Here is a 112,227-nt window from a genome sequence, read left to right on the forward strand (position 1 = left end):
GGTGTGTGCGGGGGGGGGGGGGCGGGGGGGGGGGGGCCCCCCCCCCCCCCCCCCCCCCGCGCCGGGCCCGGCCCCCCCCCCCCCCCCCCCCCCCCCCCCCCCCCCCCACCGCCGGGTCAGCTGTGCAGCAGCCCCGTGACCTGCCCCACCACGGGCAGGTCCTTCAGCGCGCCGCCGCTGGTCAGCGGGTCGGTGACCAGGGCCGTGGAGACCGGCTTGAAGTCGGCGATCTGCGTCCCCACCGCGTTGTCCAGCGGGTCCGTGCCGGTACCCGCCAGCGGGTCGAGCCGCAGGTGCGTCACCGGGGCGATGCTGTTGTCGAGCGACTGGCCGAGCGCCCCGGCCACCGCCCCGCCGGCGGCGTCCGTGGCCGCGCCGAGGCCGCTGCTGTCGCTGCCCGTGGCCGGCACGGCGGGCAGCGGCGCCGCCTGGGCCGCCGCACCCCCCGCGCCGAGGGCGGCTCCCACCGCGGTGACGGTCAGCCCCGCCCGCAGCAGAGCGCGGCGCCGGGACTTGGAAAGTGCGTGACGTGCCATGGATTTCCCACCTGATCGGGCCGATCGAACCATCAATCGAGTAATCGTCTGGGTGCACAGCGTAGTTGAGGTGTGATGCTCGATACCAACAAGACCTCCGGGGGGTCCCCTGTGCGGGTCAATGCCTCACACTCATGTCCTGTGAGTTCCCAAGCGCTTTCGACCCGCGTCGTCCTCCTGACGGGCCCGTCCGGCTCCGGCAAGTCCTCCCTCGCCGCTCTCACCGGTCTTCCGGTGCTGCGGCTGGACGACTTCTACAAGGAGGCCGACGACCCCACGCTGCCGCTCGTCCCCGACAGCGCGGACATCGACTGGGACTCCGCACGGTCCTGGGACGCCGACGCGGCGGTCGCCGCGATCACCGCGCTGTGCCGCACCGGCCGCACCGACGTGCCGCTGTACGACATCGCCACCAGCTCCCGGACCGGGCACGAGGTGCTCCACATCGAGCGCACCCCGCTCTTCGTGGCCGAGGGCATCTTCGCCGCCGACATCGTCGAGCGGTGCCGGTCGCTGGGGGTGCTCGCGGACGCCCTGTGCCTGCGCGGCCGCCCGACGACGACGTTCCGCCGCCGGCTGCTGCGGGATCTGCGCGAGGGCCGCAAGTCGGTGCCGTTCCTGCTCCGTCGGGGCTGGCGGCTGATGCGCTCCGAGCGGCGCATCGTGGCACGCCAGGCCGAACTGGGCGCGCACCCCTGCGGCAAGGAGGAGGCGCTGGGGCGGCTCGCCGCGGCCGCCGCGGGCCAGTGCCGGGCACGAGCGGTGCGCGGGGCGGTCCTGTAGGGCCCCTCGTACGGCCGTTCCGGTCCCGCGCGCCCCGGCGTCATGCCGACGTCCCGTCGCCGAGGGAGTCCAGGGCGGCGAGTTCCGCACCGGACAGACGCAGGGCGCCGGCGGCGACGTTCTCCGCGAGGTGGCCGGGACAGCCGGTGCCCGGGATAGCCAGGACGTGGGGGCCTTGGTGCAGGGTCCACGCCAGCCGGATCTGGGCCGGGCTCACCCCACGGGCACGGGCGATGGTGCGCACCTCGTCGCTGTCACCGGCGATCGCGCCTGCCGTGCGCCCGGTGCCGGCGATCGAGTAGAACGGCACGAAGGCGACGCCCTGTTCACCGCAGGTGCGCAAGAACTCCTCCTGCCCGGCTGACGCGCCGATGCCGTACATGTTCTGCACGCAGACCACAGGGGCGATGGCCCGCGCCTCGGCGAGGTGGTGCGGACGGACGTTGGACAGGCCCAGATGCCGGATCAGCCCCGCCTCGCGGAGCTCGGCCAGCGCACCGAAACGCTCGGCGATCGAATCGGCTCCCACGATGCGCAGGTTCACCACGTCCAGGTGGTCACGGCCGAGCTGGCGCAGGTTCTCCTCCACCTGGCCGCGCAGCTGCCGGGGGGTGGCGTGCGGCAGCCACTCGCCCGCGGGGTCCCGGCCCGGCCCGACCTTGGTCGCGATGACAAGGTCATCGGGGTACGGGGCCAGCGCCCGGTTGATCAGTTCGTTGGCCGACCGCAGCCGGGAGAAGTAGAACGCGGCGGTATCGATGTGGTTCACCCCGAGCTCGACCGCGCGCCGCAGCACCTCGACCGCCCGCCCGCGATCGCTGGGGGCCGCGTCGGCCGCGAGCGCCTCGCCGTTCTGCGCCAGGCGCATCGCACCGAACCCGAGCCGGTTGACCACCAGGTCGCCGAGCGTCCAGGTCCCCGCTGCCGCCGCGCCCGTCTCTGCCGCCGTGGCCGTCTCTGCTGTCATGGCCGTCTCTGCTGTCATGCCGGAATGATCCCGACGCCGTATGCTGCGGGCCATTGATTAAGGCATGTCTGAATCCTCGGGGTGATCGTCCTGGACGGGCTGGCGTTCTCGGTGGGGGACCTGGCGCAAATGCGGTTCGCCGTCTCGCCGTTGTGGGAGATCACGCCCAGCTTCCGGCTGCTGACCTCTGCCCCCGCACATGCTGTGCACCGGATCTGGGTCGACCAGGTGCGGCCGCGGATGGCGGCTGCCGGGCTGGACCGAGGACCGCTCTGCGACCTGATCCCGCCCTCGGGCTACGTCCCCGACTTCCTCAACCCCGCCCCCTCGGGGCCGGCTCCCGCCCTGGCCTCGGAACTGGCCGCGATCCGGGCCGCATCCCCCGACCGGGTCCGCCGCGACCTCGACCACCTGGCCCGTCACCAGGGCCGGCTCGGACCCGGGGCGCGGGCTCTGCACGCCGATCCGCACAACCACCTGCCCAGGGTCACAGAGGCGATCGAGGCGTACTGGGAACTGGCGATCGCCCCCTACTGGGCCCGGATCCGCACCCTGCTCGACGCCGACGTCCTCCACCGGGCCCGACAGGTCGCGGAACGGGGCGCGAACCACCTCTTCAGCGACCTGCACACCTCGATCAGCTGGGACGACAGCGTGCTGCGGCTGGCCCGCCGCAAGCATTCCCTGTCACGCTCCACCTCCGGCTCGGGGCTCGTGCTGATCCCCTCCGCGTTCGGCGGACCCGGCCTCCGCACCCGGACAGCACCGCCCGAACCACCGCAGCTCTCCTACCCGGCCCGGGGCACCGGCCTGCTCTGGGAATCCCGGCCCGCCACCAGGCCGGACGCACTGGCCTCCGTAGTCGGCCGCTCACGCGCCCTGCTGCTGAGCGAACTGGACACACCCGCCTCCACCACCGAACTCGCACACCGCACCGGGCTCTCCGCGGCCGGCGTCTCCCAATGCCTGACCGCGCTGCGTGACGCGGGGCTGGTCAGCGCCCACCGCGTCGGCCGCTCCGTCCTCTACGCCCGCACCGCCGCCGCCGAAACCCTCCTGGAAGCCGCGTCCGGCTGAGAGCCGCCAGCGCCGCGCGGAGCAGGCGGGCGCCGGGGCCCGTTCACCCACGTACCGCGCACGCACAAACGCTGACACGAGCGTGGGGCCCGCTCGTCCTGAGCGGCCCCCGCGCACGCACGCGCCGACGGGGCCGGACAGGACCCCCCGGCCCGTCCGACCCCGTCGGCGTTCTCCCCCGTGCGCCGCCGCCTCCCCCGAAGCGACGACCCCGTTCCCCGTATCCCCCGTGTCCCCCCGTTGCCTCAGGCCACCAGCTCGCCGAAGGACTCCTCCTCGTCACGGCCGAAGCTGAGGACCTCGTCCTCACGCAGCCGGCGGAGCGACCGCCAGATGCTGGACTTCACCGTGCCGACACTGATGTCGAGGATGGACGCGATCTCCGGGTCCGTACGGCCCTCGTAGTAGCGCAGGACCAGCATCGTGCGCTGGAGCTCCGGCAGCCGTGCCAGCGCCTGCCAGAGCACGGCACGCAGCTCGGTACCGCGCATCGCGTCCGTGTCGCCCGCCGTCTCCGGCAGCTCCTCGGTCGGGTATTCGTTCAGCTTGCGCCTGCGCCAGGCGCTGATGTGCAGATTGGTCATGGTGCGGCGCAGATAGCCGCCGACCGCCGCCTTGTCACTGATCCGGTCCCACGCCCGGTACGTCGAGAAGAGGGCGCTCTGCAGCAGGTCCTCGGCCTCGAACCGGTCACCGGTCAGGTGATAGGCGGTGGCGTACAGGGAGGCGCGGCGTTCCCTGACGTAGGCCGTGAACACCGCTTCGGCGTCCTCGTCCCGCGCCGGGGCCTGCCGCTCCCCCATGGCCTCCCCGTACGTGCTTCCCCCGTTGCTCCCGCCCGTTGGGGCGGGTGCGTCCACAACCGTCATGTACGACGGGTGCTGACGCCCAGCGCCGCGAACGCACCCCCGCCCGTTCAATGCGGCGCCGGACTTCTCTGCGGTCCGCCCGACGTCGTGGAGACGCGTGACAACTGCGCTTGCGGTGATGCTGTGAGTTGCGTTCATCTCGCGCCCCCCGTCGGTGGAGTCCGTCCGTTCCTTGTGACAACGAGCTTGCCGGGGCAGTTTCATGGCGCTGTCCCCCGACTGTCACAGGCCTGTCACAGGGCCCTGTGAGGACGCGATCAGAGGGTGCCCGACGCATAAGAGGGGACCAACTGTCGAACTAGGGCTCCCCCATGGGTCAGAATGACCAGCGTGCCTTTCCTGTTGCTGATCGAGGACGACGACGCCATCCGCACGGCCCTCGAACTCTCGCTGTCACGCCAGGGCCACCGTGTGGCCACCGCGGCGACGGGAGAGGACGGCCTCAACCTGCTGCGAGAACAGCGGCCCGACCTGGTCGTGCTGGATGTGATGCTGCCCGGAATCGATGGATTCGAGGTGTGCCGGCGCATCCGGCGCACCGACCAGTTGCCGATCATCCTGCTGACCGCGCGCAGCGACGACATCGACGTCGTGGTCGGGCTGGAGTCCGGTGCCGACGACTATGTGGTGAAACCCGTGCAGGGCCGGGTGCTCGACGCCCGGATCCGCGCGGTGCTGCGCCGGGGCGAGCGCGAGTCCACGGACTCCGCCACGTTCGGGAACGTGGTGATCGACCGGTCCGCCATGACCGTCACCAAGAACGGGGAGGATCTGCAGCTCACGCCGACCGAGCTGCGCCTCCTGCTCGAACTGAGCCGCCGCCCCGGCCAGGCCCTGTCCCGGCAGCAGCTGCTGCGCCTGGTCTGGGAGCACGACTACCTCGGTGACTCCCGGCTGGTGGACGCCTGCGTCCAGCGGCTGCGCGCGAAGGTGGAGGACGTGCCGTCCTCACCGACCCTGATCCGTACCGTGCGGGGCGTGGGATACCGGCTGGACTCTCCGCAGTGAGCCCGGCTGTGCGGCGGGGCCTGCGCGCCGGGCTCCGCTGGACCAGCCTGCGGTTGCGGCTCGTCGTCGTGTTCGCGCTGGTGGCGCTGACCGCCGCGGTGTCCGCCTCCGGGATCGCGTACTGGCTGAACCGCGAGGCGGTGCTGACCCGTACCCAGGACTCGGCGCTCGGGGACTTCCGCCAGGAGATGCAGAACCGGGCGGCCTCGCTGCCGCCCCGCCCCACCAAGGACGACCTGGAGCACGCCGCCGCGCAGATGGCGAGCAGCAGCCCCGGTTACAGCGTGCTGCTGATCGACGAGCGCGATCCCGGCAAGCCGATCGTCGGCAACTCCGACGTGGACACCTTCACCCGGGACAACGTGCCGGAGTCGCTGCAGAAGCAGGTCGCCAAGAAGCAGCCGGTGAAGGCGGGCAACAAGTACCAGTACCACGTGTTCTGGCAGCGGACCTCGATCCGCGGCACCCCGTACCTCGTCGGCGGTACGAAGATCATCGGCGGTGGCCCGACCGGGTACATGCTCAAGTCCCTCGACCAGGAACGGCAGGACCTGAACTCCCTCGCCTGGTCGTTGGGGATCGCCACCGCGCTCGCGCTCGTCGGCTCCGCGCTGCTCGCGCAAGCTGCGGCGACGACCGTGCTGCGTCCGGTCCAGCGGCTCGGTGACGCCGCCCGCAAGCTGGGCGAGGGCAAGCTGGACACCCGCCTGGTGGTGTCCGGGACCGATGAACTGGCCGACCTCTCAAGGACGTTCAACAGAACGGCGAGTTCGCTGGAGAAGAAGGTCGCGGACATGACCGCGCGGGAGGAGTCCAGCCGCCGCTTCGTCGCCGACATGTCGCACGAGCTGCGCACTCCGCTCACCGCGATCACCGCGGTCGCCGAGGTGCTGGAGGACGAGGCCGACAGCCTCGACCCGATGATCGCGCCGGCCGTGCACCTGGTGGTCAGCGAGACCCGGCGGCTCAACGACCTGGTGGAGAACCTGATGGAGGTCACCCGCTTCGACGCGGGCACCGCCCGCCTCGTCCTGGACACCGTGGACGTGGCAGACCAGGTGACGGCCTGCATAGACGTGCGGGCCTGGCTGGACGCGGTGGATCTGGACGCCGAGCGCGGCATGATGGTCCGCCTCGATCCGCGCCGGCTCGATGTGATCCTGGCGAACCTGATCGGCAACGCGCTGAAGCACGGCGGCTCCCCGGTCCGGGTCACGGTCCGCACGGAGGGCGACGAGCTGGTCATCGAGGTCCGCGACCACGGCCCCGGCATCCCCGAGGACGTACTGCCCCACGTCTTCGACCGCTTCTACAAGGCCAGCGCGTCCCGGCCGCGCTCCGAGGGCAGCGGACTCGGGCTGTCGATCGCCATGGAGAACGCGCACATCCACGGCGGTGACATCACCGCCGCGAACTCGCCGGACGGCGACGGCGCCGTGTTCGTACTGCGCCTGCCGCGCGACGCGGAGGCGCTGAGCCGTACCGCCGAGGGCCACGACGCGGAGATCCCGGACCAGGAGGACGACGCGACGTGATGCGCAGCGAAGGCCGGGGCCGACGCCTCGCCGCGGCGGTGGCCGGGGCCGTGCTGTGCGCGGCACTGGCCGCGGGCTGCGGGATCAGGACGACCTCGGTGCCGGTCGACGCCGGGCCCGCGCCGTCCCGGGTGCCGTGCGAGACGCCCTCGCCGGACAGCACCGCACAGCCGAGCCGGAGCATCGGGGCCGAGGTCTATCTCGTCTGCAACTCGCAGCTGGTCACGGTCGACCGCACGGTCGGGGTCCAGGAGGCGAAGGCGGGCCGGCTCACGCTGGCGGTCGCCCTCCTGAACGAGCTGCGCAAGGAGCCCCCGGACCCCGAGCGGCAGGCGGGCTTCACCACGGACGTCCCCGCCACGCTGCGGGTCAGCGGCCCCCGCGCCGGCGACCCGAAGGGCGCGCTGCGGCTCAGCGAGCAGCCGGAGGACCTGACGCCCGAGGCGCTGGCCCAGATCGTCTGCACGTACACGGAGAGCGATCCGCTCGCCCAGGACGGCACGGTGCTGCTCGGCGGGCCCGGGGCGTACGCGGCGCGCGGCTATCTGTGCACCGCCGAGACGAAGGCCAGCCCCAAGGCGGTCCCGACGCTGGGCGCGGTCCGGCTGTCGTGAACGTGATCCGCCTCTGTTCCGAGACCGGTCCGGCTGCCCCGGCCGGGCACCTGGCCGCCTCGTCACCGTGCTCCGGCGCGGGGTGAGGCAGGTCTCCCCCGGGGGAGCGGAACCGATCCTGCCGCTGCCCGCGTCTTGGGAATCGTGCGTCAAGGTTCGGGCGGCCAAGCCGTCATCCGCTTCCGCGCGGCCGGAGTGTCACTCCTCCTCGCGCATCTGCTGCTCGTCGGGTGGCTGACTCTTCGCCCACTGGACGTGCCGTGGATGACCGCCGCCAACTTCTCACCGTTCGCCGGCATCAGGGCCGATATGTCCCTGGGCCCGGCCGCCGCCGCCCACCGGATCGGCAAGGAGCTTCTGCTGCTCGCGCCGCTGGGCGTGCTGCTGCCGATGGCCGGCGGCCGGCTCTTCGTCTCGCCGTGGGCCTCGCTCGCCCGTACCGTCGCGGCCGGGGCGCTGATCTCGCTGGGCATCGAGCTGGGCCAGACCGGGGTGCCCGGTCAGGTCGTCGACGTCGACTCGCTGATCCTGAACACCATCGGTGTGGCGCTCGCCCACGCGCTGTTCGTCCCGGCGTGCCGGGCGCGGCTGCGCCGTCGCACCCAGGACGGCATCAGGGTGCTGCCCCGGGCCGGCCGCGAGGTCCCTCAGGGGTCGACCCCGACGATTTCCGGGGTCGGCATCGCCCCGTAGAGCGATGCCCCGCTCCTGCCGCCCGAGCCATCCTGGATACATCGGGAGCGCGATCCGCCGCTCCCCCGGGAACCGTTCGCGAAGGAGCTCACCATGGCCGCACTTGCCCGCCCCCGTGACGGACGCATGATCGGCGGAGTGTGCGCAGCGCTGGCCCGGCGCTTCGGCACCTCCGCGGGAACCATGCGCGTCATCTTCCTCGTCTCGTGCCTGCTGCCCGGCCCGCAGTTCCTGCTCTACCTGGCGCTGTGGGTGCTGCTCCCCGAGGAGCGGTCCTCGTCCGCCGCGGCCTGGTAGCCGGGCTGCGCCACCGTCCTTGCCGTACACATGCCTGTGGGCGGGCACCCCGGTCGGGGTGTCCGCCCACAGGCATGTGCCGTACGGGTGTCAGCGGCCGAGCGGCAGGCCGTTGGCGGTCAGGCCGCCGGTCTTGAGGCCACCGGTGGGGAGACCGCCGAGGAGGCCCTTGGCGGGGGTGGTGACGTCCTTGACGACCTTGGTCTGGCTGGTGCCGAGGAGGTCCGTCGCGGCGTCCTGGACCGGCAGGGTCGAGGTGGCGTTCGCCAGCGCGCCGGCGACGGGCAGGGCGCCCGTCGCGGAGTCGAGCGGCAGCGCGGAGGCCGACGCGGTACCGGCGGCGGCAGCGGCGAACGCGGCACCGACAGCGGCGACGCCGAGAGTCCTGACAGCAGACTGCTTCATGTGAATTTCATCCTTGGGGAAGGGGATGTGAGCGGCTCTGCAACGTAGCCAGCTCCGGGCCCCTCCCGCAAACATCGAGAACACGCTGAAACGGCCGGGAATTGCCTTCCCGGCCGTCTGTCGCGATGTGCCCGTTCAGCCTGCGACGGAGGTGGAAACGCTGGTCGCAGCGGTCTGCTCGAAGAGCCATTCGGACTTCAGCTCGGCGTATCCGGGCTTGATGACGTCATTGATCATCGCCAGACGTTCATCGAAAGGAATGAATGCTGATTTCATCGCATTGACTGTGAACCACTGCATATCGTCGAGCGCGTATCCGAATGTCTCGATCAGCTTCTCGAATTCCTGACTCATGCTCGTACCGCTCATAAGCCTGTTGTCCGTATTTACGGTGGCCCTGAAGTGCAGCTTGCGCAGCAGCCCGATCGGGTGCTCGGCGTACGAGGCGGCGGCACCGGTCTGCAGGTTGGAGGTCGGGCAGAGCTCCAGCGGAATGCGCTTGTCCCTTACGTAGGAGGCCAGGCGCCCCAGCTTCACACTGCCGTCCTCGGCGACCTCGATGTCGTCGATGATGCGGACGCCGTGGCCGAGCCGGTCGGCGCCGCACCACTGGATGGCCTGCCAGATCGACGGCAGCCCGAAGGCCTCGCCCGCGTGGATGGTGAAGTGGTTGTTCTCGCGCTTGAGGTACTCGAAGGCGTCGAGGTGCCGGGTGGGCGGGAAGCCGGCCTCGGCGCCCGCGATGTCGAAGCCGACGACGCCCTGTTCCCGGTAGCGGTTGGCGAGTTCGGCGATCTCCAGCGAACGGGCGGCGTGCCGCATCGCGGTGAGCAGGGCGCCCACCCGGATCCGGTTGCCGTCGCGGCGGGCCCGCGCCTCGCCCTCCCGGAAGCCGGCGTTGACCGCCTCGACGACCTCTTCGAGGCTCAGCCCCGCTTCGAGGTGCTGCTCGGGGGCGTAGCGGATCTCGGCGTACACGACCCCGTCGGCGGCCAGGTCCTCGGCGCACTCGGCGGCGACCCGGACGAGCGCGTCACGGGTCTGCATGACGGCGCAGGTGTGGGCGAACGTCTCCAGATACCGCTCCAGCGAACCGGAGTCGGCGGCCTCCCGGAACCAGATGCCGAGCTTGTCGGGCTCGCTCTCCGGGAGTCCTTCGTATCCGGTCGCCGCGGCGAGGTCGACGATCGTCCCGGGGCGCAGCCCGCCGTCGAGGTGGTCGTGGAGAAGGACCTTGGGCGCACGCCGGATCTGATCCTGGCCGGGCACATTGAGGGTCGGGCTCATCATCCACGCACTCTAGCGCCTACGCGCGTAGAGCGGGCTCGTCGATATGTAACGGTGACCGCGAATACGGGTGGTGTACACCTGTCCTTCTGAGACTGTTACGTCATGGCACAGCGCGCACTACCCCTGCCTGCTGCGAGGCTGGGACGGGCCGTCAGGACGGCCGGAGCATCGAGCGAGGTCAGCGGCGTGGTCCTGCTGCTCCCGGACGGCGAGCCGCATTCGTACCGCCGCCCCTCCCCCCTCTCGTACGCCCGCCAGCTCCCACTGGCCCGCGCCCTGGCCCGCGCGGCCCGCGACGACGGCCTCACGGCGCACGTCGTCCACTACCGCTGCCGAGGCTGGAACACGACGGACGCGCAGCTCGCGGCCGACGCCGAATGGGCGGTCGAGGAGGTGGTACGCCGCTACGGCGACGTCCCCGTCTGTCTGGCCGGCCACGGCATGGGCGGCCGGGCGGCCCTGCGCGCCGGCGGCCACCCGGCGGTCGGCGCGGTCCTCGCCCTGGCCCCCTGGCTGCCCGCCGACCCGGACGCCGAGCCGGAGCCGGTGAAACACCTGGTCGGGCGTCAGGTCCTGGTGGTGCACGGCACCACCGACGCGGGCGCCGACCCCGAGCTCTCCTTCCGCCTCGCGGAACGCGCCAAGAAGTCCAACCGCGACACCTGCCGCTTCGAGGTCCACTCGGACGGCCACGCGCTGCGCCAGCACCACAGCGAAGTGGCCGCCCTGGCAGCGGACTTCATCCGTGGCTCGCTCTTCGGTCACGCCTTTGCCCGCCCGGTGGCCGACGCCCTGGCGGCGCCTCCGCCACTGGGGCTGCGGATGCCGCTGGCGGCCGGGTTCGGGAAGTCGCTGAACCGTTGAGGAACCGAGGCGTTCGGGAGAGGTGGGCGGGATGAGCTTCCGGCTGGCGGCGTACGCCGTGTGCGTCGAGGACGGGCGGGTGCTGCTGGCCCGTCATGTGTCGGGGAACGGCGAGAGCAGCTGGACCCTTCCGGGCGGCGGGGTCGAGCACGGGGAGGATCCGTTCGACGCGGTGATCCGGGAGGTCGCGGAGGAGACCGGCTGCACGGCGGTGGTCGAGAGCCTGCTGGGCGTCGACTCACGGGTCATTCCCGCGGCCGAGGCACGCCACGGGGTCAGGCACCAGAACGTCGGCGTCTTCTACCGGGTCCGCATCACCGGCGGCCGGCTGCGGCCGGAGCCCGACGGCGAGATCGCCGAGTCCGTCTGGACGCCGTTCTCCGAGGTCGCCTCGCTGCTCCGGTCCTCGCTCGTCGACGTCGGCCTCACCCTCGCGCGGACCGCCCCGGCGACCGGCCACGTGGCTCCCGTCGCGGTCGGCGGCCTGGTGCGGAACTGAGCCAACCGCGTTCCCCGCGAAGGGATTCGGGCCCCGGGGCGGACCTGGGCCGACCTCGGCTACGAGGAGGCGGCGCGAGCGCAGCTCGGGCGACGGCGCGGACATGAAACGGTACGTCCAGCTCTCGTACCTGGACAGCTGGGCCGTCGTCGACAAGGCCAGGCAGCGGCCGTAGCCCGCAGGCGGAGTGCGGGGGCGCCGGTGGCGTCCTCGTCACTCCGGCAGCAGGTGCCCCCGCCTGGACAGCAGGAACTTCTTGAACGCCGCGACCGGCGGGGTGTCCGGGTGCCCGTCCAGCCAGGCGACGCCGATCTCGCGGGCGGCCCGGGGCGCGGTCACGGTCAGCTCCACCACGCCGGGGCGGGCGACCGCCGGAGGGGGCAGCAGGGCGACGCCGAGCCCGGCCGCGACCAGGCCGCGCAACGTCTCGGCCTCCTCGCCCTCGAACGCGACGCGGGGTACGAAGCCCGCCTCCGCGCAGAGGTCGTCGGTGATGCGGCGCAGCCCGTAGCCGGGCTCCAGGGTGACGAACGTCTCGTCGGCCGCCTCCGCCAGGCGGACCCGGCGGCGGCCGGCCAGCCGGTGGTCGTCGGGTACGACCAGGCGCAGCCGCTGCTCGTCCAGACGCCGGGCGACCAGGTCCGGGGCGTCCGGGACGGGTGAGGTGAGGCAGAGGTCGAGGCCGCCCGCGCGCAGGCGTTCGATCATGGCCTCGCCGTAGTTCTGGACGAGCTGGAAGCGCACCCGGGGATGGTCGGCGCGGAACGCGCGGATCAGGGCCGGGACGGTCTCCGAGCCCATGGTGTGGAGGAAGCCGAAGGCGACCTTGCCCGCGGTGGGGTCGGCGTCCGCCCGTACCGAGTCGGCGGCCTTCTCCACCTCCGCGAGGGCCCGCTCGGCCGAGCCGAGGAAGGTGCGGCCGGCGGGGGTGAGGGAGACGGTACGGCCCTTGCGGGCGAACAGGGCGACTCCCAGGTCCTGTTCGAGCCTGACCATGGCGCGCGAGAGCGTGGACTGCGGGACGCCCAGCTCGTGCGCGGCGCGGGTGACGTGTTCGTGGCGGGCGACCGCCTCGAAGTAGGCGAGGCGCGGCGCGAGGACCGCCCGGATGTCTTCTTCGTAACTGCTCGGTGACAGCCGCGGCTGTGAGCTGTGCTGATGCGCCATAGGATTGATTATCGCCTGTTTGTGCATTGGACGCATGAAACTCCGCAGCCTACGTTCATGGCATGCCTCCCGCCAGTACCGGGGCGTCCACCCTGACCGTGGCCGCCTCGACCCAGTCGTCCCCCGTCACCACCGCAACCGCCGCCGAGGCCGCCACCGCGGACCGGCTCGAACCCGGTGGGCCCGGCTACCGCCGGATGAGCTTCGCGCTCTTCGCCGCCGGTGTCGCGACCTTCGCCCTCCTCTACTCCACCCAGGCCCTGCTGCCCGCCGTCTCCGCGTCCTTCGGCGCCACGGCCGGGCAGGCGAGCTGGACGGTGTCCGCCGCGACGGGCGCGCTGGCGCTGTTCGTGCTCCCGCTCAGCGCACTGTCCGAGCGGTTCGGGCGTCGGCAGATGATGACCGCCTCGCTGACGGTCGCGGTCGTGGTCGGCCTCTTCGTGCCGTTCGCGCCGTCGCTCGGCTGGCTGATCGCGCTGCGTGCCGTACAGGGCGCCGCACTCGCCGGACTGCCCGCCTCCGCGATGGCGTACCTCGCGGAGGAGGTGCGGCCCAAGGCGCTGGTCGCGGCGATCGGGCTGTTCGTGGCCGGCAACAGCATCGGCGGGATGAGCGGGCGCATCCTCACCGGCTGGGTCGCCCAGCTGTGGGGCTGGCGGGCCGCGCTCGCCTCGGTCGGGCTGCTGGCGGTGGCCTGCGCCGTCGTCTTCCACTTCATGATCCCCAGGGCCCGGCACTTCACCCCGGGTTCGCTGAACCCGAAGGCACTCGCCCGGACCGTCGGCGGCCACCTCGCCGATCCGCTGCTGCGCCGGCTGTACGCGATCGGCGCGCTGTTCATGACGGTGTTCGGCGCGGTCTACACGGTGATCGGCTACCGGCTGGTGGAAGCCCCCTTCAGCCTTCCGCAGGGGATCGTCGGTTCGATCTTCCTCGTCTACCTCGTCGGCACGGTCTCCTCCGCCGCCGCGGGCAGGCTCGTCGCCCGGCTGGGCCGCCGGGGCGCGCTGTACCTGGCCGTCTCCACCACGGCGGCCGGTCTGCTGCTCTCGCTGGCCGACCAGCTGGTGGCGGTCCTGGCCGGTCTGGTCCTGATCACGGCGGGCTTCTTCGCCGGGCACGCGGTCGCCTCCTCGTCCGTGAGCCGTACGGCGACAAAGGGGCGGGCCCAGGCTTCGGCGCTCTACCAGTCGGCGTACTACCTCGGCTCCAGCGCGGGCGGCACGCTCGGCGCGGTCGCCTTCCACGCCGGCGGCTGGGCGGGCACGGTCACGCTGGGACTGCTCGCGGTCCTGGGCGTGGTCTCGATCACGCTGTACGGGTCGAGGGCGGCGCGCGTCGAGCGGCGCCGGTCGGCGGCAGTGCTGTCCGTCCGGAACTGAGACGTACAGAACCGAGACATTCGGCGCACAACCAACCACTCCCCGACGCGCGTCTAGCAGGCGGAATCACCGCACTGCGTGCGAAGGGGAGTTGGCGTACATGAGAATCACAGGGAACATGAAGAACATTCAAGGCATATCAGGCACGCGTCTGCGGCGTGGGCTGGTGCTGTCCGTCGCGGGCCTGACCGCGATACCGGCGTTCGTCCTCGGCACCGGCACGGCCGCGCAGGCGGCTTCCTGCACGGCGTCCAAGGGGCCGTACCAGAAGCAGGCGGAGAAGTACCTGCACCTGAAGATGGACGGCAAGCAGTCGGCCGCCGACTGCAAGGCGATCCGGTCGTTCCAGGGCACGTACGGGGTCACGCCCACCCTCGGCTACGCCGGGCCGGTCACCTGGCGCACCATGCAGACGCTGACCGCCCAGAAGGCTGCCGGGAAGAACCCGAACAAGGCCAAGAAGTGCCCCACGAACAAGGGGCGCATCGCGTGCGTCGACCTGACCCGGCAGATCAGCTGGATCCAGGACGGCAGCAAGCTGAAGTTCGGGCCGGTGCCGGTGCGGACCGGGCGGGACGGCTACGAGACCCGTACCGGGGCGAAGAAGATCTACTGGAAGCACAAGAACCACGTCTCGTCGATCTACCACGTCGCGATGCCGTACTCGCAGTTCTTCGACGGCGGCCAGGCCTTCCACGCGGTGGGCGTGAAGATGTGGAACCCGCCGGGCTCGCACGGTTGCGTCAACATGCGGACCGCCGACGCGAAGTCATACTGGAACCTGTTGAAGAACGGCGACGACGTGTACGTGTACGGGCGCAAGCTCGGAACGTGACGCTTTCGGCTCTTCCCGCCCCCGTTGTCAGTGCCGTGCGGTAGCTTCCGAAGTGCTGAGTGAGCGGTGTCACAGCGCAACAGGGGTGGAGCGATGAGTGATCTGACGGCGACGGCTGACGATATCGACAGCCGTCTGGAGGGACACCGGGTCGAGCTGACCGGCTACTGCTACCGGATGCTCGGCTCGGCCTTCGAGGCGGAGGACGCGGTCCAGGACACGCTGGTGCGCGCCTGGCGCAACTTCGACAAGTTCGAGGGCCGCTCCTCGCTGCGGTCCTGGCTGTACCGGATCGCGACGAACGTCTGCCTCGACATGCTGAACGCGGGCAACAAGCGCGCCAGGCCCGTGGATCTCTCCGGCCCGACGCCGCTCGCGCAGGCCGCGCTCAACCCGCTGCCGGAGAACACCTGGCTGGAGCCGATGCCGGACGGGCGGATCCTGCCGTCCGTCGCGGACCCGGCCGAGGCGGCGGTGGCGCGCGAGTCGGTGCGGCTCGCATTTGTCGCCGCGCTGCAGCATCTGCCGCCCAAGCAGCGGGCCGTGCTGATCCTGCGCGAGGTGCTCGCCTGGAAGGCGAGCGAGGTCGCCGAGCTGCTCGACACCTCGGTCGCCTCGGTCAACAGCGCCCTCCAGCGGGCGCGGGCGACGCTCAACGAACACCGGGACACGGCGGCCGACGCCGCCGATCCGCTGGACGAGGAGCAGAGCAAGCTCCTGAAGCGCTACGTGGCGGCGTTCGAGGGGTACGACATGAAGGCGCTGACGGCGCTGCTCCACGAGGACGCCATCATGACGATGCCGCCGTTCGACCTCTGGCTCCAGGGGCACGACGACATCGCGGGCTTCATGACCTCCATCGGGGCGTCGTGCGCGGGCTCCCGGCTGATCGCCACGTCGGCGAACGGCACCCCGGCGTTCGCGCACTACAAGCCCGATCCGGACGGGCCGGGGTTCGTGCCGTGGGCGGTGCAGGTCATCGACATCTCGGACGGTGCGATCACCGGGATGCACTGCTTCCTGGACACCCCGCGCTGGTTCCCGCTGTTCGGGCTCCCCGATCACCTGGAAGCGGATGCGGCGTGAGCCGACGTCCGGGCCGGGGTACGACGTACGGGCTGGTCGCGGCATGGGCCGTGGTCGCCGCCGGCGGCTGGGGAGTCACCCAGTGGCTCGGTGAACCGGCCGCCACCTCGGGCCCCGGCCGCGTCGCGCCACCGGCCTCGGACACGGAGCCGGGACCGCAGCCGGAGATCGGGAACGCCGGTTCATGCGGCGAGTTCCGGGCCCGGTCCGGTACCTCCGGCCCGTACGCGTCGCCGTCACCGTCACCGTTTCCGGGCGCCTCCGGGAAGGCGGGGAGCGACGAGGTCCACGCGTACACCGTCCAGTGCTCGACGGTGGTCGTCAGCGACGGCTGGCGCGAGGCGGACGAGTAGGCGCACGCGCGGCCGGACCGGCCGGGGGCACTCACTCCGGGGCGACCAGGGCGCGCTCCCAGTGCTGGGTGTCCGCGTACTCACGCATCGCGTGGATCCTGCCGTCACGGACGACGAAGACGCCGATGTTCTTCTCGAAGTAGGGGCGACCGGTCCTGCCCGTGGCCCACGAGTCCCACTCGACGAGTACCTGCTCACCCTCGCCGAACACGTTGGTCACCTTCAGGCCGATCTCCTTCTCGCCGTCCAGGTGGGCGAAGGCGGTGGCCAGGAATCCGTCGATCACCTGCTCACGGCCCTGCCAGGTGCCGGAGATCGGCAGGTCACCCCCGTACCAGCAGGTGCCGTCCGCGTCCCAACTGTCCCGGATCGCTTCCTGGTTACCTGCGGCGAGGGCGTCGAAGTAGCGGAGTACGACCTGTCGGGCATCGGTGGTGGTCATGGTGGTGTGCTCCTGTCGTGGGTGCGGCTCAGGCGAAAAGGGCGGTGTGGGCACGGAGGGTGTCGATGTGTTCCCGGACCTCGGCGATACGGCCGTCGCTGATGCGGAAGACGGCTAGGCAGTGCTGGTCGTAGGGGCGGCCGGTCCTGGACACCCCGCGGGTGTTCCATTCCGCCAGCACCCGCTCGCCCTCACCCAGCACGCCCTCGAACTCGAATTCCAGCGACTCCATCTCCAGCCGGTCGCGCATGGCGGGGACGAACTCGCCAAGGATGCGGTCGGGCCCGGTCCAGGTCCCCGACAGGGGAAGGTCGCCCGCGAGCGTCCAGGTCGCATCCGGTGCGTAGAGACTGCGGGCGGTCTCGAAATCACCCGCTATGAGAGCTTCCAAGTACGCTTCGACAACTGCCTTGCTCGCGGCGGTGACAGCTGCGGCGGTGACAGCCTCGGCGTTGGACTCCGTGTCGGTGAGGTCCTGTGTCGTCATGTTCCGAGCCCTTCTCGTGTGCGCTTCCGGTGACTTGAACACTAGGAAACGGGAGTACGGGAAGGGAAAGACCTGTTCCTGATCAGGCCAGAACAGTGCGGCATAGATGCAGGTCACCGCCCAGGTCTCGCCGCTCAGGGCAGTTCTTCCGCCAGCTCCAGCACGTCCGCCAGTCCCACCAGGTCGAGCAGCAACCGGAGTTCGGGAGGCGTCCCGCGCAGCCGCAGCCGCCTGCCGTTCGATCTGCGGGCGACCAGTGACAGCCGCGCGATCGCCTCCACGGCGGCGAGGTCGGGGTGGACGAGCCCGCCCACGTCGCAGTCCACGACGGCGGCGTCCGAGGCGGCCAGTAGCGCTTCGAGCTCGGTGCACAGGCGTGGCACACCGGCCCGCGTGACGCGTCCGGTGACGACCAGGGCGGCCGGCGACAGGGGATCCATACCAGGGAGACCGCCGCGACGGCGGAAACTCATCGCGGCCGCGCCGCACGTCTCAGCTGACGGGGAAGATCCCGGTGTCCAGCTCCAGGGCGAAGGGCTCGGGGAGCGTCAGCTTCTCGCCGTACTCGACGGTGTCCAGCACGCGGTAGGTGCCGCCCGCCGGATCGCCGTACAGCGTGGCGGTGGGGCGGCCGGAGTGCCAGGGGTCGAGGAGCAGGAAGAGTGCGACGCCGGCCTGCGCGTAGCCGTGGGTCTTGCCGATCCGGTCGTGGTTGGCGTTGGCCCGTGAGGTGATCTCGACGACGAGCCGCACCTCTTCAGCCGGGACCCGGTTGCCCGGCCCGGTGGCCACCGCACGCGGCAGCACGACGAGATCGGGGATGTAGAGCCCTGCCCGGCCGGGGACCGAGACGCCGAGGGTCTGGTAGATCTCCCAGTCCTCCGGGATGACGGTGTAGAGCCTGCGCTGCAGCAGAGCCGCGGTGGTGTTGTGGTCCTTGGACAGCGGTGGCGACACGGTGACGATCCCCTCGATGATCTCCACCTTGCAGCCCTCGGGCGCGTCCGTCTCCTCCCAGATCCGGACGAGGTCGTCCCAGTCCTGGCCGGAGCCCGGCGCGGGGTCGACAGTGAGTGCGCTCATGGCGGTCTCCTCTTGTCGGTGCGTCACCGAGTCCAGCATGCCGAACGGGACCGGTGGCAGTCCACCGGTCCCGTTCACCCGCACGAGGAAGCCGTACGGAAAGCCGCAGGTCAGGCGATACGTTCCCGCACCACCGGGGTGGCGGTGAACGGCGTGCCGGAGGGGGCGATGTCGTACGCGTCCGGCAGGGCCTTCAGCGCGTAGTCGAACTTCTCCGGGGTGTCCGTGTGCAGCGTCAGCAGCGGCTGGCCGGCCGTCACCGTCTCGCCCGGCTTGGCGTGCAGTTCGACGCCCGCGCCCGCCTGGACCGGGTCCTCCTTGCGGGCGCGGCCCGCGCCGAGGCGCCAGGCGGCGACGCCGATGTCGTAGGCGTCCAGGCGGGTCAGTACGCCGGAGGACGGGGCCGTCACGACGTGCTGTTCACGGGCGACCGGGAGGGTGGCGTCGGGGTCGCCGCCCTGGGCGGAGATCATCCGGCGCCAGACGTCCATCGCGGAGCCGTCCGCGAGGGCCTTCTCCGGGTCGGCGTCCTTGAGCCCGGCCGCGTCCAGCATCTCGCGGGCGAGGGCCAGGGTGAGGTCCACGACGTCCCTCGGGCCGCCGCCGGCCAGCACCTCGACAGACTCGCGGACCTCCAGGGCGTTGCCCGCGGTCAGGCCGAGCGGGGTGGACATGTCGGTGAGCAGCGCGACCGTGCGCACACCGCTGTCGGTGCCCAGGGCGACCATGGTGGAGGCCAGTTCGCGGGCGTCCTCGATGGTCTTCATGAAGGCGCCGGAGCCGACCTTGACGTCCAGGACGAGTGCGCCGGTGCCCTCGGCGATCTTCTTGGACATGATCGAGCTGGCGATCAGCGGGATCGCCTCGACGGTGCCGGTGACGTCGCGGAGCGCGTACAGCTTCTTGTCGGCGGGGGCGAGGCCGTCGCCCGCCGCGCAGATGACCGCGCCGGTGGTGTCCAGGACGTCGAGCATCTCGGCGTTGGTGAGGTGGGCGCGCCAGCCGGGGATGGACTCCAGCTTGTCGAGGGTGCCGCCGGTGTGGCCGAGGCCTCGGCCGCTGAGCTGCGGAACGGCCGCGCCGCAGGCGGCGACCAGCGGGGCGAGCGGCAGGGTGATCTTGTCGCCGACGCCGCCGGTGGAGTGCTTGTCGGTGGTGGGGCGGGAGAGCGCGGCGAAGTTCATCCGCTCGCCCGAGGCGATCATGGCGGCGGTCCAGCGGGCGATCTCCGTACGGTTCATGCCGTTCAGCAGGATCGCCATGGCCAGCGCGGACATCTGCTCGTCGGCCACTTCACCGCGGGTGTACGCGTCGATGACCCAGTCGATCTGCTCGGGGGTCAGCTCGCCTCGGTCCCGCTTGGTGCGGATGACGGAGATGGCGTCCATGGTCTGGAGTCCTTCCGGCCGGTACGTACGTGTGTGCGCGTGGGTCCGGTTGACTCTACGCGCATAGAGGAGGAGAGGGCCGCCGGACGGGTTCCCGGTGTCCCGGGCCCGTCCGGCGGGTTGCTACCCCAGGTGCGAGGGTCCGAACGCCTGCGGGAGCATCTCGTCGAGGGTGCGGAAGCCGTCCGGGGTCTCCAGGACGAGCTCCGGCCCGCCGAACTCGTACAGCAGCTGCCGGCACCTGCCGCACGGGACCAGGATCTCGCCCGACCCGTCCACGCAGGTGAAGTGGGTCAGCCGGCCGCCGCCGGTGGCGTGCAGCTGGGAGACCAGTCCGCACTCGGCGCACAGGCTGATGCCGTACGAGGCGTTCTCGACGTTGCAGCCGACGATCATGCGGCCGTCGTCCACCCGGGCGGCGACGCCGACCGGGTAGCCCGAGTAGGGCGCGTACGCCCGGGACATGGCCTCCCGGGCGGCACTCCGCAGGGCGTCCCAGTCGGCCCCGGCCACGGCGCCGGCGTCCGCTCCGGCGGTGGGTGTCACTTGCCCTGGCCCTTGCGGTAGCGCATGCCGTCCGCCTTCGGCATCCGCAGCCGCTGCGCGGAGAGCGAGAGGACGAGCAGCGTGACGACGTACGGGGTCGCGCTCACGAACTCGGTCGGCACGGTGTCCGTACCGAGGTACCAGACCAGGACTGCGGCGGCGATGACCGCGCTGACGACGCCCTGGAGGAAGCTCTTGCGGTAGAGCTTCCAGGCGGCGATGCCGGCCAGCACGACCACGAGCAGCAGGAGCAGCGCGTGGACGGACTCGCCGCCGTTGCGCAGCTGGAGCGCGTCGGCGAAGCCGAACAGGCCCGCGCCCATGGCGAGTCCGCCGGGCCGCCAGTTACCGAAGATCATCGCGGCGAGACCGATGTATCCCCGGCCGCCGGTCTGTCCCTCGTTGTAGATGTGCGAGGTGACCAGGGAGAGGAAGGCGCCGCCCAGTCCGGCCATGCCGCCGGAGATGATCACCGCGATGTACTTGTACGTGTAGACGTTGACGCCGAGCGACTCGGCGGCCACCGGGTTCTCGCCGCAGGAGCGCAGCCGCAGGCCGAAGGCGGTCTTCCACAGGACGAAGAACGTCACGACGAAGAGGACCACGGCGACGATGGTCAGCAGCGACACGTTGGTGACCAGTCCGCCGAGGACTCCGGCGAGGTCGGAGACGAAGAACCAGTGGTGTTTCTCGACGGTGTGCAGCCAGTCGGAGAGTCCCGGGACCGTCACCGAGGTGATGGCGTCGGCCGGTGGTGACTGCTTGGGCGAGCCGCCCTTGGCCGCCGCGTCGCCCGAGTTGAACCAGAGCTTGGCGAAGTAGGTGGTGAAGCCGAGCGCCAGGATGTTGATCGCGATGCCGGAGATGATGTGGTCGACGCCGAAGGTGACGGTCGCCACCGCGTGCAGCAGACCGCCGAGCATCCCGCCGACAACACCGGCGAGCACGCCGAGCCAGGGGTTGGTCTGCCAGCCGGCCCAGGCGCCGAAGAAGGTGCCCAGGATCATCATGCCTTCGAGGCCGATGTTGACCACGCCGGCCCGTTCGGACCAGAGGCCGCCGAGACCGGCGAGGCCGATCGGCACGGCCATCGCGAGGGCCGCGCTGATCTGTCCTGCCGAGGTGACGTCCTGCGCGCCGGTGATGGCGCGCACGGCCGACAGCGCGAGCAGCACGCCCGCGATGATCAGGAGGACGACGGGGAAGGAGAGGCGGGTGCGGCCGCCCTTGCCGCCGGAGACCTTGCGGGCCGCGGGGGGCGGAGTGGAAGTCGCCGTGACGGTCACGCCGACACCTCCTGCTGGTCGGAGTTACGGGCGGCCTGTGCGGCGAGTTCCGCGCCGACCTTGCTCTGCTGTCGCTTGAGTCCGTAGCGGCGGACGACTTCGTAGGCGATGACGACGCACAGGACGATGACGCCCTGGATCACGCCGACGATCTCCTTGTCGTACCCCTCGAACTCCAGCTTTCCGGTGCCGCGTTCCAGGAAGCCCCAGAGCAGCGCGCCGAGCGCGATGCCGACGGGGTGGTTGCGGCCGAGGAGGGCGATGGCGATACCGGTGAAGCCGATGCCGACGGGGAAGTCGCCGCTGTACTCGTAGCTGTCGTTGAGCAGCGTCGGCATGCCGATCAGGCCGGCCACGGCGCCCGAGATGAGCATCGAGGTGACGACCATCTTCTTGACGTTCACGCCGCTGGCCTCGGCGGCGGAGCCGGACTGGCCCACCGTGCGCAGGTCGAAGCCGAACCGGGTGCGCGAGAGCGTGAACCAGTAGGCGATGCCGGCGACGACCGCGACGACGATGAAGCCCCAGATGGGCGTCGGGGTGGTCGGGAACTCGAAGAAGTGCGAGGACTCCGGGATCGGCTTGGTGGAGATCTTGGTGCCGGCCTCGTCGAGGTGGCCGAGGCGGTTCTGCTGGAGCAGGTAGCCGATGATCGCGGTCGCGATGGAGTTCAGCATGATCGTCGAGACGACCTCGCTGACGCCCCGGGTGACCTTGAGGACACCCGCGATACCGGCCCACATCGCGCCGACGATCATCGCGGTGAGGATGATCAGCGGGATCTGGAGGGCGCCCGGCAGGGTCAGCGCGCCGCCGACCGCCGCGGCGAAGAAGGCGGCGAGGCGGTACTGGCCGTCGACGCCGATGTTGAAGAGGTTCATCCGGAAGCCGACGGCCACCGCGAGACCTGCGAGGTAGTACGTCGTCGCCTTGTTCAGGATGTAGACCTGGCTGTCCGACTTCACCCCGTAGTCGAACATGATGCCGAAGGCGCTGAACGGCTCCTTGCCGGTGGCGGCGAGCACGAGTGCCGTCACCAGGAAGGCGACCACGATCGCGAGTACGGGGGCCGCGATCCCCAGGAGCAGCCGCTCCTTGTCGATCTTCTTCATCGGTCCTCTCCCCCGTCCCGGGGGTCGGTGTCGTCCGTGGCGGGTGCGGCGGATTGGCCGTCGCTCCCGGGCTCGGCGGATGCGCCCGCACTGCCGGGCTCGGCTTCGGGGGGCGTTTCGAGGTGGCCGGCGGCCGCGCCCGTCATCGCGGAGCCGAGCTCCTCGGGGGTGACGGTCGCGGGGTCGGCGTCCGCGACGAGTCCGCCCCGGTACATGACGCGCAGGGTGTCGGAGAGCCCGATCAGCTCGTCCAGGTCGGCGGAGATCAGCAGCACCGCCAGTCCCTCGCGGCGCGCCTCGCGGATCTGGTCCCAGATCTGGGCCTGGGCGCCGACGTCCACGCCCCGGGTGGGGTGCGCGGCGATCAGGAGCTTGGGCGAGTGGCTCATCTCGCGGCCGACGATCAGCTTCTGCTGGTTGCCGCCGGAGAGCGAGGCCGCGGTGACCTCGATGCCGGGGGTGCGCACGTCGTACTCGCGCACGATCCGCTCGGTGTCGGCGCGGGCCGCCTTCAGGTCGAGGAAGGCGCCCTTGCTGTTGGGGCGCTCCGTGACGTGGCCGAGGATGCGGTTCTCCCAGAGCGGGGCCTCCAGCAGCAGTCCGTGCCGGTGGCGGTCCTCGGGGATGACGGCCATCCCGTCCTCGCGGCGCTTGCGGGTCGGCGTGCGGGAGATGTCCGCGCCGTCCAGCGAGAGGGAGCCCGCGTCGAGGGTGCGCATGCCCATGATGGCGTCGACCAGTTCGGACTGGCCGTTGCCCTCGACGCCGGCGATGCCGAGCACCTCGCCCTTGTGGATGGTGAAGGTGATGCCGTCGAGTACGGCACGCACCACCCCGTCCGGGTCGGTGGCGGTCAGCCGCAGCCCGTCGACGGCCAGCATCGGCGTCTCGGTGACGGTCGACTCGCGGGTCTCCGGCGACGGCAGCTCACTGCCGACCATCAGCTCGGCGAGCTGCTTGGTCGTGGTGTGCTCCGGGTCGGCGGTGCCCACGGTCGTCCCGCGCCGGATGACGGTGATCTCGTCGGCCACCGACAGCACCTCGCCCAGCTTGTGCGAGATGAAGATGACGGTCAGTCCCTCGGCCTTGAGCTCGCGCAGGTTGTCGAAGAGCGCCTCGACCTCCTGCGGTACGAGGACGGCGGTGGGCTCGTCGAGGATCAGGGTGCGGGCGCCGCGGTAGAGGACCTTGAGGATCTCCACGCGCTGGCGGTCGGCGACACCGAGGTCCTCGACCATGGCGTCCGGGCGGACACCGAGACCGTAGGAGTCGGAGATCTCCCTGATCTTGGCTCTGGCCCGGTCGCCGATGCCGTACAGCTTCTCGGAGCCGAGTACGACGTTCTCCAGGACGGTGAGGTAGTCGGCGAGCATGAAGTGCTGGTGCACCATGCCGATGCCTCGGTCGATGGCATCGCCCGGGTTGGAGAACATGGCCTGTTCGCCGTCCACCGCGATGGTGCCCTCGTCCGGCTTCTGCATGCCGTACAGGATCTTCATGAGCGTGGACTTGCCGGCGCCGTTCTCACCGACGAGGGCGTGGACGGTGCCGCGGCGCACGGTGATGTCGATGTCGTGGTTGGCCACGACCCCGGGAAACCGCTTGGTGATGCCGCGGAGCTCCACGGCATGAGGACTGCTGGACGCGTTGATGGCGCACTCTCCTTGACAGGAGCGGAGGGCGGAGGCGGTGGGTGCCGATTGCGGGGGCGGAAAAAGGTACCGCGCCCGAGCGGGCGCTACGCGCGTAGCGCTTCCGAATCGTTGGCCACCTGTTCACAGGTGGCGTGCCGGGGCCGGTGACCCCCGTCTCGGGGGTACGTGAATCGGGGCCCGGACGAGCAGCCGAAGCCGCTCGCCGGGCCCCGATCGACGGGCCGGATCAGGTCGTGGACTTGACCTTGATGGAGCCGTCGACGATCTTCTTCTTCGCGGCGTCCAGCTGGCTCTGGATGTCCTTGAGGTGGTCACCCGTGGTGGTCAGGCTGACGCCGCCCTTGGCCAGGGAGTACGTCTGCGTGCCGGTCAGCGGCTTGCCGTCCTTGACGGACTTGACCAGGTCGAAGACACCGGCGTCGACGTTCTTGACGACCGAGGTCAGGATCGTGTCCTTGTACTTCGCCAGCGCCGGGTCCAGGGCCTGGTCGGAGTCGACACCGATGGACCAGGCGCCCTTCTGGCCCGCGACGGCCTCGATCGAACCGGCACCCGAGCCGCCCGCGGCGGCGAAGATGACGTCGACGCCCTTGTCGAGCATGCCCTTGGCGGCGGCCTTGCCCTTGTCGGGGCTGCCGAAGCCGGACAGGTCCGAACCGGTGGACAGGTACTGGATCTGCACCTTGGCCTTGGGATTCGTGTCGATGACGCCCTGCTGGAAACCGGCGGCGAACTTCTTGATCAGCGGGAGGTCCACACCACCGATGAAGCCGACCTGGCCGTCCTTGGACTTCAGCGCCGCCGCGACACCCGCGAGGTAGGAGCCCTGCTCCTCGGTGAAGACGATCGAGGCGACGTTCTTCGCGTCGGAGACCGAGTCGACCAGGCCGAAGTTGACCTTCGGGTACTCGGCGGCGATCTTGTCGACCGCGTCCTTGTACGCGAAGCCGATCGCGATGACCGGGTCGTAGCCGCCCTCGGCGAGCGACTGCAGGCGCTGCTCGCGGTCGGCCGGGGTCTCACCGGTCTTGGCGGTGAGCTCCTTCGTGTCGGCGTCGAACTCCTTCTTGGCCTTGTCCAGGCCGCGGGCCGCGGAGTCGTTGAACGAGTTGTCGCCCCGGCCGCCCACGTCGTAGGCCATGCCGATCTTCATCTTGCCGTCGGAGCTGCTGCTCTCGTCGGACGAGCTGCCGCACGCGGTGGCAGTGAGGGCGAGCGCCGCGGCAATGGCACACGCGGCGGTGATCTTGGATACCGGGCGCAAGGGAAGGCTCCTTCAAACCTGACCGAAGCGCCTCTTCCGGCGCTGGTTTCGCGGCGATCGTAACGCGCGTAGATGTCAGATAAAGCCCTGTACGGAAGCCGTTATCGGATCGTCGCGAACCGGGGGTGACCTGTCCGGTTACAGATGATTACCGTCGAGCAACGCAGCGGCGGTGAAGAGCTCCACGCCAACGGTGATCGCCTCCTCGTCCACGTCGAAATTGCCCCGGTGCAGGTCCAGACCTCGGGTGTCGCCGGGGACACGGACGCCGAGCCGCGCCATCGCGCCCGGGACGTGCTCCAGGTACCAGGAGAAGTCCTCCCCGCCCAGGCTCTGTTCGGTGTCCTCGATCGCATACGATCCGCGGCGGGCGGTCATGGCCTCGGTGAGCAGAACGGTCGCCGCGGCGTCGTTGACCACGGGCGGCACGCCCCGGATGTAGTTGATCACCGTCTTGGCCCGGTGCAGTCCGGCCACCTCGTCGATCGCGGCGTGCACCAGGTCCGGGGCATCGCGCCAGGCCCCCAGGTCCAGGCAGCGAACCGTGCCGGACAGCTCGGCGTGTTGCGGGATCACGTTGCAGACGTGCCCGGTCTGCAGGCGCCCCCAGGTCACCGCGAGCCCGGCGCGCGCGTCGACCCGGCGGGCCAGCAGCGCGGGGACCTCGGTGACCACCTTGGCGGCGGCGGTGACCAGGTCGGTGGTCAGGTGCGGGCGGGCGGTGTGGCCGCCCGGCCCGTCCAGCGACAGCTCCAGCCGGTCGCAGGCGGAGGTGATCGCCCCGACCCGCAGCCCGATCCGCCCCGCGTCGACCTTCGGGTCGCAGTGCACCGCGATGATCCGCCCGACGCCCTCCAGCACCCCGCAGTCGATCGTGTCGGTCGCCCCGCCGGGCAGGACCTCCTCGGCCGGCTGGAAGATCAGCCGCACCGGGTTGGGCAGCAGCCCCTCCCGGGCGAGGCCGGCGAGCACGAGGCCGGCACCGAGCACGGCGGTGGTGTGGACGTCGTGCCCGCAGGCGTGCGCCCGGTCGGGCACGGTGGAGCGGTACGGGACGCCCGTCTTGGTGTCCGGGATCGGCAGCGCGTCGATGTCCGCCCGCAGCGCCAGCATCGGCCGCGTGTCCCCGCTCCGGATTCCCACGTCGCAGATGAGCCCGGTGCCGGAGGAGAGCACCTGCGGCTCGAGGCCCGCCAGCTCCAGCCGGGCCTTGATGGCCGCGGTGGTGCGGAACTCCTGGTTGCCGAGCTCGGGGTGCATGTGCAGATCACGCCGGAAGGCGATCAGTTCGGCGCGCAGCGCTTCGGGCAGCGTGCCGGGCAGGACCTCTCCTGCGGGCGGCCGGGCTTCACGGAGGCGGGACGTCGAGTGATTCACCCGGAAAGGGTAAAGCTCTTCCCTCTCCAACTGACCATGAAACAAGAAAAGTTCAGCCACATAGGCGAATAATTGACTGAGTCACGGCGTGTGAGTCGACAATGAGGTGGGTAGAATCGCGCGCTTCGGCGCACCCCGCCCCGCTGTCGGGGATGCCCCCGGCCACCCCCGACACCGCCCCCCGGCACCGCTCCTGCCGCGGCCCCCGAGGGCTCGCGGCAGTGGTTAGTCCACCTACCGATCCGCCCTTGCGAGGCAGCCGTGGAAGCAGCGCGCCAGTACAACGTCCATGAGGCCAAGACGCACCTCTCCCGCGTCCTGGAACAGGTGGCCACCGGGGAGGAAGTGGTGATTTCCAAAGCCGGGGTACCGGTGGCCAAGGCTGTGCCGCTCCGGGCCCGGGTGAACCGGACCGGGCGCGGGTCACTGCGGGGACAGATCCGCATCGGGGACGACTTCGACGAGCTGCCGGACGATATCGCCGGCGCCTTCGGGATGCACGGATGAAGATGCTGCTCGACACCCACGTCGTCCTGTGGTGGCTCGACGACTCCGCCGAGCTGTCGGACGAGGTCAAACGCCTGCTGGACGCGGAGCCCTCGGTCTTCGTCAGCGCGGTCAGCCCGTGGGAAATCGCGATCAAGCAGTCATTCGGGAAACTCGAAGGGCCGCAGGACCTCGCGGAACGGGTGCGGGACAGCCAGTTCCTCTCGCTTCCGATCACCGCGGGCCATGGCGGACGGGCGGGCAGGCTGCCGGAACACCACCGCGATCCCTTCGACCGGACACTGATCGCGCAGGCTCAGACCGAGGGGATGACCATCCTGACCCGGGACAAGTGGATCCCCTCCTACGACGTACAGGTCATGCCCGTCCGACCCTGCCCGGGCGGCCGGGCAGGGCCCGCCCGCCTCACGCCTCCCTGGCCACCGCCGTCGCCCGCCAGGGCGCCAGCCGCTGGACGTCGCGGGCCGTCTCGGTGACGCCCGAGAGGAAGCCCTGGGCCCTCGGGGACGCCGTCTCGTGGAGCCATTCGGGGGCGATGTCGCAGACCGCGACCTTCACCTCGGTGCCGACCAGGGCCAGCGGCAGGGTGTGGACCACCGTGGAGGGGAAGCTCAGGACCGTGCGGCCGATCGGGCCGCGCCGGGCGATGAGTTCCAGCGGGAGGTCGGGGCGGACGATCTCCAGGCCGGTGGCGGCTTCCAGGGCGTGGAGCTTCTCGGTGGACTCGCGGCGGTGGGCGAAGTAGCGGGTGGCGCCGTGGGTGCGCGCCAGTTCCGCGACCGCCTCCAGGTACGGGGCGCGGTCGACCACGCCGGTCTCCACCAGGGAGGTGCCGACCAGGTCCGCGCCCTTGGTGAGCAGCGGCGGGCCGAAGCGGGAGCGGGTCCAGGAGAAGGTGTTGGGGATGAGGGAGATGCCGGGCGGCGGGATCACCGGCATCGCGGTGAAGAGTTCGACCTCGCGGGCCGCCGAGGGGGTGAAGCGGCGCCGCGCGGTGGCGGTGACCGGGGCCAGGGCCAGGTCGCGCGGGCTCGAACCGCCGCGCCGGTGCCAGCGGGTGAGGCGTTCGCCGCGGGTGAGCTGGGTGACGAACTCCATGGTCGCGGTGCCGTCGTCGACCACGGTGAGGCGGCGGGGCCTGACCAGGGTGAGCAGCAGCTGTACGTAGCGGGAGAACGGGTCCCCGATGACGATGTGGTCGGCGTTGCGGACGAGCCGGGTCAGGGCGCGCAGCGACTTCAGGGGGGTGCCCGAGTCGCCGCGCGCCTCCTGCCAGCGCACGGTGACGCCCTCGTCGCGGGCCAGCTCCGCCATCCGGCGCAGCTGACCGCGCGACATCGGGTCGACCGGAGGGAGGACGACGACGGTGACGTCCGCGAGGACGCGGCCGCCGCCTCCCTCTGTGTAGGCCCACTCCAGGACGTTCAGGAGCTGGACCGGGCTCTCGACGAAGGCGAGGTTCACCGGTCTGCCCGTCAGACCGCGAGCGGCTCGGCGGCCTGGGCCGTCTCACCGCTCTCCGCGACGACGCCCGGGACCCGGCGGAGCTTCTTCATCGGGCCGAGCTCGGACTCGTAGACCTTCTTGACGCCGTCGCCGAGGGAGGCCTCGATGGTGCGGATGTCGCGGACCAGGCGGGTGAGTCCCTGCGGCTCGACGGAGGCGGCCTGGTCGGAGCCCCACATCGCGCGGTCGAGGGTGATGTGGCGCTCGACGAAGGCCGCGCCGAGGGCGACGGCGGCGAGGGTGGTCTGGAGGCCCGTCTCGTGGCCGCTGTAGCCGATCGGGACGTTGGGGTACTCCTGCTGGAGGGTGTTGATGACCCGGAGGTTGAGCTCCTCGGCCTTCGCCGGGTACGTCGAAGTGGCGTGGCAGAGCAGGATGTTGTCCGAGCCGAGCACCTCGACCGCGTGGCGGATCTGGCGCGGGGTCGACATGCCGGTGGAGAGGATCACCGTGCGGCCGGTGGCGCGCAGCGAGCGCAGCAGCTCGTCGTCGGTGAGGGAGGCGGAGGCCACCTTGTGGGCGGGGACGTCGAACTTCTCCAGGAACGCGACGGCCTCGGTGTCCCACGGGGAGGCGAACCAGTCGATGCCGCGCTCGGCGCAGTGCTCGGAGATGGCCCGGTACTCGGTCTCGCCGAACTCGACGCGGTGGCGGTAGTCGATGTACGTCATCCGGCCCCAGGGGGTGTCGCGCTCGATGTCCCACTGGTCGCGCGGGGTGCAGATCTCCGGGGTGCGCTTCTGGAACTTGACGGCGTCGCAGCCGGCCTCGGCGGCCGCGTCGATCAGCGCGATGGCGTTGTCGAGGTCGCCGTTGTGGTTGATGCCGATCTCGCCCGTGACGTAGACCGGGTGGCCGGGGCCCGCGGTGCGGGAGCCGAGGGTGCGCAGTCGGGAGGCGTTCATGGTGCGTTCCTTACTTGGGGAGGGGGGTGTTGGTGGTGAGGGTGGGGCCGAGCAGCCAGGCCGCGATCTCGCGGATGGCGCCGGAGCCGCCGGGGGTGGTCGTCACGGCGCGCGCCGCGGCGCGTACCGAGTCGTGCGCGCTCGCGACGGCGACGGGCCAGCCGGCGAGTGCGAAGCAGGGGAGGTCGTTGACGTCGTTGCCGACGTACATGACGCGTTCGGGGGCGATGGACTGCTCGTCGCACCACTGCTTGAGCGCGAGGTCCTTGCGGTCGATGCCGTGCAGGACGGGGACGCGGAGCTTGTGGGCGCGGGCGGCGACGACCGGGTTCTGTTCCGTGGAGAGGATCAGGAGGGGGACGCCCGCCTTGCGCAGGGCCGCGATGCCGAGTCCGTCGCCCCGGTGGACGGCGACGGTCTCGCGGCCGTCGGCGTCGATGAGGACCCGGTCGTCGGTCTGGGTGCCGTCGAAGTCCAGGACGACCGCGTCGATGTCCTCGCGGGTGGGCAGCGGCGCCGGGTCCAGGAGCGGGGCCAGGGCGCGGGCGCGGGCCAGGTCGTGCGGGTCGTCGATCTCCAGGACGCGGGCCGGGTCGGTGCGCACCAGCGCGGTGTGGCCGAAGAAGCGGTGGCGGTGGGTACGGAAGCCGACGGCGTCCATCGCGTAGGCGGCGCCGGTCTCCAGGAGGTCCTCGGGGCGGTCCTGGCGGCGGGGGCGGACCGACTTGTCGTGGTTGACGCCGTAGTTGTGGTCCTCGACCGCGCTGCCGTCGCGCCACAGGAAGCCGTGGAAGGGGGCGACGGTGACGGCCGTGTCGGCGTCCTCGCGGGCGACCGCGGCGGCGACGCCGTCGATGTCCTCGCGGGCGACGAAGGGGCTGGTGCACTGGACGAGGAGGACGACGTCGACGCTGCGGTCGTGCTCGGCCTCGTAGTCGTCCATGGCGTGCAGTACGGCGGCCTCGCTGGTCGCGGTGTCCCCCGCGATGGCCTCGGGGCGCTGGACGCAGTGCAGCCGGTCCGCCTGGCCGAGCGTCTCGGCCGCGGTGCGGGCGGCCTCGGCGACGGCCGGGGCGTCGGTCGTCACGACGACGGCCGTCACCTCGGCGGAGGCCAGGCAGGCGCGGACCGCGCGGACGACCAGGGGTACGCCGCCGACCTGGGCGAGGTTCTTGGCCGGTACGCCCTTGGATCCGCCTCGGGCGGGGATCACGGCGAGCACGGTGGGCGGTGTGGCGGGCTGCGTCATCGCTGCTCCCAGGGGTGTCTTGGTGGTGGTGTTCACAGCTCGCCCATCCGCCGGATGACCGGGGCGACCCGCTGGACGCCGTGGCGGTAGGCGCCGCGGGCCGCGTCCCGGACCGCCTCGCGCACCGCTCCCCTGAACCGGCCGGGCTCCCCGGTCGCGGTGGCGCCCGGCAGCGGGTGGCCGTCGGGGGCCAGGTGGTGGCGGGCGAGGATGCCGGGGAGGTAGCCGGGGGCGGTGGCGGGCGTGTAGTAGGGCGTGAGGCCGGGCAGCCGGTCCCGGGCGAGCAGGGCGGTGACCCGGGCCCGTGCGGTGTCGTAGGCCCGCTCGTAGCCGCCGTCGGCCGCGATGCCCTGGCCGGCCAGCCATTCGGCGTCGGGCTCGGGGTGGGCGCCGCCGTCCAGGTGGTCCCAGGAGGTGAGCAGACCGGAGCCGATGAAGTGGTGGTTGCCGAGCGTCTCGCGCACCCCGAGGTCGGTGAGGACGGCGGTGGGGATGCGGCGGTGCAGGGATTCCAGGGCGGCGGTCGAGGAGACGGTGACCAGCAGGTCGGTGCGGTCCAGGACCTCGCCCATGTGGCCGTAGACCAGGCGGAAGTTGGGCGGGAGTCCGCCGGGCAGCTTCTCGGCGAGGCGCTGGTAGGGGAGTTCCTCGATGTGCGTGGTGTGCTCGCCGGGCCTGGAGCGCAGCTTGAGGAGCACCTCGCGCTTCGGGTGCAGCCTGGCGTGCTCGACGAGCCTGCGCAGCAGGTACGTACGGTCGGTGCGGGAGGCCGGTACGGAGGGCTGGGCGGCGAACACGACGGTGTCGCGGCCCGGTTCGGGGCGGTGCGGCTCGCCGCCGAGGAAGGGCAGGGCGGCCTCGGTCACGGCGGAGGCGTCGGCGCCCACTCCCTCGTACACCGCGCGGAAACGCTCCGCGTCGTCGCGGGAGTTGGCGAGGACGACGTCGGCGCCGTGCCGCAGCAGCAGCCCGTCCGCGAGCTTCTCGTAGACGACGCCGACGTAGCCGGTGACGACGACGGGCCGGGCGGGCGACCGGAGTGCGGCCAGGCCGTGCAGCATCGCCTGGACGGCGCCGCCGACCAGCGCGAGGACCACCAGGTCGTAGCCCTCGTCCCGCACCGTGTGCAGGAACTCGGCGGCCGTCACCTCGCGGACCCGGCCGGGGTCGATGCCCACGTCGCCGACCTCGGCCAGCTGGCGCGGGGTCGGGGTCGCCCGGCCGCGCAGCAGCAGCCCGCTGATCCGCGCCGGGGGCGCGTCCGCACGGGTACCGCCCGAGGTCAGCCGGCGCGCGGTGAGCGCGCCCCACTTCCATCGGGTGTCGGAGTCGGCGAGCACGGCCACCCGGAGGACCGGGGGCGGCGTGTCCGCGGACTCCGGTGCTGCCGGCGAAACCGAATTGCTTTTACGAGGGGGCACGTCCAAGAAGGTAGGAAGGCCCGGGGGTGAGCAGCCCAACGTGACAGCAACAAAGGGTTAACAGCCTGCCGACGATTGCCCAACCCGCCGCCGGGCTGCTTGAACGGACCGGAAAAGTGGTCCCGGATGCTTACCGGTTCATCATTTCGACCGGCGCCGTTCACCTCTCGTCCGTACGGCCGCAAGGCCGAATGTCCGGCCCGGAACTAGCGTGACGCGGGTGGTTAAGCTCTCGGTCATCGTGCCGTTCTACAACGTGCAGACATACGCCCCCGACACCCTGAGAAGCCTGCGGGCCAACGCCCGCGAGGACTTCGAGTTCATTCTCGTCGACGACTGTTCGACCGACGGGACCGCGGACATGCTGCGCCGCGCGCAGGAGGAGATTCCCGGGGTGGTCGTCCGCAGTCACCGGCAGAACGGCGGACTGGCCACCGCCAGGAACACCGGTCTGGACGCGGCCGGCGGCGAGTACCTCGCCTTCCTGGACGGCGACGACTGGGTCGCGCCCGGTTTCTACGCCGAACTGCTGGCCAGGACCGAGGCGCTGGGCTGCGATTTCGTCCGTACCGACCATGTCCAGGCCGACGGCAGGACCCGTACCGTCCAGCGCGTCCCGCACGGTCCCAGGAACGTGGTCTCGGCGCCCCGGGACGCGATCCTGCCCGCCGGGCGCAGCACCTCCGTCGACTACGCGTACGCCTGGGCGGGCCTGTACCACCGCAGGCTGCTCGACCGGGGGCTGCTGCACTTCACGGACGGGCTGCGCACGGCGGAGGACCGGCCGTGGATCTGGCGGCTGCACCGGGAGGCGGATTCCTTCGCGGTGCTGGGACTTCTCGGAATCTTCTACCGACGCGGCGTCGCCTCGTCGCTCACCCAGATCGGTGACATGCGCCAGCTCGATTTCATTCGCTCGTTCGACCAGGTCGTACGGGAAACAGCGGCGGACCGCGACGCGGCGGAACTCCTGCCGAAAGCGGTCCGCAACTATTGCGCGATCATTTCCCATCACATGGGTTCGATCGAGAGGTTCGAGCCCGCGGTGGCGCGGGCCCTGAAAACGATGAGCGCCGGCGCCCTGGGGCGAATGCCGCAGGACGTGCTGGACGAGGCCATCGACTCGATGGACGTCAAGCGCGCCACGGTGCTGCGCCGGCTGCGGCGGCGGTCCGCCGCGAAGGAGGTGGCGGCCGCGTGAACGGCAGCCGGGCCCGTACGACGCAGATCTTCTTCGCCTCCACGCTCTACGGCACGGCCACGCTCGCCGCCGCGCTGGACGCGGGGCTGTTCGAGGACGCCGGGCGGCGCGTCCTGCTCGTCTCGAACAACGCGGCGATCCCGGAGACGGCCACCTCCCTCGACGCGATGCCCGGGTTCGACGTGCTGCGCGGCCGGTTCGACGACGTCGTGTCGTGGAACGCCACGATCGCCCCGCACCACCCGGGCGGCTGGTCCCCGCGCCCGGACGACGTACCGCTGTGGGAACGGCATCTGCGGCTGGCCTGGGGGCTGGGCGACGACGATGTCGAGATCGCCGTCGAGTCGATCCAGGTCGACCCGGCCATGGCGGTCGCCCAGATCTTCAGCGGCGTGCCGCTCGATGTGTACGCGGACGGGCTGATGAGCTACGGGCCGACCCGGAACAAGATCGACCCGCTGGTCGGCACCCGGGTGCGGCGGCTGCTCCATCTCGATCTGGTGCCGGGGCTGCGGCCGCTGCTGCTCACGGAGTTCGGGGTGGAGCCGCTGACCGTGCCGACCGAGGCGTTCCTCAAGGTGCTCGGTGAGCTGGGCGACGCGCCGGACGTCGCGGCGGGGGTGCCTTCCGTCGAGGGGCCCGCGCTGCTGCTCGGCCAGTACCTCTCCGCGCTCGGCCTGATCAGCGCGGCCGAGGAGGAGGAGCTGCATCTGCGGATGATGCGCGGCGCGGTCCGGCGCGGCCACTCCCGGCTGGTGTTCAAACCGCATCCGACGGCCCCGGCCCAGTGGTCGCGGGGGATGGCGGCCGAGGCGGCGCGGCTCGGCGCCGAACTGACCGTGCTGGACGCGGGGGTGCTCACCGCGCCGCTCCTCGCCGAGGTGCTGTACGGGCGGATGCGGCCGGCGCTGGTCGTCGGCTGCTTCTCGACGGCGCTGCTCACGGCGTCCGCGTTCTACGGGCTGCCGGTGGCCCGGGTCGGCACGGAGACGCTCCTCGAGCGGCTGACCCCGTACGAGAACAGCAACCGGGTCCCGGTGACGCTGGTGGACGCGCTGGTGCCGGACCTGGAGGACGCCTCCCCCGCCCCGGCCGTGGCGACGGTGGCGCCGGACGGGCTGAACGACCTGGTGCGGGCGGTCGGCTTCGCGATGCAGCCGAGGATCTACCCGGGGCTCCGCCCGGTCGCGGAGCGGTATCTCGCCGCTCGTCCGGCGGCCGCGACCCGCCGCTACTTCAAGCGCAGGCGGCTGACCGCGCTCGCGCTGCCGGGCGGGGTGCCTCAGCAGCTCGGGTTCCTGCCGCGGAGCGCGGCGGTGCGCCGGGTGGCGCGGCGTGCGAAGGCGCTGCGGCCGGGCGCGCGGCGGTGAGCCGGTCGCGTGACCGCGGGGCTCGGTGAGCCGGTCGCGGTGACGACGGACGAGGGGCGGGGCGCGACCGGCGCCCCGCCCCTCGTCCGTGGTGGTCTCAGACGCGCACGCCGGCCTGGATCAGCCGGAGGTCCGTGGCGTTCGCCTCGGTGACCTTCCACAGCTCCTGCTGGCGTCCGTGCACATCGGCCACCGCCGCCGTGTGGTCCTCCAGCAGCCCGGCCGCCCGCTCCACCAGCCGCGCGCCGAGGTGCCGGTCGTGGACGGAGATGCCCCACTCGGGGCGCTCGATGTCGGCCAGGAAGTACGCCATCTTCGGGTGCGAGATCAGGCTGATGACGGGGGTGCCGCAGCCGAACGGGATCATGCCCGCGTGCCCGCGCATCCCGATGACCAGCTTCGTCCGGGCGTAGGTGTCCCGGATGGCGTCGTTGCCGAAGTCGTACATCGGGACCACCGGCAGCGCGATGCCGTGCTCGCGGCGCAGGTCGAACGCGATCCGCTCGTCGTCCAGCGAGTGGGCGACGCACTTCACCTCGGCGTACCGGCCGAGCCCCCTGACCGCCTCGGCCATCTCGGCGAGGAAGTGTCCGTAGTCGTGGCCGAAGCGGAGCCCGGAGCGGTCGTAGGCAGCGTTGACCAGCACGGTGTCCTCGCGCCGCGCGGGGTCGCTCCAGCCGTCCACCAGCTGCCGGGTGACGGTGGTCGGGCAGGGCTGGAAGCGGACCTTGTCGTGCAGCGAGGCGGGCAGCAGCTCGCGGACCTTGTCGATCGAGCCGTGGTTGCGGAGCCCGAAGAACGCGGAGCGCTCCACCAGCTTGCGCAGCGAGGAGAGGAACCGCTCCCGGCCGTGCCCGTACGCCTGGCCGTCGAAGGCGTTGAAGCCGACCGCGTACACCATGACGGGTACGTCGATGCGCTCCAGCATCTCGTCGGGGACGTTCCACTGCCAGCCGCTGTTGCCGTTCGGCGCGGTGTCCGGGATGAAGAGGCCGCCGCCGCCGATGACCAGGCCCCGGCGGGAGTTGACCCGCTCCAGCGCGGCCTCGTCGAACAGCCGGTGGGCGTGGACGGAGTGCCAGCGGGCCGGCCCGGTGTCGTGGCCGAAGGCGAGGCGGACGCTTTCCGGGAGGAGCTTGTCCCCGGCGTTGCCCTGCCGGTCCATGTAGAACGCGACGTGGGCCAGTTGTTCGTCGGCCGGTCCTTCGGCGGGTGCCCCGGTGTCCGTGGCCCGCTTGTACATCAGCCGGTTGGCGCGGTGGGTGGGGTCGACGCCGAGGCCGTCGAGCGCGTACCGCGCCGCGCTGGTGTCGTCGCCGTGGATCCAGGCGATCTGGGCGAGCCGCGAGAAGGCGGTGGCGGCCCGGTTGGGGGCGGCGGCGGCCAGCAGGAGCTGGGCGCGGGCCTCCTCGTAGCGGGAGACGCTCATCAGCGCGTGGCCGAGCACCTCGTGCGGCCACGCCTCGTCGACCGGGATCCGGACGGAGCCGAGGAGGTCGGCCGCCTCCTGGTACTCACCGGCACCGATGTGCGCGGTGGCGACCCGGCGGGCGCTGTCGGGGTCGGCGGTGCGGCGGACGTGCTGGGTGCCGTAGTGCACCAGCAGGTCGTGGTGCTTGGCGCCGGGCCGGGCCAGGTAGGCGGCGTGGAAATCGGCGTCGGACAGCTCGAACTCGCGCCAGCGGTCCTCGGCCTGCGCGTACCCGGCCTCGCCGCCCTGCCAGGGCTTGTGCCGGCCGGTGAAGTGCAGGATCGCGGTGGTCTCGGGCACCGGGAGGTCGCCGGAGAGCCGCCGCTTGACGAAGTTGTAGCGGGTGTCGAGCTGGACGAAGTCGCCGTCGAGCACGGCGTTCAGGATGCCCTGGTCGTGCTTGTCCAGCTCGTACGCGCCGGAGCGGCCGGTCTCGTCGATCCGGTCGCAGAACTCGTCGCTCAGGTACTCGCGCTGGATGACCAGCAGCCCGCTGTTGAGCTTGTGCTGCCCGTAGAAGAACTGCGGAACGGCGGCGAGTCCCTCGCGCAGCCGCAGCAGTTCGTCCAGCGCGCCGAGGACCACCATGTCGGTGTCCAGGGTGATCACGGTGTCGTAGTCGCGCACCCGGAAGACGTCCAGGATGAAGTAGGCCTTGCGGACCAGGTAGTTGTCCTGGTCGCCCTTGGCGTACGTGTCGTAGTGCGCGGCGTCCACGCGGCGGAAGTCGGCGCGCGGGTGCAGCTCCCGGATGCGGGCGACGGAGGCGGGGCGAAGCCCGTCGTGCAGGACGATGAAGTCCTCGCACAGGGCCGGGTTGGACAGGGCGAGGCTGCGCAGCAGGGTGAGGAAGCCGGGCAGGTAGTTCTCGTCCACGAAGCTCGCGAAGGCGATCCGGCGCTTGCCGGTGAGCGCGTTGGCGGGCGCGGGCCGCACGGGTACGGGCTGTACGGGTGCGGGCCGCGCGGGGGCTTCGGCGGGGGGCGTTGTCGTCATCGCAGTCGGATCCTCGTATCGGTGACGCTCTGGGCGCGTTCCATGACCCACGCCTTCTCGCTCGTGTACTCGTGCACGGAGGTGATCGGCATCTTCATCGCGGCGGGCAGCCGGTAGGCGCCGCTCTCGTAGAAGTCGAAGCCGATCAGGTCCAGGCGCGGGCTGACGTCCAGGTGGTCCAGCAGCCAGAGCATGTTGAAGCCGCTGGTGGGGATGGACGGCCAGGCGTCCGCGCCGACCTTGCCGATGTCGCGCAGCGGCCAGCGCAGCGACTCGTCGCCCAGGTACCGCTGGGCGCCCGGCACCAGCCGGGTGCGCAGGGAGTGCTTCCAGTCGCCGGCGAGCCCGCCGAACACCAGCCGGGTGTGGACCTTCTGGTCCCAGTTGAAGCCGTGTTTGTGGATGCTGGCGTGGATGTCGGTGCGGCTGCCGGTGGCGGCCGGGTCGATCCGGTACGAGTTGAAGCGGACGACCAGGTCGTACGCGTCGATCTCGGCGCCCAGCGAACCGGAGCCGACCCGCTGGGAGTTGGCGATCAGGCAGATCGACTTGCCCGCGATGTGGTTGCGGAACTCGCCGAGGGTCAGCCACTCGACCCCGCCGAAGGTGGGGTCCGCGACCGGTCCGCGCATCCGGCTCCGGCGCTGTCCCGCGTAGAGCGCGATCAGCTCCGTCAGGTGCCCCGCGCCGTCCTTGCCCGGGGCGGTACGCCGGGCGCCGCTGCCCGGTGCGCCGCCGGCCTCCAGGGCGAGGCCCAGGTAGTGGGCCAGGGCCTCCTGGATCTCCGGCACCGGGGCGCCGGAGCGGTCCTGGGCCAGCAGCGCGCCGATCAGCCGGGACCGGGCCCGGTTCCAGTCCCCGCGCGCGTGCAGCGCCAGGCCCTCGGCCCAGGTGTCGGTGACCGGTCCCCCGGCGAAGCCGGCGGCCTCCGGGCAGTCCCGCTCCAGCATCCGCAGCAGCTCGTCCTGGCGCTCCGCCCCGGCCCGCAGCCCGGCCGTCCTGGCCGCGATCCCGAATCCGTCGTCGTCGGTGAGGGCGAGGTAGCGCCCGTACGCCTCCACGGCGTCGGCCTCCGCGCCCACGGCCTCCAGGACGCGGGCCCGCAGCCGCCAGGCCGCGCGGGAGCGGGTGCGCTGGGTCAGCACGGTGTCCGCGACGAGGAGCGCGAGCTTCAGCTCGTCCTCGTAACCGCAGTCCAGGGCCTTGCTGCCGACCGCGAGCAGCGGGTCCATCAGCCGGTCGCCGATGATCAGCGCGGAGGCGGGGGCGGTCCTGGCGGTGCGGCGCAGCAGGGGGGCGGGGGCGGCGGGGGCGGGCGTCTGCTCCATGGCGGCGTGGGTGGCCAGCAGGTTGCGCAGGGCCTCCGCGAGCGCCGTGCGCCGCCGGTCGAGCCCGGCGACCAGCTTCCCGCTGTGGGCGGCGCAGGCGCGCAGGCAGGTCTCCAGCTCCGTCGGGCGGACGTCGGCGAGGGAGGGCGCGGGGCCCTCGGACGGGAGCGGGGCCTCCGCGTCACGCTGCCGTGGCCAACGGGTGCGGGCTTTCGTCATGGCGCTCCAAAGCGTCTGATGCCCGTGGGGGGAAGGGGCGTAGGACGGGGACGGATGTTCGTCAACCGTTCGGGGTTCCGTGGCACGTTAGGAAACCTGAACGGCCGCCGGGTGAACTCACCCTGTCGGCACGGAGAACGGCTTCCGCCGCCGGCCGGCCCCGGTGACCCGGCGGGGACCGGCACGTGAAGGGCGGCGGGACATCAGGTGAACCGCCTTTTCCCGCACGGGATTTCACGATGTTCGATGACATATTCGAGCCACCATGAGGACTCCGCCGATTCTCCGATCGCCGCGCGCCACGGGCGCCGCGCTGGCCGCCGTGCTGACCGTCGCCGCCGTCTGCGCGGGCGACGCGATGGCCCGCAGCTACCCGTTCGGCCCGCGCACCCGCAGCGTGAACGACCTGGGCAACCAGTTCGTACCGTTCCACGCCCACCTCTGGGACCTGCTGCACGGCAGGGCGGACGGCGGGCTGCTGCTGAACTGGCAGTCCGGCTTCGGCACCAGCTTCCTGCCGGACCTCGGCACGTATCTGAGCAGCCCGTTCGCCCTGCTCGTCGGGGTGTTCCCGAGGGACCGCATCGACCTGGCCGTCTACGTGGTCACGCTGGTGAAGACGGGGGTGGCGGCGGCGGCGATGACCTGGCTGCTCACCGCGTTGCGCCGGGGGCGCGGCCGGGAGTGGGCGGCGGCCGTGCTCGGCGCCTCGTACGCGCTGTGCGGCTGGTCGGTCGCCGAGGCGGCGTACAACCCGATGTGGCTGGACGGGCTGATCGCGTTCCCGCTGCTGTGCCTGGCCGGTGAGTGGGCGCGGACCGCGCGGCGGCCGGTGCCGGCGACGCTCCTGGTGACGCTCGCCTGGGTGTCCAACTTCTACACCGCGTACATGGCGACGCTCGGGGCCGCGCTGGTGCTTGTGGTGCGGCTGCTGCTGGAGGAGGAGTCGTCGCGGGAGCGGGTGCGGGGGCTGGTGCGCGCGGTGCGGACGGTGCTGATCGGTATCGGGCTGGCCGCGCCGGTCCTGCTGCCGGTCTTCCTCGGCACCAAGCACGCCTACCCGGGCTGGATGCGGGAGTTCGCCCCGGCCGCCTGGCCGGATGTCGCGGCCCGGCTGCTGCCCGCCACGTACGGCTTCTTCAGCCCGGCGGTCTTCCTGGGCACGGGCGCCCTGCTGCTGGCCTGCGTGCCGGCGTTCCACCGGGAGCTGCCGCGCGCCGAGCGGTGGGTGTGGCCGGGGCTGGTGGCGGCGGTCGCGCTGTCCATGCAGTGGGGGCCCACGCATCTGCTCTGGCACGCCTTCGCGACGCCGAACGGCAGCCCGTTCCGGCAGACGTTCGTGCTGAGCGGCATCGTGGTGATCGCCGCCTGGACGTCGGTCGCCCGTGCGTGGCCGGACCGGCGGGCGCTGCTGGGCGGGGCCGGGGTGCTCGTGCTGATCGCGGCGGCGGCCGCGCCCAGCGCGCTGCTCACCCGGTGGACGTATCCGCTGTTCGCCGCGGGCCTGGTGGCGGCGCTCTGCGGCCTCGCCCTGGTGCGCAGCGGCAGGTTCCTCGCGCTCGCGGCGCTGCTGCTGGTGGGGGCGCAGGCCGGGCAGGCCGCCGCGACCACGGCGTACGGCGACCGGCAGCGGCTGAAGCAGCTCGACGACTACGCGCCCTGGGGCGAGCGCCAGCGCCTTCAGGCCGATGCGGTGGCGGACGCCGACGGCTGGCCGCGCTACCGCACCGATCCGGGCCCGGAGCAGAGCACGGCCAACGACCCGCTGACGGTCGGCGGTCAGGGCGGGGCGTACTACAGCAGCCACACGCCCGACGTGACGACCCGCACCTTCCTCGCGCTGGGCGGCGGCTCCACCTCGCGCGGCCGGGCCCTGCAGAGCCTGGACAACCCGGTGACGGACACGGTGTTCTCGGTCGGCGCCCGGGTGCACATGCCGCGCGACCCGCACCAGGTCTGGAACCGCCCCGACGACCGTCCGGTGACCGTGACCCGGCGGGACGTCCCGCCGCTGGTGACGGTCCGTCCCGCCGCCTCCGCCGGGCCGTTCGGGCGTTCGCCGTTCCGCAACCAGGAGAAGCTGCTCGGCGCGCCGGTGTACACGCTGCCGAAGACGGTGCTGCGAAGCGCGGACGGGGCGGCCGCCGCGGACCGGAACGCCTACGCGTACGAGGCACCGGCCGGCACGTACACCCTGAGCGCGAGCTGTCCGGCCGGCAGCGAGGTGTTCCTGTGGGCGCCCGACCTGTTCGGCACCGCACTGCTGGGCGCGGGCGGCGAACCGGCCGACGTACGGGGCGATCTGCCCGCCCGCCGGGCCGGGATGCTGCCGCTGGGCCCCGGCTCGGGCCGGATCGCGGTGACGCTGCGCGCGGAGCGGGACGGGACCGTTCCGCACGAGTCCCTCGGCTGCCTGGATCCGGGGCGCCTCGCCTCGGCGGTGGCGGGGCTGAAGCGCACGGGCGCGACCCGCGTCACGGTCTCCGGCAGCGGCCTGCACGCCGAACTCCCGCCGCACACCGAGGGCCTCGCCGTGCTGGCCCTGCCCCGGATCGCGGGCTGGAGCTGCGACGGGCGCCCGGCCGGCTCCTACCTCGGGCTCGTCGCGGTGCCGGTGGGCGGGGGCCGGACGGCGGTGGACTGCTCGTTCCGGCCGCCGGGGCTGCGGGCCGGGTCGCTCGCCGGGGCCGCCGCACTGGCGGCGCTGCTGGCCACGGCGTTCGGGCCGGCGGCATCGGCCCGGATACGGCGGCGCAGGCGCGGCTAGGACGTGTGGCCGGGGGCATCGGCGCGCCCGTAGCGCGCCTCGATGCCCGCGATGATCAGCCGCAGGCCGTCCTCGAAGCGTTCGTCGTAGTTGGCGAAGATCTCGGAGCCGGCCGCAGCGGCGAGCGGGTAGCGGGCCAGCCGTTCGGCGCGTTCAGTGACGTCGAAGCCCTCCCGCCGCTGGTCCGGCATCGGGCGCACGCCCTGTTCCTCGCTGACGAAGCCCATCGTGTAGGAGTACGCGGTGGTGCCCGCCCGGACCGCCTGCCAGAGCTCGAAGCCCGCGTCGACCATGGTCCGCAGGTGCCCTTCGAGCCCGTCGGCGTGGTCGGTGCCGGTGAACTGCGCGCCCCCGTAGACCTTCGCCCCGTCGCGGTAGCGCAGCAGCCCGCGGCGCAGTCCGCTGTTGTACGCGACGAGCTGCTCCTGCCAGCCCTGCGGCGTCGGCGCCGGCAGGTCCTCATCGAGCATCCGGCGGTACATCACGGTGGCCATCTCGTCGAGCAGCGCCTGCTTGTCCTTGAAGTGCCAGTACAGCGCGGGCGCCTTGACGTCCAGCTCCCTGGCGATGGTGCGCAGGGTGAGCCCGTCCAGGCCCACCTCGTTCAGCAGCCGCAGCGCCGTGTCGGCCACCCGGGACCGGTCGATCTTCGTCGTACCCACCCGGTCAAGTTAACAGCCCCCGCCTTGACAACTTAACAGCGTTAAGCGCAGACTCCCGACATGGAACTTAACAGCGTTAAGGAAACTGGGGTCCTGATCGTCGGCGCCGGTCCGTGCGGCCTCGCCCTCGCCTGCGACCTGGCCCGCCGGGGCGTGCCCGCCCTCCTCGTCGAGCAGGCGCCTGCCCTCTTCCCCGGCTCGCGCGGCAAGGGCATCCAGCCCCGCACCCGGGAGGTCCTGGACGACATCGGGGTGGGCGACGCGGTCCGCGAGCACGGTGGTCCGGCGCCGGTCGGGATGGTCTGGCAGAACGGCGAGCGGATGGGCGAGCACCGGATGTTCCGGGTGGCGGCGCCGACCGACGCCGAACCGTACGGGGAGCCGTGGCTGATGCCGCAGTGGCGGACCCAGGAGATCCTGCTGGCCCGGCTGCGCGAGCTGGGCGGGGACGTGGTGTTCGATACCGCGCTGACCGGTCTCGCCCAGGACGCGGAAGGGGTCACCGCCCAGTTGTCCACCGGTCCGGTCCGCGCCTCCTACCTGGTCGCGTCGGACGGCGGGCGCTCCACGGTGCGGCGGGCGCTGGGCATCGCGATGACCGGGGAGACCGTGGACCCGGCGCCGATGCTGGTGGCCGACGTACGGGTCGCCGAGGACGCGCTCGACCGGCTGAACTGGCACATGATGAACACCGACGCGGGGTTCATCACGCTGTGCCCGCTGCCCGGCACAGCGGACTTCCAGCTGGCCGCCCAGTTCAAGGAGGGCGAGCCCGACACCTCCGCGGAGGGGGTGCGCGCGCTGGTCGCCGCACGCACGCACCTGGAGGCGGCGGATGTCACCGAGGTGCGCTGGTCCTCCGACTTCCGGCCGCGCGCCGCCCTGGCCGACCGCTTCCGCGAGGGCCGGGTCTTCCTGGCCGGGGACGCGGCCCACGTCCACTCCCCGGCGGGCGGACAGGGGCTGAACACCAGCGTCCAGGACGCGTACAACCTCGGCTGGAAGCTCGGCCAGGTGCTCAACCACGGCGCGTCCCCGGCCCTGCTGGACACGTACGAGCAGGAGCGCCGGCCGGTCGCCGCCGAGGTGCTCGGCCTGTCCACCCGGATCCACCGGGGCGAGCAGGAGCGCGGCGCGGCCGCCCAGCAGCTGGGCATCGGCTACCGCGAGGGACCGCTGTCGGTGGGGAGCGCGGGCGTGCTGCGGGCCGGCGACCGGGCCCCCGACGGGCCGACCGGCGACCGGCGGCTGTTCGACGTCTACCGGGGACCGCACTTCACGCTGCTGGCGGTCGGCACCGACGCGGAACTGCCGCGGTTCGCGGGATCCGACGTCCGGGTGCACCGAACGGACGCGTACGAGGCGTACGGCAAGGGCCTGTTCCTGGTCCGTCCGGACGGCTACCTCGGCTGGGCGGGCGAGGACCCGGCCGGGCTCGCGCGGTACCTCGCACCGCTGGGCGTCGCTCTCACGGCGGGCTGAGCGCTCAGACGCTGCTGAGCGACAGCTTCGCGGCGAAGCCGAGGAACAGCACGCCCGCCGCCGAAGTGGCCCCGGCCGAGAGCCGCTTGCGGCGGCGGAACGCGGCCGACAGCCGGGTACCGCCGAAGATCAGCGCGGAGAGGTACAGGAAGCTGGCGGCCTGGAGCAGCGTGCCCAGCACCAGGAAGGAGAGCGCCGGATAGGCGTATCCCGGATCGACGAACTGCACGAAGAACGAGATCAGGAACAGGATCGCCTTCGGGTTGAACAGGCTGACCACCAGCGCCCGCCGGTACGGCCGCTCCATGGTGCCGATCGCCTCGGCCCCGTCCGCGGACTCACCCGTCAGCTCGGCCACCCGCCGGTGCCGCTCGCGCCACATGGACACCGCGGCCCGCAGCATCCCGAAGGCCAGCCAGGTCAGATATCCCGCCCCGGCGAACTTCACCACGGCGAACAGCACGGGCGTCGTCTGGAGCAGCGACGACGCTCCCAGCGCGGACAGGGTCATCAGCACGGTGTCCCCGGTCCACACCCCGGCCGCGGCCACATAGCCGGTCCGCACCCCGCGCCGGGCGGCGACGGACAGCACGTACAGCGAATTCGGTCCCGGCAGCAGAACGATCAGTACGAGGCCGGCGAGATAGGTCGGAAGGTCGGTGACACCCAGCATGAAACGGAGTGTCGCACGCGGGTGCGACACTCCGGATACGGGGTTCAGGTCCTGGGACGACGTTCCGCGTCAGTCCCCGTCGCCGTGGAGAAGACCCGGCCCACGTTCCGGCCGCTGATCGGTGACCGGCCGGTCTCGATAACGCTTTCGCCGTCATGCGCGGGATTCGGCAACCGGGCAGGGCGGGAATCCGTCTCATGGGATACCGGAGACCCAGGGGGCCGAGATGATACGCACCAGAAGGACCGGGCACGGCACCGCGCACCGGGGCAGCCGTGCGGCAGCGGCGGCCGGCGCCGCCGTGGCCGTAATGGCGCTGACCGCCGTGACCGCGGGATGCGAGCCGCAGGCCGCGGGCAGCACCCCGTCGGCCCCGGCGCCCGCGCAGACGAGCGGCAGCCCCACCGACGACGCCAAGCCCGGCCCGGACGAACCGGGGACGCCGACGCAGTCCGCGAGCACGGGACCCGGCAAACCGGCGAGCACACCGCCGAAGCCCACGCCCTCTGCCACGACCGCACCCGACCCGCAGGGCAAGGTGCTGATGGCGAGCGGCGCGCAGGGCAAGCAGGTGCGCGAGCTCCAGGCCCGGCTGCGCCAGATCGGCCACTTCAACCGCACCCCCACCGGCTACTACGGCACCGTCACGGTCACCGCCGTGCAGTCGTTCCAGGGCAAGCGCGGGCTGTCCCGTACGGGCAAGGCGGACACGCTCACCTGGCAGAAGCTGCTCGGCATGACGCACGAGCCGACGGCGGCGGAGCTGAACCCGCCGACCACCCGCCCGGTCGCGAAGCCGGACAAGCGGTGCATGAAGGGCCGGGTGATCTGCATCAGCAAGAACAGCCGGTCGCTGTCCTGGATGATCGACGGCAAGGTCCTCTCGTCGATGGACGTGCGGTTCGGCTCGCAGTACACGCCGACCCGCGAGGGCACCTTCGCCGTCTACTGGAAGTCCCGGCACCATGTGTCGACGCTCTACGACTCGCCCATGCCGTACGCGATGTTCTTCAGCGGCGGGCAGGCGGTGCACTACTCCTCGGACTTCGCGGCCCGCGGCTACAACGGCGCCTCGCACGGCTGCGTCAACGTGCGGGACGAGGGGAAGATCGCCTCGCTGTACGCCCAGGTCCGCGACGGCGACAAGGTCGTCGTCCACAGCTGAGCGCCGGACGGGCGGCCGGTGGATATGAGGGGCGCGGGCGGGACCGGGGGAACGTGTCCCGCCCGCGCCGTTGCGCCGAGCCGAAGGTACGGGGGGAACCCCGGCTCAGGACGCTGCCGATGACCAGTCGGCTCACTCTGTACTGCGTCCGCGTGCCGAAAAACGTCACACCCGGTGGTGGACGGGGTCAGCGGGCCGCGACGGGGGTGGCGGGCGCCGAGGTGCCGAGGTCCGCGTCGGGGCCCGTGCCGAGCTCCGTGGCGGAGCCGGGTTCCGGGTCCGGTACGGCGAACGCGGCCGGGGGCTGCGGGGACGCGGGGGAGAAACCGATCGACGGGAGCGAGCCGGAGCCGCCGGACGGCGAGTCGCCGTCGCTGCCCGGATCACCGCCGCTGTCACCGTTGCCGCTGTCGTCACCGTTGCCACTGTCGTTGCCGCTGTCGTCGCCGTTGTCGCTGTCCCTGCCGCTGCCTCGGTTGTCGCCGGCCGTGTCGAGCATCCGCTCACAGAACCGGTCCAGATTGCGGGCGCCCTTGGCCAGTGCCTCGAGGCGGCTTCTGCGGTCGTCGTCGAGCTTGCCGTCGCGGTAGTCGCGGCAGGCCTTCAGCGTCTTGGCGTACCAGGCGCCCGAGGTGCCGCCCGGCGAGGTGCCGGGCTGCCCGGAGCCGTCGCTGTCGCTGCCGCCGGGGTCCTGCGTGCTGTCCGGGGAGCCGCCGGCCGGGTCCTCCCGCTGTCCCGAGCCGGTCCCGCCCTCGGTGGCGGGGGCGCCGGTGGGGCCGGTGCCCGAGGTGCTCCTCCCGCCGGGGCGGGCGGAGTCCGGCGCCTCGGGGGGCGAACTGCGCGGGCTCGGCGTGCCGGCCGGCGGCTCGGGCGTCCCGTCGTCGGACGTGAGGCCGGAGCCGAGCTCCTCGGGCGAGGCGGCGGCCGACACCGACGTCGCCGGCGAGGGGGTGTGCCGGCCGAAGGGACCGGGCAGCACCCCGGTCCCGGCGGCCACCGCCACCCCGCCGATCGCACAGCACGCGAGCGAGGCGACCAGGCCGAAGCGGACGGGGCGGCTCCAGCTCGGCGGGCGAGCGCCGGAGGTTCCGGTGCCCGACCCCTTGCCGGAGGCGGTCCGGCCTATGTGTACGGGCGCGAGCATGCCGCTCCCGTCCGGCCCGGCGGCGCTCACCCGGCCGGCCCGCGCGGACGCGGGGCGGTTACGGGTCGTGGGGCGCGGGGCGGAGCGGAAGGCGGCCAGTGCGGCGGCCTCGCCCGGAAGCTCACCGGTGGCCGGGCGCGCGGCACGGGCCGCGGCGTCCAGGGCGGCCGCGAGCCTCTCGGCATCCGGTCCCTGCTGGCCGTCGACAGGATCGACCGGTTCACGGCGGAGCAATCTCTCCGCCGCTTCCTTGTCAAGCCACTCGTACTGCTCGTCGGCCATCACATGTCCTTCTGCGTCCAAAGACGCGAATGCGTCACACCGGCGGGCGCCACCAGGCCGGTGCGGGAGGGGCGTTGCGCGGGTACGGCGCCGAGTTCGGCCGTCCGGCCGGCCGCACTGCCGTGCGGCGCCTGCACGGGAGCCGGCCCGTCGCCCGGTCCCCTGGGGGCACCGAGCCCGCCGGCCGGGGCGCCGCCGTGCGGACGGCCGCCCTCCGCGTGGTCCACGGGCGGCGGATCGCCGCCGCCCGGACGCGTGGTGCCGTCCGGCAGGTCCGCGGTGTCCGCCCGCAGCAGTTCGGCGAGCCGCTTCAGCCCCCGGTGGGCGGCGGTGCGTACCGCGCCCGGCCGCTTGCCCAGGGTCTGCGCCGCGCTCTTGGCGTCCAGCCCGACCACCACGCGCAGGACCACGGCCTCGGCCTGGTCCTGCGGCAGCTGGGCGATGAGCGACATGGTGCGGCCGGTGGCCAGGGCCTCGATCGCCTCGGCCGCCGTGTCGGACTCGGCGGGCTTCTCGGACAGCTCCGCCTCGTCGCCGCCGGACGAGGGCCGCCTGCCGCGCATCCGCAGATGGTCCAGGGCGCGGTTACGCGCTATCCGCGCCGCCCACCCCCGGAACCGGTCCGCGTCACCGCTGAACCGGTCGAGGTCGCGCGCTATCTGGAGCCAGGACTCGGACGCCACGTCCTCGGCGTCCGGCTCCCCCACCAGTGTCCTTATGTAGCCCAGCAACCGCGGCTGCACAGCGCGGTACACAGTACGGAAGGCGTCCTCGTCCCCGTCCTGCGCCGCGAGCACCGCGGCGGTAAGCCCCGCGTCGTCCCCCAGCACTCCCTCAACCCGCCCTGCTGTCCTGAATCGCAGCTGGTCACCACTGCCGCGCCACCCTGCGCGACTCAGCACGCTACGTCCTTCGCGGGCATCGCGTCCATGACTTGTACAACCCGCAACATTGTGCGGCGGGGCTGCGGTGTGACAGAAAACGCGTTCCCGGCGCTGAGATGAGTACGGGGTCGTTCCGCGGCCCCGCGGAAGACGACCGGGGCCTCTCCTGTGGGGGGTGGCGGCCCCGGTCGTCGTTCCGACACGTGGTCGCTTGACCAGGCGCTTTGTGGGCCAGCCGGCTCGTCCGTGACCAACGGCGTGGCCAACACGTCAGGGATTCCCTCCAGGTGTACGCGTTCGTGAACCCTGGATAGCCCAGTGACCAGCGCTTCCCGGCGCTCACCTGACCTGTCCGCCTCAGTCACCGCGTGACCTCAGGACAAGTCCTGGCACTTCCGTTCGGCACCGGAGGCCGCCGAAGCGGAGAGCCCGTCCACCAGCGCGACCCAGGCGTCCGCGACGCCGAGAACCATGGCGAACGATCTACCCCGCTCTCACCGCGATCCGTACTCTGCGGGCACGGCTGGCCGCTTCCGGCCGCACCCTCGACGCCCTGTGGATCGGCACGGCGGAGGACCTGGAGGCCCGGGTCACGAGCGCGGAGGGCATCCCGTTCACCACCGTGGCTACGGGCAAGATCCGGCGTCACGCGAACCCGCTGAAGATGGTGTCGCCCGCCAACGTCCGGGACATGGCACGTGTGCCACTCGGGGTCGCCCAGGTGGCACGTGTGCCACTCGGGGTCGCCCAGGCGCGCGGCGCTTCCGCCGCGTCCCGATAACAGCACGCAGACCGGCAGGCGCCGACTCCCTTGCAGACAGGCTGCAGAAGGGCGGCCGGGAGTCCACCCAGCCTATTCAGCAGAAGCCCAAGGGCCGCCAGCCTGACGGTTTCGCGGCGCTTCAGCGATACGGCCCGCGACGCACTACCCATCAACGGAATATGGGAGTGACCGTCGTTGAGGAAACCTAAATCGGTGCGGGGGGTCTTCCGGGTGGACGTCACTCGCGCCCTACGCTTACACCCCAAACGAGCGAAGCCGCGGCAGATCTGCCGCGGCTTCGACCCTTACTTCTTCTTCGTGAGGTAGTAGGTATCCCGCACATCGGGGTCCGATGTCAGGAAGAACAGTCGGAGCTTCCCCTTCTTGCTCCTGGTGACACCGATGTCCCAATCCGCCTTTTCCGGCGGCGGTTCCGTGCGAGACGCGACGTCGTCCGGGGTGAGTTCTTTTTCTGCTTCCGGGCTTTCAGTCGCAGGATCCTTCTTCCCTGCACCACCGCCCGGGCTCGCCTCGACCCGAATCACCGATCCGTTACCCACGGTGTTCCCACCCCGATACGCCCCGGGCTTCAAGAGGCGCCAGGACCCCGGACCCGACATGCGCCAGGCATCATCGAATTCGAACTCCTGCCCGTCAAGATTCTCCACGACCGCACGGAATTCGGGTTGGAAGGTCAGGGAACTACCCTTCCAACCCGTCCAAGTGCCGTAGAGATCGGCAGCAGTCACCTTGACGGGAGGTGGCGGCGGGTCGGTACGACTGTCCACACAGGAGGTCAGAGTCAGTACCCCGGCACACGCCACTGCGAGTCCGGCCGGTGCGCGCCTCATCGTCCGGGCTCCGGCATCAGTATGTGCTCGGTCCAGCGGAAGGTCATCTTGGCTTCCTTTTGCCCGTTGGGAAACATCGCGCGCATACCTCCGGACAATGCCGCAGCCATGGGATCCTTGGCTCCGCCCTCGTACCCCTCTTTGGAAACACCCCGCGTCAGGGATTCCACGGTCATCGATTGGGTGATCTTGAACTCGACCGACCCCCGTTTCGACAGCTTATTGTAGCCCGTCACCTTGGCCTTGAGATTGAAGGAACCAAGCGCAGCGCGGGTCGCACCTTCTGCCGTAGCAGGGGAGTTGTCGCCAAGCAATTGCATGACCGCATCGGACATTTCGCCGGCCATCATACCCTTGAGCGGCAGGTCATTCATCCTTGCCCCGTACATGGTCTTGTAGTCCAGACCCTTGATGCTCTCACCGATTCTTACCCCCTCACGATGCGTCAGATAACGACGCACAACGGACATCCAGATATGACGCTTCACATCCTGCGTCATCTTGTCGGAGTCATCGAAGTGATAAGCGGCCGGTGTCGCGCCCATGAACCAGAGAGCCACCAATTGGGCGGCATTCGGGTTGAGGATGGCTTCGGTGTCCAGGAATGAGAACCCGGAACGATAGCCTGCTGCCGCGCGGTTGCCGATCTCGTCCTTGCGTGAGTCTCCGCTGCCACCGCCGGATCCGCTGCCGGAGCCCCCGCCGCCACCTCCCGTGCCAACGTGTACGTAATGGGCCTTACCGCCTTGATAGTCTACGTAGTCGTCCTGGTGCCTGCAGTCATCCGCACAGAACTTCTGGCCGGTGGGGTCGCTGAACGTGGCGGGGTTGTTGTTGCTGTAGGTGTATCCGTTCATCTGCTGGGGGTCGCCCGAATCCATGATCGGGTCGACGGAGATGAACCGGCCGGTGGTGGAGTCGTATTCACGGGCTCCGAGATGGGTGAGCCCTGTCGTGTCGGTGTCGTCCACCCCGCCGATGAAGCCCTTGGTTCCGGGCCAGCTGCCCGTCTCCGTACCGCGGGTGCCTCCGAAGGGAAGCGTGCGACGCTCCGAAAGGCTGAGGTCGCCGACGCGGATGGCGAGTTGACCGGTCCCGACGCTATCGGCAACGGTGATGGAGACCTTTCCGTCGTCGGACTGTACGGCTTGGCTGCCCCCGCCGAGGTCTATGTAGCGAGTGGCCTTCGACTTCGCCGCACCCTTGGCCAGCACAAGTTCGGTGTTGCCGACATAGAGCGTGGTCTGCTTGGAGCTCCGCTGGACGAGTCGAGTGCCGTCGGTGCCGTAGATGTATTCGGTGACTTCGTCCGCCTTGCCCTCGACGGGCTGGGTAACCTTGGCGAGGTGGCCCTCCGCGTCCCAGGTCAGCTTCTGGGCACCGCCCCGGAGAACGCGATCGGTGGTGTTGCCGGTGGCGTCGTACTTGTACGTGTCCTTGGACGCATCTCCCGATCCGGTCTGAGTGACATCCGTGAGGGCGTGGGGCCGACTGCTCCCAGCGGCCGGGTAGGCATAGACGCGCTCCGTGTCCTGAGCCTTGTCGGCGCCGAGATCGTGAATCGCCTCTGTCTTGCGATTGCCCGACTGGTCGAAGGTGTAGGAGTTCCAGTACGGAGCCACGCCGCCGGCAGCGCTCTCACTGGGGCTGGTCGCACAAACCGTGCTGCCTTGGCTCCAGGCTTCCGTCATACGCCTCAGGTAGTCGTAGTCGAAGCACTGGGCGTCGGTCCCGGCACGTGCGACGTCCGAGACGGACACGACGTTGCCGGCCTCGTCGTACTTGTAGGCGTTACTCCGGTCGACCCCGGGGACGTTCTCGCGATCGACACGCGAAGTGGCCAAGCGCTGGGTACCCCACTCGTAGGTGTTGGTCGCCCAGATCTTCTTGGCTCCCTCGGCAGTGGAACTGTAGGCGTACTGCAGGGGCCTGCCGGTCAGGGAGTAGCTGGTGTCAGTCGTGAATCCGTCGCCGAGGACGGATGTCGGACGCAGGGTGGCGTTGTCGTACGTGTAGCTGTAGGAGCCACCGGGCAGTGAGCCGGCCGCGGAGTAGGAAACGCCGCCGATCAGACCGGACGTCTCGTAGCTGGTGCTTGACTGGTAGGTGCCGGCCAGGCCGCCTTCAGCTGCGGGGACGGTCATTGCGGTGCGGGTCGGGCGGTACAACTGGTCGTACTGAGTGACCTTGGTGGTGTACTCGTCCTTCCCGGCATAGCGGGTGGACGAGGCCAACTGCCCCTTTGCCCCCGCGATCGTGTCGTAGAGCCATGACGCGCGCAGCGCACCGGACGCGTTCTCGTCCCGCAGTTCGATCTGCCTCCCGAGCTGATCGTAGGTGCGGAACAGAACGGTGTGCCGGGCGTCCTCGGTCGTGACGAGCTGATTGCGGTCGTCGTAGGTGCTCCTGGTCTCTCCCTTGTCCGGGTCGTCGGCCAGGATCTGGTTGCCTCGCTGGTCGTACTGGTACTTCCAGGTGTTGCCGGCCGGATCGGTGACTGAGGCCGACTTGCCCGCGGGTGTGTAGGTGTAGTGGGTGGCGTCATAGGCGGCGCCGGCGTCGCGACTGTGGAGTTGCCGGCTTTCGACGACGTTGCCGCGTGCGTCGGTGAGGGTTGTGGTGGCGGTGCCGCCGACTGGCGGGATGACCGTCGTGCGGTCGCCTCCGTAGATGGTCCTCGTGACACCTAGCACGGCGCCACCGTCACCGTTGCCGGCGATCTGCTTCGACTCCGTCTCTCGGCCCAGACCGTCGTACGTCATGCGGGTCTGCGACTCGACGCCGAGGGCGTCGGCGGGCTTGAACAGATCACGCTTCGGAGCACCCTCGGTGTAGTACGAACCGAAGGTCTTGGCGAGCAGACCGCGCTCGTCGTAGAACTTGTCGGTGAGCAGCCGGCCGCCGGCCGGACCCACATCCTGGGTCTGGCGCTCGCGCAGAAGGCCGTCGTACAGAGCGTAGGAGGCGATCTGACCGCCCTTGTTGTCGAGGGTCAGCGTGCGAACCGCGGCGGCCTTGCCCTCGTCGATGAAGTAGTCGAAGTCGAAGGACGGGGTCTGCCCCGTCTTGCGGTCGGCACGCCATACCTTGTCGCTGCGGCCCAGTGCGTCGTAGCTGAAGGCGGTGACCTTCCCGTTGGTGTCCTTCTGGGTCACGGGTCGGCCGCGCAGCGGGTCCAGGGTCGTGGTCGCGGTCTGTACGGAGTTCGCGTCACCGCTCCTGGCCGGCGGCGTGGTGGTCGTGGTGGTCGTGGGGAAGCCCGTGGCCGGGCTGTAGACGGTGGTGTTGGTCAGCTCGCCGGTGCGCGGAGTCCGCGTCGGCACGCCGCCTTCCTTGGCGGTGACGTCGGCAGCCGTGGTGGTCACGGACAGAGGACGACCGTAGGGGTCGTAGGTGGTGTCGTCTTCGGTGTAAGTGTCGGTGACGCCGTCGTGCTCGTTGAGTACTGCCGTCGCTGTGGCATCACCCTTGGTGGGTGCAGCATCGTAGGCGGCGTTGTCGTAGGCGGTGCGGACGTCGGAGATCACATCCTTGCTGCGGTCCGGAGTGCCGACGCAGGCTGCGCCGACGGTCTCAACCCGGGAGACCTTGTCGAGGATGTTGGCCGACGTGTTGGTCGCGTAGGTGGTGACGGTGCACTGGTTGTCGGCCGCGGTGGCCGTATCGCCCGCGTCGTGCTGCTTAACCACGCGCCCCGCGGTGTCATGAGAGTAGGAGACGTACTTCTTGCGCCATTCGGTGCCGACCCCGCCGTCCAGCGAGGACCAGTTCCAGGTGTTGAGGGTGCCGGTCTGATTGGCCGTGACCGTGCCCCAGTCACGGGCCTTCTTCGCGGTCTCGCGGTGCCAGGGCTGGTTCACGGTCTTCGACAGGACCTTGCCACCGGGACCGGAGTAGGTAGCACTCTTGTACGTGAACCCGGCACCCGATTGGTCGTCGGCGATCGCATCGCCTTCGCCCGTGTCGAGCGCGATCATCACGGACTTGGTGCCACCGTCCTTGTTCTTGCGGTCGCCGTCCATGCCTCGCAGGAAGTAGGAGTCGGACTGGGATTTCATGGCGGCATCACCGCCCTGGCCGCCGGTCTTGACGCGAACGTGGCCGTAGCCACGCCACTGGGACCAAGACTTGCTCCTCTCCCGGGTCAGACCGTCATCATCGTCGTAGTGCCACGCAGCATCCCCGAGGTAGTCGTAGGCGGTCACAGCGTCGGGGGCGCCGCCGGTGCGGTCGCTCTGAGTGACGGAGGCGACCACGTACTTGTTGAACCAGTGCGTACGTGGATCCTCGTCCGCCGATTCCGAGATCATCTGCGGGAAGCAACGCGTGGTGTTGGTCTCTGGTGTGGGCAGTGCGGAGGCGTCGCAGGCCGGGGCGGAGTAGTTGACGTCGATCTGGCCGCCGTACTCGTCGTCGACAGTGGACAGGCGCGCCTTGATGAACGGGGCGTAGCCGTCGCCGGTCTTGTCGAGCCGGTTGGCGAGCTGGGTGTAGGCAAGGGTGACCTTCGGCAGGGTGATGTCAGGCTGCGTTGCGGGGCCGGTGTGGCCGGTGTGCTGGATTGAGTCCAGCAGCAACTGGTAGTCGATGTCTGCCTGGCCCCAGCGATGGGTCAGACTCCAGGAGTCGACGGCGGTGTAGGCATCGCCCTTGAGGACCTTCGTGGTGATGCCGGTCAGCCGCTTGCGAGTCCAGAACGTGGGCGACATCCGGCCCTTGTCGCAGTCTGTTCCTGCCTCGCAGTTCATGTCCCACGGTGTGTCGTACCAGTAGGCCGAGTTCTTGGAGATCGACGAGCAGTCCGTGTGGGCATCGGGGATGCAGCGCTCGGTACTGGTGAACTCGACCTTGGCCAGGGGGTTGTCGTAGTAGTTCGTTCGCAGGCCGTACTCGATGCGCTTGAGGTAGCCACCACGTGTGTACGAGGTGTCGTCGGCGGCCTTGAGGTTACGGCCGTAGGAGTTGGCCTCCTTGCCGTAGTAGTAGTTCATCTTGTTGCCGTGCACATCGACGACAGCGTCCAGGTTCCAGCGCCAGGTCTGCTGGCACCAGGACTCGGCGAAGGTGTCCTTGTGGCAGGGTTCACCGGCATCGTCGCCGTAGACGGGCACGGTCCAGGACGAGTTGGTCTCCTCTTTGTCCGCAGTCCATCCGGAGGGTCTATTGAATCCGAAGTAGTACTTCGTACCGTCCGGGGTGGTAACGCGCCAGTACTCCCCGTCGTTGTCGCCGTTGGCCAGTGCGATGTTACGCAGCCGGTTGACCAGCGTGCCGTCATCGTTCTTGAGCTTGTACACGTCGGCCGTGCCGGTCGGGACGAGTTCCCCGCCCTTGCCGTTGAAGGAGATGAACGCGTTGTCGTAGCCCCAGCACAGGTCGCCGGGCCTGCTAACACCGTCGTCGGCCTTCTGCCCGTCCTCGGCACACGGCTTGTAGCGCCGCTCTATGAAGCCAGGTGACAGGTCGAAGCCATCACCGACCCAGGAGGACTGATTGTTGGTGTTACCGGTGCGACCGTCGATAGTGCCCGATGAGTACGACAGGGCAACTTTGGGGCTGAGATCTCCCGTCACATCCGGGACATCGACGTCATAGGACCAGTTGAAGTCACCGGTGTTGAGGCTCGTGTTCCAGGTTGCCGATGGGGACAGCGGGGTCGCCTTGTAGTCACCGGACTTGGCGCCGTCGCCTGCGACGGCGGCGAGCACGGTCGGGATTCCGGACCTCACCTCCACGGACCTGGCCGTCAAGGTCTGCTTCTCGGTGTCGTTGGTGGTGACGACGGGCCGGGTCGAGCGGCACTGAGCCTCGGACGGGGTTGTCAGCGCGCACGCCGGCAGCTCAACCAGAGTCAGCCGCGAGCCGTAGCCGCCGCCGTGGACCTGGGCGAATTTCTCGTAGTCGACGGTCGCTCCGACGCTGCCCGCGCCGTCGGCGGACTGCGGCTGCAGGGTGAACAGCAGCCCGTCGACACCGGCCTCCGTGGCAGCCTTCTGCGACAGAACACGAGTGGTGATCCTGCCGTCGAGTGGCTTCTCGGCCTGCCGTGTCGACGGTGTATTCAGCTTTGGCGGAAGGCTCTCGGCCTGGACGGGACTACCGGCCGTCGCTCCCGCCTCGGTGAGGGTGACGACGGCGTCATCAGGCGTGGGCCAGGTGGACTTCGGCGCCTCCTGCGGGGTGCGTGGGCCTTTTTGAAGTTTGCGGGGCTCAAGCTTGTCGAGTCCATGCCCGGCAACCGGCTTGTCCGGATCGCTGATGCCGGGCCGCCCCGCACCTGCCGCGTTGGCGGCCGGTGCGAACGCGATTGCCTGGACCAGTGTGGCCAGCATGGCCGTGGAGGCTGCCAGGGCAACCGTGCGCCTGACCCTTCCCGAGGCACGACGTGGCTTTCTTATTCGAGACATCTCTGGATTAATCCTCCATCGAAGGACGCGTGCGGCCACAGCACTGGGACGCACGCGTTGAATGAGAAGAAGGCGGGGCGTCAGGACTGATAGCCAGACGCCCCGCCGGGCAGAACGGTCAGCTACCGGGCACCACGGTGGGTACGTCGTAGAAACTGGTCGCCAGCTTGTAAACTTGGTCGTCACTCAGCGGGCTCTGGAAAACCCACGCGTCGTCGACCACGCCGGGGAAGTACTGTCCGGCGTCGGAGCCGATGCCTTCCCGGCCGAACTGCAGGGACGTCGCCTTGAAGGCGAGCGCGTTCTCCGCCCAGGGAACCGCGTCCTGGCAGGTGCTGGCATCACCATCACCATCACCATCGGCATCAGTACAGGCGACTTCCTCCAGGCTGCCGTTGACATAGAGACGGGCCTGCCTAGCGAAGCCGTCGTAGACCAGTGTGAGATGGCTCCACTCCCGGGCGTCCCAGAAGTTGCTGTTGTCGACCTGAGCCACCGTGGCTTGCGTGCTGTCGCTGTCCGCGACACCCAGCTGCCAGCGCCCGGGGCTGTTCTCCGGGTCGGTGGCATCGGGCACGAACCTCACCGTGAACGCCGACTGCTTGGTGCCTTCCGCGCTAGCCAGGGCGACAGCGTCCTCCGGTATCGCCGAGGCCTGAGCCCACGCTGTAAGGGTGAAGCTGCCCGAGGTGTCGACAGGGACGGTGCTGGTCGACGCGTAGCTGCTGATGCCGTCCAGCTGCAGTCCGCCCATCACTCCGGCGGTGTCGATGGTGCCGGTCCCATCAGCCTGCGTGGCGCCGCCGTTCAAGGTCAGTGCAGGTGCGCCGGAGATTTCGTTGGGTGTGGTGACCGTGCTGGAACCGCTGGCCGTGTCGAACTTCCACCGCGTCTTGACCGAGGGGCGTTGCATGTACATCTGCTGGACTTCCTCGGCCGATACCGACCGGTCCAGCAGCCGGACGTCATCGATGGTTCCGGGAAAGAAGTTGGTGACGGATCCGCTGTAGCTCCCCGCCCCGATGTACATGGACTGGTCGGCGTAGAAGGCTCCGGCGAGCTTCGTGGAGCCGGCGCGCCGCCCGTTGACGTAGAGCGTGAGGGTGTCTGCCACGGGGTCGTGAACTCCGACGAGGTGGGTCCAGGTACCAATCTGCGCGGTGGTTCCCTCGGGCTGCGTCGCCCGGATGATGGAGGCGTCAGGTGCGTCGACGGCGTACTGGTTGACGGCCCAACGCTTGTAGGCGGACGAGTAGTACAGCTCGAATCCGGGCCGGTCCGTACCTGCCTGCGCGGTGATGATGGCGGCCTGGGACGGCGCCTTGTCGAGTTTGGCCCAGGCGGAAACGGTGAAGGCTCGCGAGGTGTTCACGTGCGCCCCGCTGGCCCGGCCGATCTTCGCGTAGCCGCTGGTGCCGTCGAAGTGGGTGGCCTTGCCGGCGATACCCTCGACGCCGGTGGTCACCGTGCCGTTGTACGTGGCGGGCAGTACGCCACCGTGCCCCGTGATCTCTGTGGCATCAGCGGGCTCGTCGAGGCCGAAGATCGCGATCGCGGGCCGGCCCGGGTCACCGACGCTCTTGAACGCGTGGAGATTGTCGACCTCTCCTTGGGCGAGCGGCTTGTCAAACATCTGCACTTCGTCAATCGCCCCCGGGAACAGAGCCGAGACGGTACCCGTGAAGTTCTTCCCGCCGATCAGCAGACCACGACGCGCCTCCCAAGGCGCGCTGTAAGGGGTCGACGCCACCAGCTTGCCGTCGACGAACAGTTCCATGACGTCACGGGCCGAGTCGTAGGACCCGACCAGATGCGTCCACGTGCCGACCTTCACCTTCCCGGTGTCGCCCTGCGTCGCGCGTACGATCCCGCTCGCCGCGTCATCGGACTTGTACTGGTTGAACGACCATCCCAACGTCATCGAGTAGTACAGCTCAAGACCGGGAGCGTTGTTGCCCGGCACGAGCACTATGTCCGCCGTCGCGTCCGGCACCTTGTCGAGCTTCACCCATGACGAAACCGCGAAGCCGGCGCTGGTGTTCACCGGCGGCAGGTCAGTGGACGCGTACGCGTCGGTGCCGTTGAAGTGAACCGCTGTGCCCTGCGTGCCGGCCACACCCGGCACGGCGCCCCCGTGCAGAGCCAGAGTGCGTCCGGGCGTGGACCCCTTGGCCTCGCTCGCGTCCGGTCCTTCGTCCAACTGCCAAGTGGCCCGTTCGGGCTGGCCTGCCTTCACCCGGTACTGATACGTGCGGATCTCGCTGCCGTTCCCGGCCGAGTCGAACGCCTGCGCCGTGAAGAAGTTGAGGCCCGGCTTGGCAGGGAGTACCTTCGCGATCTTCGCGGCACCGCCCGACGTCGTGATCTTGTTCCCCGAGGTGGGGTCGCCGTTGACGCCGTACCAGTACGTTGTCACATCCGATTCGGCGCCCTTGATCTCGAACGACCCGTAGCGGCCCACTCCGTCGTACCAGGGGTCATCGGGGTCGGCCGGGTCTGAGGCCGGATAATCGCCCGAACCGACCGACGGAGCCTTCGGCACCGCGGTGTCGTACACGAAGTAGCACGCCTGTGGGTCACCGGCGTACGACCACGGCGAGTACTGCGCACCGTCGTAGACGCGTGCGTACCAGTTCACCGTCTTGTTCTTCGGGATCGAGGACGGCAATGAGATCGCGAAGTCGGAACCCGATTTCTTCGCGGACGTCTTGGCGGGGCTCCAGGAGCCGTTGTCCCACTTGGCCTGGAACTGGACCGACACGCTGTCTTTGTCAGGGTCGGCCACGTTGTTCGCGTAGATCTTGCCCAGGGTGCGCACACGCGCCGCCTTCGAGGACGGTTTGCAGGCGCCGCCATACTCCATGGTCAGCTGCGACGACTTCAACTGCGCCGGCGGACGGTTGTACTTAACCCGCAGATATGCCTTGTCGGAGAATCGCTTCCACCCGTAGGCGTCCGACTCGCTGCCGGCTCGCAGCCCGAACGTCATCGTCGCGCTCTTGGAATCAGCAGCTGCCTGCACGGCGGACTTCACATTGAACTCGGCGTCCTGCGCACCGCAGCCGGAGTATCCGTACGCGAACGAATCCGACGTCAGCTTTTTCGCCCAAAAACCGGAGGCATTCTGCGAGTTCCAGGTCGTCTTATCAGAGATGTCCTTGGTCTGCCACAGCTCCACCTCACGTTTGCTGCACGAGGCCGACCAGGTATTGCGCACCACGAATTCGGCGGAAAGGACCGACTTGCCCGAGAACTTCGACACCGGAATGCGGTAGAAGAGCCGCTTGGTGTCGTTCGGATTGCAGTAGGACCAGTTGCAGTAGCCCATGCCCGAGTCGTGGGCACCGTTGAACTTCCACTGCGGGGACGACGCCCAGTACTTCGACGCCATCGTCCATGCCGAGGCGCGCGGCGAGTACCACTGCGGGTCGATGAACACAGGGAACTGGGTGTCTTTGCCCTTGAGGACGTCCTCATCCGGGGTCAGGACAAGTTCATCCCCACTCTCGGGCACACTCACATCAACCGCGGCCAGTTTGGCCGACTCACCAGCGCCAGGTTCTGCATCGCCTGCGTCTGCTGCCGTCGTGCGGGCCGACCCGGTCAGCGCGGACGCGGTGCCGTCCGCAGCGCCGGTGCCGGAGTCCCACATCATCGGCCTCGGCGCCTCGAACACGGCACCCTTGGCACCCGCGTCGGTAGCCTTCAGGCCGCCGCCCGCAGTCTCATTGACATCCAGGCCCTCCACCTCAAGCTTCAGACGCAGCTCCTCAAGCTCCTTACCGGCCGCGGCCTCGGCCGTCTTCACAACCAGGAGCTGCGTGAAACCGTCCTCCTGAGCACCCATGCGCAGGTCCACACCGGGCAGTACGTCGCGGTAGGTGGCCGTGTCACCGCTGACCTGCGGGGACGGGAGCGCCGTGGGCCACGACAGACTCAGGGTCCGGCCCGCGCGCTGCAACTGCACCAGCGGCGCCTTGTCGCCGCCCCCCGAGAACTGCAGGCCCACTGTGGTGGCCTTAGGCGCAACCATCCCCTCCCCGGTCACTGCCAGATCCGTGTCGACCTGCTTCCACCCGCCACCCTGCCGCGTCCACACCGGGCGCAGATACTCGCGGGCCTCCAGATCGCCCTGCGGGGTAGCGAAGACCTCGCTGCTCTCCCCCCGCTGAGAAAGAACTTCTACCGGCTCTCCCGACTTCTTCGCCCTCGCCAGCGCCTGCGCCTCGGAGGCCGCCGGCTCCACCCTTCCGGCGCCTGCCGAAGCCGCCGCTTCCGCGGGCACTGCACCCGCCAAGGCGAGCGTCGGCAGCACGCCCGCAGCAAGAGCCGCGCTGACGATCACCCCCCAGCAACGCCGCCCCGAAGGTCCCCGCCCAAGTCTTCGCATCTCTCCCACGTTCTACTCATAGAATTCTCACTATTGCGACGCGAGCTTAGGTGTGGGCTGCACCTGTCGGCCAAGGTGGGATCTCAGCCTGGAGAAGACAAGTCAGACACCATCAAGGTGACACTCAGCACACCCGGATCGGGTTGTACGAAGTGAGGATGCGATTGCGCAACCCTTCCGCATCGACCGGATCACACCGAGAACCGCCACAGGGACCGAAGTTGGGTGAGCAGCCCACCCACACAGGGCCAGGCGACATCGTGGTGAAGTTCAGGTGTTGAAGGGGGCTCCATCACGTCACACGTGCTCCTTGACATCCACGCAGGCCGCCCCATCAGGAGGCATCGGCTGCTGGCGCTCCAGCCCCAGGAAGGCCGGTTCGGCCTTGGCCGCCGTGACCAACGCGCGGCCGACAGCGGCCAGGAGCAGGCGAAACACCCTGGCAGTCCAAGGTCTCTGGCCGGGCAATGACAGTTCAAAGGTGCTTCGTTGCCCATTCGGGCCAAGAATGGCGGCCCCGATCATCCTCCTTTTCCCCAGCCCCTGACCTGCCGTTATGCCATGCGCAGGTCACTCACGCGGGCGCGCCTCGAGGCCGCCGCGCGGAGCACGCGTTGCCCCTCGGCCGACACGTCCAGCACCTGGCGCAGCCCGGCGCCGGCCGGGGCCGTGTCGGCGATCTCCGCCAGCATCTCCAGGATCCGGGCCTGGCGCGCGGTCTCCCCGGCCAGCAGCGGTCCCGCCCCTCGCGGGTCTCCCGCACGGCAGCGCGCCACCAGCTCCGCGGGGCCGGTGCGTTCGACGTCGTGGCCGAGGTGGATCTCCAGGGCTAGCACCGAGCAGTCGTCGGCCCAGTCGCGCAGTCCGGCGCCCGTCCGGACCTCGGGGGCCGCGCCGAGCAGTTCGCGGATGCGCTGGACGGTCGCGTCCCCGCCCGGCAGGGCGTCCAGTGCCGCGCGTGCCTCGGCCAGCCGGTCCGGCCAGGCCGCCCCGTCCGCGCAGCCGGCCCAGAGCGGGCGCAGCGGATCGGGGTCCGCGCCGTCGGCGGGCTGCGGCAGGCAGCGGTCGAGGCAGGCGGCCCCGCTCGCGGTCAGGCCCCGCTCGTCGGCGGCGGCGATCAGTTCCAGCAGGCTCATCGGCAGTCTCCCGTCGGCCCTCCCCACGCCGGGACGCATGGGGACGCAGTGCTTCCTGTTACCGCGTTCAGCGCCGAATGGCCGAAAATCGTCACTGCGGGCGGCCGAAATCGCTTGCTGTCCGTAGGGCGTCGCCAGAGAGCCGAGCGCTGAGCGGGAACCGGCCGACGAGCGGCCTCAGCCCTTGTCGATCTCCCCGGCCAGCTTCCGGAACCCGTCCCAGCTCAGCTTCGGCTTCCCCGGGTCCCACAGCTTCTGGGACGTCGCGCGCAGCGGCATCCGGATGCCCTGCGCGACCTGCGCCGCGGTCTGGGCGTTCGGCAGGTCGCCCCAGACGGCGAAGCGGCCGCCGAGGATCTGGTGGGAGTAGCGGGCCGGGACGGGGGTGGTGCCGCGCATGACGAGGGGGGTCCACTGCTCGTAGATCCGCTTGCCGGTGGGGTAGACGAAGTCGTTGGGCTGGCCGAGTACGTAGTAGAGGAACTCGTCGTTGAGGTTCAGCATCTTGCGGCCCTCGCGCAGGTACTCGTCCGGCTGCCGGGCCCCGTACTCCTTGCCCGTCCAGTACTCGATCTCGATGTTCTTCTCGGCCTTGACGACGCTGTCGCGGAAGAGGCCGTCGTTCCATGCCTTGGGCTGCTTGCCGTGCGGGCGGACCACCGCCGCGCGGTCGTTGAGCCAGCCGGTGGCGAGGTCGTCGATCCCGGCCTTCGGCCCGTACTTGCGCACGGCGGCGCGCTGCAGCTGGGGGTAGGAGGCGGCGGGGTCCCGCGCCATCAGCGCGAGGTACTCGTCGGCGCCCAGGTGCCAGTAGGAGCCGGGGAAGAGCTCGGTGTACTCGCCGAGGAGTTCGTCGATGAGTTTCGCCGCGCCGGGCTTGGAGATGTCGAGCGATCCGGCCGAGGCGACGCCCGAGACATTGCGCAGCTGGAGGTCGGGGTGGGCGCGCAGGACCGCGCCGAGGTGGCCCGGGGAGTCGATCTCCGGCACGACCTGGATGTGCAGCTTGCCGGCCAGGGTGACGATCTGCCGGACCTGCGCCTTGGTCAGGTGCTCGGGCGACACGATCTCGGGGTGGGTGTCGGACTGGACGCGGAAGGCCTGGTCGTCGGAGAAGTGCAGGCCGAGCTGGTTGAGCTTGAGGTCGGCCATGTCGCGCAGCCGGTCCTCGATCCAGCCGACGCTGTAGAACTTGCGCGCGATGTCGAGGTTGAACCCGCGCTGCGGGCGGTCGGGCCGGTCGCGCACCTCGCCCTCGGGCATGACTCCGTCGGCCCGCACCGACTGCTTGAGGGTGCGGGTCCCGTAGAAGACGCCCGCCTGGCCGGGCCCGCTGATCGTGACGCGGCCGTCGTGGGTCTTGAGCGTGTACGACTCCGGCCCGCCCTCGGCCGTCGGAGTGAGGGCCAGTTCCACATCGCCGGCCCGCGCCGCCTTCTGGCCCCGGTAGGCGATCTTCAGCTCGCCCGCGAGCAGCCGCCCCTCGTCGTCGAGCCCCTTGCTGCCGCCGGCGATCACCACCGCGCTGTCCTTGCCCGGCCGCCAGCCGGGTCCGTGGGCGGGGGTGTGCTCGCGTACGGCGGGGATGGCGCGGGGCGCCTTGGAGAGCGGGTAGCTCCGGGTCGGGGAGGGGGTGGGGGCGGCGGACGTGGCCGAGGTCGAGGTCGGGGACCCGGACCTGCGTGCGGTGTCGGAGCTGTCGGGCCACAGGACGACGGTGAGCGTCACCGCGGCGGCCGCGGTGACGGCCGCACCGGCCGCGAGGGCGCCGCGTGAGAGCGACATCGGTCAGAAACCTCCGGTTTTAGTGGGAAAGAGAGCAGAAGTAAGGAGATAGCCGGGCACTCTCCTACCTGTTTCGTACATCAGCCGTCCCGAAACTCTCCGGTCCGCTCTCCCGTCCGGGTGAAATTCGCACATCAGCCGGACGGCCGTTGCCCTGACTCGCTAGCTTTGAGGCACATTCATCTCTCCCTTCACCCTGCATCCACCTGGTCACTCCGATCCCTCCCCACACCAGGTTCACAGATGCCGCTGATTCGAGGAGCCCACGCTGTCCAGGTCCAGCGAGTCCCACGCCGGCCTGCCGGAGCAACCGCACCGGCCCGCCCGGCGGGCCGCCGTGCCCGTACAGAGCTGCGGGCCCGCACCCGGCCGGCCCTGCTCGCACGTTTCGGGCCTGCACCGTCTCAACGCCGCGCCCGCCGCCGACGTCGAGGCCGCGCTGCTCGACTGCTTCGGCAGCCGCCGCTGGGCGCAGCGGCTGGCCGCCCACCGCCCCTACCCGGACCTGGACGCCCTGCTCGCCGCCGCCGACGAGGCGGGCTACGACCTGTCCCTCACCGACCGCGCCGAGGCGCTCGCCGCCGAGGCCTCCCCGGCCCTGTCGCCCGACGCGGCGCCCTCCGCCCACGTCGCGCTGGCCGCCGCGCACGCCGCGTACGAGTCGAAGTTCGGGCATGTCTTCGTCATCTGCCTCGACGGCGTCCGGCCCGTCGAGCACCCCGACCAGGTGCTGGCCGGCATCCGGGCGAGGCTTGCCCACGACCCCGACCAGGAACGCGTGGTGACGGCGGACGAGATGCGGCGACTCGCCCGGGGCCGCATCATCGGGCTGGTATCGAGTCAGTAACGGGTTACGGACGGCTCCGGAACGCCGCCGACCCCGGGGACAGGCCTGTCCCCGGGCCCTCCCTAGGCCGTACGTGCCTGTTTGATTGCCACTTTGATCACACCAGAGGCCCCGGCGCGAACGAACCGACAAACCGTCGCTACGATGGCCGGGGCCGGTGGACCGTACCCGGCCGGGTCAGACCGACAGTCAAGCCGGCCGACCCCAATCCCCGCTCCCGGAGGGTTCTTCCGTGCCGGCTGGAACGCTGTACCGCGGCCGGGAAGGCATGTGGTCCTGGGTGGCTCATCGAGTCACCGGTGTCCTCATTTTCTTCTTCCTGTTCGTACACGTCCTGGACACCGCTCTCGTCCGTGTCTCCCCCGAGGCCTACGACGAGGTCGTGGCCACGTACAAGACATGGCCCGTCGCGCTCCTTGAATACGGCCTCGTGGCCGCGATTCTCTTCCACGCGCTGAACGGTCTCCGCATCATCGCTGTGGACTTCTGGGCCAAGGGCCCGCGACTCCAGAAGCAGATGCTCTGGACCGTGCTGGGCATCTGGATCGTGCTCATGGTCGGGGCCCTGTACCCCGTCCTCGGCCACGCCGTCCGTTCCATCTTCGGGAGCTGAGGCCCATGTCCACCGAGACTTCCGCGATCGGCGCAGTCGAAGGCGTCAGCCTCTACGATGTCGACAATCCGGCCCCCGTGATCGAGCCCCCGCGTACGCGGACCGGCAAGACGCCCAAGGGGTCGCGCACCAACTTCGAGATGTACGCCTGGCTCTTCATGCGCCTGTCGGGCATCGTCCTGGTCGTCCTGGTCATCGGCCACCTGCTGATCCAGCTGGTGCTGGACGGCGGCGTCTCCAAGGTCGGCTTCGCCTTCGTGGCCGGCCGCTGGGCCTCGCCGTTCTGGCAGATGTGGGACCTGGCGATGCTGTGGCTCGCCATGCTGCACGGCGCCAACGGTCTCCGTACGGTCATCAACGACTACGCCGAACGGGACAACACCCGCTTCTGGCTGAAGATGCTGCTGTACACCGCCACGGTGTTCACCGTCCTGCTGGGCACGCTGGTGATCTTCACCTTCGACCCGAACATCCGCTAGGCGCCGGGCCCGAAGGACCAGAGGTAAACCATGCAGATCCACAAGTACGACACCGTCATCGTCGGCGCCGGCGGCGCCGGCATGCGCGCGGCCATCGAGTCGACCAAGCGCAGCCGCACCGCCGTGCTGACCAAGCTCTATCCCACCCGCTCCCACACGGGCGCGGCGCAGGGCGGCATGGCCGCCGCGCTCGCCAACGTGGAGGAGGACAACTGGGAGTGGCACACCTTCGACACGATCAAGGGCGGCGACTACCTGGTCGACCAGGACGCCGCCGAGATCCTGGCGAAGGAGGCCATCGACTCCGTTCTCGACCTGGAGAAGATGGGCCTGCCGTTCAACCGCACGCCCGAGGGCAAGATCGACCAGCGCCGCTTCGGCGGCCACAGCCGTAACCACGGCGAGGCCCCGGTCCGCCGGTCCTGCTACGCCTCGGACCGCACCGGCCACATGATCCTCCAGACGCTGTACCAGAACTGCGTCAAGGAGGGTGTGGAGTTCTTCAACGAGTTCTACGTCCTGGACCTGCTGCTCCAGGAGGTGGACGGGGTCAAGAAGTCGGCCGGCGTCGTCGCGTACGAGCTGGCGACCGGCGAGATCCACGTCTTCCAGGCGAAGTCGATCATCTTCGCCTCCGGCGGCACCGGCAAGTTCTTCAAGGTGACGTCGAACGCGCACACCCTGACCGGTGACGGCCAGGCCGCCGCGTACCGCCGCGGTCTGCCGCTGGAGGACATGGAGTTCTTCCAGTTCCACCCGACGGGCATCTGGCGCATGGGCATCCTGCTGACGGAGGGCGCCCGCGGTGAGGGCGGCATCCTCCGCAACAAGGACGGCGAGCGCTTCATGGAGAAGTACGCGCCCGTCATGAAGGACCTCGCCTCCCGTGACGTCGTCTCCCGCTCCATCTACACGGAGATCCGCGAGGGCCGGGGCTGTGGTCCCGAGGGCGACCACGTCTACCTCGACCTGACGCACCTCCCGCCGGAGCAGCTGGACGCCAAGCTCCCGGACATCACCGAGTTCGCGCGTACGTACCTCGGCATCGAGCCCTACACGGACCCGATCCCGATCCAGCCGACCGCGCACTACGCCATGGGCGGCATCCCGACCAACGTCGAGGGCGAGGTGCTGGCCGACAACACCACCGTCGTCCCGGGCCTGTACGCCGCCGGCGAGGTCGCCTGTGTCTCCGTGCACGGCGCCAACCGCCTCGGCACCAACTCGCTGCTCGACATCAACGTCTTCGGACGCCGCTCGGGCATCGCCGCCGCCGAGTACTCCGCGAAGAACGACTACGTCGAGCTTCCCGAGAACCCGGCGCAGCTGGTCATCGACCAGGTCGAGCGGCTGCGCAACTCCACGGGCACCGAGCGCGTCTCGGTGATCCGCCTGGAGCTGCAGGAGTGCATGGACGCCAACGTGATGGTGTTCCGCACCGAGCAGACCATCAAGACCGCGGTCGACAAGATCGCGGAGCTGCGCGAGCGCTACCTCAACGTGTCCATCCAGGACAAGGGCAAGCGGTTCAACACGGACCTGCTGGAGGCCGTCGAGCTGGGCAACCTGCTCGACCTCGCCGAGGTCATGGCGACTTCGGCGCTGGCGCGCAAGGAGTCCCGCGGCGGTCACTACCGCGAGGACTACCCGAACCGCGACGACGTCAACTTCATGCGCCACACCATGGCGTACCGCGAGGTCGCCGACGACGGCACCGAGTCGATCCGGCTGGACTACAAGCCGGTCGTCCAGACCCGCTACCAGCCGATGGAGCGTAAGTACTGATGGCTACCCCCACGATGGAAAAGGCCGACAAGGTCCCTGAGCCCGAGGCCGGCTTCGCCGACACCCCGTACATCACCGCCACCTTCCGGATCCGACGGTTCAACCCGGAGGTCTCCGAGGAGTCCGAGTGGCAGGACTTCCAGATCGAGATCGACCCGAAGGAGCGTGTTCTCGACGCCCTTCACAAGATCAAGTGGGAGACCGACGGAACGCTGACCTTCCGCCGTTCCTGCGCGCACGGCATCTGCGGCTCGGACGCGATGCGGATCAACGGCAAGAACCGGCTCGCCTGCAAGACGCTGATCAAGGACCTGAGCCCGGAGAAGCCGATCACGGTCGAGGCCATAAAGGGCCTCACGGTCCTCAAGGACCTCGTGGTCGACATGGACCCGTTCTTCCAGGCCTTCCGCGACGTCATGCCCTTCCTCATCACCAAGGGGAACGAGCCGACCCGCGAGCGCCTGCAGTCCGCCGAGGACCGCGAGCGCTTCGACGACACCACCAAGTGCATCCTGTGCGCCGCGTGCACGTCCTCGTGCCCGGTGTTCTGGAACGACGGGCAGTACTTCGGCCCGGCGGCGATCGTCAACGCGCACCGCTTCATCTTCGACTCGCGCGACGAGGGCGGCGAGCAGCGCCTCGAGATCCTCAACGACCGTGACGGGGTGTGGCGTTGCCGCACCACCTTCAACTGCACGGACGCCTGCCCGCGTGGCATCGAGGTCACCAAGGCGATCCAGGAGGTCAAGCGCGCGCTGATCACGCGTCGCTTCTGACCTTCCTGCCGCACCGGTAGCATCCAGGGCCCCGTCCTTCGCGCGAACAGCGTGCGGGACGGGGCCTCATGGCTGCGCGGCGCGGCCCGCAACGGTACCGTCGTGCGGAACCGGACACCGGTTCGCCGCCCACGTCGCAGCAGAGCACGGGGGCTCACAGCCCGATCGAGAGCAGGAAACGTTGAGCGATCCGAATCCGTACGCGGACGACTCATACAAGTGGGGGCCTGCCCAGCAACCCGCAAGTCCGCCCACCATGCCGGACGGCCAGGCATACGGCTACCCGGCCGCCGGCACCCCGGCCCCCGGCTACCAGCAGCCGTTCCAGGACACGCCGCCCCCGGGTTACGGCTACCCGGCGACTCAGCCGGCGGTGCCCGGCTACGGCTACCCGGGGCAGCAGGGCATGGCCCCGGCGGGCGGCGGCGCGCCGATGCTGTCCATCGGCGACATCACCGTCATGGGCGACTCCATCGTGACGCCGTCCGGGACGATGCCCCTCAAGGGTGCGGCGTGGACGGCCACGGACATGTCGCGCACCGAGGAGAAGATCCCCACGGTAGGGATCGTGCTGGCGATCGTCTTCGCCCTGCTGTGCCTGGTCGGTCTGCTCTTCCTGCTGATGAAGGAGAAGAAGACGACCGGGTTCATCCAGGTGTCGGTGACCAGCGGCGGCCGGCACCACTCGACGATGATCCCGGCCACGCACCCGGAGACCTTCGCGATGGTGATGTCCCAGATCAACAGCGCCCGCTCGCTGAGCTTCTGAAGTCCGGGTCCGGGGCGCCGGGCGGGCGGGGACCGCGGGGGTCCCCGCCCGGAACCCCGGTCAGTCCCAGTGCGCGCCGCCCCGGTCCTCGGCGATCACCATGATCCGCCGCAGCATGGAGTTGAGCAGCCCGCGTTCGTCCTTGTCCAGGACGTGGAGAAGCCGCTCCTCCTCGTTGCCGAGGAAGTCCATCGCGCCGAGCCAGGTCGAGCGCCCCCGGTCGGTCAACTCCACGTCCACGCGCCGCCGGTCGGTGGTGGAGGGGGTACGGCGGACGAATCCGCGACGCTCAAGTGCGTCCAGCCGGCCGGTGACGGAGGCGGGCGCGAGGTCGAGGTCGGTGGCGAGGTCGGACGGGGCGGCCTTGCCGCCGCGCCCGGCGAGTTTGTGCAGCGTGTCGAACTCCTGGCGGTCCAGGTCGAAGTCGACGAGGGACTGTTCACGCACCCGGCGCAGATGGACGGACAGCTTCTTCATCCGGGTCACCGCACCCTCGATGTCCGGATCGAGTTCGGGAAGCACCGGCTTCCACCGCTCCACGTGTCCATCGGTCCAGTCCCGTTGCTCCATGGTCCACAGCCTACGCCGCACCCCAACTACCCTTCGGTACCCAATATTTCGTTGACGAATACTTCGGAAGCGAAATAGATTCCGCGCCATGCCTCATCCATTGCGCACCCGATCCTTCCGGCTGCTCTTCATCGGCCGCAGCCTCTCGATGCTCGGCGACGCGGCGATCCCCGCGGCTCTCACCCTCGCCGTCTACCTGGCCACCGGCTCGACCGGGGCGCTCGCCCTGGTGCTCGCCTGCGCGATGGTGCCCAAGCTGCTCCTGCTGCCGCTCGGCGGTGTCGTGGGCGACCGCTTCAACGCCCGCACGGTCGCACTCACCACCGATCTCGTACGGTGCGCCAGTCAGCTCTTCGTCGGCGCCGAACTCCTCTCGGGGACACCGGCGCTCTGGCAGATCGCGGTGGCCGAGGCGATCGGCGGCGCCGCCGGGGCCTTCGCGATGCCGACCGTCTCCCCGCTGATCCGCGGCACCGTGGCGGAGTCCGGACTGCTGCGCGCCAACTCCCTGATGGCGGTGGTCAGCAGCGCCACCCGGATCGGCGGCCCGACCGTCGCCGGGGCACTGGTCCTCACCGCGGGGCCCGGCTGGGCCTTCGTGCTGGACGGGGCCAGCTTCGCGGTGAGCGCGGCACTGCTGTCCGCGATCCACGTCCGGCACGTCCCCATCGCCCGCAGCTCCGTGCTCAGCGACCTCAAGGAGGGCTGGAGCGAGGTCCGGGGCCGCGACTGGTACTGGACGAGCCTGATCGCCCACTCCGTCTGGAACGGCGCGGCGGCCGTCCTGATGACGCTCGGCCCGGCGCTGTTCATCCACCACCTGGGCGGCAAGGGCATGTGGCTCGCCTTCCTCCAGACCGGCGCCGTCGGCCTGCTGCTCGGCTCGCTGCTGGCCGGCCGGGCCCGGCCGCGCCGCCCGGTCCCGACCGCCAACCTGGGCCTCGCCCTGTACGCGCTGCCGCTCTGCCTGCTGGCCGCCCACTCCCCCGCCGTCGTCGCCATCGCCGCGTACGGCCTCTCCCAGGCCGGGCTGGGCTACCTCAACCCGGTCTGGGAGACCGCCGTCCAGTCCGCCGTACCCGCGCACGCGCTGGCCCGGGTCACCTCGTACGACTGGCTGCTCTCCCTCGGCGCGATGCCGCTCGGCTACGCCCTCGCCCCGCTGGCGGCCTCGGCCTGGGGCGCCGAACTCCCCCTGGCCGCCGCCGGGGTGGCGGTCGGCGCGGCCTGCCTGGCCACCGCCGCGATACCTGGGGTGCGGCGCTTCACGGCGCCCTCGGACAAGGTGACGCGCACCACCGGAACTCCGGCTTGAACATGTTCAAATCCAGGTCTACAGTCCATGACAACAGCATTTGAACGCGTTCAAGGGAGGGTGGGGCATGGACCTCACTGTTGTCGCGTACGTCATCTACCTGCTCATCAGCGTGGCGCTCACCATCTGGGTGGCCCGCACGCTCAGCCGCAACGGCAAGGTGTTCCTCGCCGATGTGCTGCACGGGAACGAGAAACTCGCCGATGCCGTCAACCACCTGCTGGTGGTGGGCTTCTACCTGGTCAACCTGGGGTTCGTGACGCTCTACCTGAAGAACTCCGACGAGGTCACCGACGCCCGCGCGCTCTTCGACGCGCTGTCGCTGAAGGTCGGCGTCGTCCTGCTCGTGCTGGGGGTCATGCACCTGGGCAACGTCTATGTACTGAACAGGATCCGCCGCCGGGGCATGATGGACCGCGAGCAGACCCCGCCCGTGGCACCGCAGGGCTGGACGCCGCCGGGCACCGGGCCGTGGGCCGCGCCCGCCCCCAGGGCGTGAGGGCCGGCCATGACGGTCCGGACGGGTGGGCGGCGGCTGTCCGTCGAACGGCTCACCGTGCTCTACGACGCGCAGTGCTCGCTCTGCGTCCACCTGCGGCAGTGGCTGATGAGGCAGCGTCAGCTGGTACCGCTGGACCTGGTCCCGGCGGACTCGGCGGAGGCGCACCGCCGCTTCCCCGGCCTCGACCACTCCGGGACGCTGGAGGAGATCACGGTGATCGGTGACGGGGGCCAGGTCTACCGCTCCACGTCGGCGTGGATCGTCTGCCTCTGGGCGCTGGCCGAGCACCGGCCCAGGGCCCACTGGCTGACCACCCCGGCCGGCCGCCCGTTCGCCAGGGCGACCGTCCTCGCCGCGGCGAAGTACCGCTCCCTGACGGCGACGCCCTGCCGGACGGACGGCGAACCGGGCGGCACCTGCGCGGTGGAGGGCCCGGAGCCCGGCACCTAGGGTCCTGGGTCCGGACCGGGCCGGATACCCTCGGGACCGTGGTGAAGGAAGAGAAGGACGTGAAGGAAGTCAAGGCTCCCAAGAGCGAACAGACCCGCACACTCATCCTCGAAACCGCGCTCCGGCTCTTCCAGGAACGCGGCTACGACAAGACGACCATGCGGGCCATCGCCCAGGAGGCCGGCGTCTCCGTAGGGAACGCGTACTACTACTTCTCGTCCAAGGAACACCTCGTCCAGGGCTTCTACGACCGGATCGCCGCCGAGCACGAGGCGGCGGTCCAGCCGGTTCTGGCCGGCGACCAGGACCTCGCGGTACGCATTCGCGGGGTCCTCCTCGGCTGGCTGGACGTGGCGGAGCCGTACCACCGCTTCGCCGCCCAGTTCTTCAAGAACGCCGCCGATCCGGAGAGCCCGCTCAGCCCCTTCTCGAAGGACTCCGTCGCGGCCCGCGAAGCGGCGATCTCCATCCACCGGCGCTGCCTGGAGGGTGCGGAGACCAAGGTCGATCCGGAACTGTCCGAGCTGCTGCCGCAGCTGATGTGGCTGAACCAGATGGGCCTGGTGCTGTACTGGGTGTACGACCGGACGGACGACGCCGAACGCAGCCGCCGCCTCGTCGAGCGCACCGCCCCGATCATCGCGCGGGCCATCGCCCTGTCCCGGTTCCGGGTGCTGCGGCCGCTCGTGCGCCAGGTGCACGCGGTGCTGGAGGAGTTCCTGCCGGGGGCGACGGGACACGTGGCGGACCGGCCGCACTGACCTCGCCCGGCGGCGTGCACGCCGGAGCGGCCGCCCCGCGGGTACCGGGACGGCCGCTCCTTTCGCGTTCCGCTTCTGCCTGGCGGGTCGCGGTCCTGACTGCCGGACCGCGACGGACCGTCAGATCCAGCCGAGCTCCCACAGCCGCCAGATGCCCGTGCCGTCCGAGAGGTACTGCGAACCGGCCACCTCGGGCTTGGCGAGGACGTAGTCCTTCTTCTGCCACAGCGGGACGAGCGGCACGTCCTCGCCCACCAGCTTCTGCAGGTCCTTGAAGTCGGCCGAGGTGCGGCTGCGGTCGCTGAACTGCAGCGTGTCGCTGATCAGCTGGTCCATCTTCTTGCTGGTGTAGCCGTTGTGGAGGCTGGTGTCGCGGCCGACGAGCGGCTGGCTGAAGGTGTCGGGGTCCGGGTAGTCCGGGAGCCAGCCGACGGTGTACATGTCGTAGTCACCGGCCGCGTAGCCCTTCTGGAACGCCGTCCACTCCACGGACTTGATCGTGACCTTGAACAGTCCGTCCGCGTTCAGCTGGCGCTGGATCTCCTTGCTCTCCGGCGTGTACGAGTCGCCGGAGCGGTACGCGAAGGTGATGGGGAGCGGCAGTTGGACGCCCGCCTCCTGCAGCAGCTTCTTGGCGCGCTTGACGTCCGGCTGCGGGTACTCGTCGAAGAACGGGGTGCTGTGCCCGATGTAGCCCTGCGGGATCAGCGAGTAGAGCGGCTCGACGGTGCCCTTGTAGACGTCGGTCACCAGCGGCGCGCGGTCGATGATCGCCGCGACTGCCTGCCGGACCCGCTTGTCGGCGAGCGGCGAGTCGGAGCGGACGTTGAAGACGAGGTTGCGGATCTCGGCGCTGTCCGCCTCGGTGATGCGCTGATCGGCGTCGCCGGGGTTCAGCTCCGCGAGCGCGGACGGCGGGAGCTGACGGTGCGTGACATCGATCTGTCCCGACTTCCAGGCCGCCAGGAGGTCGTCCGACTGCTTGTAGTAGCGCACGGTGACCGGCCCGCCGGTCTTCTTCAGCGCGCCCTTGTACTTGGTGTTCGGCACCAGTTCGGCCCTGGAGCCCGGCTCGTACGACTTGAGCACGTACGGCCCGGAGCCGCTGACCTTGTTGTCGGCCCGCAGCTTGTTCTCCGAGTAGGCCTCACGGTCGACGATCGAACCGGCCCCGGTGGCGAGCTTCTGCGGGAAGGTCGCGTCGCGCGAGGACAGGTTGAACGTGATCACCCGTCCCTCGGTCACCACGTTCTTGAGGGTCGGGAACAGCACCGAGGGGCCGACGTCCGTCTTGATCCTGAGCATGCGCTCGAAGGAGTACTTGACGTCCTCGGCGGTGATCTTCCGGCCGTTGGAGAACGACAGGTCGTCACGGAGCTTGCACTGGTACGTCTGGAGCTTCCCGCCGATGAAGCCGCAGCTCTCGGCCGCGTCGGGCTCGGGGACGATCGCTCCGGACTTGAACGTCATGAGGGACTGGTAGACGTTGCTGTACATCGCCCAGGAGCCGGCGTCGTACGCTCCGGCCGGGTCGAGCGAGGTCACCACGTCGGTCGTACCGACGGAGACCGGGTCCTCCTTCGCTCCGTCCGAAGGAAGCAACTGCCAGGCGCCGACGCCTGCGATGACCAAAACCGCGAGAATCGCGAGAATCCGTATTCGGATCGACCGCATTGCCGTGCTCTCCCTTAACAGCCCCACCTCGGTGTCGCGCTCAGATACGCAGATCACCGCACGTTCGTGCTCAGCCAATCACACGATTTTCACATCTGGAAGGGCAAATCAGAGACACATAGCCTTTTGTTCGTTACTTGAAACCTTGGATCGACAGGCCGAATACAGAGGGTTGGCGACCGGTCACCGAATTCGCCTGCGGGGCGGCTCTCAGGCCTGCTTGGAGGCGAGTTCGACGACGGTGATGTCCGAGGGTGCGCCGACCCGCACCGGCGGCCCCCAGGCGCCCGCGCCGCGCGTGACGTACAGCTGCGTGTCGCCGTAGCGTTCGAGCCCGGCGACCGTGGGGTTGGAGAGCTCCGCGATGTAGTTGCCCGGCCAGAGCTGGCCGCCGTGGGTGTGCCCGGAGAGCTGCAGGTCCACGCCGTGCTCGACGGCCTCGTCGATGAGGACCGGCTGATGGGCCATGAGGACGGCGGCCCGGGAGCGGTCCCGGTCACCCAGGGCGCGGCCGAAGTCCGGCCCCTGGCCTTCGCTCTCGCCCCCGATGTCATTGACCCCGGCCAGATCGAATCCGTCGATCTCCACCCGGGCATTCTCCAGCGGATGCATCCCCAATTCCCTTACATGATCCACCCATTGGGTCGCACCGGAGTAGTACTCGTGGTTGCCGGTGACGAAGAACGCGCCGTGCCGGGAGCGGAGCCGTGCGAGCGGCTCGGCGGCCGGACCGAGATCCGCGACCGATCCGTCGACCAGGTCCCCGACGACCGCGATCAGATCGGGCTGGGTCCGGTTGACCGTGTCGACGATCCGCTGGGTGTGCGCCCGGCCCAGGATCGGGCCGAGGTGGATGTCGCTGACGACGGCGATCCGGAAGCCGTGCGCGGAGCGGGGCAGCCGGGCCAGCGGGATGGTGACGCGCTTGACCCGCGGGCCGCGCAGCACCCCGTAGGTGCCGTACCCCACCGTGCCGAGCCCCGCCACGGCCGCGGCGCCCCCGACGGCCCGCGCGACGAAGAGCCGGCGCGAGGGGGAAGCGGCGGGGGGCTGCGGGGCGGAGGGTGCGGACGGGGCGGAGGGTGCGGCTGTCCTGGTGTCCGTGCCGGGGGCGGCTCCGGCGCTCTCCGTCTCCGCCGCCTGTACGGTCTCCGCCGCCTGCGCGGTCTCCCCCGTTCGCACCGGCCCGGCCTCAGACCCGGCGCCCGCCGTCGCGTCCCGGAGTGCGAGGAGCCGGCGCAGCAGCGGCCGTACGGCCTCGCCGGCCAGCAGGGCCAGCGTCAGGTAGAGCAGGGCGGCCAGCCAGAGATAGCCCGGCCAGGCCAGCACCCGCTGGAGCCAGAAGGGCGCACCCGACCGGCCGGAGACCAGGGCGCCGACGCTCAGCAGCGGAAGCACGTACGCCGCCACCGTGCCCGCCCGGCGAGGCAGGCTGCCCGCGGCGGTCGTGTCACCGACGAAGCGGCGCCACACATAGCGGTGCACGGCGACGAGCAGCGCGAGCACCACGATCGCCGCCAGAACGAATCCCATGACCGCCACGTGCGCTGCCCCGCCCTGTTTGTCCGTATCCGGTCCGTACGAGGTGCCGCGTCGTTACGCGGAGCGGTCGCGCAGCGCCCTGAGGCCGCGGAACCCGATCACGCCGACCGCCGTCCCCAGAAGAAAGGACGTGATGGCGAGCAGCAGATGCACCCAGAAGTACGCAGTAGGGTCACCCGCGTCGTCGAAGGCGAGACCGCTGCCGTCCTTCCATAGGTTCTTGACGAAAGTGATCCAGATGAACCAGCTCCACACCCCGAATGCGAGCAGGAACCAGGAGACGGGGCGGCTGAGCTTCATGGACTCAGTATCTCCGGCTCGTCCGGGCCGGCTCGCCCGGGGTGGGCCGGCCTCGGATGGGTTGCCCTCGGGTGAGCCGGCCCGGAGTGAGCCGTCCTGGCGGTACGCACGGCGGGTCATAGCGCCGGTGTCAATTTTCACATCAACTGCATGTACGTTTTCGACCGTGTCAGCTCTTAAGAAGACCGCGATGGCGGTCACATCTGCCGCTCTGCTGTCCACTTTCGTCGTCAGCCCCGCCTCTGCGGTCGCCAAGGACACCTCCGACGACGCCCCGAAGCCGCCGGCGGCCATGTCGCGGCTCGGTGGCGAACAGCTGGGCCGGTCCGGCACCCAGGTCAACCTCGGCCCCGGCGCCCCGGTCCTCCCCAAGGACCTGACCGGCAGATCGTGGATGGTCTCGGACGCCGAGAGCGGGAAGGTGCTCGCCTCGCACAACCCGCACTGGCGGCTGCCTCCGGCCTCCACACTGAAGATGCTCTTCGCGGACACCGTGATGCCGGACCCGGCCCTGCAGCCGAAGACCCGGGAGTACACGGTCAAGGACGAGGACCTCGCGGACATGGGCGAGGGCAGCAGCCTGGTGGGGGTCAAGGAGGACCTCAGCTACTCGGTGCACGACCTGTGGCTCGGCGTCTTCCTGCGTTCGGGCAACGACGCGGTGCACGTACTGGCCGCGATGTACGGGGGTGTCCCCAAGACCGTCCACGACATGCAGACACACGCCGTGGAGCTGCAGGCCCTGGACACCCACGTGGTGTCGCCCGACGGCTACGACGCGCCCAAGCAGGTCTCCAGTGCGTACGACCTGTCCCTGTTCGCCCGCAGCGGGCTGCAGAACCCGGACTTCCGCGAGTACTGCTCGACCGGCACGGCGGAGTTCCCCGGCGAGCAGAAGAAGGGCAAGAAGCGGGAGGAGTTCGGCATCCAGAACACCAACCGGCTGCTCACCGGGGCCGACGGCGTCACCGCGTACGACGGCATCGCGGGCGTCAAGAACGGCTACACGACGCACGCGGGCAACACCTTCACCGGTGTCGCCGAGCGCAACGGCAAGGTGCTGCTCGTCACCGTCATGCACCCGTCGTCCGACGAGACGCACGCCGTCTACAACGAGGCGGCGAGCCTGCTCGACTGGGGCTTCAGCGCCAGCGGCAAGGTCACCCCGGTGGGCGAGCTGGTCCCGCCGAAGTCCGCGGTGCCCGACACCGGCACCGGCAAGGGGGCCGAGGCCGACGGCCCCGCCGCCGGCAAGGCGAAGCACGGCCCGGACAAGGCCACGAAGGCCGCCGCGGCGGGCGGCTCCGGCGGGGTCGGGGTCGCGCTGGGCATCGTCGGCGGGGTGCTGGTGCTGCTCGCCGGTGCCGTGTACCTGGTCAACCGGCGCTGGCCGCTGCCGGACCTGATGCGCCGCCGCTCCCGCCCCTGACCGGGCTGCCCGGGGCGCTCCCGCCCCGGGCACTTCCCGCGCGCGTACTCCCGCCCCGGGCGTCACCTTCACCGTCCGGAGCCGGGTCGCCCTCCACCGGCAGCGGCTCCTCGGCGTCCTTGCTCGGTGTCGCCGTCCAGGCGGCGCAGAACAGCAGCAGCTTCGCGGTGAAGTTGATCCACAGCAGCAGGGCGATCGGCACGCCGAACGCGCCGTACATGCTCTTCGACGCGACGCCCTTCATATAGCTGCCGAGCAGCAGCTTCAGCAGCTCGAAGCCGACCGCGCCGATCAGTGAGGCGACCATCAGCCGGCGCCGCGGCGGCTCGACGCCCGGCAGCAGCGTCAGCAGGTAGAGCAGCAGCAGGAAGTCGGCGCACACCGCCACCGCCAGCGCCGCGATCCGGATCAGCACACCGCCCGCGCCGTTCTCGGGAATGTTGAGCAGGTCGGCGATCCAGCCGACCGCGACGGAGCCGACCGAGGAGATCGCCAGGGTCACCAGGGCCGCCCCGCCCAGGCCGAACAGCACCCCGGCGTCCTTGAGCTTGCGGATGACCGGATTGCCCTCGTCCAGGTCGTCCATGTCCCACACCGCGCGCAGGCAGTCCCGCATCGAGCCGATCCAGCCGATGCCGGTGAACAGCAGCAGCGCACCGGCCACCAGCCCGACCGTGCCCGCGTGCGCCACCAGGTTGTCGATGCCCAGCTGGTCCGAGATGCCGGGCACCTGCTCGGCAACCTTGTCCTCGATCTTGTCGAGCTGCTTGTCGGAGAGCAGCGCCGCGCCGATCGCCGCGGCGACCGCGATCAGCGGGAAGAGCGCCAGGAAGCTGATGAAGGTGATCGCCGCGGCCAGCCGCGCCCAGTGGACCCGTACCAGCGTCTCGTAACTGCGCCAGGCGTGCGTCTCCATCAGCCGGGAGACGAGCGGCCCGATGACAGGGAGTTTTTTCAGCCAGTCCATGACGTACGACTACCCTCCCCGTCAGCAAAAACCGATGCCCCATGGGGAGCGTAGGAGATGACACCACATCAATCACCCATTTCGGTGAGTGTTGTAACAAATCCCTCAAAGGTGTTTTCTCGGGCGATACGGTCACCCTCATGTCTGTCGACACCGTGTCCCTGAGCGGCTGGGGCCGTACCGCCCCGACGACCGCGCTGCGCTTTCGCCCCGGCAGTTACGAGGAGGCCGCGGCGACGGTGCGCGGCTGCGGGCCCCGTGGCTCGATCGCGCGCGGGCTGGGCCGGGCGCACGGCGACTCGGCGCAGAACGCGGGGGGTTCCGTCCTCGACATGACGGCGCTGAACCGCGTCCGGGCCTTCGACGCCGGGACCGGTGAGGTGGTGTGCGAGGCGGGCGTGAGCCTGCACCGGCTGCTGGAGGTGCTGCTTCCGCTCGGCTGGTTCCTGCCCGTGACGCCGGGCAGCAGGTACATCACGGTGGGCGGCGCGATCGGCTCCGACGTCCACGGGGACAACCACCGCGCCGCGGGCTCCTTCTCCCGGCACGTCACGGGGTTCGAACTGCTCACCGCCGACGGCGGCATCCGTACGGTCCGGCCGGGCTCCCCGCTCTTCGACGCGACCACGGGCGGCATGGGCCTGACGGGGGTGATCCTCTCGGCCACGCTCCGGTTCCACCCCGTCGAGACGTCCCTGATGTCCGTCGACACCGAACGGGCCGCCGATCTGGACGACCTGATGGGCCGTTTCGCCATGGACGGCGACCGCTACCGCTACGCGTCCGCCTGGGTCGACCTGACCGCGCGCGGCCGGGCGACGGGCCGGGGCGTCCTGACCCGGGGGGAGCACGCCCCCTTGGACGCACTCCCGGCGCACGCCCGGCGCACACCGCTCTCCTTCCGCCCCGGCCAACTGCCCGCCGCGCACTCCCTCGTACCGGACCTCGTCCCCGGCGGGCTGCTCGGCCGCGCCTCAGCGGCCGCCCTGGCCGAACTCCGCCACCGCAGGGCTCCCCGCTCCCGCACGGGCGAACTGCGGCGGATCGCCGCCTACTTCCACCCGCTGGACGCCGTGCCGCGCCGCAACCCGGTCCACGGGCGCGGCGGTTTCGTGCACTACGAGTTCGCCGTCGGCCACGGGCAGGAGGAGACGCTCCACCGGATCGTCCGGCAGATCTCGCAGCGCCGCTGCCCCGCGTACCTCGCCGCGCTCCGGCGGTTCGGCGCGAGCGATCCCGGCTGGCTGTCCTTCCCGCTGCCCGGCTGGGCCCTGTCCCTCGACCTGCCGGCCGCCCTGCCGGGGCTGGCCCGCTTCCTCGACGGACTGGACGAGGAGGTGGCGGCCGCGGGCGGCCGGGTCTGCCTGACGAACGACTCCCGGATGCGCCCGGACGTGCTGGCCGCGATGTACCCGAGGCTGGACGACTTCCGTTCGCTGCGCGCCGAGTCCGACCCGGACGGCGCGTTCAGATCGGACATCTCGCGCCGGCTGTCGCTCTGACGGACGCCCCGGCCGCGGCTCCCTGTTTCCCCGGCTTCTCCCCCTCCCCCAAGGAGCGTTTCCGTGAAGGATGCCTTCGGTGCCCCGCAGTCCTTGCTCGTCCTCGGCGGCACGTCGGAGATCGGGCTGGCCACCGCCCGCCGCCTGATCGCCTGCCGTACCCGCACGGTCTGGCTGGCCGGGCGCCCCTCCCCGGCCCTGGAGTCGGCGGCGGCCGAGCTGCGCGGGCGCGGCGCCTACGTCCGTACCGTCGACTTCGACGCGCTGGACACCGAGTCGCACGAGACCACCCTCGGCAAGATCTTCACCGAGGGCGACATCGACATGGTGCTCCTCGCCTTCGGTATCCCCGGCGACCAGGAACGCGACGAGGAGGAGCCGCTCTCGGCGGTCCGGGTCGCCCAGACGAACTACACGGGGGCCGTCTCCGCCGGGCTGGTGTGCGCCGGCGCACTCCAGGCGCAGGGGCACGGCTCGCTGGTGGTGCTGTCGTCGGTGGCAGGGGAGCGCGCCCGGCGTGCGGACTTCATCTACGGGTCGAGCAAGGCGGGCCTGGACGCCTTCGCCCAGGGGCTCGGGGACGCGCTGCACGGTACGGGCGTGCATGTGATGGTCGTGCGCCCCGGTCCCGTACAGGCGCCCGGCACGGCGGCCGAGGCACCTCTCGCGACGATCCCGTTCACCCGTACGCCCCTGGTGACCACGCCCGACGCGGTCGCGGCGGCGATCGTGACGGGTCTGCGCCGGCGCTCGGAGACGGTGTGGGTGCCCGGGGCGCTACGGGCGGTGATGTCGGCGCTGCGGCATGTGCCGCGCCCGCTGTTCCGGCGCCTGCCGGTCTGACCCGGGCCGGGGGCGCCGGGGTCACGGGCGCCGGGGTCAGGGGTGGAGCGAGGGCGCGTCCACGGAGCTGCCGCTCTGCGCGGGGAGGGCGGCAGCTCCGCCGCCCGCCGCGAACGGGAACTCGTTGATCTTGCGCCAGACGCTGTCCGAGCCCTGCTCGTACAGCGCGAAGGAACCGCAGGTCCAGGCGGCCTCGTAGTCGCCCAGCTCGGCGTACGCGCGGTCCATCGCCTCTTCGGAGATGTCGTGGGCCACGGTCACGTGCGGGTGGTATGGGAACTGCAGCTCGCGCACCAGCGGACCCGAGGCGTCCCGGACCCGCTTCTGCAGCCAGGAGCAGGCCGAGGCGCCCTCGACGACCTGGACGAAGACGACCGGCGACAGCGGGCGGAAAGTGCCCGTCCCGGACAGCCGCATCGGGAAGGGGCGGCCACCGGACGCGATCTTGGCGAGGTGCGCCTCGATCGCGGGCAGGTGGCCCGCCTCCGCCTCGGTCGGCGGAAGGAGGGTGACGTGGGTGGGAATGCCATGTGCGGCAGGGTCCCCGAAGCTCGCGCGCCGCTGCTGGAGCAGGCTGCCGTAGGGCTCCGGGACCGCGATCGAAACGCCGAGCGTTACGGTCCCCACGTCGTTCTCCTCAATCCTCGATGGTCTGTTTTCAGCCACTGACGGCCGCAAGCTTCACGCCGCCAGTGTGCCGCCTGTGAAGGTGGTACCGCCAGGGTCCTTGGACTCAGTGCTTCGCGGGCAGAAGACCCATGCGGTCGTACGTCCGCGCCAGGGTCTCGGCGGCGACGGCCCTGGCCTTCTCCGCTCCCTTGGCCAGGATGGAGTCCAGCGTCTCGGTGTCGTCGAGATATTCCTGGGTGCGGGTCCGGAACGGTGTGACGAAGTCGACCATGACCTCGGCGAGGTCGGTCTTCAGCGCACCGTAGCCCTTGCCCTCGTACTTCTGCTCCAGATCCGCGACGGGTGTGTTGGCGAGGGTGGAGTAGATGGTCAGCAGATTGCTGACGCCCGGCTTCTCGACGGGGTCGAAGCGGATCACCGTGTCGGTGTCGGTGATCGCGCTCTTCACCTTCTTGGCGGTGGCCTTCGGCTCGTCGAGGAGGTTGATCAGACCCTTCGGGGTGCCCGACGACTTGCTCATCTTCGACGACGGGTCCTGGAGGTCGTAGATCTTCGCCGTCTCCTTGACGATGTACGGGTCCGGGATGGTGAACGTGTCGCCGTAGGTCCCGTTGAACCGCTCCGCGAGATCCCGGGTCAGCTCCAGGTGCTGGCGCTGGTCCCCGCCCACCGGGACCTGGTCGGCCTGGTAGAGCAGGATGTCGGCGACCATCAGCATCGGATAGGTGAAGAGCCCGACGGTGGTGCGGTCGGCGCCCTGCTTGGCGGACTTGTCCTTGAACTGCGTCATCCGGGCCGCCTCACCGAAACCGGCCAGGCAGTTCATGACCCAGCCGAGCTGGGCGTGCTCGGGGACATGGCTCTGGACGAAGAGCGTGCAGCGGTCCGGGTCGACCCCGGCGGCGAGCAGCTGGGCGACGGCGAGCCGGGTGTTGGCGCGCAGTTCCGCGGGGTCCTGCGGGACGGTGATCGCGTGCAGGTCGACGACCATGTAAAAGGCGTCGTGGGACTCCTGCAGGGCCACCCACTGGCGGACCGCGCCGAGATAGTTGCCGAGGTGGAACGAGCCTGCGGTGGGCTGGATTCCGGAGAGCACACGGGGACGTTCAGAGGCCATAGAAATCATTGTCTCAGGTACGGAACCGATCTCGGGCAGCCGGTGTATGAAAGGTGTGAGGACGCGGGAGGGGGCTCTGCGGCCGGGCCGGACGGGGTGCCGCGCCATCGATGACGAGGGCGCGGGCGGGCCCCGGCCGTTGCGGATCGCCGTGAGATGAGACCAGGAACACAGTCCGCCCGGCCGGACGGCTGCGTGCGGTGGCCGGGGCGGAGAGGCTCCCGGGACGGGGCCGGGTCAGCAGCTGATCGGTTCCTGAGCCCGTGCGGACCCGCACTCCATCAGCAACTGGCTCCCCCGCGGGCCGACCGGGCGAAAGCCCGCCTTGCTCCATGCCCGGACGGCCCGGTGGTTGGAAGCCTCGGGATCGACGGTCACCCGTTCCCATCCCACGACGGTGAGAAGGTGCCGGACGAGGGCGCGGGCTGCATCGGGGCCGTGACCCCGGCCCTGTGCGTGAGGCAGCAACACCATGTCGATGCCGCCTTCGCGAGGGCCGGCGGTGACGTACTGGGCGTAACCCACGGGGTCGGCGCCGTTGAGGACCAGGAACGAGACCACTGCGGGCCGCCGCCTTCCGATGTACTTGGCGGCCACTTCCTCGCGAGTGAGCGGCTGCCCGCCCCAGTTGCGGACGAACTCGGGGGACGCGAACCACTCGGCAAGCAACGGCAGGTGATCCTCCGTGGCGGGGATGAGCAACGTAGCCCCGCCCGCGATGCCGCCCTCCGGCGTGTCCGCCATGGAATGCCGCCCCCTCTTCGTGCGCGTGTCCGCCCATCGTTCCAGCGCGGGGGCCCGCGCGGGCGCGCCGTGAACTGAAGGTTTCCTCGTGGGCGATCCGACCGACGATAGAAAGTGGGCACACCAACCCGATCCGCACGACGAACGGAGATCCCGTGTCGACCACGGAACACGCCATCGCCTCCGCCGATGCGCACAGCGCGCACAACTATCATCCGCTGCCCGTCGTCGTCGCGACGGCGGAGGGCGCCTGGATGACGGATGTCGAGGGGCGGCGCTACCTCGACATGCTCGCCGGCTACTCGGCGCTCAACTTCGGCCACGGCAACCGCCGTCTGATCGACGCGGCAAAGGCGCAGCTGGAGCGGGTGACGCTGACCTCGCGGGCGTTCCACCACGACCGCTTCGCCGAGTTCTGTACGCGGCTGGCCGAGCTGTGCGGCATGGAGATGGTGCTGCCGATGAACACCGGCGCGGAGGCGGTGGAGACGGCGGTGAAGACCGCCCGCAAGTGGGGCTACCGGGTCAAGGGCGTCCCGGACGGGATGGCGAAGATCATCGTCGCCTCGGACAACTTCCACGGCCGGACGACGACGATCATCAGCTTCTCCACGGACCACGAGGCCCGCGCGGACTTCGGCCCGTACACACCGGGGTTCGAGATCGTGCCGTACGGGGATCTGACCGCGCTGCGGGAGGCGATGACGGACAACACCGTGGCGGTGCTGCTTGAACCGATCCAGGGCGAGGCCGGGGTACTGGTGCCACCGGCCGGCTACCTCCCCGGGGTCCGGGAGCTGACCCGCGAGCGGAACGTGCTGTTCATCGCGGACGAGATCCAGTCGGGTCTGGGCCGGACCGGGAAGACGTTCGCGTGCGAGCACGAGGGCGTCGTGCCGGACATGTACGTGCTCGGCAAGGCGCTGGGCGGCGGCGTCGTGCCGGTGTCGGCCGTGGTGTCGTCGGCGGCGGTGCTGGGGGTGTACCGGCCCGGGGAGCACGGGTCGACGTTCGGCGGCAATCCACTGGCGTGCGCGGTGGCGCTGGAGGTCATCGCGATGCTGCGCACCGGTGAGTTCCAGCAGCGGGCAACGGAGTTGGGCGACCACCTCCACCAGGAGCTGGGGCTGCTGGTGGGCGGGGGCGCGGTGGAGACGGTGCGGGGGCGCGGGCTCTGGGCGGGCGTCGACATCGAGCCGGGCCACGGCACGGGCCGGGAGATCTCCGAGAAGCTGATGGACCGCCGGGTGCTGGTGAAGGACACCCACGGCTCGACGATCCGGATCGCCCCGCCGCTGGTGATCAGCAAGGAGGACCTGGACTGGGGCCTGGAGCAACTCCGCGAGGTCCTGCGCGGCTGAGGGCGGCGGCAGCGGCCCGCCCCGGCTGACGCGGCCGGCCGGGGCGGTCGCAGCCGCCCCGTAGAGTCCCGGGTGTGCTTCTGGGGATGATCTGCGCGCTCGGTTCCGCGGTCTGCTTCGGCACGGCCTCCGTCCTTCAGGCCGTCGCCGCGCGGGCCGCGGCCGAGCCCGGGGCGGGGGCGGGGGTCGATCCGGCGCTGCTGCTGCGGGCGCTGCGGCAGTGGCGTTACGTCGCCGGGCTCGCCCTGGACGGCCTCGGCTTCGTCCTCCAGATCATCGCCCTGCGCTCGCTGCCCATCTACGCGGTGGGCGCGGCGCTCGCCGCGAGTCTCGCGGTCACCGCGGTCGTCGCCGCCCGCCTGCTCCAGGTCCGGCTGAGCAGCACCGAGTGGACGGCCGTCGCCGTGGTCTGCGCGGGCCTGGGCATGCTGGGCCTCGCCTCCGGCGGCGAGGGCCGGCTGACCGGCTCGGACGCGCTGCGCTGGTCGATGCTCGGTGTGGCGGTCGCCGTCCTGCTGATCGGCACGGCGGCGGGCCGGCTGCCGGAGCGGGCCCGCGCCCTGGTGCTGGGGCTCGGCGCGGGCTGCGGCTTCGGGGTGGTGGAGGTCGCGGTGCGGCTCATCGACGACGTCTCACCGGCCGCGCTGCTGTCCAACCCGGCCACGTACGCGCTGCTGGTGGGCGGCGGCTCGGCGTTCCTGCTGCTCACGTCGGCGCTGCAACGTGGCTCGGTGACGACGGCGACCGCCGGAATGGTCCTGGGCGAGACGATCGGGCCCGCGCTCGTGGGCGTCATCTGGCTCGGGGACCGTACCCGCGAGGGGCTCGGCTGGCTGGCGGTCACCGGTTTCGCGGTGGCCGTCGCGGGCGCCCTGGCCCTGGCCCGCTTCGGCGAGGCCCCGGCGCAGGACACGCCGGAGGACGCCGCCGGGGCTACCCGGAGAACGCGGTCGTGAAGGGCAGCGGGCTGTCCAGGAGCCAGGTCGCCGAGGCCGCTCCCCCGGTGCAGGCTGTCGCCCACCCCGCCCAGGTGCGCCCGGACAGTTCCTTGGCAGCCCTGGCGGCCTCGGAGCCGAGGAGCACGCCGCACATGAGTGCCAGGAACAGGTCGCCCCAAACGATCGCGGGGAGGCCGATGACGAGCCACCCGCCCGCGCAGGCCGCCAGAGCGGCTGCCATGTAAGGCCAGGGAGTGGTGCGGGTCGCCGTCGGCGCTGCGCGCCTGCGGTGGATCAGGATCACGATGATCTGCGCGAGTGCGGCCGCTATGGCGATCACGTCTGTACTCCCCTGTTCGGAGCCCCGGTTCGGAACAGGTGATTGCCCGGCCGGCGCACACGGGCGCATGAGTGCCGGCCCCTCATCGCGATACCACGGACACGTCACGCCCGTTCCGCAGAGGGGTGTTCATGTAGGGGCCAAGACTACGATCCCGGGCAAGACCACCGCGAAGGGGGGTAAACGACGTTCCTGCCTCTCAAACGGATGATCCGGATCGGCTGCTGCCCGTCCGGGCCAGTGGGCGGGCCTTGCCGCCCCTCACGCGAGGGGGGCGGGGGTGTGGGTGCCGGTCGCGCCGTGCGCGAGCGCCTGTTCCGCCCGCGCGAGTCTGCGGATCGCCCGGGTCAGCTGACCCGGAGGGAGCGTGTACGGGAGCCGGATATTGCGTTCGAACGCGCCCCCGACCCCGAATCGTGGCCCGGCCGCGATGGTCACCCCGTGGTCGGGCGCCACGGCCGCCAGCCGCGAACTGATGGGGCCGGGGAAGGTCGCCCAGAGCGTCACACCGCCGGCGGGTTGCGGGGCACTGACGTCGCGCAGGTACTCGGCGAGCGCCTGCCGCAGGGCATCGCGTTGCGACCTGAGTTGCCGCAGCGCGTCCGGCCGCCGGGTGCGGTGCTCGTTCAGGAGGACGGCTGAGGCGAGTTGCTCGACGACGGGGGTCCCGAGGTCCGTCGCGGGGCGGGCCCTTTCGACCCGTTCCAGGAGAGAGGGAACCGCGCGGATCCAGCCGATGCGCAGGCCGCCCCAGACACTCTTGGACACGGAGCCGATGCTGATGGCCGTCGGCATGTGCAGCGCGAAGGGTTCGGGGCTCGGAACGTCCAGGGCCAAGTCGGCCATCGTCTCGTCGATGACCGTGAGGCACCCGAGCCCGAGCTGCCGGCGCACGCTCGTGGGCATGCACATACCGGTCGGGTTGTGGAAGTCGGGGATGAGGTAGGCCAGGTTCGCGGTCTGCCCCGCCGCTCGGAGTTGTTCCACGTCCCAGCCGGAGGACGTCACGGCGACGGGGAGGAGCCGGGCCCGCGCCTGGATGAACGTCGTGATCGCGTGCGGGTACGTCGGATGGTCGATGAGGACCCGGTCGCGCGGCGACACGAGTACCCGGGTCAGCAGGGCGAGCGCGTGCTGCGCGCCGTTGGTGATCAGGATGTGACCGGGCCGGGTGGGCAGCCCCCGCCGCCCGTACCAGTGGGCGACCGCTTCACGCAGTTCCGCGGTGCCGTACCGGTCGTAACCGTGCCGCTCGAAGTGTCGCGGCAGCTGTTCGAGCGCGGCCGCGAACGCGGAGTGCAGTACCTCCACGGGCGCCGCCGGTGCGGCAAAGGAGAGGTCGATGGTCTCCGCGTCGGTCCCGGCCACGCGCTCGGGCGGGGTGTCGCCAGGCAGCCGTACGGTCGCCCTGGTACGGGCCTGCGTGGCGAGGTACCCGTGCTCGACCAGCGTACGAAAAGCAGTCCCGACGGTGGTTCTGCTGGTGCCGAGCACGGTCGCGAGGTCGCGCTCGCCCGGCAGGGCCGCACCGAGGGACAGCCGTCCGTCCAGGATGAGCAGTCGCATCTTGTCGGAGAGGCGCTGGTGAGCAGGGCCCGGCCCGTCCCGCCAGGGCCCCAGCATCCGCGCTACCGCGTGCGAGCTGACCTTCACCGGACCAGCCTAACCAATCTGGCTATGGAATCCAGGGCCAGACGGTCGGGACACTCGCCGTATGGCACCTACCGCTCCCCCGGCGAAACCCTCCGCCCCGGCTCCCCACGCCCCGCCCGCGATACCGCGCATGAACGCCTTCGATCAGCTCCGGGCGGGCCGCAAGGGACGTCGAATCCCCCAGCTCCTGCTCGGCCTGGTGGGATACGGGGCGGCCGTCATGCTGCTCGTCCGGTCCGGGCTCGGCGCCACCGGCTGGAACGTGCTCACAGAAGGCACCGCCGGCTCTCTCGGCATCTCGTTCGGCTGGGCGACGAACCTGATCTCCCTGCTCGTGCTTCTCGCGTGGATTCCGCTGCGCGAACTGCCCGGCCTGGGCACGCTCCTCAACGTCGCGATCGTCGGCTTCGCCGCGGACGCCACCGCGTGGGTGCTCCCCGCCCCGCACGGGCCGCTCGCCCAGACCGGATACCTCGCCGCCGGGATCGTCGCTCTGGCCTTCTTCGACGCGCTCTACCTCGGCGCGCGGTTCGGGTCGGGACCGCGCGACGGCATCATGACGGGCCTCATCCGGCTCACCCGCCTGCCCGTCGCCGTCGTGCGCACCGGAATCGAAGTCACAGTCGCCTGCGCGGGCTGGCTGCTGGGGGGAACCGTCGGGGTGGGCACCGTACTGGTCGCCCTGTGCATGGGCCCGCTTGTCGGCTATTTCATGCCGCGAGTGGCGGTGGCCCTGCCCGCGATCCCCGCACCCGCACAGCGCCCCCGATGACCGTGGCGAGAGAGCCGCCTCCCCACGGGCCCCGCCGGGTCCGCCGGACCACTCGGCCAGGGCCCCACCACGCCGGTCGGGCATGGCGGGACCGTGCCCGTTCGACCGGGTCAGATACCGCCGAACTCTCCGGCCTTCACGCCCGCCACGAACGAGGTGAACGAGGCGGCGGGAACGTTCAGCACCGGGCCGGCCGGGGTCTTGGAGTCACGGACGGGGACGATGCCTCGGGCGGCGACGAAGTTGGCGGCTACCTCGATGCAGTTGCCGCCATTGTTGCTGTACGAGGACTTGAACCAACGGGGGGATTCGGTCGTCACGGGATGCCCTTTCGCAACTCACTGATCATGGCCACGGACGCCGCTGGTGACATCGCTTCGCCCTGTAGTTGATGGTAGGCCGTCAACATGGGCACCACGGACGTAGTTTCCCGGTCCACGTGCCCCTGGGCCTGAGACTCGGCGTAACAGAGCACGGACCGATCCGACAGCGTCAGCAGGTTGACGGGCAGGTCGAACGTGCGGCGCTCACCTATCTCGTACGGTGCCACCTGGAGCAGGGTGTTCGGCAGCGCGGCGAACTCAACGAGACGGTCCAGTTGGGCACCCATCAGGGCAGCCCCGCCAATCGGCCGCCGAATACAGCTCTCGTCCAGGATGACGAACACCATGGGCGGCCGAGATCGTGCCAGCGCCGCCTGTCGCTCCGCCAGAAACGAGACGCGTTCGTCGGCCTGCTCCGGCGTGATGGCCCCTCGCTGCACCGAACTGTCCGCCAGCACTCGTGCGTACTCCGGCGTCTGCAACAACCCCGAGATGATCCCGATCTCGAAAAGCCGGATCTCCACAGCGCGGCCCTCATAGCCCACGTATTCCGGGAAGCCCTCCAGCAAGTTGCCGTGCTTGATCTCCCGCCATTCACGCTCGAACGAATCGGCGGCCCCGGCTGTGCCTAAGGCAGCGTCAGTTCGGCGTGAAAACGGCAGGGTTGGCGATTTGCGACCAGTTTCGATTGCCGAAATATGCCTGCCCGTACAGCCGACCAGCGTGCCCAGGTGGTCCTGGGTCCAGCCACGCTCCTCGCGCAGTCTGCGCAGACGTGCCCCGAAAGCCGCCTGGGCGCTTGCTTCAGGGTTCAACTCTTTGCGGTTTACCAATGTGCCCTCCCCATGGGCCACGTTGAAGACAGTCCCACCCTAAGCCACGCTGAACGCCCTTGGTAGTGGAATGACTACAGAGAGGTGCGGCGATGTCCGAGCAAAAACGCGTCCAACTCCCGCCCGCCGGAGCACTCGTGGTGGATCGGGGCCGTAACGACCGCGTCGGGGAGTTCCGGGGCGTCGCAGGTCCGTACTGGTCGCTGCGGCCGATCGGCGGAGGGCCCGAGTGGGAAGCCGTCCCCGCATACGTCCGGCTCGCCACACCCGAGGAGCGTCTCCGCGCCCGTACCGCGTACGAGAACGCCCGGAGCCGGGGGGACGTGGCATGACCGCGCACAGCACCACCGAGCCCACCGAGCTCGCCGGGACCGCCGGGTGCCGGGCCTGCCAGGAGTTCGACCTTGCCGAGGCCGTGGCCCGGAGCGAGAGGGACGAGAGCCGGGCCACCGACTGCCGGGTGCTGCGCAGGCGGCACCGGGCAGCCGAACACGCGGAGCAGCCGTGACGCGCCTCCCGAACCTCGCGTGGGAGCGCATCGGCGCGGACGCCGGGTCCCGCGCACGGTTCTTCGCCGCGCTGGACGTCGCGATCGAGCGGCGCGTCCGGGAGCGCGCTGACGAGACGGCCGAGCTGGAGATGCTGGCGGACGCCGTCGAGGCGGCGGCCGGGCGGGAGCGTGCCGCGTGACCGGCGAGGGGTACGGGGCGGAGATCACCGTGACCGACGGGCAGCGGGCCGCTTCGCTGGGGGCGGTCGTGGTGCGTAACCGCCGGCTCGCCCTCCGGTGGCTGCGGCGGCAGGCGCTCCGGCTCGCGGAGGAGGCCAAGGGAACGCGGCGGCGTCACGGCGGGGCCGACGTACGGTCGGCCGCCCTTCGGAGCTCCACGGTGCTGAACGGGCTTCGGGCCTGGGCCGAGGACCAGGCGCAGCAGGACGAGGCGATGGCACGGCTGGAATCCGGGGGGCCCGACGCGTTCACCGTGGTCGACCCCGTCGTCGGCCTCGTGGTGACGCTCACCGGACGGCGCGTCCGGTCGGAGCGGGCGGCGGTCGACCGGGTCCCGGGCGTCCGAAGCGACGGCGGAGGGAGGTCCCATCACAGCCTCGCGGCCCGAACTAGCCTTTTTCCGGGCCGGGTTGACCGGTCAACGGGACGGCTCGGGGCATGGCCATGGGTGCAAACACGCCATTGGACAGCGGCACCCTTTCCCTCACTCGGCAGGGCAGGCAACAATCCTGAACTGCCAGGCACGGAACGCAGCGTGTGCGGACGGACACTCAAAGGGAGTGGTGTGCCCGCATGCGCCGCTGCGCATGCCGTGTGCAGCGCACGACGACTGTGAGGAGTGGCCCATGACCGCCCGTCATGACTACCCGGTGATCGACGCCGACAGCCACATCGTCCTTCCCGACTCCGATGAGTGGTGGCGCGGCAGAATTCCGGAGAAGTACGCCGCGTGGATGCCCCAGTACCGGGACGACGTGCTGGTCGCGGAGGGCCGCGTCATCGAAGGCCCCTCGGCGACCTTCCACGGGAAGCCCACCCAGGCCGCCTGGTTCGGCAGCACCCAGGGGGCCACGTACACGCCGGGCAGCTGGCTGTTCGACGACCCGGCGACCGTGGAAGTGCTCGGCGCACTGCGGCGCGGGGGGCTGGACCCGCAGGACCGCCTCACGGCGATGGACCGCGAGGGGATATCCCAGGCGTACATCTTCCCCTCCAAGGTGCTGGGGCTCCTGCCCGCCCTGCGCAGCTCCGCCTTCGCCAACGAGGTGACCAAGGCGTACAACGACTGGGCGGTCGAGTACTGCTCCGCGGAGACGAGCAGGCTGCTGCCCGTCGCCGCGCTGCCCCAGCACGACATCGTGCTCGCCGTCGACGAGGCAAGCAGGGCCTACGACCGCGGGGTGCGCACGGTCATCCTGCGGCCCAACACCGTGGCCGGGACGAACGTCGACGACCCGGTGTACGAGGCGCTGTGGGCCTTCTGCGAGAGCCACGGAATGGCGGTCTGCTTCCATGAGGGATTCGGCGTCGCCCGCATTCCGCGCATCGGGACGGAGCGGACGCACGACACCATGCAGGGCCATCTGGTCAGCCACACCTTCGAGCACATGACGGCCGTCATGCTGCTCATCACGGGTGGGGTGATGGAGCGGTACCCGGCTCTCAACTTCGCCTTCATGGAGACCGGGGCGGGCTGGGCACCGTTCTGGCTGAACCGCATGGACGACCACGTCGAGCAGTTCGCCAAGGACCGCGAACCGCTGCCGGAGAAGCCCAGCACCTACTTCAAACGCCAGTGTTATCTGGGCGTCGAGCCGGAGGACCCGCTGCTGCCGATGCTCGTAGAACAGGGGCTGGAGGAGAACCTGCTGTTCGCGAGCGACTTCCCGCACTTCGACGCGAAGTTTCCCGGAGCGGTCACGTCGCTGGCCGACCGGGGCGACCTCGGTGACGCGGTGAAGCGGAAGATCCTGTGCGACAACGCCCGCCGCTTCTTCGGAGCCGCCTGATGCAGCCGCTGTTCCCCTCGATCGACCCGCGGGCCGCAGCGGTTCTGGCCGGGCTGGAGGCGCGTTCACGCAAGGAGCAGGAGGAACTCGAAGTGCTGCGCGCGGCCGGCGGCACGGCGCTGCGCGAGCGCGCGGGGTCCTTCATGCTGGACGTGGGACCGGAGGCCGGTCTCCTCCTGAACACCCTGGTGCGGGTCGCCGGGGCCAGGACGGTGGTGGAGATCGGGGGTTCGGTCGGCTACTCCACGGTGTGGCTCGCGGAAGCGGTGCGCGCCACGGGCGGGCGGCTGTACTCGATCGAGGTCGACCGGCACAAGCGGGACGAGCAGCGAGCGCATCTGGTCGCGGCGGGGCTGGAGTCCTATGTGGAACTGACCGGCCGCGAGGCCCCGGACCTGGTGCCGTCGCTCACCGCCCCGGTGGATCTCGTACTGCTGGACCACTGGAAGGAGCTGTACGTCCGGGACTTCGACGCGTGCTGGCCGGCGCTGCGCCCGGGAGGTGTCATCGTGGCCGACAACGTGCTGGTCCCGCAGAAGAACGCCGAGGTGATCGCGCGCTATCGCCGTCACATCAGCACGCTCCCCGACGCGCAGAGCCACCTGATCGCAGTAGGCGACGGACTCGAACTCACCACAAAGCGTGAACACGTTCGTGTGGACGGAGTGAGTCACCGCCCGGGACTCTAACGTCTCCTGCGACACCGTTGGTACTGAGGCGAGGGCTTGCACATGAAGATCGGCATCGAGTCAGAGCTGCCCACTGTCGACTCCCGGGGCATGGCGGCCGACGAGAGTTCCGCGCAGGCCTTCTTCGGGCGGCTCGCCCGGCAGGAGGGCTTCTCCACCTACTCCGACGCCACGAGCGGAACCGTGGTGGGCGTCAAGTCCCGGCGCGGCAACGGCATGCTGGACGTGGGCAACGACTACGGATTCTGCACGGTGGAGATGGCCCTCCCGCCGGAGGAGGGCTTCGCCGCGGCCAAGGCGGCGTGGCACGGCACACTCGACTCCCTGCTGCTCCCGGCCCTGAGCGCGCAAGGCCTGTCCGTGCTGGCGCACGGCTGCCAGCCCCGTACGGAGACGCTGGGGCGGGAGTTCCTGGCGGACAAGGGGCACTACCAGTTCTGGCTCGCACAGGCGGAGCGGTTCCCCGGGCACTACGCCTCCGACGCGTGGCCGGGGTTCGCGGCCGTCCAGTTCAACATCGATGTGCCACTGCCCGACGTGATGACCGTCTGCAACACCCTGATCGCCATGACGCCGCTGCTGTGCGCGTGGGGTGCCAACTCCGCGGTGTTCGCCGAACGCGTGCAGCCGTGGCAGTCGTTGCGGCTCCGGGGTTACATGGAACTGGCCGAGTCGAACCCGTTCTTCGCCGACCGGCTGCTCTTTCCCCGCCGGTCCTACAGCGGTCTGGCGCAGTACATGCAGGATGCCTGGGCCACCCCGGTCTTCGAGGTGGTCAGGGCGGGCATGATCTACCGGCCGGCCGCGCCGGAGCTGACCACGGAGCGGTTCGCCGCCGCGGGCGAGGCGGAGTTCGTCGACTTCCACGGCGCGAAGCGCACCCTGTCGTGCACGGTCGACGATCTGGCGTCCGGTCTCGTCTTCTACTGGCCCGCCGTACGCGTCAGGATGCGGCTCGACGATACGTGCAGCGTCGCGGAGATCCTCGCCGCGGTGGCCGCCGGGCGCCCCGAGTCCGTCCTGCGCAACGGCGGGCGCGACACCTTCGTCGAGGTCCGGCACCTGCCCACCATGAGCCGCCAGGAGACCTTCTCCTGGCTGGCCATGATCCTGGGCTGGCTGGAGAACATCGACGAGTGCGCGAAGCTGTTCAGCCCCTGGAGCCTGGACCGTTCGCGGGCGGTCATGCCCGAGGTCCAGGCCCGGGGCTGGGACTCGGAGGTGGCCGGGGCTCCCATGGGGCAGTGGGCGCGGCAGGCGTTCGCGGTCGCGGAGGAAGGGCTCAGGCGGGGGAAGGCCGCACCGGTCGAGGAGTTGGAGCCGCTGGCCCGGCGTCTGCGGGACCGCACGAACCCCGCGACGGACGCCGTCGCCTGTCTGCGCGCCGAGGGAATCGAGGCGCTGGTCGAGAAGCTGAGGATGTGACGATGTGACAGAGCGGTCCCCGTTGTCCGACGCGCCGCCCCGGTACACGTACAACTTCTGTGCCGGGCCCGCGACCCTGCCCCGCCCGGTGGCGGAGCGCATACGCGAGGAGTTCCTGGCCCACGCCGAGGACGGGGCCTCGATCGTCGAGGTCAGCCACAAGGGGCCTCGGTTCACCGGCGTCCTGGACACCGTGGAGACGCTCTACCGCGACCTGTGCGGGCTCCCCGCTGACCACCACCTGTTCTTCATGCACGGCGGGGCACGGATGCAGTGCTCCGCCGTTCCCCTCAACCTGATCGGCCGGTCGGCCGCCCGTACCGCCGGATACGTGGAGACGGGCCTGTTCGCCCAGCAGGCGTTCCGGGAGGGGGCGCGCTACGGCGACATGAGGACCGTCGCCAGCAGCGCGGCCACCGCGTTCGACCGGATACCGGCCGTCCGTCCGCAGGACTGTCCCGAGGGCGCCGCGTTCATCCACCTCACCAGCAACAACACGGTGTACGGGACCCGGTGGACCGACTTCCCGCAGGACGTGCCCGCACCGCTGGTGGCCGACGCGACCAGCGACATCCTGTCCCGGCGGATCGACCACACGCGGTTCGGTGTGGTGTACGCCGGATTCATGAAGAACCTGGGTCCCTCCGGCATGGCCCTGGTGACCGTCCGGGACGACCTGGTCGGGCACGCCCTGCCCAGTACGCCCCGGCTGCTCGACTACGCCGTCCACGCCCGGACGCGCTCACTCGACAACACCCCCAACACCTTCGCCCTGTTCGTCCTGTCCCTGATGCTGGAGTGGGTCCGGGACCAGGGCGGCCTGGCCGCAGTCGAGCGGACCAACGAGGCCAAGGCCGCGCTCCTGTACGGGGAGCTCGACCGGTCGGCCTTCTTCCGCCCCACGGCGCGGCCGGAGCACCGCTCCGTCACCAACATCGTCTTCCGCCTCGCCGACGAGTCCCGCACGGGCGAGTTCGTGGCCCTGGCCGAGTCCGAGGGCTTCCTCGGGCTGCGCGGCCACCGGACGGTCGGCGGCGTCCGCGCCTCCGTCTACAACGGCATGCCGGAGGACGGCGTCCGTGCCCTGGCCGGATTCCTGCGCGAGTTCGAGCGCCTGCGCGGTTGAGCCGCGCGGCCGCCCCGGGGCGGTCCGGGGCGGTCCGGCGGCGGGGGGGGGGGGGGGGGGGGGGGGGGGGGGGGGGGGGGGGGGGGCGGCCGCGGGGGGGGGGGGGCGGGGGCCCCCCCCGCCCCGCCGCCCCCCCCCCCCCCCCCCCGCCCCCCCCCCCCCCCCCCCGCCCCCCCCCCCGCGGGGGGGGGCCCGGCCGGCCCCGCCGCGGGGGGGGGGGGGGGGGGGGGGGGGGGGGGCGGGGGGGGGGGGGCCCCCCCCCCCCCCCCCCGCCGCCGGTCACCGCCTGCGGTCAGGTTCCGGTCGGCTTTCGCAGGGCGAAGGCGTACCGGCCCAGGCTGAAGAAGTACTCTCCCGCCGCCGCCAGTTCACGCAGCTCGGCGGTCCAGGCCCGGGTCTGCTCCGCGCGGGCGCCCGGGTGTCCGTCGAGAAACGCCTCGATGAACCCGACCTGCCAGTAGCTGTACCTGCCCGGATTCAGCTCGCGGTCGACGAAGGTCAGCGTGGACAGCGGCTCCTCCTCGAATCCGGCCTCGCGCACCAGCGGTCCCAGCTGCTGGGGAAGGCGCGGATGGGCGACGTGGTCCTCCCAGAGTTCCAGGACGCGCCGCATCCGCCCCCGGTCGGACGAGCGCCACGCCAGCGTGTCCCAGTCGGTGTCCAGGATCACCGCACGGCCACCGGGGCGCAGGACCCGGAACAGCTCGTCCAGGGCCTGCCCGATGTCCTCCACGTACTCGTAGACCTGCACCGCGACCGCCGCGTCGAACGTCGCGTCCGGGAAGGGGATGCTCTCCGCCCGCCCGGTCCGCAGCTCGACGGTTCCCCGGCCGGAATCCGCAGCCGCCTCCGAGGCCGGGCCGCAGGACGCGGCGGAGTCGGCACAGCGCTTCCGGGCCAGGTCCAGCATGGATTCGCTGATGTCGATGCCGCAGATCCGGCCGGTGGGGCCGACATCACCGCGCAGCTCGGAGAGCAGGTAGCCGGGCCCGCACCCCACGTCCAGCACCCGGCTCCCCGGCCGGACGGCCAGCCGGCGGCGCAGATGCCGGCGCTGGGCGACCATGTCGGCGGTGTGCGCCTCCGTGTCGGCTTCCGTCGCGCGGTCCCCGTCGAAGCGCAGCAGCCCCGTCACGCGAGTGCGCCTTCCGGAACGGCCGTACCGGCGGGCCGGGTGGCGGTCAGCCACTCCCGCCCTCGGTCAACGGCGAGATCGGTCAGCTGCCGTGCTTCGCCCAGGTACAGGGCGGGGTCCAGCAGACCGTCCACGTCGGCGGCGGAGAGATGGGCGGTGACGGTGGGATCCGCCAGCAGGCAGTCCCGCAGCTGTTTGCCGTCGCTCTGGGCCCGCTGGCTCAGCTCGTACACGAGCGTGTGCGCGCTCTGCCGGCCGATCGGCGTGGCCAGGGCCAGCATGACCGCCTCCGTGCACAGGGACTCGGCGGCGGCCCGCGCGTTCGCGGCCATCCGCTCGCTGTCGACCTGAAGCCCGGAGAGCACTTCGTTCAGCGTGGCCAGCGCGGCCAGTGTGTAGTGCGAGACGTCGGCGACCGCGACCCACTCCATCCGCAGTCCGCGCGAGTCCCGTTCGTGTTCCTGCACCATGCTCTCGATCCCGAGTGCGGCGTTGGAGCGGGCGAGCCGGGCCAGCAGCACCACCTGGGCGGAGCGTTCCGGATTGCGCTTGTGCGGCATCGTGCTGCTGCCCACCCGGCCGTACTGCCACCCCTCGGACACCTCACCGACCTCCGGCCGCGACAGCACCCGTATCTCGTCGGCGACCCGCGCCAGCGTCCCCGCGAGCATGGCCAGCGCGGTCCCGAACTCGGCCACCCGGTCCCGGGCCGCGTGCCAGCCGACCACGGGCACGCCCAGCTCCAGGTCTCCGGCGAACAGGTCCAGCAGCTCGCGCCCCCGGCCGCCGAACCCGGCCATGGTGCCGACGCCACCGGAGAGCTGGGCCGTCAGAACCCTCGGCCGTAACTGCCCCAGCCGCTCCGCGTGCCGCAGCAGCTCGTCCAGCCAGCCGGCGGCCTTGAGCCCGAAGGTGATCGGCAGCGCCGGCTGCCCGTGCGTGCGCCCCGGCATCAGACTCTCCCGGTGCGCCGCGGCGAGGTCGGCCAGGACCGCCGCCATGGCCCGTACCCCGGCGTCCGTCTCCGTGAGCACCTCACGCATCTCCAGGGACTGCGCGGTGTCCTGGATGTCCTGGGTGGTGGCCCCGAGGTGCACCATCTCCCCCGCCGCGCCCTCGCACGCGGCCTCCAGTCCGCGCAGCAGCGGCACCAGCGAGTGGCCGGTGCGGCGGAATTCGGGTGCCAGGGCGGCGAGGTCCATGCGGCCCGGCTCGCACGCACGCGCCACCTGGGCCGCGGTGCCCGGGGCGACCATGCCCAGCCGTTCCTGGCACGACGCGAGGGTCACCTCGACCCGCAGCCAGCGTCGCAGCCGGCACTGATCGCAGAATATCCGCCGGCTCTCCGGCGTCGCGTAGCCCCCGCCGTGGAAGAGGGAGTCGGTGATGTGGGCGCGCCGGTGACCGCACGGCTCGGTCCGCCCGGCCGGTACCGGTGGTGCGGTGTCTCTGTTCTCCGGACAGTCACCCGGCAGTTCGTCGCCGCTGGACGTACCGGTCTCGACGTGCTGGTTGGAAACAGCCATGAATCCCTCATATCCCAGAGGTTGTCAGTGGGTGCCCGGCACCTGAGGACGCCGCAGGCATGTGCCGGACACGCCCTGCCTTTCCCGTCAGAACAGGTTCGGTGCCAGCATGCCCGTCCAGGCAGTGCGCCAAGGCATCTGATTCCGGCCTCTCCTCGCGCCGCACCGCTCTCGGCCCGATCCCGGGCGTACGTCACGCCGCGCGAACGCCTCCCCGCCTCACGGCAGCACCCGCAGGAGCCTTCCAGGGCTTGATGTGTACGCGCGGTTCTATAGTGGCCCGGGTCGACCGTTTCCATGGGGGGTCCGGAACACATGCAGTCCAGGAGATCACTGGTCGGCGTCCTGCTGTGCGCCGTCGCCGTGCTGTTGCTCGGCGCCTGCGGGACCCAGCGGGCCGGGGCAGGTGCGCCGACGGCGGGGGAAACGCCGCACTGGCAGACGTTCGCCCCGTTCCGCGTGACCGCCGCCCGGCTCGCCGACGGCGGGCGCGCGCTCAGCGTCGACGTGGAGGTACCCGGCAAAGGGAAGACCTGCGCGCGCGGACTGAAGGCGGTCGTGACCTCCACCTCGGAGCGCACCGTGTGGGTGCAGGTCACCTTCTCCGCCCTGACCGGCGACCCGCACGCCGACTGCTCGAAGACCGCACCCGGCACGGCGAAGGTGCGGCTGCCGTCCGCCCTCGGCCACCGCCAGCTGTCGGTGGACAACAACGCGACGTTCACCGCGGACGACGCCGACCTGCCCGACCTGCGCCTGTGCGGCGACCTCGGCTGCCACCCGGCGCCCACCGGCTGCACCCCCGCCTCCTACGACCAGGCGGTGGCGGCGCTCGACGTGCCGAACCACACCTCCCGCGGCGAGGAGCACTGCGACGGGAAGTGGCTGGTGTTCGACGTGTCCTCGCGCGTGGGCCCGGCCTGCGCCGAGGGCGAGGCGCCGGGCTGCGGCGCGAGCATCGGCGACCGGTGGTTCTTCCGGGCCGAGAAGACGGGATGGGTGCCACTCGCACGCGGCACGAAGGCGGGCTGCGTCGACGTGAACCGCGTCGAACCGGCCTTCCCGGCCGCCCTGTGCGCCGACCTGCCCGCCCTGAGGCGCTCGAACTGAGCACCCCGCCGGGCCTCCTGACCGCCTAACGGCCCGTCGGCCGCACCAGCCCCGTCTCGTACGCGTGCACCGCCGCCTGGGTCCGGTCGCGCAGGCCCAACTTGACCAGGATGCGGCTGACATGGGTCTTCACCGTCTGTTCCGCGACGACGAGCTTGCCCGCTATCTCGGCGTTGGACAGGCCCTGGGCGATCAGCGACAGGACCTCCGTCTCGCGCTCGGTGAGGTCGCCGAGGCGGTCCCTGCTCGGCGGACGCAGCGGGGCGCTGACCCGGGAGAACTCGGCGATGAGCCGTTTGGTGATGTTGGGGGCGAGCAGTGCGTCCCCGGCCGCCACCACCCTCACCGCCCGCGCGAGTTCGTCGGCCGAGGCGTCCTTGAGGAGGAACCCCGAGGCGCCCGAGCGCAGCGCCTCGTACACGTACTCGTCGAGGTCGAAGGTGGTCAGCACCAGTACCCTGACCGCCGAGCCGGGGGTCTGCGTGACGCGGCGGGTGGCCTCGATGCCGCCGAGACGAGGCATCCGGACGTCCATGAGGACGACATCGGGGGACAGTTGGGCGACCTTCTCGACGGCGTCCACGCCGTCCACGGCCTGTCCGACGACCTCGATGCCGGCTTCGGCGTTCAGCAGCACCGTGAATCCCTGCCGGACCATCACCTGGTCATCGGCGATCAGGACGCGAATGGTCATGAGGGGTCCTCCAGGGGAAGCGTCACCAGGACTTCGTAGCCCCCGCCGGGGGTCGGCCCGTGGATGAGGTCGCCGCCGAGCATCGCGGCACGTTCGTGCATGCCCAGCAGCCCGTGGCCGGGCCCGGTGAGGGCTGTGGCGGTGGTGGTGCGGGCGGCCGAGTTGGTCACGCGTACGGTGACGGCGGCCGCGTGATGGCCCACCTCCACCCGGGCGCGGGCCCCCGGCGCATGCCGCAGCACGTTGCTGAGCGCCTCCTGCACGATCCGGTACGCCGACAGGCCGACCCCCGGCGGCAGCGGGCGCGAGGTGCCCGTCGTGTGCGCCGACACCTCCACTCCCGTCGCCCGTACCCTGCCGACCAGTTCGTCCAGCAGGTCCAGGGTGGGTTGCGGGGCGTGCGGGGCGGCGTCCGCGCCGGAGTCCTCCGCGCGCAGTACGCCCAGCACCTGGCGCAGTTCCGTCAGCGCGTCCACGGCGTTGCCTCGGATGTCCGCCAGATTCGCCAGCAACTCGGGGGTGGGGTCCGCCACCAGGTGCCGGGCGACCTGCGCCTGGATCGAGATCACCGACATGTGGTGGGCGACCACGTCGTGGAGTTCGCGGGCGATGCGGTTGCGCTCCTCCAGCAGGGTGCGCCGGGCCCGTTCCTCCGCGGTCAGCTCCGACTGCTCGGCCAGTTCCGTACGGGACACCCGCAGCGTGCGCAGCGCCGTCCCGATCGCCGCGGCCGTCACGATGATCAGGGAGGCGCGGTCCAGGGCGTGCGCGTGGTTCCGGGTGGTGGCCTGGACCGCGAGCGCCGTCGCGAGGAGCGTGACCACGAGTGCGGTCACCGCCCGGCGCGGCGGGACCCGCAGCGCCAGGAGGAACAGCGCGCCGGACACGAGCGCGATCTCCGACGCCGTGGGGAACAGCTCACCCGCCCCCAGCACCGGCTCCGAGATCCGCACCCCGACACACATCAGCGCCAGCGACACCCACCAGGCGTGCAGCGGACGGAACAGGCCGGCGACCAGCGCCCCGGACTGACACACCACCAGCAGCGACGCGTACCCCGGGATGCCCGCGCCGGGCGGAACCAGGTCGTACACGTGGACCAGGGCGATCACCGCCGCGGCCAGGGAGAGCAGCATCGCCAGTACCGGCCGCCACACGGGCGCCCCGGGCGGGCCGTGGGCGGGCAGCGGGTCGACGGGCACCGCCCACAGGTCCTCGTACAGCGCACGCGGCAGTCCGCGCAGCCGACGCCAAGCCCCCGCCACCCCCGTCATGACCCTCAGCTTAGGCATGATGCGACTTTCGGGCCGGAACAGGGGAAGCGGCCGGGCTCCTGCGTACGATCCGTGAACGGCCGCCGCCCCGTGCCTCATAGGGGACGAACACGGCCACGAACACGGCCAGCGCCGCCACGAACACCGGCAGCCAGGCCAGCCGGGCCGCGACCCAGCCGGCGCCGTCGGGCAGGGTGTGCAGTCCGGGCAGCGGACCGTCCAGGTACAGCGCGGTCGACGTCACCGTGATCATCGCCGTCTGGTGCCACAGGAACACCGTCATCGCCGACAGGTTGAGCATCGCGACCGCCGCCCACACGGCCGGCCGCGCCAGCGCCCGACGCAGCGGCCCGAGCACCAGCAGCGCACCCCCGCACTGGGCGAGACCGAAGGTCACGACGGCCAGTGTCGGCGGATCCAGGTTGGAGAGCCGCCCGCCCGGCACCCCGACCATGGACGCCGGATATCCGGCGAACAGGACCAGCCCGGCCGTGGCCACCAGGCCACCGGCCAGCAGCACCCATCCATCGCGCCCGCCCCGCATCCCGCCCCGCGCCCACAGCGCCCCCAGGCAGTAGGGGACCAGCCAGCCCGCCACCACGTTGATCCAGCCCAGCCACTGCGGACCACCCAGCCCCAGCCGGAACAGATCCACATGCAGCACCACGGCCAGCGGCCACAGCGGATGCAGCCGTGCCACCAGCGGAGTGGCCGCTGTCAGCGCCGCGAAGACCAGCAGGAACCACAGCGGCGACCACACCAGCTTGCCCAGCGCCCGGACCGTACCCTCGTCCACCCCGCGCGCCAGCATCACCCCGGCCGCCGCGGCCCACACCGCCAGGAGCGCCAGGACCGGCCGGAACAGCCGGGCCCACCGCGCCCGGAGCCAACTCCCGTACGTCACACCCCTCGGCCGCGCCGAGGCGTACCCCTTCGCCGCGACCGCCCCGCCGACCATGAAGAACACCGCGAGCGTCTGGAACACCCAGGAGACCGGAGCGAGGGCGGGCAGGTAGTGCAGCGGGCTGTCCCCGTGGATCGTGCCGCTGTCGGCGACCAGCGCGGTCACCAGCCAGTGTCCGCCCACCACCCCGAGGATCGCGAACGCCCGCAGCGCGTCCAGGGCGCGGTCGCGGCCGACGGGTGTCGCCGCGTCGATACGGAGGACGGCACGGCGGACGGGGTCACGCATGGCCGGCCGCCGTCCCGGCGACGATCGCGGCCAGGCTGCGCAGCGACACCGAGCCCGGCCGCAGGTAGTCGCTGTGGCCCGCCGAGCCCGCGTCGAACACCTGGGCACCGAACCCCGGCGAGACGGGGTCCGTCCCGAACCCCACGGTGTGCGGTGGCAGTCCGGCCCTGACGTGCGGCACGTGCGCGATCCAGTCCTGGCTGCCCCGGCCGGCCCAGACGGTGGCCGCGGTGTGCAGGGCACCGGCGTCGGGCGCGCCGGTTCCGGGGCTGCCGTAGAGCACGATGTCCGCGACGTCGAGACGGGACGCGCCCCGGGCGCAGACCACGGAACCGTAGGAGTGGCAGAGGAGCGACACCCGCGCACCGGGCCACACCCTGTGCAACTCAGCTACGAGCGAGACCAGTTGGGGCACGCCGCGATCGGCTGCGGCTGTCGTCAGCGCCCGTGCGCTCAGCATGGACGGCGCCCGGTAGCCCAGCCACGCCACCACCGCGGACCGCGGGCCCAGGCTGCCGGCCAGGGCCTCGGCGTCCCGACCGAGCCGCCAGTAGTGGTCCAGGTCGACGCCCGCGCCCGGCACCAGGACCGCGATTCGGTGGGCCCCGGACAGCGCGCCGAAGACCTCGGCGCTGCGGCCGCCGTCGCGTCCGTCGAACGCCAGGAAACGGCGCCCCTTCCCGGCCATCGCCCGCAGCGAACCGGCCCGCCGCCGGTCACCGTGGTCTTCGGCCGCCCGCGACGCCGCACGGACGTCCGCACGGGTGGCGGCGTACCGCGCGTCCAGCGCCGCCGGGGAGTCCGGGACCAGCGGGATGAGCGCGGCGGGCACCGGCGCCGGCACAGCGGCGGGGCGCGCCGCCCCCGAGACCGGCAGTGCCACGGCCGCGGTCAGGAGCGCGACCGCCGGCGCACGCCGCAGGCCGCGACCGCGTGGGCTTGGCCTCATGAAAGGTCCTTCCGTACCGGGGTGTTGGCGAATCCGGTACGGAAGTTACGGGCCGCCCCGCCTCGTCGGCGTCCCTCTTGGGAGCGCTTCTGCGGGGTAGCTCCCAAGTACTACGGGTACGGGGCGTGGAGGGCACGGCGTGGCCGTGGCTACTGGGAGGGGGACGGGGGCGCCTCCTGCGGATGCGGAGGACCCGCTGATCGCTGCCGGGTCCCGGCCGGATCATCCGGAACGGGACCCGACGCCCTCTCAGCTGTCCACCACCGCCGAGAGTGCCCGCAACAACGCTTCCAGGGTCCCCGCCCACGCCGAGTCCGTCGGTGTGCCGTACCCCACCACAAGCCCCGCCCACCCCTCCGCCCGCGCGTCGGGATGACGGAACGCGCCAACGCCCTGAACGGCGAGGCCCAGCCAGTTGGCTGCCTGGATCACCGTGTGCTCATCAACGCCCGGAGGCAGGCGGAGCACCACGTGCAGACCTGCGGCGAGACCGGTCACCCCGATGCGCGGCGCCCGCTCGGCCAGGGCTGCCACCAGTTCGTCGCGGCGCCGCCGGTAGCCGAGCCGGCGTGCACGCACGTGCCGGTCGTACGCGCCGGAACGAATGAACTCGGCGAGGGTCAGTTGATCAAGAGCCCCGCAGGAGTCCGAGTACCCCTTCGCCGCGGCCACCTCCGCCACCAGCGATTCCGGCAGCACCATCCATCCGAGACGCAGCCCCGGAGCAAGGGACTTGCTGGCGGTGCCCAGGTAGACGACCCGCTCGGGGTCGAGCCCCTGCAACGCCCCGACCTGCCCCTTCCAGTATCGGACCGGTGACGTGCCGGCTTCCCGGGGGGTGGGGTCCACCGGCTGCCGGTCATAGCGGAACTCGCCGTCGTAGTCGTCCTCCAGGATGAGACCGCCGGTACTCCGGGCCCAGTCGACGGCCGCGGACCGCCGGTCGGGGTGGAGCGGCACCCCGGTCGGGAACTGGTGCGCCGGCGTCATCAGCAGGGCGCCCGCGCCCGGCATCCCGGACAGCTCCGCGGTCCGGCAGCCGAGTTCGTCCAGCGGCAGGCAGGGGATGCGCAGACCGGCCTCGGTGAGCAGGCGGGTGTGCACGTCGAGCCCGTACGACTCGACGGCCACTTCCCGCACGCGGCGCTGCCGCAGCACCTTCCCCATCGTCCTCAGTCCGTGGACGAAGCCCGAGCAGATGACGATGCGTTCGGGGTCCGCGTACACGCCGCGGGCCCGTGACAGATAGTCGGCGAGCACGGTGCGCAGCTCGACGCGACCGCGGGGATCGCCGTATCCGAACGCTTCGTTGGGCGCCGCGTTGAGTGCGCGGCGGGCGGCCTTGAGCCACTCGGCGCGCGGGAACGTCGACAGGTCGGGCGAGCCGGGCATCAGGCTGTGGGCGGGGCGGGTGCGGGGCGGCCGGGAGCGCGGCGCCGCGGTCGCCGCGCGGCGCGGCTCGACGCGCTGTGCGACCCGGGTGCCGGAGCCCTGCCGGGCGGTCAGCCAGCCCTCCGCGACCAGCTCCGCGTAGGCGTCCGCGACGGTGTTGCGGGCGATCCCGAGGTCGGCCGCCAGGGTGCGCGACGACGGCAGCCGGGTGCCGGGTGCGAGGCGCCCCGTCCGGGCCGCCTCGCGCAGGGCGTCCATGAGCCCGGCCCGCAGCCCGGTTGCGCCGTTCGGGTCAATGTGCAGGTCGGCACCGAAAGTGGCCCAGGGATCCGTCATGAGAATGGACCATACCGCTGCGCCACCCCCCGCGTAGCGTCGTATCCATGACCACGAACGAGCACAGCCACGCAACGTCCGAGTACACCACCGAGCACACGCCCCGGATGCAGTGGGCCGAGCACGCCCCCGACGTCTACAAGGCGATGGCCCGTCTGGAGGCCGCGTCCCGCAAGGGGCTCGACCCGGTCGTGGCCGAGCTGGTGAAGATCCGCTCCTCGCAGCTCAACCACTGCGCGTTCTGCCTCGACATGCACACCAAGGACGCGCTCGCGGCGGGCGAGTCCCTCCAGCGGATCGTGCAGCTCAGCGCGTGGGAGGAGTCGCAGCACTTCTACACGCCGAAGGAGATCGCGGCGATCGAGCTGACCGAGGCCATCACCGTCCTGACCGACGGTTTCGTGCCGGACGAGGTGTACGCGAAGGCCGCGACCCACTTCGACGATGCGGAGCTCGCCCACCTCATCGCCGCGATCATCACGATCAACGCCTGGAACCGGTTCGCCGTGTCCACCCGGATGGTCCCGGGTCACTACACCCCGGGCGACCACCGCTGACCGCGGTCTCCACCGCGCCCCTCCCCTCCCTCTGCCCTCAGGAGACACTGCGATGACCGCGTCCGCCCTCCGCGCTCTGCACCACGGCCGCACCCCCGGCGACCCCCTGGTCCTGCCCGGCCCCTGGGACGCCGCGAGCGCCCGCGTCTTCGAGGACAGCGGATTCCCGGCCCTGGCCACTCCGAGCGCGGGCGTCGCGGCGTCGCTCGGGTACGAGGACGGGGCCACGCCCGCCGCCGAGATGTTCGCGGCGGTGGCGCGGATCGCCCGCGCCGTCTCCGTACCCGTGTCGGCCGACATCGAGGCCGGATACGGGCTGGCGCCGAAGGAGCTGGTGGAGCGGCTGCTCAGCGCCGGGGCCGTCGGCTGCAACCTGGAGGACACGGTGGACGGCGTCCTCGTGGATGCCCGGTGGCAGGCGGACCGGCTGGCGGCGGTGCGGGCGGCCGCCGGGGACGAGCTGTTCGTCAACGCCCGGGTGGACACGTATGTCACCGGCGTCCCGGACGGCACGGACCAGGAGGCCGAGACCGTGCGCCGCGCGCTGGCGTACGCGGCGGCGGGCGCCGACGGCGTCTACCCGATCATGGCGCCGCCCGAGGCACTCCCCCGCCTGGCCGCCGCCGTGACCGTGCCGCTCAACGCGCTCTCCCGGCCGGACGGTCCCGGCCCGCGCCGGCTCGGGGAGCTGGGCGCCGCCCGAATCACGTTCGGCCCCGGCCTCCAGCGCCGGGCCATGGCCGCCGTACGCGGATTCGCGGACAAGCTGCGCAAGGCCTGAGCGCCGCGCCCGCGCTGCACGGAACACACAAACGCCCCCGGCGGTGCCGGGGGCGTTTGACGTACCGCGTACCCGCGAACGGGCGGTGGATCAGATGAGGCCGAGCTCGCGGACCGCGTCGCGCTCCTCGGTGAGCTCCTTCACCGACGCGTCGATGCGCGCACGGGAGAACTCGTTGATGTCCAGGCCCTGGACGATCTTGTACGTGCCGTTCTCCGTGGTGACCGGGAACGACGAGATGATGCCCTCGGGGACACCGTAGGAGCCGTCCGACGGGATACCCATGGAGGTCCAGTCGCCCGCGGCGGTGCCGTTGACCCAGGTGTGCACGTGGTCGATGGCGGCGTTCGCGGCGGAGGCGGCCGAGGACGCGCCACGGGCCTCGATGATCGCGGCGCCGCGCTTGGCGACGGTCGGGATGAAGGTGTCGCCCAGCCAGGCCTCGTCGTTGACGAGCTCGGCGGCGTTCTTGCCGGCGATCTCCGCGTGGAAGATGTCCGGGTACTGGGTGGCCGAGTGGTTGCCCCAGATCGTCAGCTTCTTGATGTCGGAGACGGCGGCACCGGTCTTGGCGGCCAGCTGCGAGATCGCGCGGTTGTGGTCGAGGCGGGTCATCGCGGTGAAGCGCTCGGCCGGTACGTCCGGGGCGGCGGCCTGCGCGATGAGCGCGTTGGTGTTGGCCGGGTTGCCGACGACGAGGACCTTGATGTCGTCCGCGGCGTTGTCGTTGATCGCCTTGCCCTGCGGCTTGAAGATGCCGCCGTTGGCGGAGAGCAGGTCGCCGCGCTCCATGCCCTTGGTGCGCGGGCGGGCGCCAACGAGGAGGGCGACGTTCGCGCCGGCGAAGCCGACGTTGGCGTCGTCGGTGATCTCGATGTTGCGCAGCAGCGGGAAGGCGCAGTCGTCGAGCTCCATCGCGGTGCCCTCGGCCGCCTTGAGCCCCTGCGGGATCTCCAGGAGACGCAGGTTGACCGGCACGTCCGGGCCGAGCAGGTGGCCGGAGGCGATGCGGAAGAGCAGCGCGTAGCCGATCTGGCCGGCTGCGCCGGTCACGGTGACATTCACGGGAGTGCGGGTCATGGCGATCTCCGTTAGACAGCTGGCGGTGGGGGCTCCTGGCCCCTGGTGCTGGACATCCCTGAATCTTGATGTGAAGAGATATCCAGCGATCAGGCTATCCGACCCGGAACCCCGTGGCCGCCCGGCCCCCTGTGGCACCGCACACAACCGGTCACCGCGCGCTCATCGCACCGCCCGGCCACGGGAGCGAACTACCCGGCCGCTTCGGCCGTGCACCCCTTCGTACCGGTGGTGAGGGTGGCGCACGCCTTGACGTCCGCGACCCGCTTCACGGCGACCATCGGGGTGTACGTGTCGACGGCGCCGGACACCGTGCCGTCCTGGCCGGCGCCGCCCGCGCTGATGCGCACGAGATCGCCGGTGGCCGCCTTGGTGATCCGGGCCCACGCGGCCCCGCAGGTCTCGCTGTAGCGCACCTCGACGACGCTTGCGCCGACGGTGGCGCTGGAGACCGTACGGACGTACTTGCCGCCGCAGCCCATGTCCTCGGGGTCCTGCCCGGCGCAGTCGGAGCCGTTGCAGCCGACCCCGGCGGGCAGTCGCGGCGCGCTGGTCGTGGGCGTCGGGGAGGGGGCGGCCGCCCTGTCGGCGTCGGAGTCGCCACCGGGGCCGGTCAGGAGCACGACTCCGGTCACCGCCAGCAGGACACCGAGCGCGGCCACGGCGATCACGAGCTGTTTACGGCGGCCACTGTCCCGGCCTCCGCCGCTGCCGCGGCTTCCGCCGTCCTGGCCTCCGCCGTACTGCTGTGCGGGCGGGTAGCCGGGCAGCGGCTCCGCGCCCATCGCGCCCATTGCCTGGCCCGGCCAGGCCAGCGGCTTCTGCGACCGGGGCTGTGGTTGCGACTGCGGCTGTGGTTGCGACTGCGGCTGTGGTTGCGACTGCGACTGGTGCTGAGGTTGTGGCTGCCGGGGAACGGGCGGAATGGTCCCGCGCTGGGCCGGTACGGACGGCGAGGGTCCCGCGCCGATCGCACCGGCCGCGCCCTCCGCCGTGCCGACGGCGCCGGAGGGGCGGCTCCTGCCATGGCCGCGCGAGGGCTGGTCGGTCTCACCGAGCGCCGCACGCGCCTGGATTATCCGCATGCCCTCCATCGTCATGTCGTGGCGCATCTCGGCCCGGCTCCAGGCCCGTTCCGTCAGCTCCCACATGGTGTTCAGGTGGTACTGGTTGGTGCCCGTCACCTCGGCCAGCGCGACGATCGCCCCTCTGGGGGCGAGCAGCCGCCCGTTCAGGTACCGCTCCCACGACGTCTTGCTGTACCCCGTGCGGTCGGCCAGCGCCGCGATGCTCAGGCCGCTGCGGTCGACGAGTCTGCGCAGCTGGCCCGCGAACTCCCTCACCTGTGGGTCGAGATCCTCCGGCAGCGCCTTCCAACGAGGCATTACTTCCCCCTACTTCCCATTCCCACTTCACGTCGTCCCGGCTTCCGCCGGCCTTGGACGCGCCCTGCGCATCGCACGCCGCTCCCCCTCGTCCGGAACCGGTGGTCTTCCGCTCCGGACTACCCAGGGAGATGCGCGAACGCAGACTGCCAGTTCCAGGAGAGGTGGCGCACGGTTGCACTCGTACGTCCGGCACGCACCCTCGCGCGCCCCTGCCTCGCCGGCCCACCGGCCGTCCGTCGACTGGCCTCCGGGCCAGTCTGCCATCGTTGCCTGACGATCACACCGTGGCGGAATGGTCACTTCCGTGCCACAGGCCACAGTCATCCCTTGAACAGACCTCCTCCAGCCACAAGGCTGGAGTCAGGACGGGGCAAGGCCGCTCAACTCGCCGCATTCCGGAGCTTTTCGCTCCGGCGCGCCCCGCCCTCCGGTGTCCGTCCCTCCTCGGGGGAGGGGACGGGCACCGGTGAGCGGCACGGTTCAGCGGATCGTGAAGTGGACCGCGTTCTCCAGGAACGGGACGTCCAGCCACGGCTTGGGCTGGGCCATCAGCGAGAGCATCACGATGAGGACGCCCAGCAGTCCGTACGTCACCAGGTCCGTGAAGCGGGAACGCACCGCGAGCATGCCCACCGAGGGGATCACGATGCGGAGCACCGCGCCCCCGACGAGGGCGACACCGATCAGTATCGTGCCGATCCGGAAGGCCTCGTCGAACGGGTCGGTGGCCACGACCAGCAGGCCGACCGCGGCCGTGCAGAGCACCGCGAGCAACGGCCACTGACGGGCGGGCGCCGGGGCGTCCCCGCCCGCCGCCCGGCCGCCGCCCTCGGGACGCGCGGTGTCCGTGGTGAGCGACGCCGCCTCGCGCGAACGGCCCGTCGTGGACCCCTCGGCGGGAGCGGGTGCCAGGTGGCTGCCGGTGCGGCCGTCCGCGACGTCGCCGGCGGTCTCGTCAGCGGCCCGGTCCCCGGCGCCACCCTGTGCCGCTACGGCTTCCGCGTCCACATCCGCCTTCGCTTCCGCATCCACGTCCGCTGCTGCTTCCGCTTCCGCTGCTGCTGCTTCCGCTTCGTCGCCCGTCACGGCCTCGGCCCGCTCGGCGGCCGGCCCGTCCGCTGCGGCGCGGTCGGCCGGACTCGTACCAGCACCCATGGAGTTCCTTCCGGTCCGGATCAGCCTGCGGCCGGGGCGGAGTCGCGCTCGGCCGCCTCGACCACGTTGACGAGCAGCTGGGCGCGGGTCATCGGGCCGACGCCGCCCGGGTTGGGGGAGATCCACGCGGCGACCTCGGCCACGCCCGGGTGGACGTCACCGACGATCTTGCCGTTCTCGTCCCGGCTGACGCCGACGTCGAGCACGGCCGCGCCAGGCTTCACGTCCTCGGGCTTGATGATGTGCGGCACACCGGCGGCCGCGACGATGATGTCGGCCTGGCGCAGCTGGGCGGAGAGGTCACGCGTACCGGTGTGGCACTGCGTCACCGTGGCGTTCTCCGACTTGCGGGTCAGCAGCAGCGGAATCGACCGGCCGATGGTGACACCGCGTCCGACGACCACGACGTGCGCGCCGTTGATCTCCACACCGTGGTGGCGGAGCAACTGCACGACGCCCTGCGGGGTGCAGGGCAGCGGGCCCTTCTCGTTGAGCACGAGCCGGCCGAGGTTCATCGGGTGCAGACCGTCGGCGTCCTTGGCCGGATCCATCAGCTCCAGGACCCGGTTGGTGTCGATCCCCTTGGGAAGCGGCAGCTGCACGATGTATCCCGTGCACTCGGGGTCGGCGTTGAGCTCCCGTACGACGTCCTCGATCTCGTCCTGGGTGGCGGTGTCGGGGAGTTCGCGCTGGATGGAGCCGATGCCGACCTGCGCGCAGTCGCGGTGCTTGCCGGCCACGTACCACTTGCTGCCCGGGTCGTCACCCACCAGGAGGGTTCCCAGGCCGGGGGTGATGCCCCGCGCCTTGAGGGCCGCCACGCGGACGGTGAGATCGGACTTGATCGCGGCTGCGGTGGCCTTGCCATCGAGAATCTGGGCAGTCATGTGCACATACTCGCGGATGCCCCGCCCTCGTACCAATTCTGCGTGCGGGGCATGACCGGCTGATTGCACTTGCACAACACATAGGGCAACCGACTGGACAAAAAGACGATGTCACGACGACGATGAGCCGCGCAGAACGCGGACAGTGTCGGGGGGACAGACCGTTCTTATTGCGCAGCATTCCTCCGCCCGGACCGCATCGTCCCCGCATATTTCACAACGGAGGAATCTCGCCATGAGCAACGGCGACCCGAACAACCCCTACGGCCAGCCGCAGCCGGGCGGGCAGCCGGGATACGGCTATCCGCAGCAGACCCCGCAGGACGTGCCGCAGCAGGGCTACGGCTACCCCAGCGCCCCGCCGGTCAACCCGCAGTTCGGTGGCGGTTACGGCGGCGGCTACGGCGCCATGACGGAGATGCCTGGTGGTGTGAAGGCCGCCCGCGTCATGCTCTTCGTGATCGCGGGCCTGCAGTTGATCGGCATGATCCTTATCGCGCTCAGCGCGTTCGCCGTCAGCGCCGCGAAGAACGACGAGACACTGAAGGACGACGTCGACTTCCAGCAGCTCGCCGACTACTCCTCCGGCGTCCTGTGGGGCATCGCGGTATTTGCCCTGCTCTGGGGCGCGCTCGCCGTGTACCTGGCCGTGAAGTTCGGCAAGGGCGGCAACGGGATTCGCATCACCGCGATCGTCTTCGGGTCCATCACGGCGGTGCTGGGGCTCTACCCCTTCGTCATCGTCGGTCTGATCCACACGGTTCTCTCCGTGCTGGTCATCGTCTTCGTCGCGAAGTCCGACGGCGGCGCCTGGTTCAACCGCCAGCAGCAGCCCCAGTACTGAGCGCTCAGCACTGGCCGCTCAGCATGCGGCACACTCACGAACAGGCCGAAGGCCGTGCTCCCCTCGTTCCGGGGCGCACGGCCTTCGGCCTGTTCAGCGGCTCAGTGAAAGAAGTGCCGGGTGCCCGTGAAGTACATCGTCACGCCCGCCTTCTTCGCGGCCTCGACCACCAGCTCGTCACGGACCGAACCGCCCGGCTGGGCCACGGCCTTGACGCCCGCGGCGGTCAGGATCTCCAGCCCGTCGGGGAAGGGGAAGAAGGCGTCGGAGGCCGCGTACGCGCCCCGTGCCCGCTCCTCGCCCGCACGCTCGACGGCCAGCTTCGCGGAGTCGACACGGTTGACCTGGCCCATGCCGACGCCGACCGAGGCGCCGTCCTTGGCGAGCAGGATCGCGTTGGACTTGACCGCGCGGCACGCCTTCCAGGCGAAGGCCAGCTCTCGCAGCTCGTCGGCGGAGAGCGCCTCGCCGGTGGCCAGCGTCCAGTTGGCCGGGTCGTCACCGTCGGCCTGGAGGCGGTCGGTGACCTGGAGCAGCGCGCCGCCGTCGATCGGCTTGACCTCGACCTCGGCGGACGGGGCCTCGGGGCAGCGCAGCACCCGGATGTTCTTCTTGCGGGCGAGCACCTCGACGGCGCCGTCCTCGTACGCCGGGGCGACGATGACCTCGGTGAAGATCTCCGCGACCTGCTCGGCCATGGCGACGGTCACCGGGCGGTTGACGGCGATGACGCCACCGAACGCCGACAGCGGGTCACAGGCATGCGCGTTGCGGTGCGCCGTCGCGACGTCGTCGGCGATCGCGATGCCGCACGGGTTAGCGTGCTTGATGATCGCGACGCACGGCTCGGTGTGGTCGTACGCGGCCC

Annotated in this window: 103 protein-coding genes and 2 pseudogenes (1 of these 105 cut by a window edge); 48 read left to right on the forward strand and 57 right to left on the reverse strand. The window is 70.9% G+C overall.

Features of this window, described 5'->3' with window-relative positions; all coding sequences use genetic code 11:
• Positions 1-116 precede the first annotated feature (116 nt).
• Positions 117-536 (reverse strand): hypothetical protein, encoded by a 420-nt coding sequence (locus ACGFU6_RS13595; RefSeq protein ID WP_393610556.1) that lies wholly within the window; start codon positions 534-536, stop codon positions 117-119.
• A 75-nt stretch (positions 537-611) separates the two neighbouring features.
• Between ACGFU6_RS13595 and ACGFU6_RS13600 the strand changes: the two genes are divergently transcribed.
• Positions 612-1,319, forward strand: coding sequence for a uridine kinase (locus ACGFU6_RS13600; RefSeq protein ID WP_393610558.1), 708 nt, complete (start codon positions 612-614; stop codon positions 1,317-1,319).
• A gap of 40 nt (positions 1,320-1,359) precedes the next feature.
• On the opposite strand, the gene ACGFU6_RS13605 is transcribed toward ACGFU6_RS13600, so the two are convergent.
• Positions 1,360-2,286 (reverse strand): aldo/keto reductase, encoded by a 927-nt coding sequence (locus ACGFU6_RS13605; RefSeq protein WP_393610802.1) that lies wholly within the window; start codon positions 2,284-2,286, stop codon positions 1,360-1,362.
• A gap of 129 nt (positions 2,287-2,415) precedes the next feature.
• Between ACGFU6_RS13605 and ACGFU6_RS13610 the strand changes: the two genes are divergently transcribed.
• Entirely contained in the window at positions 2,416-3,363 is a 948-nt protein-coding gene (locus ACGFU6_RS13610; protein WP_393610804.1) for a DUF5937 family protein, read from the forward strand.
• Between the two features lie 245 nt (positions 3,364-3,608).
• Here ACGFU6_RS13610 and ACGFU6_RS13615 read toward each other — a convergent pair whose 3' ends face one another.
• Complete coding sequence (locus ACGFU6_RS13615) at positions 3,609-4,370, reverse strand: SigE family RNA polymerase sigma factor (protein WP_393610560.1); 762 nt, start codon at positions 4,368-4,370, stop codon at positions 3,609-3,611.
• A gap of 192 nt (positions 4,371-4,562) precedes the next feature.
• Between ACGFU6_RS13615 and afsQ1 the strand changes: the two genes are divergently transcribed.
• The 5 genes from afsQ1 to ACGFU6_RS13640 all read left to right on the forward strand — a co-directional run bounded on the left by afsQ1 (position 4,563) and on the right by ACGFU6_RS13640 (position 8,379).
• Positions 4,563-5,240 carry a two-component system response regulator AfsQ1 gene (afsQ1, locus tag ACGFU6_RS13620; protein WP_026171255.1) on the forward strand — a complete coding sequence of 226 codons (678 nt, stop codon included), beginning with the start codon at positions 4,563-4,565 and terminating at the stop codon, positions 5,238-5,240.
• Positions 5,237-6,775, forward strand: coding sequence for an ATP-binding protein (locus ACGFU6_RS13625; protein ID WP_393610562.1), 1,539 nt, complete (start codon positions 5,237-5,239; stop codon positions 6,773-6,775). The genes afsQ1 and ACGFU6_RS13625 overlap by 4 nt, the downstream gene beginning before the upstream one ends.
• The gene (locus ACGFU6_RS13630) at positions 6,775-7,389 is read left to right on the forward strand and encodes a hypothetical protein (protein WP_393610805.1); all 615 of its coding nucleotides are present in this window, start codon (positions 6,775-6,777) and stop codon (positions 7,387-7,389) included. Before ACGFU6_RS13625 ends, ACGFU6_RS13630 begins: the two co-directional genes overlap by 1 nt.
• Before the next feature lie 144 nt (positions 7,390-7,533).
• On the forward strand, positions 7,534-8,082 hold the full coding sequence (locus ACGFU6_RS13635; RefSeq protein ID WP_393610564.1) for a VanZ family protein: 549 nt from the start codon (positions 7,534-7,536) through the stop codon (positions 8,080-8,082).
• A 93-nt stretch (positions 8,083-8,175) separates the two neighbouring features.
• Positions 8,176-8,379 (forward strand): PspC domain-containing protein, encoded by a 204-nt coding sequence (locus tag ACGFU6_RS13640; RefSeq protein WP_393610565.1) that lies wholly within the window; start codon positions 8,176-8,178, stop codon positions 8,377-8,379.
• A gap of 90 nt (positions 8,380-8,469) precedes the next feature.
• Here ACGFU6_RS13640 and ACGFU6_RS13645 read toward each other — a convergent pair whose 3' ends face one another.
• Together ACGFU6_RS13645 and ACGFU6_RS13650 are read right to left on the reverse strand one after the other, a co-directional pair.
• Complete coding sequence (locus ACGFU6_RS13645) at positions 8,470-8,784, reverse strand: hypothetical protein (RefSeq protein WP_393610567.1); 315 nt, start codon at positions 8,782-8,784, stop codon at positions 8,470-8,472.
• Between the two features lie 135 nt (positions 8,785-8,919).
• Positions 8,920-10,074, reverse strand: coding sequence for an adenosine deaminase (locus ACGFU6_RS13650; RefSeq protein ID WP_393610569.1), 1,155 nt, complete (start codon positions 10,072-10,074; stop codon positions 8,920-8,922).
• Positions 10,075-10,176: 102 nt separating this feature from the next.
• Between ACGFU6_RS13650 and ACGFU6_RS13655 the strand changes: the two genes are divergently transcribed.
• Both ACGFU6_RS13655 and ACGFU6_RS13660 read left to right on the forward strand, forming a co-directional pair.
• Complete coding sequence (locus ACGFU6_RS13655) at positions 10,177-10,938, forward strand: alpha/beta hydrolase (protein ID WP_393610570.1); 762 nt, start codon at positions 10,177-10,179, stop codon at positions 10,936-10,938.
• A gap of 31 nt (positions 10,939-10,969) precedes the next feature.
• Positions 10,970-11,437, forward strand: a complete 468-nt coding sequence (locus ACGFU6_RS13660) for an NUDIX hydrolase (RefSeq protein WP_393610572.1) — start codon at positions 10,970-10,972, stop codon at positions 11,435-11,437.
• Positions 11,438-11,650: 213 nt separating this feature from the next.
• On the opposite strand, the gene ACGFU6_RS13665 is transcribed toward ACGFU6_RS13660, so the two are convergent.
• Positions 11,651-12,604, reverse strand: coding sequence for a LysR family transcriptional regulator (locus ACGFU6_RS13665; RefSeq protein WP_393610574.1), 954 nt, complete (start codon positions 12,602-12,604; stop codon positions 11,651-11,653).
• A gap of 62 nt (positions 12,605-12,666) precedes the next feature.
• On the opposite strand from ACGFU6_RS13665, the gene ACGFU6_RS13670 reads away from it, so the two are divergent.
• The 4 genes from ACGFU6_RS13670 (at position 12,667) to ACGFU6_RS13685 (ending at position 16,260) form a co-directional block, all read left to right on the forward strand.
• Complete coding sequence (locus ACGFU6_RS13670; RefSeq protein ID WP_393610576.1) at positions 12,667-13,986, forward strand: MFS transporter; 1,320 nt, start codon at positions 12,667-12,669, stop codon at positions 13,984-13,986.
• A gap of 118 nt (positions 13,987-14,104) precedes the next feature.
• The gene (locus ACGFU6_RS13675; RefSeq protein WP_393610578.1) at positions 14,105-14,821 is read left to right on the forward strand and encodes a L,D-transpeptidase family protein; all 717 of its coding nucleotides are present in this window, start codon (positions 14,105-14,107) and stop codon (positions 14,819-14,821) included.
• Between the two features lie 93 nt (positions 14,822-14,914).
• Complete coding sequence (locus ACGFU6_RS13680; RefSeq protein ID WP_393610580.1) at positions 14,915-15,907, forward strand: sigma-70 family RNA polymerase sigma factor; 993 nt, start codon at positions 14,915-14,917, stop codon at positions 15,905-15,907.
• On the forward strand, positions 15,904-16,260 hold the full coding sequence (locus ACGFU6_RS13685; RefSeq protein WP_393610582.1) for a hypothetical protein: 357 nt from the start codon (positions 15,904-15,906) through the stop codon (positions 16,258-16,260). Before ACGFU6_RS13680 ends, ACGFU6_RS13685 begins: the two co-directional genes overlap by 4 nt.
• Before the next feature lie 31 nt (positions 16,261-16,291).
• On the opposite strand, the gene ACGFU6_RS13690 is transcribed toward ACGFU6_RS13685, so the two are convergent.
• From ACGFU6_RS13690 to ACGFU6_RS13740, 11 genes are all read right to left on the reverse strand, one after another.
• On the reverse strand, positions 16,292-16,702 hold the full coding sequence (locus tag ACGFU6_RS13690) for a nuclear transport factor 2 family protein (RefSeq protein ID WP_393610584.1): 411 nt from the start codon (positions 16,700-16,702) through the stop codon (positions 16,292-16,294).
• 28 nt (positions 16,703-16,730) lie between these two features.
• The gene (locus ACGFU6_RS13695) at positions 16,731-17,189 is read right to left on the reverse strand and encodes a nuclear transport factor 2 family protein (RefSeq protein WP_393610586.1); all 459 of its coding nucleotides are present in this window, start codon (positions 17,187-17,189) and stop codon (positions 16,731-16,733) included.
• A 134-nt stretch (positions 17,190-17,323) separates the two neighbouring features.
• The gene (locus ACGFU6_RS13700; protein ID WP_393610587.1) at positions 17,324-17,629 is read right to left on the reverse strand and encodes an STAS domain-containing protein; all 306 of its coding nucleotides are present in this window, start codon (positions 17,627-17,629) and stop codon (positions 17,324-17,326) included.
• 52 nt (positions 17,630-17,681) lie between these two features.
• Entirely contained in the window at positions 17,682-18,272 is a 591-nt protein-coding gene (locus tag ACGFU6_RS13705) for a Uma2 family endonuclease (RefSeq protein ID WP_393610589.1), read from the reverse strand.
• A 110-nt stretch (positions 18,273-18,382) separates the two neighbouring features.
• Entirely contained in the window at positions 18,383-19,660 is a 1,278-nt protein-coding gene (locus tag ACGFU6_RS13710; RefSeq protein ID WP_393610591.1) for a thymidine phosphorylase, read from the reverse strand.
• Positions 19,661-19,783: 123 nt separating this feature from the next.
• Positions 19,784-20,206, reverse strand: a complete 423-nt coding sequence (locus ACGFU6_RS13715; protein WP_393610593.1) for a cytidine deaminase — start codon at positions 20,204-20,206, stop codon at positions 19,784-19,786.
• Complete coding sequence (locus ACGFU6_RS13720) at positions 20,203-21,492, reverse strand: ABC transporter permease (protein WP_393610595.1); 1,290 nt, start codon at positions 21,490-21,492, stop codon at positions 20,203-20,205. Before ACGFU6_RS13720 ends, ACGFU6_RS13715 begins: the two co-directional genes overlap by 4 nt.
• Positions 21,489-22,604, reverse strand: coding sequence for an ABC transporter permease (locus ACGFU6_RS13725; RefSeq protein ID WP_393610597.1), 1,116 nt, complete (start codon positions 22,602-22,604; stop codon positions 21,489-21,491). Before ACGFU6_RS13725 ends, ACGFU6_RS13720 begins: the two co-directional genes overlap by 4 nt.
• Positions 22,601-24,229, reverse strand: coding sequence for an ABC transporter ATP-binding protein (locus ACGFU6_RS13730; protein ID WP_393610599.1), 1,629 nt, complete (start codon positions 24,227-24,229; stop codon positions 22,601-22,603). Before ACGFU6_RS13730 ends, ACGFU6_RS13725 begins: the two co-directional genes overlap by 4 nt.
• Before the next feature lie 256 nt (positions 24,230-24,485).
• Positions 24,486-25,523 carry a BMP family protein gene (locus tag ACGFU6_RS13735; protein WP_393610600.1) on the reverse strand — a complete coding sequence of 346 codons (1,038 nt, stop codon included), beginning with the start codon at positions 25,521-25,523 and terminating at the stop codon, positions 24,486-24,488.
• Positions 25,524-25,661: 138 nt separating this feature from the next.
• Positions 25,662-26,900, reverse strand: a complete 1,239-nt coding sequence (locus ACGFU6_RS13740; protein ID WP_393610602.1) for an amidohydrolase — start codon at positions 26,898-26,900, stop codon at positions 25,662-25,664.
• A gap of 261 nt (positions 26,901-27,161) precedes the next feature.
• On the opposite strand from ACGFU6_RS13740, the gene ACGFU6_RS13745 reads away from it, so the two are divergent.
• Together ACGFU6_RS13745 and ACGFU6_RS13750 are read left to right on the forward strand one after the other, a co-directional pair.
• A complete protein-coding gene (locus ACGFU6_RS13745; protein WP_393610604.1) occupies positions 27,162-27,407 on the forward strand; it encodes a type II toxin-antitoxin system Phd/YefM family antitoxin in 246 nt (81 codons plus the stop codon).
• A pseudogene (locus ACGFU6_RS13750) lies at positions 27,404-27,775 on the forward strand (type II toxin-antitoxin system VapC family toxin); the annotation flags it as partial. The gene ACGFU6_RS13745 and the pseudogene ACGFU6_RS13750, both read left to right, overlap by 4 nt.
• Positions 27,776-27,812: 37 nt before the next feature.
• Here the strand turns inward: ACGFU6_RS13750 and ACGFU6_RS13755 are convergent.
• From ACGFU6_RS13755 to ACGFU6_RS13770, 4 genes are read right to left on the reverse strand one after another with little or no spacing between them, the layout of a single operon-like run.
• Positions 27,813-28,871 carry a hypothetical protein gene (locus ACGFU6_RS13755; RefSeq protein ID WP_393610606.1) on the reverse strand — a complete coding sequence of 353 codons (1,059 nt, stop codon included), beginning with the start codon at positions 28,869-28,871 and terminating at the stop codon, positions 27,813-27,815.
• 11 nt (positions 28,872-28,882) lie between these two features.
• Positions 28,883-29,818, reverse strand: coding sequence for an N-acetylneuraminate synthase family protein (locus tag ACGFU6_RS13760; RefSeq protein WP_393610608.1), 936 nt, complete (start codon positions 29,816-29,818; stop codon positions 28,883-28,885).
• Between the two features lie 10 nt (positions 29,819-29,828).
• Complete coding sequence (locus ACGFU6_RS13765; protein ID WP_393610610.1) at positions 29,829-31,067, reverse strand: cytidylyltransferase domain-containing protein; 1,239 nt, start codon at positions 31,065-31,067, stop codon at positions 29,829-29,831.
• A 32-nt stretch (positions 31,068-31,099) separates the two neighbouring features.
• A complete protein-coding gene (locus tag ACGFU6_RS13770) occupies positions 31,100-32,488 on the reverse strand; it encodes a DUF6716 putative glycosyltransferase (RefSeq protein WP_393610612.1) in 1,389 nt (462 codons plus the stop codon).
• Positions 32,489-32,708: 220 nt separating this feature from the next.
• Between ACGFU6_RS13770 and ACGFU6_RS13775 the strand changes: the two genes are divergently transcribed.
• Together ACGFU6_RS13775 and ACGFU6_RS13780 are read left to right on the forward strand one after the other, a co-directional pair.
• The gene (locus ACGFU6_RS13775) at positions 32,709-33,689 is read left to right on the forward strand and encodes a glycosyltransferase family 2 protein (protein ID WP_393610614.1); all 981 of its coding nucleotides are present in this window, start codon (positions 32,709-32,711) and stop codon (positions 33,687-33,689) included.
• Positions 33,686-35,059 (forward strand): polysialyltransferase family glycosyltransferase, encoded by a 1,374-nt coding sequence (locus ACGFU6_RS13780; protein WP_393610616.1) that lies wholly within the window; start codon positions 33,686-33,688, stop codon positions 35,057-35,059. Before ACGFU6_RS13775 ends, ACGFU6_RS13780 begins: the two co-directional genes overlap by 4 nt.
• A gap of 97 nt (positions 35,060-35,156) precedes the next feature.
• Here the strand turns inward: ACGFU6_RS13780 and ACGFU6_RS13785 are convergent, their stop codons facing one another.
• Positions 35,157-37,526, reverse strand: coding sequence for a glycosyltransferase (locus ACGFU6_RS13785; RefSeq protein ID WP_393610618.1), 2,370 nt, complete (start codon positions 37,524-37,526; stop codon positions 35,157-35,159).
• The gene (locus tag ACGFU6_RS13790) at positions 37,523-39,073 is read right to left on the reverse strand and encodes a hypothetical protein (protein ID WP_393610619.1); all 1,551 of its coding nucleotides are present in this window, start codon (positions 39,071-39,073) and stop codon (positions 37,523-37,525) included. The genes ACGFU6_RS13785 and ACGFU6_RS13790 overlap by 4 nt, the downstream gene beginning before the upstream one ends.
• Positions 39,074-39,338: 265 nt before the next feature.
• On the opposite strand from ACGFU6_RS13790, the gene ACGFU6_RS13795 reads away from it, so the two are divergent.
• Positions 39,339-41,840, forward strand: coding sequence for a YfhO family protein (locus ACGFU6_RS13795; RefSeq protein ID WP_393610621.1), 2,502 nt, complete (start codon positions 39,339-39,341; stop codon positions 41,838-41,840).
• On the opposite strand, the gene ACGFU6_RS13800 is transcribed toward ACGFU6_RS13795, so the two are convergent.
• The gene (locus ACGFU6_RS13800; protein ID WP_393610623.1) at positions 41,837-42,502 is read right to left on the reverse strand and encodes a TetR/AcrR family transcriptional regulator C-terminal domain-containing protein; all 666 of its coding nucleotides are present in this window, start codon (positions 42,500-42,502) and stop codon (positions 41,837-41,839) included. The two genes, ACGFU6_RS13795 and ACGFU6_RS13800, sit on opposite strands and share 4 nt — an antisense overlap.
• A gap of 60 nt (positions 42,503-42,562) precedes the next feature.
• On the opposite strand from ACGFU6_RS13800, the gene ACGFU6_RS13805 reads away from it, so the two are divergent.
• Positions 42,563-43,984, forward strand: a complete 1,422-nt coding sequence (locus ACGFU6_RS13805) for an FAD-dependent monooxygenase (RefSeq protein WP_393610625.1) — start codon at positions 42,563-42,565, stop codon at positions 43,982-43,984.
• A gap of 4 nt (positions 43,985-43,988) precedes the next feature.
• Here the strand turns inward: ACGFU6_RS13805 and leuE are convergent, their stop codons facing one another.
• Positions 43,989-44,657: a leucine efflux protein LeuE gene (gene leuE / locus ACGFU6_RS13810; protein WP_393610627.1), complete on the reverse strand. Its 669-nt coding sequence runs from the start codon at positions 44,655-44,657 to the stop codon at positions 43,989-43,991.
• A gap of 226 nt (positions 44,658-44,883) precedes the next feature.
• Here leuE and ACGFU6_RS13815 point away from each other — a divergent pair, with 226 nt between their 5' ends.
• Positions 44,884-45,822: a peptidoglycan-binding protein gene (locus tag ACGFU6_RS13815; RefSeq protein ID WP_393610629.1), complete on the forward strand. Its 939-nt coding sequence runs from the start codon at positions 44,884-44,886 to the stop codon at positions 45,820-45,822.
• A 187-nt stretch (positions 45,823-46,009) separates the two neighbouring features.
• On the opposite strand, the gene ACGFU6_RS13820 is transcribed toward ACGFU6_RS13815, so the two are convergent.
• The gene (locus ACGFU6_RS13820) at positions 46,010-47,248 is read right to left on the reverse strand and encodes a hypothetical protein (RefSeq protein ID WP_393610631.1); all 1,239 of its coding nucleotides are present in this window, start codon (positions 47,246-47,248) and stop codon (positions 46,010-46,012) included.
• Positions 47,248-48,078: an RNA polymerase sigma factor gene (locus ACGFU6_RS13825; protein ID WP_393610807.1), complete on the reverse strand. Its 831-nt coding sequence runs from the start codon at positions 48,076-48,078 to the stop codon at positions 47,248-47,250. The genes ACGFU6_RS13820 and ACGFU6_RS13825 overlap by 1 nt, the downstream gene beginning before the upstream one ends.
• Before the next feature lie 535 nt (positions 48,079-48,613).
• Here ACGFU6_RS13825 and ACGFU6_RS13830 point away from each other — a divergent pair.
• Positions 48,614-48,865 (forward strand): annotated as a pseudogene (locus tag ACGFU6_RS13830) (UDP-N-acetylglucosamine--N-acetylmuramyl-(pentapeptide) pyrophosphoryl-undecaprenol N-acetylglucosamine transferase); the annotation flags it as partial.
• A 335-nt stretch (positions 48,866-49,200) separates the two neighbouring features.
• Here ACGFU6_RS13830 and ACGFU6_RS13835 read toward each other — a convergent pair.
• From ACGFU6_RS13835 to ACGFU6_RS13860, 6 genes are all read right to left on the reverse strand, one after another.
• Positions 49,201-49,683, reverse strand: a complete 483-nt coding sequence (locus ACGFU6_RS13835; RefSeq protein ID WP_393610632.1) for a hypothetical protein — start codon at positions 49,681-49,683, stop codon at positions 49,201-49,203.
• Between the two features lie 59 nt (positions 49,684-49,742).
• Entirely contained in the window at positions 49,743-56,078 is a 6,336-nt protein-coding gene (locus ACGFU6_RS13840) for an RHS repeat-associated core domain-containing protein (RefSeq protein ID WP_393610634.1), read from the reverse strand.
• A gap of 193 nt (positions 56,079-56,271) precedes the next feature.
• Complete coding sequence (locus tag ACGFU6_RS13845; protein ID WP_393610809.1) at positions 56,272-60,543, reverse strand: LamG-like jellyroll fold domain-containing protein; 4,272 nt, start codon at positions 60,541-60,543, stop codon at positions 56,272-56,274.
• A gap of 297 nt (positions 60,544-60,840) precedes the next feature.
• The gene (locus ACGFU6_RS13850; RefSeq protein ID WP_393610636.1) at positions 60,841-60,981 is read right to left on the reverse strand and encodes a hypothetical protein; all 141 of its coding nucleotides are present in this window, start codon (positions 60,979-60,981) and stop codon (positions 60,841-60,843) included.
• 116 nt (positions 60,982-61,097) lie between these two features.
• A complete protein-coding gene (locus ACGFU6_RS13855) occupies positions 61,098-61,679 on the reverse strand; it encodes a hypothetical protein (RefSeq protein WP_393610638.1) in 582 nt (193 codons plus the stop codon).
• A 177-nt stretch (positions 61,680-61,856) separates the two neighbouring features.
• Positions 61,857-63,464 carry a glycoside hydrolase family 20 protein gene (locus ACGFU6_RS13860; protein WP_393610639.1) on the reverse strand — a complete coding sequence of 536 codons (1,608 nt, stop codon included), beginning with the start codon at positions 63,462-63,464 and terminating at the stop codon, positions 61,857-61,859.
• Positions 63,465-63,801: 337 nt separating this feature from the next.
• Between ACGFU6_RS13860 and ACGFU6_RS13865 the strand changes: the two genes are divergently transcribed.
• The 6 genes from ACGFU6_RS13865 to ACGFU6_RS13890 all read left to right on the forward strand — a co-directional run bounded on the left by ACGFU6_RS13865 (position 63,802) and on the right by ACGFU6_RS13890 (position 68,733).
• Complete coding sequence (locus tag ACGFU6_RS13865) at positions 63,802-64,311, forward strand: 2-oxo-4-hydroxy-4-carboxy-5-ureidoimidazoline decarboxylase (protein WP_393610641.1); 510 nt, start codon at positions 63,802-63,804, stop codon at positions 64,309-64,311.
• 232 nt (positions 64,312-64,543) lie between these two features.
• The gene (sdhC, locus tag ACGFU6_RS13870; protein WP_073732547.1) at positions 64,544-64,924 is read left to right on the forward strand and encodes a succinate dehydrogenase, cytochrome b556 subunit; all 381 of its coding nucleotides are present in this window, start codon (positions 64,544-64,546) and stop codon (positions 64,922-64,924) included.
• 5 nt (positions 64,925-64,929) lie between these two features.
• A complete protein-coding gene (locus ACGFU6_RS13875; protein WP_024488891.1) occupies positions 64,930-65,403 on the forward strand; it encodes a succinate dehydrogenase hydrophobic membrane anchor subunit in 474 nt (157 codons plus the stop codon).
• Positions 65,404-65,433: 30 nt separating this feature from the next.
• Positions 65,434-67,188, forward strand: a complete 1,755-nt coding sequence (gene sdhA, locus ACGFU6_RS13880; protein WP_393610643.1) for a succinate dehydrogenase flavoprotein subunit — start codon at positions 65,434-65,436, stop codon at positions 67,186-67,188.
• Positions 67,188-67,964, forward strand: a complete 777-nt coding sequence (locus tag ACGFU6_RS13885; RefSeq protein ID WP_393610645.1) for a succinate dehydrogenase iron-sulfur subunit — start codon at positions 67,188-67,190, stop codon at positions 67,962-67,964. The genes sdhA and ACGFU6_RS13885 overlap by 1 nt, the downstream gene beginning before the upstream one ends.
• Positions 67,965-68,145: 181 nt before the next feature.
• Positions 68,146-68,733, forward strand: coding sequence for a hypothetical protein (locus tag ACGFU6_RS13890; RefSeq protein ID WP_393610647.1), 588 nt, complete (start codon positions 68,146-68,148; stop codon positions 68,731-68,733).
• Positions 68,734-68,793: 60 nt separating this feature from the next.
• On the opposite strand, the gene ACGFU6_RS13895 is transcribed toward ACGFU6_RS13890, so the two are convergent.
• Positions 68,794-69,303: a MarR family winged helix-turn-helix transcriptional regulator gene (locus ACGFU6_RS13895; protein ID WP_393610649.1), complete on the reverse strand. Its 510-nt coding sequence runs from the start codon at positions 69,301-69,303 to the stop codon at positions 68,794-68,796.
• Positions 69,304-69,391: 88 nt separating this feature from the next.
• Between ACGFU6_RS13895 and ACGFU6_RS13900 the strand changes: the two genes are divergently transcribed.
• The 4 genes from ACGFU6_RS13900 to ACGFU6_RS13915 all read left to right on the forward strand — a co-directional run bounded on the left by ACGFU6_RS13900 (position 69,392) and on the right by ACGFU6_RS13915 (position 72,331).
• Positions 69,392-70,618 (forward strand): MFS transporter, encoded by a 1,227-nt coding sequence (locus ACGFU6_RS13900; protein ID WP_393610651.1) that lies wholly within the window; start codon positions 69,392-69,394, stop codon positions 70,616-70,618.
• Between the two features lie 67 nt (positions 70,619-70,685).
• On the forward strand, positions 70,686-71,117 hold the full coding sequence (locus ACGFU6_RS13905; protein ID WP_393610653.1) for a hypothetical protein: 432 nt from the start codon (positions 70,686-70,688) through the stop codon (positions 71,115-71,117).
• A 9-nt stretch (positions 71,118-71,126) separates the two neighbouring features.
• Positions 71,127-71,570 carry a thiol-disulfide oxidoreductase DCC family protein gene (locus tag ACGFU6_RS13910; protein WP_393610654.1) on the forward strand — a complete coding sequence of 148 codons (444 nt, stop codon included), beginning with the start codon at positions 71,127-71,129 and terminating at the stop codon, positions 71,568-71,570.
• A 38-nt stretch (positions 71,571-71,608) separates the two neighbouring features.
• Positions 71,609-72,331: a TetR family transcriptional regulator gene (locus tag ACGFU6_RS13915; protein ID WP_393610656.1), complete on the forward strand. Its 723-nt coding sequence runs from the start codon at positions 71,609-71,611 to the stop codon at positions 72,329-72,331.
• 120 nt (positions 72,332-72,451) lie between these two features.
• Here the strand turns inward: ACGFU6_RS13915 and ACGFU6_RS13920 are convergent, their stop codons facing one another.
• The 3 genes from ACGFU6_RS13920 to ACGFU6_RS13930 form a co-directional block, all read right to left on the reverse strand.
• Positions 72,452-74,005 (reverse strand): ABC transporter substrate-binding protein, encoded by a 1,554-nt coding sequence (locus ACGFU6_RS13920; protein ID WP_393610811.1) that lies wholly within the window; start codon positions 74,003-74,005, stop codon positions 72,452-72,454.
• A gap of 210 nt (positions 74,006-74,215) precedes the next feature.
• Positions 74,216-75,538: a metallophosphoesterase gene (locus ACGFU6_RS13925; RefSeq protein ID WP_393610657.1), complete on the reverse strand. Its 1,323-nt coding sequence runs from the start codon at positions 75,536-75,538 to the stop codon at positions 74,216-74,218.
• A gap of 63 nt (positions 75,539-75,601) precedes the next feature.
• Positions 75,602-75,847, reverse strand: coding sequence for an SCO4848 family membrane protein (locus ACGFU6_RS13930; protein WP_393339392.1), 246 nt, complete (start codon positions 75,845-75,847; stop codon positions 75,602-75,604).
• 166 nt (positions 75,848-76,013) lie between these two features.
• Here ACGFU6_RS13930 and ACGFU6_RS13935 point away from each other — a divergent pair, with 166 nt between their 5' ends.
• Positions 76,014-77,276: a D-alanyl-D-alanine carboxypeptidase family protein gene (locus ACGFU6_RS13935; RefSeq protein WP_393610659.1), complete on the forward strand. Its 1,263-nt coding sequence runs from the start codon at positions 76,014-76,016 to the stop codon at positions 77,274-77,276.
• On the opposite strand, the gene ACGFU6_RS13940 is transcribed toward ACGFU6_RS13935, so the two are convergent.
• Complete coding sequence (locus ACGFU6_RS13940) at positions 77,224-78,243, reverse strand: YihY/virulence factor BrkB family protein (protein WP_393610661.1); 1,020 nt, start codon at positions 78,241-78,243, stop codon at positions 77,224-77,226. The two genes, ACGFU6_RS13935 and ACGFU6_RS13940, sit on opposite strands and share 53 nt — an antisense overlap.
• A 140-nt stretch (positions 78,244-78,383) precedes the next feature.
• Here ACGFU6_RS13940 and ACGFU6_RS13945 point away from each other — a divergent pair, with 140 nt between their 5' ends.
• Together ACGFU6_RS13945 and ACGFU6_RS13950 are read left to right on the forward strand one after the other, a co-directional pair.
• Entirely contained in the window at positions 78,384-79,745 is a 1,362-nt protein-coding gene (locus ACGFU6_RS13945; RefSeq protein WP_393610663.1) for an FAD-binding protein, read from the forward strand.
• Between the two features lie 63 nt (positions 79,746-79,808).
• Positions 79,809-80,588, forward strand: a complete 780-nt coding sequence (locus ACGFU6_RS13950) for a decaprenylphospho-beta-D-erythro-pentofuranosid-2-ulose 2-reductase (protein ID WP_123524055.1) — start codon at positions 79,809-79,811, stop codon at positions 80,586-80,588.
• 36 nt (positions 80,589-80,624) lie between these two features.
• On the opposite strand, the gene ACGFU6_RS13955 is transcribed toward ACGFU6_RS13950, so the two are convergent.
• The 3 genes from ACGFU6_RS13955 to ACGFU6_RS13965 all read right to left on the reverse strand — a co-directional run bounded on the left by ACGFU6_RS13955 (position 80,625) and on the right by ACGFU6_RS13965 (position 83,079).
• Positions 80,625-81,215 carry a 2'-5' RNA ligase family protein gene (locus ACGFU6_RS13955; protein WP_393610665.1) on the reverse strand — a complete coding sequence of 197 codons (591 nt, stop codon included), beginning with the start codon at positions 81,213-81,215 and terminating at the stop codon, positions 80,625-80,627.
• 106 nt (positions 81,216-81,321) lie between these two features.
• The gene (trpS, locus tag ACGFU6_RS13960) at positions 81,322-82,335 is read right to left on the reverse strand and encodes a tryptophan--tRNA ligase (protein ID WP_393610667.1); all 1,014 of its coding nucleotides are present in this window, start codon (positions 82,333-82,335) and stop codon (positions 81,322-81,324) included.
• A gap of 237 nt (positions 82,336-82,572) precedes the next feature.
• On the reverse strand, positions 82,573-83,079 hold the full coding sequence (locus tag ACGFU6_RS13965) for a GNAT family N-acetyltransferase (protein ID WP_393610669.1): 507 nt from the start codon (positions 83,077-83,079) through the stop codon (positions 82,573-82,575).
• 155 nt (positions 83,080-83,234) lie between these two features.
• Here ACGFU6_RS13965 and rocD point away from each other — a divergent pair, with 155 nt between their 5' ends.
• Together rocD and ACGFU6_RS13975 are read left to right on the forward strand one after the other, a co-directional pair.
• On the forward strand, positions 83,235-84,440 hold the full coding sequence (rocD, locus tag ACGFU6_RS13970) for an ornithine--oxo-acid transaminase (protein WP_393610671.1): 1,206 nt from the start codon (positions 83,235-83,237) through the stop codon (positions 84,438-84,440).
• A gap of 86 nt (positions 84,441-84,526) precedes the next feature.
• Positions 84,527-85,396: a hypothetical protein gene (locus ACGFU6_RS13975; protein ID WP_393610812.1), complete on the forward strand. Its 870-nt coding sequence runs from the start codon at positions 84,527-84,529 to the stop codon at positions 85,394-85,396.
• Here the strand turns inward: ACGFU6_RS13975 and ACGFU6_RS13980 are convergent.
• Both ACGFU6_RS13980 and ACGFU6_RS13985 read right to left on the reverse strand, forming a co-directional pair.
• A complete protein-coding gene (locus tag ACGFU6_RS13980; RefSeq protein WP_393610672.1) occupies positions 85,374-85,718 on the reverse strand; it encodes a hypothetical protein in 345 nt (114 codons plus the stop codon). The two genes, ACGFU6_RS13975 and ACGFU6_RS13980, sit on opposite strands and share 23 nt — an antisense overlap.
• Before the next feature lie 261 nt (positions 85,719-85,979).
• Positions 85,980-87,371: a PLP-dependent aminotransferase family protein gene (locus ACGFU6_RS13985; RefSeq protein WP_393610674.1), complete on the reverse strand. Its 1,392-nt coding sequence runs from the start codon at positions 87,369-87,371 to the stop codon at positions 85,980-85,982.
• 130 nt (positions 87,372-87,501) lie between these two features.
• On the opposite strand from ACGFU6_RS13985, the gene ACGFU6_RS13990 reads away from it, so the two are divergent.
• Positions 87,502-88,143, forward strand: coding sequence for a YitT family protein (locus ACGFU6_RS13990; protein WP_393610675.1), 642 nt, complete (start codon positions 87,502-87,504; stop codon positions 88,141-88,143).
• Between the two features lie 110 nt (positions 88,144-88,253).
• Here ACGFU6_RS13990 and ACGFU6_RS13995 read toward each other — a convergent pair whose 3' ends face one another.
• Complete coding sequence (locus tag ACGFU6_RS13995) at positions 88,254-88,463, reverse strand: DUF397 domain-containing protein (protein ID WP_393610677.1); 210 nt, start codon at positions 88,461-88,463, stop codon at positions 88,254-88,256.
• Complete coding sequence (locus ACGFU6_RS14000) at positions 88,460-89,299, reverse strand: Scr1 family TA system antitoxin-like transcriptional regulator (RefSeq protein ID WP_393610814.1); 840 nt, start codon at positions 89,297-89,299, stop codon at positions 88,460-88,462. Before ACGFU6_RS14000 ends, ACGFU6_RS13995 begins: the two co-directional genes overlap by 4 nt.
• Before the next feature lie 92 nt (positions 89,300-89,391).
• On the opposite strand from ACGFU6_RS14000, the gene ACGFU6_RS14005 reads away from it, so the two are divergent.
• From ACGFU6_RS14005 to serC, 7 genes are all read left to right on the forward strand, one after another.
• Positions 89,392-89,631, forward strand: coding sequence for a hypothetical protein (locus ACGFU6_RS14005; RefSeq protein WP_393610679.1), 240 nt, complete (start codon positions 89,392-89,394; stop codon positions 89,629-89,631).
• Positions 89,628-89,807 (forward strand): hypothetical protein, encoded by a 180-nt coding sequence (locus ACGFU6_RS14010; RefSeq protein WP_393610681.1) that lies wholly within the window; start codon positions 89,628-89,630, stop codon positions 89,805-89,807. The genes ACGFU6_RS14005 and ACGFU6_RS14010 overlap by 4 nt, the downstream gene beginning before the upstream one ends.
• Complete coding sequence (locus ACGFU6_RS14015) at positions 89,804-89,989, forward strand: hypothetical protein (RefSeq protein WP_393610683.1); 186 nt, start codon at positions 89,804-89,806, stop codon at positions 89,987-89,989. Before ACGFU6_RS14010 ends, ACGFU6_RS14015 begins: the two co-directional genes overlap by 4 nt.
• 666 nt (positions 89,990-90,655) lie before the next feature.
• Positions 90,656-91,819 carry an amidohydrolase family protein gene (locus tag ACGFU6_RS14020; protein ID WP_393610684.1) on the forward strand — a complete coding sequence of 388 codons (1,164 nt, stop codon included), beginning with the start codon at positions 90,656-90,658 and terminating at the stop codon, positions 91,817-91,819.
• Complete coding sequence (locus ACGFU6_RS14025) at positions 91,819-92,508, forward strand: O-methyltransferase (RefSeq protein ID WP_393610686.1); 690 nt, start codon at positions 91,819-91,821, stop codon at positions 92,506-92,508. Before ACGFU6_RS14020 ends, ACGFU6_RS14025 begins: the two co-directional genes overlap by 1 nt.
• A gap of 42 nt (positions 92,509-92,550) precedes the next feature.
• Entirely contained in the window at positions 92,551-93,933 is a 1,383-nt protein-coding gene (locus ACGFU6_RS14030; protein WP_393610688.1) for a glutamate-cysteine ligase family protein, read from the forward strand.
• Positions 93,934-93,937: 4 nt separating this feature from the next.
• On the forward strand, positions 93,938-95,059 hold the full coding sequence (gene serC, locus ACGFU6_RS14035) for a 3-phosphoserine/phosphohydroxythreonine transaminase (protein WP_393610690.1): 1,122 nt from the start codon (positions 93,938-93,940) through the stop codon (positions 95,057-95,059).
• Between the two features lie 292 nt (positions 95,060-95,351).
• On the opposite strand, the gene ACGFU6_RS14040 is transcribed toward serC, so the two are convergent.
• Positions 95,352-96,194 (reverse strand): methyltransferase domain-containing protein, encoded by an 843-nt coding sequence (locus ACGFU6_RS14040; protein ID WP_393610691.1) that lies wholly within the window; start codon positions 96,192-96,194, stop codon positions 95,352-95,354.
• Positions 96,191-97,720, reverse strand: coding sequence for an adenylosuccinate lyase family protein (locus tag ACGFU6_RS14045; protein ID WP_393610693.1), 1,530 nt, complete (start codon positions 97,718-97,720; stop codon positions 96,191-96,193). The genes ACGFU6_RS14040 and ACGFU6_RS14045 overlap by 4 nt, the downstream gene beginning before the upstream one ends.
• 315 nt (positions 97,721-98,035) lie before the next feature.
• On the opposite strand from ACGFU6_RS14045, the gene ACGFU6_RS14050 reads away from it, so the two are divergent.
• Positions 98,036-98,830, forward strand: coding sequence for a hypothetical protein (locus ACGFU6_RS14050; protein WP_393610695.1), 795 nt, complete (start codon positions 98,036-98,038; stop codon positions 98,828-98,830).
• Positions 98,831-98,855: 25 nt separating this feature from the next.
• Here ACGFU6_RS14050 and ACGFU6_RS14055 read toward each other — a convergent pair whose 3' ends face one another.
• From ACGFU6_RS14055 to ACGFU6_RS14075, 5 genes are all read right to left on the reverse strand, one after another.
• Positions 98,856-99,524 carry a response regulator gene (locus ACGFU6_RS14055; protein WP_393610696.1) on the reverse strand — a complete coding sequence of 223 codons (669 nt, stop codon included), beginning with the start codon at positions 99,522-99,524 and terminating at the stop codon, positions 98,856-98,858.
• Positions 99,521-100,816, reverse strand: coding sequence for a sensor histidine kinase (locus tag ACGFU6_RS14060; RefSeq protein WP_393610698.1), 1,296 nt, complete (start codon positions 100,814-100,816; stop codon positions 99,521-99,523). The genes ACGFU6_RS14055 and ACGFU6_RS14060 overlap by 4 nt, the downstream gene beginning before the upstream one ends.
• On the reverse strand, positions 100,809-101,990 hold the full coding sequence (locus ACGFU6_RS14065) for an acyltransferase (protein ID WP_393610699.1): 1,182 nt from the start codon (positions 101,988-101,990) through the stop codon (positions 100,809-100,811). The genes ACGFU6_RS14060 and ACGFU6_RS14065 overlap by 8 nt, the downstream gene beginning before the upstream one ends.
• On the reverse strand, positions 101,983-102,939 hold the full coding sequence (locus tag ACGFU6_RS14070; protein WP_393610701.1) for an alpha/beta hydrolase: 957 nt from the start codon (positions 102,937-102,939) through the stop codon (positions 101,983-101,985). The genes ACGFU6_RS14065 and ACGFU6_RS14070 overlap by 8 nt, the downstream gene beginning before the upstream one ends.
• A 249-nt stretch (positions 102,940-103,188) precedes the next feature.
• On the reverse strand, positions 103,189-104,667 hold the full coding sequence (locus ACGFU6_RS14075) for a PLP-dependent aminotransferase family protein (protein ID WP_393610703.1): 1,479 nt from the start codon (positions 104,665-104,667) through the stop codon (positions 103,189-103,191).
• A 47-nt stretch (positions 104,668-104,714) separates the two neighbouring features.
• Here ACGFU6_RS14075 and ACGFU6_RS14080 point away from each other — a divergent pair, with 47 nt between their 5' ends.
• Both ACGFU6_RS14080 and ACGFU6_RS14085 read left to right on the forward strand, forming a co-directional pair.
• Entirely contained in the window at positions 104,715-105,224 is a 510-nt protein-coding gene (locus ACGFU6_RS14080) for a carboxymuconolactone decarboxylase family protein (protein WP_393610705.1), read from the forward strand.
• 52 nt (positions 105,225-105,276) lie between these two features.
• Entirely contained in the window at positions 105,277-106,005 is a 729-nt protein-coding gene (locus ACGFU6_RS14085; protein WP_393610707.1) for an isocitrate lyase/phosphoenolpyruvate mutase family protein, read from the forward strand.
• A gap of 90 nt (positions 106,006-106,095) precedes the next feature.
• On the opposite strand, the gene ACGFU6_RS14090 is transcribed toward ACGFU6_RS14085, so the two are convergent.
• From ACGFU6_RS14090 to ACGFU6_RS14105, 4 genes are all read right to left on the reverse strand, one after another.
• A complete protein-coding gene (locus tag ACGFU6_RS14090; protein WP_024488992.1) occupies positions 106,096-107,085 on the reverse strand; it encodes a malate dehydrogenase in 990 nt (329 codons plus the stop codon).
• Between the two features lie 191 nt (positions 107,086-107,276).
• Positions 107,277-108,470, reverse strand: coding sequence for a helix-turn-helix domain-containing protein (locus ACGFU6_RS14095; protein ID WP_393610709.1), 1,194 nt, complete (start codon positions 108,468-108,470; stop codon positions 107,277-107,279).
• A 483-nt stretch (positions 108,471-108,953) separates the two neighbouring features.
• Complete coding sequence (locus tag ACGFU6_RS14100; protein WP_393610711.1) at positions 108,954-109,628, reverse strand: DUF3017 domain-containing protein; 675 nt, start codon at positions 109,626-109,628, stop codon at positions 108,954-108,956.
• Between the two features lie 20 nt (positions 109,629-109,648).
• Positions 109,649-110,515: a bifunctional methylenetetrahydrofolate dehydrogenase/methenyltetrahydrofolate cyclohydrolase gene (locus ACGFU6_RS14105; protein ID WP_393610712.1), complete on the reverse strand. Its 867-nt coding sequence runs from the start codon at positions 110,513-110,515 to the stop codon at positions 109,649-109,651.
• Between the two features lie 235 nt (positions 110,516-110,750).
• Between ACGFU6_RS14105 and ACGFU6_RS14110 the strand changes: the two genes are divergently transcribed.
• Complete coding sequence (locus ACGFU6_RS14110; protein ID WP_393610714.1) at positions 110,751-111,359, forward strand: hypothetical protein; 609 nt, start codon at positions 110,751-110,753, stop codon at positions 111,357-111,359.
• Positions 111,360-111,460: 101 nt separating this feature from the next.
• Here the strand turns inward: ACGFU6_RS14110 and purH are convergent, their stop codons facing one another.
• Positions 111,461-112,227 carry the end of a bifunctional phosphoribosylaminoimidazolecarboxamide formyltransferase/IMP cyclohydrolase gene (purH, locus tag ACGFU6_RS14115; RefSeq protein ID WP_393610716.1) on the reverse strand. Its footprint extends 787 nt past the window's final position, so 767 of the gene's 1,554 nt are visible here — the last part of the coding sequence; its start codon lies off the right edge, out of view; the stop codon is at positions 111,461-111,463.

Source organism: Streptomyces sp. NPDC048462 (genome assembly GCF_043200175.1).
GTDB lineage: Bacteria > Actinomycetota > Actinomycetes > Streptomycetales > Streptomycetaceae > Streptomyces.

What these genes read in the sequence shown, in the direction of transcription:
- ACGFU6_RS13595 (WP_393610556.1), bottom strand. Translation starts at nt 536, where the DNA reads ATGGCACGTCACGCACTTTCCAAGTCCCGGCGCCGCGCTCTGCTGCGG.
- ACGFU6_RS13600 (WP_393610558.1), top strand. Translation starts at nt 612, where the DNA reads ATGCTCGATACCAACAAGACCTCCGGGGGGTCCCCTGTGCGGGTCAAT.
- ACGFU6_RS13605 (WP_393610802.1), bottom strand. Translation starts at nt 2,286, where the DNA reads ATGACAGCAGAGACGGCCACGGCGGCAGAGACGGGCGCGGCGGCAGCG.
- ACGFU6_RS13610 (WP_393610804.1), top strand. Translation starts at nt 2,416, where the DNA reads ATGCGGTTCGCCGTCTCGCCGTTGTGGGAGATCACGCCCAGCTTCCGG.
- ACGFU6_RS13615 (WP_393610560.1), bottom strand. Translation starts at nt 4,370, where the DNA reads ATGAACGCAACTCACAGCATCACCGCAAGCGCAGTTGTCACGCGTCTC.
- ACGFU6_RS13630 (WP_393610805.1), top strand. Translation starts at nt 6,775, where the DNA reads ATGCGCAGCGAAGGCCGGGGCCGACGCCTCGCCGCGGCGGTGGCCGGG.
- ACGFU6_RS13640 (WP_393610565.1), top strand. Translation starts at nt 8,176, where the DNA reads ATGGCCGCACTTGCCCGCCCCCGTGACGGACGCATGATCGGCGGAGTG.
- ACGFU6_RS13645 (WP_393610567.1), bottom strand. Translation starts at nt 8,784, where the DNA reads ATGAAGCAGTCTGCTGTCAGGACTCTCGGCGTCGCCGCTGTCGGTGCC.
- ACGFU6_RS13650 (WP_393610569.1), bottom strand. Translation starts at nt 10,074, where the DNA reads ATGATGAGCCCGACCCTCAATGTGCCCGGCCAGGATCAGATCCGGCGT.
- ACGFU6_RS13655 (WP_393610570.1), top strand. Translation starts at nt 10,177, where the DNA reads ATGGCACAGCGCGCACTACCCCTGCCTGCTGCGAGGCTGGGACGGGCC.
- ACGFU6_RS13660 (WP_393610572.1), top strand. Translation starts at nt 10,970, where the DNA reads ATGAGCTTCCGGCTGGCGGCGTACGCCGTGTGCGTCGAGGACGGGCGG.
- ACGFU6_RS13665 (WP_393610574.1), bottom strand. Translation starts at nt 12,604, where the DNA reads ATGGCGCATCAGCACAGCTCACAGCCGCGGCTGTCACCGAGCAGTTAC.
- ACGFU6_RS13670 (WP_393610576.1), top strand. Translation starts at nt 12,667, where the DNA reads ATGCCTCCCGCCAGTACCGGGGCGTCCACCCTGACCGTGGCCGCCTCG.
- ACGFU6_RS13675 (WP_393610578.1), top strand. Translation starts at nt 14,105, where the DNA reads ATGAAGAACATTCAAGGCATATCAGGCACGCGTCTGCGGCGTGGGCTG.
- ACGFU6_RS13680 (WP_393610580.1), top strand. Translation starts at nt 14,915, where the DNA reads ATGAGTGATCTGACGGCGACGGCTGACGATATCGACAGCCGTCTGGAG.
- ACGFU6_RS13690 (WP_393610584.1), bottom strand. Translation starts at nt 16,702, where the DNA reads ATGACCACCACCGATGCCCGACAGGTCGTACTCCGCTACTTCGACGCC.
- ACGFU6_RS13695 (WP_393610586.1), bottom strand. Translation starts at nt 17,189, where the DNA reads ATGACGACACAGGACCTCACCGACACGGAGTCCAACGCCGAGGCTGTC.
- ACGFU6_RS13700 (WP_393610587.1), bottom strand. Translation starts at nt 17,629, where the DNA reads ATGGATCCCCTGTCGCCGGCCGCCCTGGTCGTCACCGGACGCGTCACG.
- ACGFU6_RS13705 (WP_393610589.1), bottom strand. Translation starts at nt 18,272, where the DNA reads ATGAGCGCACTCACTGTCGACCCCGCGCCGGGCTCCGGCCAGGACTGG.
- ACGFU6_RS13710 (WP_393610591.1), bottom strand. Translation starts at nt 19,660, where the DNA reads ATGGACGCCATCTCCGTCATCCGCACCAAGCGGGACCGAGGCGAGCTG.
- ACGFU6_RS13725 (WP_393610597.1), bottom strand. Translation starts at nt 22,604, where the DNA reads ATGAAGAAGATCGACAAGGAGCGGCTGCTCCTGGGGATCGCGGCCCCC.
- ACGFU6_RS13760 (WP_393610608.1), bottom strand. Translation starts at nt 29,818, where the DNA reads ATGAACGCCTCCCGACTGCGCACCCTCGGCTCCCGCACCGCGGGCCCC.
- ACGFU6_RS13765 (WP_393610610.1), bottom strand. Translation starts at nt 31,067, where the DNA reads ATGACGCAGCCCGCCACACCGCCCACCGTGCTCGCCGTGATCCCCGCC.
- ACGFU6_RS13785 (WP_393610618.1), bottom strand. Translation starts at nt 37,526, where the DNA reads ATGACGACAACGCCCCCCGCCGAAGCCCCCGCGCGGCCCGCACCCGTA.
- ACGFU6_RS13790 (WP_393610619.1), bottom strand. Translation starts at nt 39,073, where the DNA reads ATGACGAAAGCCCGCACCCGTTGGCCACGGCAGCGTGACGCGGAGGCC.
- ACGFU6_RS13795 (WP_393610621.1), top strand. Translation starts at nt 39,339, where the DNA reads ATGAGGACTCCGCCGATTCTCCGATCGCCGCGCGCCACGGGCGCCGCG.
- ACGFU6_RS13805 (WP_393610625.1), top strand. Translation starts at nt 42,563, where the DNA reads ATGGAACTTAACAGCGTTAAGGAAACTGGGGTCCTGATCGTCGGCGCC.
- leuE (WP_393610627.1), bottom strand. Translation starts at nt 44,657, where the DNA reads ATGCTGGGTGTCACCGACCTTCCGACCTATCTCGCCGGCCTCGTACTG.
- ACGFU6_RS13815 (WP_393610629.1), top strand. Translation starts at nt 44,884, where the DNA reads ATGATACGCACCAGAAGGACCGGGCACGGCACCGCGCACCGGGGCAGC.
- ACGFU6_RS13820 (WP_393610631.1), bottom strand. Translation starts at nt 47,248, where the DNA reads ATGGCCGACGAGCAGTACGAGTGGCTTGACAAGGAAGCGGCGGAGAGA.
- ACGFU6_RS13840 (WP_393610634.1), bottom strand. Translation starts at nt 56,078, where the DNA reads ATGCTGGCCACACTGGTCCAGGCAATCGCGTTCGCACCGGCCGCCAAC.
- ACGFU6_RS13845 (WP_393610809.1), bottom strand. Translation starts at nt 60,543, where the DNA reads ATGCGAAGACTTGGGCGGGGACCTTCGGGGCGGCGTTGCTGGGGGGTG.
- ACGFU6_RS13855 (WP_393610638.1), bottom strand. Translation starts at nt 61,679, where the DNA reads ATGAGCCTGCTGGAACTGATCGCCGCCGCCGACGAGCGGGGCCTGACC.
- ACGFU6_RS13860 (WP_393610639.1), bottom strand. Translation starts at nt 63,464, where the DNA reads ATGTCGCTCTCACGCGGCGCCCTCGCGGCCGGTGCGGCCGTCACCGCG.
- ACGFU6_RS13875 (WP_024488891.1), top strand. Translation starts at nt 64,930, where the DNA reads ATGTCCACCGAGACTTCCGCGATCGGCGCAGTCGAAGGCGTCAGCCTC.
- sdhA (WP_393610643.1), top strand. Translation starts at nt 65,434, where the DNA reads ATGCAGATCCACAAGTACGACACCGTCATCGTCGGCGCCGGCGGCGCC.
- ACGFU6_RS13885 (WP_393610645.1), top strand. Translation starts at nt 67,188, where the DNA reads ATGGCTACCCCCACGATGGAAAAGGCCGACAAGGTCCCTGAGCCCGAG.
- ACGFU6_RS13895 (WP_393610649.1), bottom strand. Translation starts at nt 69,303, where the DNA reads ATGGAGCAACGGGACTGGACCGATGGACACGTGGAGCGGTGGAAGCCG.
- ACGFU6_RS13900 (WP_393610651.1), top strand. Translation starts at nt 69,392, where the DNA reads ATGCCTCATCCATTGCGCACCCGATCCTTCCGGCTGCTCTTCATCGGC.
- ACGFU6_RS13905 (WP_393610653.1), top strand. Translation starts at nt 70,686, where the DNA reads ATGGACCTCACTGTTGTCGCGTACGTCATCTACCTGCTCATCAGCGTG.
- ACGFU6_RS13910 (WP_393610654.1), top strand. Translation starts at nt 71,127, where the DNA reads ATGACGGTCCGGACGGGTGGGCGGCGGCTGTCCGTCGAACGGCTCACC.
- ACGFU6_RS13920 (WP_393610811.1), bottom strand. Translation starts at nt 74,005, where the DNA reads ATGCGGTCGATCCGAATACGGATTCTCGCGATTCTCGCGGTTTTGGTC.
- ACGFU6_RS13925 (WP_393610657.1), bottom strand. Translation starts at nt 75,538, where the DNA reads ATGGGATTCGTTCTGGCGGCGATCGTGGTGCTCGCGCTGCTCGTCGCC.
- ACGFU6_RS13930 (WP_393339392.1), bottom strand. Translation starts at nt 75,847, where the DNA reads ATGAAGCTCAGCCGCCCCGTCTCCTGGTTCCTGCTCGCATTCGGGGTG.
- ACGFU6_RS13940 (WP_393610661.1), bottom strand. Translation starts at nt 78,243, where the DNA reads ATGGACTGGCTGAAAAAACTCCCTGTCATCGGGCCGCTCGTCTCCCGG.
- ACGFU6_RS13945 (WP_393610663.1), top strand. Translation starts at nt 78,384, where the DNA reads ATGTCTGTCGACACCGTGTCCCTGAGCGGCTGGGGCCGTACCGCCCCG.
- trpS (WP_393610667.1), bottom strand. Translation starts at nt 82,335, where the DNA reads ATGGCCTCTGAACGTCCCCGTGTGCTCTCCGGAATCCAGCCCACCGCA.
- ACGFU6_RS13965 (WP_393610669.1), bottom strand. Translation starts at nt 83,079, where the DNA reads ATGGCGGACACGCCGGAGGGCGGCATCGCGGGCGGGGCTACGTTGCTC.
- ACGFU6_RS13975 (WP_393610812.1), top strand. Translation starts at nt 84,527, where the DNA reads ATGATCTGCGCGCTCGGTTCCGCGGTCTGCTTCGGCACGGCCTCCGTC.
- ACGFU6_RS13990 (WP_393610675.1), top strand. Translation starts at nt 87,502, where the DNA reads ATGAACGCCTTCGATCAGCTCCGGGCGGGCCGCAAGGGACGTCGAATC.
- ACGFU6_RS14005 (WP_393610679.1), top strand. Translation starts at nt 89,392, where the DNA reads ATGTCCGAGCAAAAACGCGTCCAACTCCCGCCCGCCGGAGCACTCGTG.
- ACGFU6_RS14010 (WP_393610681.1), top strand. Translation starts at nt 89,628, where the DNA reads ATGACCGCGCACAGCACCACCGAGCCCACCGAGCTCGCCGGGACCGCC.
- ACGFU6_RS14020 (WP_393610684.1), top strand. Translation starts at nt 90,656, where the DNA reads ATGACCGCCCGTCATGACTACCCGGTGATCGACGCCGACAGCCACATC.
- ACGFU6_RS14025 (WP_393610686.1), top strand. Translation starts at nt 91,819, where the DNA reads ATGCAGCCGCTGTTCCCCTCGATCGACCCGCGGGCCGCAGCGGTTCTG.
- ACGFU6_RS14030 (WP_393610688.1), top strand. Translation starts at nt 92,551, where the DNA reads ATGAAGATCGGCATCGAGTCAGAGCTGCCCACTGTCGACTCCCGGGGC.
- ACGFU6_RS14045 (WP_393610693.1), bottom strand. Translation starts at nt 97,720, where the DNA reads ATGGCTGTTTCCAACCAGCACGTCGAGACCGGTACGTCCAGCGGCGAC.
- ACGFU6_RS14050 (WP_393610695.1), top strand. Translation starts at nt 98,036, where the DNA reads ATGCAGTCCAGGAGATCACTGGTCGGCGTCCTGCTGTGCGCCGTCGCC.
- ACGFU6_RS14055 (WP_393610696.1), bottom strand. Translation starts at nt 99,524, where the DNA reads ATGACCATTCGCGTCCTGATCGCCGATGACCAGGTGATGGTCCGGCAG.
- ACGFU6_RS14060 (WP_393610698.1), bottom strand. Translation starts at nt 100,816, where the DNA reads ATGCCTAAGCTGAGGGTCATGACGGGGGTGGCGGGGGCTTGGCGTCGG.
- ACGFU6_RS14065 (WP_393610699.1), bottom strand. Translation starts at nt 101,990, where the DNA reads ATGCGTGACCCCGTCCGCCGTGCCGTCCTCCGTATCGACGCGGCGACA.
- ACGFU6_RS14070 (WP_393610701.1), bottom strand. Translation starts at nt 102,939, where the DNA reads ATGAGGCCAAGCCCACGCGGTCGCGGCCTGCGGCGTGCGCCGGCGGTC.
- ACGFU6_RS14075 (WP_393610703.1), bottom strand. Translation starts at nt 104,667, where the DNA reads ATGACGGATCCCTGGGCCACTTTCGGTGCCGACCTGCACATTGACCCG.
- ACGFU6_RS14080 (WP_393610705.1), top strand. Translation starts at nt 104,715, where the DNA reads ATGACCACGAACGAGCACAGCCACGCAACGTCCGAGTACACCACCGAG.
- ACGFU6_RS14085 (WP_393610707.1), top strand. Translation starts at nt 105,277, where the DNA reads ATGACCGCGTCCGCCCTCCGCGCTCTGCACCACGGCCGCACCCCCGGC.
- ACGFU6_RS14090 (WP_024488992.1), bottom strand. Translation starts at nt 107,085, where the DNA reads ATGACCCGCACTCCCGTGAATGTCACCGTGACCGGCGCAGCCGGCCAG.
- ACGFU6_RS14095 (WP_393610709.1), bottom strand. Translation starts at nt 108,470, where the DNA reads ATGCCTCGTTGGAAGGCGCTGCCGGAGGATCTCGACCCACAGGTGAGG.
- ACGFU6_RS14100 (WP_393610711.1), bottom strand. Translation starts at nt 109,628, where the DNA reads ATGGGTGCTGGTACGAGTCCGGCCGACCGCGCCGCAGCGGACGGGCCG.
- ACGFU6_RS14105 (WP_393610712.1), bottom strand. Translation starts at nt 110,515, where the DNA reads ATGACTGCCCAGATTCTCGATGGCAAGGCCACCGCAGCCGCGATCAAG.
- ACGFU6_RS14110 (WP_393610714.1), top strand. Translation starts at nt 110,751, where the DNA reads ATGAGCAACGGCGACCCGAACAACCCCTACGGCCAGCCGCAGCCGGGC.